Origin of the sequence: Streptomyces caniscabiei (assembly GCF_014930365.1) — a bacterium.
Classification (GTDB): domain Bacteria; phylum Actinomycetota; class Actinomycetes; order Streptomycetales; family Streptomycetaceae; genus Streptomyces; species Streptomyces caniscabiei.
In genome coordinates, this window is sequence record NZ_JABXWI010000027.1 from 1 (window position 1) to 102217 (window position 102217).

Sequence of the window (102217 nt, forward strand, 5' to 3'; positions counted from 1 at the left end):
GTGAAAGCGAACAAGCCCCACGGGGCTTCCCACGTTTCCTAGGCCTACCGTCAAGCCTCAGGTGGGACCAGAACGTCGTGCATCAGCTGGGACCCGACAGGGAGCATCTCGCGCACGTAAGCGGCGTGCTCCCGCAGGGCCGTCAAGTCGTAGACGTAGGCGGGGAGTTCGGCGGGCGAGAGGGCGAGGACCCGGTCGCGCACGGCGGGGGTGGGGAGGGTCATCGTGGACTCCTGGCTCATGACGCGCCGGCGGCTCGTGCGGGGCTGGTGGTTCACCGGGGGCTCCAGCGCAGGACGTCCTCGGCGAGGGGTGAGGGCAGACGGACGTAACCGGCCTCGCGGTCGGCCTTGCGTTCCCAGCGGGTGAGGAGGTTGGTCTTGGCGGGGAGCGGGACGCCCGCCAGGAGGGCGGCGAGACGGGGCGGGCAGCCCTCCTCGTCGGCGTGGTCCCGGATGGCCGCCCGGACCGCGGCCCACAGGTCGGCCTCGGTCTCCGGGTGCAGGTCGGCGAGCGCGGCGAGCAGTTCGGCGACGTGGTTGACGAGCAGGCAGTACACCACTCGGTCCCAGCCGCGCCGGGCGTCGTACGACAGGGGGCCCGCCACCTCGGGCGGGAGCGCGGCGAGGGTGTCGGCGTGGTGCTCGGGGACGAGCTTGGTGCCCTCCAGGTCGCGGAAGAGGACCTGGGCGGGCATCCCGTCGCCGTCGACGCAGATCAGGACGTTCTGGAGGTGGGGTTCCAGGACGAGGCCGTGGTCGAAGTAGGCGGCGAGCACGGGCGGGACGAGCAGCCGCAGATACGCCTGCCACCAGTGCAGGGCGGTCCGCGGGCCGGCCCCGTCGAGCAGGCGGGAGACGTGGGCGGCGCTGGTCGGATACTCGTCGGCGACGGCGGCCGCGAGCAGCGGGGTCGTGCCCGGCAGCAGCCGCCGGGACAGGCCCTCGCGGACGATGACGCCGAAGCCTTCGAGGAGGGACCGGTCGGGGGTGCCGTCGGGGCCGGGCAGGGCGAGGCTGCGGTAGGCGGGTTCGCGGAGCATCGCGCTGCCGGGGAAGCGGGTCTGCAGGTCGGTGAGGGCGGGGGCCAGCACGCGGGTGAGGGCGACGGCGCCGGAGAGTTCGTAACTGGCGTTCTTGCGCAGGCAGTTGGTGATGCGGACGTTGAGGCTGAACTTCAGGAAGGTGTCGCCGTCGAAGAGGGTGCGGACGGAGGCGGTGGCCGCGTACTCCCGGCCGCCGGGACCCAGGTCGAGGATGTCGCCGCGGCCCAGCGCCTCACGCAGCAGCCGGTGTTCGCGGAGCATCGCGTACTGCCAGGGGTGGGCGGGCAGCACCCGGTAGCCCTCGGGGACGTCGGCTCGTTCCCGGTCGAGCACGGCGGTGGCGCCCGCCTCGGCGCTCTCCTCGGCGATCAGGTGGTCGCGGACGGCGAGGTGGCGCAGCGGGAAGGAGGCGCCGGCCTCGGGGGCGTACGACTGCCAGGCGTCCGCGTCGCCCGTGCGCGCCTTGGGAGTGGGGTGGAAGCGGTGGCCGAAGAGCAGCGACTGCTCGGAGGTGAGGTAGTCCGGCCGCCCGTGGGAGGTGGTGGCGCGCGGGCCCGGCGCGGCGGACTCACGGCCCGCGCGCTCACCGGCCGCGCGGCCCGCGAGCGCGGTGGCGACGGTGCGGTGGCTGGAGTCGATCTGGTGCAGGAACTCGTCGTTGCGGACCCCGGTGCGCAGCGACAGTTCGTCGTGCGTGTACTCGGCGAGCCGGCGCCAGTCGAGCGGGGTCCAGCCGGTGTCGGACTGCTCCTGGACGGGGCCGGTGAAGCGGTGGGCGCCCAGCAGCGACGTGCGCCGCAGGGCGACCCGGAGGAGGAGGCCGCGGCGGGGCAGGCGGAGCAGGAGGTGACCGTCGATGACGGCGGTCTGGTGTTCGGGGCCGGACACCTCGCGCAGCAGGCAGTTGAGGAGGGTGTGGGCCACCGCGTCGTCGGCGGTGGGCAGGTGGGTGGTACCGAGCGAGTCGGTGAGCGGGGGCATTCAGTGGCTCCAGCGGGTACGCGGATGTGGGGGAAGGAGGGTCGCGAAGACGGTGAGTGCGGCTATGCCGCCGCCTATGAGCACCGGGGCGGCGGGCCCGAACCGGGCGCTGCCCACGGCGGCGGTCACTCCGGCGGCGACGGCGCCGGCCTTGGAGAAGAACTCCAGGGAGCCGAACATCCCGCCGGGGGCGCGGCCGCGGGCGCAGTCGGCCGCCAGGACCGACAGACCGACCATGCCGAAGGTGAGTCCCGCGCCGAGGACCAGCCGTACGGCGACGAGGCCCGGCAGGGTGTCGGCGACGCCGTGTCCGGCGAGGCCCAGGGCGATCAGCGCGAAGCCGAGGGCGATGCCGTGCCGGGGCCGGGTGCGGACGGCGCGGTGCACCGCCAGGGCGGTGAGCAGGTAGCACAGGTGCGGCAGGGCGAAGAGCAGGCCGGACAGGGCGGCGGAGGCGCCGGGGAGGCGTTCCTGGACGAGGGAGATCAGATAGGGGAAGGAGATCACGGTGGAGAACACGAAGGCGAACTCCAGGGCGTAGAGCCGCCGCAGGGCGGCCCTGGGAGCGGGGTCGGCGACTACTCGCTCGCGCCCGTCCGTCTCCTCGGCCTCGGCCGGTTCGGGCAGCGCGGCCAGCAGCAGGGCGGCGGCGAGCGGGAGCAGGGCGAGGAGGGCGTACTGGCGGTGCGGGGAGAGCCACGGGGACAGCGCGCCGACGACGATCGGGGCGAAGACGAGGGCGGCCCGCGCGCTGCCCTGCATCAGGGTCAGCGCCCTCGACAGCCGCGGACCGTCCAGGGCGGCGCCCAGATAGCCGTTGGAAGCGGCGAACGTGCCGCCCAGGATGCCCTGGAGCACCAGCGCCGCCGTGAACATGGTGAGCGAGTCGGCCCAGCCCGCCAGCAGGAAGGAGACGGCGAGGCCCAACTGGGCCCGCAGCAGCAGCCGTTTGCGTCCGAAGCGGTCGGCGAGCCGCCCCCACAGGGGTGCCGCGAGCGCGCTGAACACGGTGGGCACGACGTACAGCACACCCGCCCAGCGGCCTGCGCGGTCGCCCAGTTCGGGCAGGATCTGGGTGAAGTACGGCGGCAGCCCCAGCGCGGCGAACGACGCCACGAAGTAGCAGGCGGCCACGGCGTGCACCTGCCGGCGGCCGAACGCGGGGCGCGACACCGCGAGCGCCTCGGCGGTCATGCCGAACCACCCTCCCCCAGCAGGTAGTTGGGGCCGGTGGTGTAGTGCTTGTTGATGTCGGCGGCGCCCGACCGCGCCTTGCTGAGCAGGGTCCCGGCGGTCACCATCGCCTTCACGGGCAGCTCGGGAGCGTTCAGCACCCGCGCCCGCAGGACGTCCGCCGTGTCCCCGCCGAGGCGGTCGACGGCCTCGGTGAGGCGGTCGCGGACCAGACGCAGCAGTTCGGCCAGCGGGGCACGGCCGTGCCGGGCCAGACCGAACGCGTAGGCGCCGGCGCAGAGGTGGACGGTGATGGTGGTGAACAGGTCGGCCACCGCCCGGTCGTCGGTGGTGAAGGTGCGGGCGTCGTCGAAGCCCCAATTCCCCCCGTCCGCACCGAGCCTGGCGGCCAGGCGGGCGCGGTTGACGCGGGGCCCGTCGTTGTCCTTCAGCAGCAGGCGCAGGTCGCCGGGGTCGGGGCCGAACACCAGGGAGATGTTCTGCTGATGCGATTCCAGGGCGATGCCGTAGCCGAAGAGCGTGGTCTGCCAGTCGAACAACAGGGTGAGCACGGCGTCGAGCAGCGCGAGCGGGTCGCCGCCGTGGTGGCGGTCGGCGAGATGGTCGACGACCAGACGTCCGTCGGGGGCCTCGGCGAGGAGGGCGGCCATGGGGACGACGGCGCAGTCGTCGAGGTCCGTCGGGTAGCGGCGGCACAGGACGGCGAGCAGTTCGTGTCCGGCGTGCGCGTACACCGTCTCGTCGGCGTGCAGCACCCGGCCCCGGAAGCGGGGCTCGCGGTCGGTCACCGCCGCCAGCAGCCCCTGTCCGGCGGCACCGTCGATCAGGGTCCCCGGCTTGATGGACCGCTTGTTGCGCAGGCCCAGGGTGGCGGTGGCCAGGGGCAGTTTGAGGTGCAGGGAGGGGGCGGAGGCGGGGGCGACCGTACGCATGGACAGGGTGGGGACGACCGGGAGGTACGCCCGGTCGGCGAGGACGGCCCGGTCCGCGAGCCCGGCCTCGCGCAGTGCCGCGTCCAGGGGCGCGCCGACGGTCAACGGGTGGACGGGCAGGGTGACATGGGTGTGGTCGAGGTCCGCGAGTCCGAGCCCGGAGGGGGTGGGCCAGCCGTCCGGGAGGTCCCCGGCGACGGTGACGGCCTCCCTGGGCAGGGCGAGCCACTGGAGCGCGAACGTCGGGTGGAACTCGGGTGCGTGGTCCCGCAGTTGCCGCTCGTCGAGGCCGGAGCGGCCGCGTGCGGTCGGGTAGACGGGGTGGTCGAGGCGCGCCGCGAGCGTCTCGTACGCCAGGCCGCCGCGCAGCCCCGTCCAGTCGGCGAGGTCGTCGCCGTAGAGGTCGGTGAGCCCCTCGGCGATCTCCTGTGCCGTCTCCTCGTGCAGCCGCATCGTCGCGAGGGTCTGACGGCACTCCTCGGTGAAGGCGTCGAAGCCGGCGCGGTCGGCGGGGTCGGCCAGGGCGCGCAGGGCGGCGAGAGCGGTGTCGCAGGTGGGGAGGTGGGTGCCGTCCGACTCCCGGACGAGCAGGGGCAGTCGGGCGGTGAAGGGGTGCTGGAAGCCGTCCTCGGTGACCGGGAGGAGGAGGGCGTCGTCGCCGTCGGGGGCGGGCAGGCGCAGCCAGGGGCCGTCCGGCAGGTCGACGCGCGTACTGCGGGTGCGCAGGCCCACGACGTCCTCGCGGAGGAGGGCGCCGAGCACACGGGTGAGCAGGTCGGCCTCGGTGGTGTCGGCGGGGGTGGCCGAGGGGCCGGCGGCGGTCTCGGGGGCCGCTGCGGTCTCGGGGGTGCTCTCCGGGGCCACGGTGGTCACGGCTGTCGCGGCGGTCACGGCTGTCAAGGCCGTCACGGCGGTCACGGCGGTCACGGCGGTCACGGCTGGATCTCCCAGCGTCGGTCGGCGAGGAAGTCCGCCACCGCCCGGTCGACGCTCCGCTGACCGGTGCCGGTGGCGCGGAGGACGCCGAGGTAGTCGCGGTTGGTCCGGTACAGCTCGTGGTGCTCGCCGGGCACACGCAGCGGGCGGTACGTCAGACGCACCCCGTCGACGGTGACGTCGGTCGCGGCGGGAGCGGCGACGAGGGTGCCGGCCCGGTCGGCGCAGGGGTACTCCAGACGGGCCGCGCCGTCGCGCCGGATGCCCAGGTCGTCGGGGAGCGGCTCGCCGAGGTGGGTGCGGAGGATGTGCTCGAACAGCGGGATGTCGAGGAGCTGGGCAAGCAGCAGATCGCACTGGTCGCCGATGGCACGGTAGTTGACCTCGATGATGCGGGCCCGGCCCTCGTGGACGACGAACTCGGTGTGACAGGCGCCGAACCCGACTCCCAGCGCGTCGAGTTGGGCGAGCACCTGCGCGACGACCGGTTCGGGGTGGGCCGGGACGAAGGTGAGCCGCTCCTCGATGAAGTACGGCGGCGGGGACAGCTCGGTGTGGAAGCCGCCGAGCACATGGCGGACGCGGCCGTCGCCGAGGGTCTCCAGGGTGTACAGCTCCCCGGGCAGGTACTCCTCGACGACGAGGGTGGCGCCAGGCCGACGGGACAGGATCTCCTCGGCGCGTGCCACGAGGTCCTCGGCGGTGTCGACGAGCACGACGTCCTCGCTGGCGACGCCCTCGCGGGGCTTGACGACCAGGGGGTAGGGGGCGTCGACGACGAGTCGGCCGGTGAGGTCGGCCGCGGCGGTGATCTCGGCGGACCACACCGTGTCCACGTCGGCCGCGGCGAGGTGGCGGCGCATCTCGCCCTTGTCCTTGGCCCGCAGGGCGGCCCGCCAGTCCTTGCCCGGGAGGTCGAAGTAGTGGGCGGCGAGGGCGGCCTGGGTCTGGAGGTGGTCGCTGTTGGTGAAGACCGCGTCGGGCCGGTGGTGGCGGGAGATCCGGGTGATGACGGCGCGGTGGTCCCGTACGTCGCAGTGGAGGATCTCGATCCCGGGACGGTCCGGGTACGCCGCGCGGTGCGCGTCGGACTGGTCGGTGAGGAGGGTGATGTCCAGGCCCAGCCGGGCGGCGGCGGGCAGGAAGCCCTCGGTGACGGAGTCGGTGGGGTTGAGGGCGAGCAGGTACAGGCGCATGGGGTGGTGCACGGCTTCCGCTAGCGGGTGGGGGGTGGGGCGGGGCGGGCCCGTCTCGTGGTGGGGCCCGCCCCGGGTACCGCGGGGGTTACTGCTTCGGGAGTTCGACGCCGGTCGCCTTCGCGATGTCGGCGAGCATCTCCTCGGCGGCCTGGACGCCGATGCCGGACATCCAGGTCTCGTCCGGGACCTCGTGGACCTTGCCGTCCTCGACGGCGGGCAGGTCCTTCCAGACCGGGTTGGAGGTGACCTGCTTCTGCTGGGTCTTGTCCGGGGTGTCGGCGGTGGTGACGAAGATGAGGTCGGCGTCGGCCTGGTCGATCTCCTCGGGGCTGACGTCCTTCATGGTCACGGCCGGGTCGTCGGAGATCTGCGACTTCGGGCGCTGGAAGCCGACGTCGTCCAGGACGACACCGCTGTAGGAGTTGGAGGCGTAGAGCCGGGTCGGGCCGGCGACGAAGCGGACGACGGAGACGGTCGGCAGGGCGCCGTCCTTCTTCTCGATCGCCTCACCGAGCGCCTCGGCCCGCTGCTCGTACTCCTCCAGCTCGGCCTCGGCCTCGTCCTCCAGCCCCAGCGCCTCGGCGTGGACCTTGAGGTTCTCCTTCCACACACCACCGGTGGTCTCGGTGAAGACGGTCGGGGCGATGGCGCTGAGCTTGTCGTAGACCTTCTCGTGCCGGACCTTGGAGGACAGGATCAGGTCGGGCTCGAGAGAGGCGATCTTCTCCAGGTTCGGCTCCAGGAGCGGGCCTACGTCCGTGGTGTTCTTGAGGTCGCCCTCCAGGTACGTGGGGAAGCCGCCCTCCGTCTTGAAGTGCGGGGCGACGGCGCCGACCGGGTCGACGCCGAGCAGGGTGACGTCGTCGAGTTCGCCGGTGTCGAGGACGACGACCTTCTTGGGCTGCGCCGGGATCTTGACGTCGCCCATCACGGTCTTGAGGGTGCGGGGGAAGGCGGCGCCGTCGGCACCGGCCTGTGCGGCGTCGTCCGTCGTGGTCGTGTCGGAGTCGCCGCAGGCGGCCAGGAGGCCCGTGCCGAGGACGACGGTGAGCAGCACGGCGGTGGGACGGCCGAATCCGCGCAGGGGTGATCGCTTGAGCATGAGGGGGTGGTCTTTCTCGGTGAGGGGGTGAGGGGTGGGGCGGGTCGGTCAGGCGGTGGCGGGCGCGGTGGTGTGCCGTGCCGCGCCGCTCTTCGGGACGACCAGCGGTGTGCCGGTCTCCGGGTCGGGGATGACCCGGCAGTCCACGTCGAACACGGACTTGACCAGGTCCGCGTCGAGCACCTCGGCCGGTGGGCCGGCGGCGGCGAGGCGCCCGTCCTTGAGCACGACCATGTGGTCGGCGTAACGGGCGGCCTGTCCGAGGTCGTGCAGCACCATGACGACGGTGCGGCCGGCCTCGGCGTGCAGGGCGGCGACCAGGTCGAGGACGTCGAGCTGGTGCCGGAGATCGAGGAAGGTGGTCGGTTCGTCGAGCAGGAGCAGTTCGGTGTCCTGCGCCAACGCCAGGGCGATCCAGGCGCGTTGGCGCTGTCCGCCGGAGAGTCTGTCGACGGGCTGGTCGCGCAGCGCGGTGGTGCCCGTGCGGTCCAGGGCCTCGTCCACGGCTCGCTGGTCGGCGGCGGACCAGGGGCTCAGCAGGCCTTGGTGGGGGTAGCGGCCGAGCCGGACGAGCGCCTCGACGGTGATCGCCTCGGGGGTGACGGGCTGCTGCGGCAGCAGTCCCATCCGCAGGGCGAGGGCGCGGGCCGACATGCGGTGGATGTCGGAGCCGTCGAGGGTGACCGTACCGGCGGTGGGGGCGAGCAGGCGGCTGAGCCCTCTCAACAGGGTCGATTTGCCGCAGGCGTTGGGGCCGACGATCGCGGTCACGGCCCCGCCGGGCAGGGTCAGGTCGAGCCCGCCGACGACTGTGCGGTCGCCGTAGCGCAGGTCGAGGTGGTGGGTGGAGAGTTGGTTGGTGGGGGTCATGTGGGGCGGGCTCCTGGGGGCGGGGGGGGGGGGGCGCGGTTCGTGGGGAGTGCGTGGGGTTCGTCGGCGGGTGCGGCTCCGGTGGGGGCTGGTCGCGCAGTTCCCCGCGCCCCTGAAAGACCAGGCCCCTGCGGGCCTGCAAGACCAAGGCCCTGCGGGCCTGAAAAGCGACCGGGCTGCGGGCCTGAAAAGCGACCGGGCTGCGGGCCTGGTAACCGACGGGGCTGCGGGCTGAAAAGCACGGGGCGCAGCCCCTGCTTTTCAGGGGCGCGGGGAACTGCGCGACCAGCCCCCACCGGAGCCGCAGCCGCCGACGAACCCCACGCACCCCCTACGAACCGCGCCCTCACACCCCCCTCCGCACCGGCGCGCTCTGGCGGAGCATCAGCACCAGCAGCCACGGCGCCCCCAACGTCGCCGTCACGGCGCCGACCGGCAGGCCCTCCACCGGGAGGACGTGCTGGACGACGAGGTCCGCGGCAAGGAGGAGAACCGCCCCGGTGAGCGCCGCCAGCGCGAGCGTCGCCGCCGTCGGTGGGCCGGTGAGGAAGCGGACGATGTGCGGGACGGCGAGGGCGACGAAGGTGACCGGCCCCGCGAGGGCCGCCGCCAGCGAGGCCAACGCGACCGCGACGAGGAGCAGTTGGAGGCGGGCGGCGGAGGTGTCGAGGCCGAGCGCCCCCGCCGAGTCGTCGCCGAGGTCGAGCACGGCGAGACGGCGGTGGGTGACCAGCGCGGCGGCCAGGGCGAGCAGCACGGCGGCGCCCGCGCCCCAGACCTCCGTCCAGGTGCGGCCGTACACCGACCCGGTCGTCCACTGGAGCGCCGAGCCCGCGAGTTCGGCGGGGAAGCGCACGATCATCAGGTTGACCGCGGCGGCGAGGCCCGCCTGGACGGCGAGGCCGGTGAGGACGAGGCGGGTGACGGCGAGCCCGGACCGCCAGGCGAACACCCCGAGGAGCAGCGCGGCCAGCAGGCCCCCGGCCAACGCGCCCAGCGGGATGAGGAGTTGGGAGGCACCGGCGGCCAGCAGGGCGACCGCGCCGAGCGAGGCCCCGCCGGTCACCCCCATCACGTCCGGGGAGGCGAGGGGGTTGCGGAACAGCCGTTGCAGGACGCAGCCCGCCGCCCCCAGGCCCGCGCCGGCCACGACGGCGGCGACGGCGCGCGGCGCCCGGAACTCCCTCACCACCAGGACGTCGCCCGGATCGCCGAACCCGAGCAGCGCGCGGAGCGCCACGGAGGCGGGCATGTTCATCTCCCCCGTGGAGACGGCGACCGTGACCAGCGCGAGGAGGGCGAGGAGGCCGGTGGCGCCGTACGCGAGGAGGCGGGGCCGGCCGGGCGGGCGGTGCGTGCCGGGGCGTACGGCCGCCTTGTGCGTCAGGGTCATCGGGCGGCCTTCCGGGCGAGCAGGGCCAGCAGGGGCGCGCCGAGGAACGCGGTGACGATGCCGACCTCCAGTTCCGCGGGGCGGATGACCAGGCGGCCGAGGATGTCGGCGGTGAGCAGGAGCAGGGGGCCGGCGACGAGGCAGCCGGGGACGAGGAGGCGGTGGTCGCCGCCGAGGAGGGGGCGGACGAGGTGGGGCGCGGCGAGGCCGATGAACGCGACCGGGCCGGCGACGGCTACGGCGGAGCCGGCGAGGAGGACGACCGCGAGGCCTCCGGCGAGCCGGATGCGGGTGACGGGTACGCCAAGCGCCTGGGCCGAGTCGTCGCCCAGGGCGAGGGCGTTGAGGGCGGGCGCGACGGCCGCGGCGAGCAGCAGGCCAACAGCCAGGGACGGCAACACCGGCCAGAGTGTGTCGAGTTGGCGTCCCGCGAGCGAGCCCGCCAGCCAGAAGCGCGCCTCGTCCAGGGTGCGCTGACTGGCCAGCATGACGGCCGAGGTCCAGGACAGCAGCACCAGTTGGAGCACCGTGCCGCCGAGGGCGAGCCGTACGGGGTCGATGTCCCCGGCGCGGCGGGCCAGCGCCTGGGCGAGGACGGCCGCGGCGGCGGCCCCTGCGAAGGCGAACCACACGTATTCGACGGGGTCGGTGAGTCTCAGCGCGAAGATGGCGACGACGACCGCGAACCCCGCACCCGCGTTGATGCCCAGGGTGGTTGGGGAGGCGAGCGGGTTGCGGGTGATCCCCTGGGCCACGGCGCCCGCGACGCCGAGGGCGGCGCCGACCGCGAGGCCGATGACCGTGCGCGGAAGCCGAAGTCCCGTCACCACCAGGGCGTCCCGGCCCTCCGCGTGTCCGGACAGCGCGTCGAGCACGGTGGACAGGGGGACGGAACGGGCTCCGAGGGCGAGGCTCAGCGCGGCGCCCAGCGCCAGCGCGCCGATTCCGCCGAGGAACAAGGGCAGGTGCCTCAGGGCACGTGAGGGCGCGCCGGTCGGCGCGACCCCTTCGGTCGCAGTCACGAAACGTGAGCTTAGGTTAGGCATGCTTTAGCTTTCAACGGCTGTGAGCTCACTGTGATCCACAACGCCCTTGATCAACTCGTAAGTAACTTTGCTGGTCAACGACGTACACGACTACTTCACACCCCACTTGGTCATCAGCGCGTGATCTTGCAGCTAAGGTAAGCCTTACCTCCTCGACTCGCCAAACCCTTCACGCTCTGGAGTTACCGATGACCGTGGCCCACCTGGAGACCGCCCAGGCCGACACCGCCACGTCCGTCCCGGTGCTCCTCTCGGCGGCCTACCGCCGCCTGGACGCGACGTGCGAGGCGCTGTCCGTACGGATCGGCGGACCCGGACGATCGGCGGACGGTTCGGCCGGGCGAACCGTCGGCCTGACGGACGGTCAGGAGGACGTCGAGGCCTTCGTGGAGGCGGAGGCCGCCCGCATCCGGGAGCGTCACGACCACACCGCGCCCCGGCACGTCGCCGCCTCCCGCGCCCTGCACGACTACGCCTGGTCGGTGTCCCTGCTGATGAGCGGCGTGTGGTACCTGGAGCGGCGCGTGCCCCGGATCGCCCCCGGCGACATACGGATCGACCTCGCGTCGGGCGCGTTCGAGGTCGCCCCCGGCACCGATCTGGTCTGCCTCCCGGATGACCCGGCCGCCCTGCTGCCCGGCACCCGGACGGTCGCCCACCCGGAGGCGCTGCGCGCCGAGTTGAGGGCGGCCGTGGCGGACCACATGGGTCCGGTGCTGGAGGCGATGGGCCCGTACGCCCGCCGGGGCTCGCGCGCGCTGTGGGGGCTGGTCTCCGACGACCTGGTCTCCGGCCTCTGGTACCTAGGGCGGACCCGCGGCGACGAGGCCGCCGGTGTGCGGGCCGCCTCCGCGGTCCTGCCCTCCGCGCACGCGCCCTTCCCGGGCGGGGCCGACTTCCGCTCCCTGCGCACGGACGACGGACGCGAGCACCCGACCCGCACCCGCATGGGCTGCTGCCTCTACTACACGATCCGCCCGGCCGAGGCCTGCTCCACCTGTCCGCGGACCTGCGACGCGGAGCGGCTGCGCCGGCTGGAGGGCTGACCGCGCGCGAGCCCGCCCTCCCCGAAACTTTCGCTGTCACCCCGGACCCCTGCGCCGATTGACGCCACTCGGCGCAGATAGCAACACTCTTCGACGGGGTTTCCCACAGGAACTGTCAAAAGGTCGCAGCCTTGGAGGTCGGCTTGCAGGACTACGCCGGATACGTCTTCGTCTACTTCACCGGCGAGGACAGCCCGGAGGGCGAGCGGATCCGGTTCGCGCTCAGCCGGGGTGACGACCCGCTGCGCTGGCGTGAGCTGAACGGCGGCGCGCCGCTGCTCACCTCGGACCTCGGGACGGGCGGGCTGCGCGATCCGTTCCTCGTGCGCGACCCCGACGGCGACCGGTTCCATCTGATCGCCACCGATCTCCGGATGCACGGCGAGCCGGACGGCGACTGGGACCGGGTGCAGCGCACCGGATCCACCTCGCTCATGGTCTGGGAGAGCACCGATCTGGTGCGCTGGACCGACCGCCGACTGGTGCGCGTCGCCCCTGACACGGCCGGCAACGTCTGGGCGCCCGAGGCCTGTTACGACCCGGAGCTCGGCGCGTTCGTCGTCTTCTGGGCGTCGAAGCTGTACGCGGAGGACGACCCGGAGCACACGGCCGACACCCACAACAGGATGCTGTACGCGACCACGCGTGACTTCCGCGTCTTCAGCGAGCCCCGGCTGTGGAACGACCCCGGCCACTCGGTCATCGACTCGACGGTCGTCCGGCACGACGACGCCTACTACCGCTTCACCAAGGACGAGCGCGGCAACTCCCCCGCCGCGCCCGGCGGCAAGTTCATCACCGTGGAGAAGTCGAAGGGGCTGCGCGACACCTCGTACGACTTCGTCGCCGACCGGATGGGCCACGGGGCCGTCGAGCAGGGCGAGGGGCCGATCGTCTTCAGGTCGAACACGGACGACCGCACCTGGTACCTGTTCGTCGACGAGTTCAGCGGGCGCGGCTATGTGCCCTTCGAGACCACCGACCTGGACTCCGGCACGTGGACGCCGTGTGCGGAGTTCGCGCTGCCGCCCGGCGCGCGGCACGGCTCGGTGCTGCCGGTGACCCGGGCCGAGTACGAGCGGCTCCTCACCGGGTTCGCGCCACCCGCGTCCGTCGTCGACGTACATGTGCCGGAGGGCCTGAAGGCGTACGCGCTCGTCGACGACGTCGCGTCGAAGGTCGTCCTGCCGGTGCACCCGGAGACCGAACTCGGCTCCCTCGCCCCGGAGTTCGACCTGTCGGCGGGCTCCCGGATCGAGCCCGCGTCGGGCACCCCGCTCGATTTCCACACTCCGCAGCGCTACACCGTCACAACGGCCGACGGGACTTCCCGCACCTGGACGGTGGAGGCGGTGGCGATGCGCAGCCCGCTGCTGCCGGGGCTGTACGCCGACCCCAACATCCAGGAGTTCCACGGCCGTTACTACGTCTATCCGACGACGGACGGCTTCGAGGGCTGGGGCGGCACCCGGTTCGAGGTGTTCTCCTCCGACGACCTGGTCACCTGGGAGAACCACGGCGTCGTCCTCGACCTGGAGTCGGACGTGAGCTGGGCGGACCGCCACGCCTGGGCGCCGGCCGCCGCGGAACGCGACGGGTCGTACTACTTCTACTTCTGCGCCGACCAGCAGATCGGCGTGGCCGTCTCCGACAGCCCGACCGGCCCCTTCCGGGACGCCCTGGGCCGGCCGCTCATCGCGCGCGACGACTACCCGGGCCAGATGATCGACCCGGCCGTCTTCACGGACGGCGACGGCACCGCGTATCTCTACTGGGGCAACACCGAGGCGTACGGCGTCCCGCTCGACGCCGACATGGTGTCCTTCGACCCGGCGCGGGTGCGGCGGTTCACCCCGGAGGACTTCCGCGAGGGGGCCTTCGTCGTCGAACGGCGGGGCGTCTACTACTACATGTGGTCGGAGGACGACACCCGCAGCGAGGACTACCGCGTCGCCTACGCCACCGGCCCCACCCCGCTCGGCCCGTGGACCGAGAAGGGGGTGATCCTGCGCAAGCGCCCGGAGTACGGGATCCTCGCCACCGGCCACCACACGGTGGTGAACGTCCCCGGCACCGACGACTGGTTCATCTGCTACCACCGGTTCGCGATCCCGGGCCCCGGCACCCCGCGCGGTGACGGCGTCCGGCGGGAATCCACCCTGGACCGGCTGGTGTTCGCGGCGGACGGCTCGATCGAGGAGGTCGTGCCGACGCTGGAGTCCATCGACCCGGTGGTCAGCCGAGATTGACCCGGGCGACGACCGGCAGATGGTCGCTGCCGGTGGCGGGCAGGGCGCGGATGTCGGCGACGGTCGCCGAGCGGGCCATGACCTGGTCGATCCGGGCGAGCGGGAGACCGGCGGGGTAGCTGAAGGCGAAGCCGCGCTCCGCCACGTTCATCCGCGCGGTGAGCGGCGCGAGACCGCGGTCGTCGACCGTGCCGTTGAGGTCGCCCAGCAGGATCACCGGGTCCCGCGTCTCGGCGGCGACGGCCCGGCCCAGCAGACCGGCGCTCTCGTCACGCCACCGCGACGCGAGGCCGCCCGCCCCGACGCGGACCGACGGCAGATGGGCGACGTACACCGCGATGTCGCCGTGCGGGGTGCGGGCCGAGGTCCTGAGCCCTCGCCTCCAGTCCGCCGTGATCCCCGCGGGCTTGATGTCCAGCGGGCGGGTGCCGGTGAGCGGATGCCGCGACCAGAGCCCGACGGTGCCCCGGACCGCGTGGTGCGGGTACTCCGCGGCGAGGGTCCTCTGGTAGGCCGGCAGTGCCGCGGGCACCAGCTCCTCCAGCGCGATGAGGTCGGGCCCGGCGTCGGCCAGGGCGCGGGCGGTGCCCTCCGGGTCGGCGTTCTCGTCGCTGACGTTGTGCTGCACCACGACCAGCTCGCGCGGACCGGGCCGCGCACCGGGCAGCAGCAGCCCGCCGAAGGTGTACGTCCAGGCCGCCACCGGCAGCAGGAGAGCCAGCAGCGCGACGGCCGAGCGGTGCAGCAGACCCACGGCCAGCAGGACCACGGCGATCAGGCCGAGCCACGGCAGGAACGCCTCCAGCAGACTGCCCAGCCGGCCCACGGAGTTGGGTACCGAGCGGGGGAACAGCACGAGCCCGGCGGTCAGCACGGCCACGACGGCGCTCGCCCGTCCGGCACCACGGCGGTCCGGCCGCACGCGCGGGCTGTCCGGCCGCACGCGCGCGGCGTCCGGGGCGGGCCGCGTCGGCGGGCCGGGCGGGGACGGCGGGTCTTCGGCGGTCACGGTCGTCCTCAGTCGTGCGGTGCCTGGCCGCTGACCCGGTGGTCCGCGTGGCTGAGCGCCTCCACGACCAGGCGCCTGAGATGCCCGTCGGCGAGGCTGTAGTGGATGTGCCGCCCTTCGCGCCGGGTGTCCACGAGGCCGGCGAGCCGCAGCTTCGCCAGATGCTGGCTGACGGCCGTGCGGGACGCCTCACAGCGGTCGGCCAGTGAGCCTACGTCCGACTCGCCCTGCGCGAGCAGCCACAGCAGATGCAGCCGGGTGACGTCGGAGAGCATCGCGAACACTCCGGTCGCCTCGGTGAGCCGTGCGCTGTCGGGGGCGCGCAGATGCGCTCCGGACGCAGGTGACACGGCGTGGCGTTCAGGCATGCGCCCAGCGTAGGCGCTCCGCTGGGGGCATGGGGGCACGGGCGGCGTGGAGGGCCGTCTTTCGTCCGCGGGTCCGTGGGGGCTGGTCGCGCAGTTCCCCGCGCCCCTTCGGGGCGCTCACTCTCCGCCGTCATGTGCGCAAGTGCGCACATGACGGCTATCATCGGCTCATGTTTGCCGTCCTGCGTCAGCGTGCCTATCGGCGGCTCTTCGTCGCGCAGGTCGTCGCCCTGGTGGGCACCGGGCTCGCGACCGTCGCGCTCGGGCTGCTGGCGTACGACCTCGCGGGCGCCGACGCCGGGTCCGTCCTCGGTACGGCTCTCGCGCTCAAGATGGTGGCCTACGTGGTGATCGCCCCGGCCGTGGGCGCGGTCGCCGACCGGCTGCCGCGCCGGGCGCTCATGGTGACGGCCGACCTGGTGCGCGCGGGGATCGCCGTGTCGCTGCCCTTCGTCGGCGAGGTCTGGCAGGTCTATGTCCTGGTGTTCCTCCTCCAGTCCGCGTCGGCCGTGTTCACGCCCACGTTCCAGGCCGTCATCCCCGATGTGCTGCCCGAGGAACGCGACTACACGCGGGCCCTGTCCATGTCCCGGCTCGCCTACGACCTGGAGAGCCTCTTCTCCCCCGCCCTCGCGGCCGCGCTGCTGTCCGTCATGACCTACGACGGGCTGTTCACCGGCACGGTCCTCGGTTTCCTCGGCTCGGCCGCGCTGGTGGTCTCGACCGCCCTGCCCGAGCGGGCCGCCGGCGCCGCCCCGCGCACGGGCGGCGCGTTCGCCAGGGCCACCGCCGGCACACGCCTCCTCCTGGGCGTGCCCGAGCTGCGGGCCCTCATCGCCCTGAACCTGGCGGTGGCGGCGGCCGGGGCGATGGTGACGGTGAACTCCGTCGTCTACGTCCGCGAGGTGCTGGGCCTGTCGGCGGGCGCCCTGCCGCTGGCGCTCGGGGCGTACGGGGCCGGGTCGATGGCCGTGGCGCTGGCGCTGCCCCGGGTGCTGGACAAGGTGCCGGACCGGGCCGTGATGCTGCGGGCCGCGCTCTCGCTGGCCGTCGTCTTCGCCGGGCTCGGGGTCGTCACGGGCGCACACGGCGGCAGTTGGCGGCTGCCGGGGCTGCTGGTGCTGTGGGCCGCGTTCGGTGCCGCGTGCTCGGCGGTGCTCACTCCGACCGGGCGGCTCGTCCGCCGCTCGGTGGCGCCCGGGGAGCGTACGGCCGCGTTCGCCGCCCAGTTCTCCCTCTCGCACGGCTGCTGGCTGCTGACGTATCCGCTGGCCGGCTGGCTGGGGGCGGCGGCCGGGCTGAACTGGGCGGTGCTCGCCCTGGGTTCACTCGCCCTGGGCGGCGCGCTGCTGGCCGTACGGCTGTGGCCGGCGGCAACGACGGCCGACGCGGCCCATGTGCACGCCGACCTCCCCGCCGGTCACCCCCATCTGGTGGGCGCCCGGCGCGTCCCGACCGGGTGGTGGCACACCCACGACCACCTCACGGACGGGCTGCACGCCCGCTAGGTCAGGACAAGGGCCAGGACGGGGCTAGGACGCCGTCCACTTCTCCTCGATCCGCGCGAACCGCCAGACCAGCAGGGCGACCGCCCAGGTGGCGAGGAAGAGGGCGACGACGACATAGCCGACGGTGTTGAGGTCGAGCCCCGCGACCCCGTCCCAGAAGGTGCCGTGCAGACGGGCCTTCTCGGCGACGAGGCCGAGGAGTTCGGCCGTGCCGACGACGAGGGCGACGGCCACGGACAGACCCGTGATCACCAGGTTGTAGTAGACCTTGCGGACCGGGCGGGAGAACGCCCAGCCGTAGGCGAAGTTCATGAACGTGCCGTCGACGGTGTCGAGGAGGGACATCCCGGCGGCGAACAGGACGGGCAGGCACAGGATCGCGTACCAGGGCAGCCCGGAGGCGGCGCCCGAACCGGCGAGCACCAGGAGCGCGACCTCCGTCGCCGTGTCGAAGCCGAGGCCGAAGAGCAGGCCGACGGGATACATCTGCCAGGGCTGGGTGAGGGACCGCATCAACCGCCCGAGGAGCCGGTTCATCAGGCCCCTGCTGTTCAGCCGTTCCCCCAGCGCGGCCTCGTCGAAGGTGCCCGAACGCAGCTCACGGAACACCTTCCAGATCCCCACCATGATCACCAGGTTGACGACGGCGATGGCGTACAGGAACGTCCCCGAGACGGTGGTGCCGATCCAGCCGGTCACGTCGTGCAGTGTGGAGTCGCCGTCGCGGACCGGTCCGGCGAGCGTCTTGACGCCGAGGGTGAGCAGGAACGTGAGGGCGAGCACGATCGAGGAGTGGCCGAGGGAGAACCAGAAGCCGACCGACAGCGGGCGTCGCCCCTCCCCCATCAGTTTGCGGGTGGTGTTGTCGATGGCGGCGATGTGGTCGGCGTCGAAGGCGTGCCGCATGCCCAGGGTGTAGGCGGTGACGCCCATGCCGATGCCGAAGGATCCGCTGCCGACGCTGTAGTGCTCGGGGGCGACGATCACCACCAGGGTGAACCAGCCGACGAGGTGCAGCGCCAGGATGAACCCGGCCATCCCGCCGAGGCTCGCCCACTCCTTGCGCGTCATCGAGGCTCGGATCCGCCGCCAGGAGAGACCGCCCGTCCCGGCGGTGGCCGAGGGGGCGGTGTCGGTACCAGGAGCCATGGGGCGTGCGCCTTCTCTTCGTCCGTGGGGTCAGGCCGGGTCGGGTCCCCTCAGCGTTGTGCGCCGTGTTGGCAGCTGCAAGTACGTCGCAGTAAAGCTCCCGTCTGCTTTCGGTCAGGTCGGCCATCTCGGCGTGGCGCTGGGCGTGCGCCGGGGTGTGAGCTGGTGCACGGCGCCTGCGCGCCCCTCGTCTCCGCTTGTCAGCCTCCTTGTCCGGGCACTACTGTCACCACGCCTTGGTGAACGGGAAATCCGGTGTGATGCCGGTGCGGCCCTCGCCACTGTGATCGGGAAGTCCGGCTCCGGTCCTCACGGACAGCCACTGGGTCTTCGGACCCGGGAAGGCGGAGCACGGGCGGTGTCACCCGTAAGCCAGGAGACCGGCCAAGGCACGTCAACCATCCACGAGGTGCTGGAGAGGGTCTGCTGAGCCATGCACATAGCCGAGGGTTTCCTTCCTCCGGCGCACGCGATCGCCTGGGGTGTCGCGTCCGCGCCGTTCGTCGTCCACGGAGTCCGGGCACTCACCCGTGAGGTCAGGGAGCATCCCGAGAGCACGCTGCTGCTCGGCGCCTCGGGGGCCTTCACCTTCGTCCTGTCCGCGCTGAAGCTCCCGTCGGTCACCGGGAGTTGCTCCCACCCCACCGGCACCGGTCTCGGTGCCATCCTGTTCCGGCCGCCGATCATGGCGGTCCTCGGCACCATCACCCTGCTCTTCCAGGCACTGCTGCTGGCACACGGCGGTCTGACCACGCTCGGCGCCAACGTCTTCTCGATGGCGATCGTCGGCCCCTGGGCGGGGTACGGCATCTACCGGCTGCTGCGACGCTTCGGCGTGCCGCTGATGGTGACGGTGTTCTTCGGCGCGTTCGTCGCCGACCTGGTCACCTACTGCGTCACCAGTGTGCAGTTGGCGCTCGCGTTCCCCGACCCGAGCAGTGGATTCCTGGGCGCGCTCGGCAAGTTCGGCTCCATCTTCGCCGTCACGCAGGTCCCGCTCGCGGTCAGCGAAGGTCTGCTGACGGTGCTGGTGATGCGTCTGCTGGTGCAGTCGAGCAAGGGCGAACTGACCCGGCTGGGCGTGCTCCTGACCGGGCGGCGCGACCGCACCGGGGCCGAGACGGAGACCGAGACCGACGCGGAGACGGTGGCCCGATGAACCGGAACACGAAGATCAACGTACTGCTGCTGCTCGCCGTGGCCGCGCTCGCCGTGCTGCCGCTGGCCCTCGGTCTCGGCGACCACAAGGAGGAGCCCTTCACGGGCGCCGACGCCGAGGCGGAGACGGCGATCACGGAGATCGAGCCGGACTACGAGCCGTGGTTCTCCCCTCTCTACGAGCCGCCGTCCGGTGAGATCGAGTCGGCGCTCTTCGCCCTCCAGGCCGCCCTCGGCGCGGGGGTACTCGCCTACTACTTCGGCATCCGCCGGGGCCGGCGGCAGGGCGAGGCCCGGGTGCGGGCACTGCTGGACGCGGCCGACGGGACGGGCCCGGCTCCGGCAGGGCCGGCGGAGGAGACGGTCGCGGCGTCCACCGCGTCCTCGGCGTCCTCGGCGTCCATGGCGTCCACGGCGTCCACGGCGGGCGTGTCCGTCACGGCGGCTGCGAGTGCCCCGGCAGCCGCGGGGGCCTCGAAAAGCACGTCCGGCGCGTCCGGCGCGTCCGGCGCGTCCGGCGGTGAAGGCCCGTCGTCCGGTGGCTCCGGGGAGCCCCCCGCCGGGCGGGGCTGACGCGGGTGCTGCCGATCGACGCGGCGGCGCACAGCAGTCGCTGGCGCCGCCGCCATCCCGTGGACAAGGCCGTGCTCGGGCTCGGTCTCACCGTGCTCGCGATCTCCCTGCCGCCCTGGCCCGGCGCCGCCCTGGTCCTGCTGACCGCGCTCGTGGTGCTGCTGGGCCCCGCGGGCGTGCCCGGCCGTCGGCTGTGGCGGGCCTACCGGGTGCCGCTGGGCTTCTGCGTGACCGGAGCCCTGCCGCTGCTCGTCCAGGTCGGCGGACCCGACGGGTTCGTCACCCTCGCCGACGGCGGCCCGGTCCGCGCGGCGGAACTGCTGCTGCGCACCTCGGCCGCCTCCCTCGGCGTCCTCCTGTTCGCCTTCACCACCCCCATGTCGGACCTGCTGCCCCGGCTCGTGAAGGCCGGGGTGCCCGCACCGGTCGTGGACGTGGCCCTGGTCACCTACCGGATGAGCTTTCTGCTCCTGGACTCCGTGCGCCGGATCCGGGAGGCGCAGGCGGCCCGCCTGGGGCACACCACCCGGGCCGCCACCTGGCGTTCCCTCGCCGGGCTCGGCGCCACCGCGTTCGTCCGGGCCTTCGACCGGGCGGCCCGGCTGCAGACCGGGCTCGCCGGCCGCGGGTACGACGGCACCCTGCGCGTCCTGGTGCCCGAGGCCCGGGTCTCCGCACGCTTCACCGCGGCCAGTGTCGCGCTCCTCGCGGCCGTGGCCGCCCTCACCCTCGTCCTGGAAAGGCCGCTGACATGAGCGAGCCCGTGCTGGTCTCCCTACGGGGCGCGTCGTTCGCGTACGAGGACGGGCCGACCGTGCTGAGCGACCTCGACTTCGACGTGTGCGAGGGGCGCGCGCTCGCCCTGCTGGGCCGCAACGGGAGCGGAAAGACCACGCTGATGCGGCTGCTCAGCGGCGGACTGCGGCCCCGTACCGGCGAGTTGACGGTCGAGGGGCGGCCGGTGACGTACGACCGCACGGGCCTCACCCGGCTGCGGACGACGGTCCAGCTGGTCGTGCAGGACCCGGACGACCAGCTCTTCGCGGCGTCCGTCGCGCAGGACGTGTCGTTCGGACCGCTGAACCTCGGGCTGTCCGACGCGCAGGTGCGGGCCCGGGTCGACGAGGCGCTCGGCGCGCTCGGCATCGCCGCCCTCGCCGACCGGCCCACCCATCTGCTCTCCTACGGCCAGCGCAAGCGGACCGCCATCGCCGGGGCGGTCGCGATGCGGCCCCGGGTCCTGATCCTCGACGAGCCGACCGCCGGGCTCGACCCCGACGGGCAGGAACGGCTCCTGGCCACCCTGGACGAGCTGCGCCGGTCCGGCACCACCGTCGTGATGGCCACCCATGACGTCGACCTCGCGCTGCGCTGGGCCGACGACGCGGCGCTGCTCACCCCGTCGGGCGCGCGCACCGGCCCGGTGGCCGAGATGCTCGCCCGCACGGATCTCCTCCAGCAGGCGGGGCTTCGGCTCCCCTGGGGCGTGGCGGTCGCCGGACTGCTGCGCGGACAGGGGCTGTTGGCCGAGGAGGAGGCGGGTCCGCGCACACCGGACGAGCTGGCGGCCCTGGCGGGGGCGGACACCGGGCACGGGCCGGCGCTGCCTCAGATCCGCAGGCCGTAGACGCGGACGGCGGTGCCCGCGAAGACCTCCCGGTGTTCCGCCTCGCCGAGTCCGGACATCAACGCGTCGGCCACGTCCAGGACTTCGGCGTAGTCGGAGGCGAGTTGGCAGACCGGCCAGTCGGAGCCGTACATCAGCCGTTCGGGACCGAAGGCGTCCAGCACGGTGTCGGCGTACGGGACGAGGTCCGCGACCCGCCAGGAGTGCCAGTCGGCCTCCGTGACCAGGCCGGAGAGCTTGCACACGGTGTTCGGCAGGGCCGCCAGCCGCCGGATCTCCCCCGCCCACGGCTCCAGTTCACCGGAGGCGACGGGCGGCTTCCCCAGGTGGTCGAGGACGAAGGTGAGTTCGGGGAGGCCGGCCGCCGCCTCCACGGCGGCCGGGAGCTGGTGGGGCTTGACCAGGAGGTCGTAGACGAGTCCCGCGTCGGCGACCGCGGCGAGGCCCCGCCGGACGTCCGGGCGGGTCAGCCAGCGCGGGTCGGGTTCGCCCTGCACCTGGTGGCGGATGCCCACCAGGTGCTTCCCGCCGGGGCCCTCGCGCAGTGCGGCCAGGGCGTCGGCGACGGCGGGTGAGGTGAGGTCGGTCCAGCCGACGACACCGGCGACCACGTCGCTGCCGGCGGCGAGCGCCAGGAACTCGGGGGTCTCCTCGGGCACGGTGATCGTCTGGACCAGGACCGTGGCGGTCACACCGGCGATGCTCGCGGCGGACTCCAGCTGGTGGAGGGTGAAGTCGCGGCGCAGCGGGGCGAGTTCGGGCCCGGTGATCCAGTTCTGGTCACGGACGGAGAGGTCCCAGACATGGTGGTGGGCGTCGACCGTCCAGGCGCCCGTGTCGTCCGTGTCGTCCCTGTCCTCGCTGTCGTCCGGGCCGCCTGTGCCGTGCGGGCCGGTCACAGCTGCCACACCACGGGCAGGCCGGCGTCGGAGCCGTCCGCCGAGTAGTCGTGGACGACGTCGAGGAGTTCGGCCATGCGGGCCTGCCAGGCGATGTTGACCGGCAGTTTCTCCAGTTCGGCGATCATCGCCGGGTAGTCCTCGACCTCCAGCAGATGGAAGAGGTCGGTGCCGCTGCGCCAGATCGTCCACTCGCTCACCCCGGCGGCGCGGATGGCGGCGGTCAGTTCGGCGGGCACCTCGCGGTGGGCCGCCTCGTACTCCTCGACGCGGTCGGCGCGGACCTTGGTGTGCAGGGCGACCCTCACGACGACTCCTCGGGTTGCGGGACGGGGACGTTCGGGCCGAGCAGCCCCTCGGCGCGCAGCTCGTCCCAGAGGGCGGCCGGGACCGGGCGGCCGTGCAGATCGACCGTGTCGCGCACCTCCTCCACCGAGCGGGCTCCTGTCAGCACGGCCGCCACCGCAGGGTGGGCGGAGGGGAACGCCAGGGCCGCCGCGCGCAGCGGCACACCGTGGCGTTCGGTGACGGCCCTCAGTCGCAGGGCGCGGTCGAGCACGGGAGTCGGCGCGGGGGCGTAGTCGTACGTGGCGCCGGGTTTCGGGTCGATCAGCAGGCCGGAGTTGAAGGCGCCGCCGATGAGGACGCTGCGTCCGCGGGCGGTGGCCTCGGGGAGCAGTTCCGCGAGGCCCTCCTGTTCGAGGAGGGTGTAGCGGCCGGCGAGCAGGACCACGTCGATGTCGGTCTCGCGCAGGAAGCGGGCGGGTGCGGCGCACTGGTTCATGCCGACGCCGATGGCACCGACGACGCCCTCGTCGCGCAGCCGCTCCAGTGCCGGGTAGGCCTCGCGCAGGGCCTGCTCGACGTGGTCGTCGGGGTCGTGGAGGAGGACCACGTCCACCCGGTCCAGACCGAGCCGGGCCAGGCTCGCCTCCAGGGAGCGCCGGACGCCGTCGGCGGTGAAGTCGAAGACGCGGCGGTGGGTGGCCGGGACGGCGAAACCGTTCGCCAGGTCGTCGCCCTCGGGGGCGCTGTTCTCCACCAACAGCCGGCCGACCTTGGTGGAGATCGTGTACGCCTCCCGGGGGCGGCCCCGGAGTGCGGCGCCGAGGCGGCGTTCGGAGAGGCCGAGCCCGTAGTGGGGGGCGGTGTCGAAGGTGCGGATCCCGGCGTCCCAGGCGGCGTCGATCGCGGCGGCGGCCTCCTCGTCGGGCACCGGGCGGAAGAGGTTGCCGATGCCGGCGGCGCCGTACGCCAGCTCGGTGACCCGGACTCCGGTGCGGCCGAGGGTCCTGGTCCTCATGAGCCCACCGGGCGCAGCCGCAGGCCCTGCATGCCGCCGTCGACGGCCAGGGCGGTGCCGGTGACGGAGGCGGCGGCGGGGCTCGCGAGGTAGGCGATGGCGGCGGCGACCTCGTCGGCGGTGACCAGTCGGCCGAGGGGCTGGCGGGCGTTGAGCGCGGCGCGCTCGGCCTCGGGGTCGTCGGCGGCGTTGAGGAGGCGGCCGACCCAGGGGGTGTCGGCGGTGCCGGGGTTGACGCAGTTGACGCGGACGCCCTCTCGGACGTGGTCGGCGGCCATGGCGAGGGTCAGCGACAGCACGGCGCCCTTGCTGGCGCAGTAGAGGGCGCGCTGCGGCAGTCCGGCGGTGGCGCCGATGGAGCAGGTGTTGACGATGGCCGCGTGCGGCGACTCCCGCAGGTGGGGCAGGGCGGCGCGGCTGGTGCGCACGATGCCGAGGACGTTGACGTCGAGGACGCGGTGCCACTGTTCGTCGGGGTTGTCCTCGACGGTGCCGATGGCGCCGATGCCCGCGTTGTTGACGAGGATGTCGAGGCCGCCGAGCCGTTCGACGGCCTCGGTGACGGCGCCCCGGACGGAGGCGTCGTCGGTGACGTCGGCCCGGAGGCCGTGCAGCGGGGCCGCGGCCCCGGACGGGTCGAGGTCGAGGACGGCCACGGCGGCGCCGCGGGCGGCGAGCAGCCGGGCGGTGGCCAGCCCGATGCCGGACGCTCCCCCGGTGACGATCGCCCGGAGTCCGCTCAGCTCACCTGTCTGCCCGGTCATGCGACGTCCTCTCGTCCTTCGAGGTCGGCGGCCCAGAACGCGCCGTCCGGGTAACGGTATGCGGCGAGCGACCCGGGATGCATGGTCGCGGAGAAACCGGGGGTGAGGGGGGCGGCGTAGTGGCCCTCGCGCATCACCACGGGGTCGGTGAAGTGCTCGTGGAGGTGGTCGACGTACTCGATGACCCGGTCGTCGGTGGTGCCGGACAGGGCGAGGTAGTCGAACATCGACAGATGCTGGACCAGTTCGCACAGGCCGACGCCGCCGGCGTGCGGGCAGACCGGGACGCCGAACTTGGCGGCGAGCAGCAGGATGGCGAGGTTCTCGTTGACGCCGCCGACGCGGGCCGCGTCGATCTGGACGACGTCGAGGGCTTCGGCCTGGAGGAGCTGTTTGAAGACGATGCGGTTCTGGACGTGTTCGCCGGTGGCGACCTTCACGGGGGCGACGCCCCTGCGGACGGCGGCGTGGCCGAGGATGTCGTCGGGGCTGGTGGGTTCCTCGATCCAGTACGGGTCGTACTCGGCGAGGGCCCGGGTCCACTCGATCGCCTCGCCGATGTTCCATCTCTGGTTGGCGTCGATGGCGATGCGTACGGAGTCGCCGACGGCGGCGCGGGCGGTGCGCATCCGGCGGACGTCGTCGTCGAGGTCGGCGCCGACCTTCAGTTTGATCTGGGTGAAGCCGTCGGCGACCGCCTGCTTGGCGAGCCGGGTGAGCTTCTCGTCGGAGTAGCCGAGCCAGCCCGGTGAGGTGGTGTAGCCGGGGTAGCCGCGCTCCAGCAGCCGGTTCTCGCGCTCGGCGAGTCCGGCGCGCCCCTCGCGCAGCAGCCGCAGGGCGTCCTCGGGGCTGAGGGCGTCGGCGATGTAGCGGAAGTCGACCTGGGAGACCAGCCACTCGGGCTCGGCGTGCGCGAGCAGCCGCCACAGGGGCTGACCGGCGCGCTTGGCCGCGAGGTCCCAGACGGCGTTGACGACGGCGCCGATGGCCATGTGCATCACGCCCTTCTCGGGGCCGAGCCAGCGCAGCTGGCTGTCGCCGATCAGGTCGCGGTTGACGGAGCCGGGGTCCGCGCACAGCTCGTCGACGGAGCGGCCGACGAGGTGGGGTCGCAGGGCGCCGATGGCGGCGACCTGGACGTCGTTGCCGCGGCCGATGGTGAAGGTGAAGCCATGGCCTTCGTGGCCGTCGGCGGCGTCGGTGCGCAGCACGACGTAGGCGGCGGAGTAGTCGGGGTCCGGGTTCATGGCGTCCGACCCGTCCAGCTCCCGCGAGGTGGGGAACCGGACGTCGTAGGTGTCGACCGCGGTGATCCGGGCGGGGGTTGCAGTCACGGAGCTGCCTTTCACGCTTGGCCGAAGGTCTGGCGCTGGCTCCCGAGCCCGTCGATCTCCAACTCGACGGAGTCACCGGGGCGGAGGTAGGGGGTGCCGGGCAGGCCGAGGGCGACGCCCGCGGGCGTTCCGGTGTTGATCACGTCGCCGGGCTCCAGGACCATGTACCGGCTCAGGTAGGCCACGATCTCGTGGACGGGGAAGATCATGTCGCGGGTGTGCCCGTCCTGGCGCTTGACGCCGTCGACGGACAGCCGCAGCCCGAGGTCCTGCGGATCACCGACCTCGTCGGCGGTGACCAGCCACGGGCCCATCGGGTTGAAGGTCTCGCAGGACTTGCCGAGGTCCCACTGCGAGGAGTACTCCAGCTGGAACTCGCGTTCGGAGACGTCATGGCTGACCACATAGCCCGCGATCACCTCGGCGGCCTCTTCGGGGCTCGCCAGATAGCGGGCCCGCCGCCCGATGACGACCCCCAGCTCGACCTCCCAGTCGGTCTTGACCGAGCCGCGCGGGATCAGCACCTCGTCGTACGGGCCCACGACCGTGCTCGGATCTTTCATGAAGACCACGGGGCGGGGCGGGATCGCGGCGCCGGTCTCGGCGGCGTGGTCGCGGTAGTTGAGTCCGACGCAGATCAGCTTGCCGGGGCGGGCGACGGGGGCGCCGACGCGCAGGCCGTCGGTGTCGAGTCCGGGCAGGGCGCCGGCCTCGACCGCCGCGCGGGCCCGGTCGACTCCGCCGGAGGCGAGGAAGGCACCGTCGATGTCGGAGGCCAGGGAGGACAGGTCGAGCAGCGTGCCGTCGTCGGTACGGACGGCGGGCCGCTCCTCTCCCGGGGCGCCGACGCGTAGCAGTTTCACTGGGGCAGCTCCCTTGCCGTGGGTTCATGCATTCATCGGAGGAATGGCGCACCGCGACTTTAAGGGCAGTTCGGCGCCCTGACAACGTATTCCTCGGATGTATCTCATCGACGCCAGGCTTGCCGCAGCTCACAGATCCGGCATGTACGACTTCGCCGCGACCGTAGCGCCGACGGCGGCACACGGCCACACCGTCGAATTCCTCGTGAACGACCCCTTGTCAGCCCGGGCAATGCCGTCGTAACGTCCTCGACGTCCGAGATACATCGGAGGAATCGCTCCACCACCCTCAGCGAGGTAGTGGCCCTTCCAACTCCGCTGCTCGTTCACCGGTTGACCCTCTCTGCCTCCCCTCCGTCGGTCCGCGTATGCCTCCCGGGGGGCGGCCTCCCTGTCCTGGCTAAGGAGAACCCGGCCATGAATCTCGCTCGCACCCGCTCCACCGCCGCAGCGGCCTGCGCCCTCGCGGCCCTCACCCTCCTCACCGCGTGCAACCGCGACACCTCCTCCGGGTCCGCCGGCTCCGGCGGTGACAAGCCCGCGATCGGCGTGGACCTGCCCCGCTCCGACTCGGACTTCTGGAACTCCTACGCGGAGTACCTGAAGAAGGACATCAAGGCGGAGGACATCAACGCGCTGCCGATCAGCAACTCGCAGAACGACATCACCAAGCTGGTCGCCAATGTGCAGGTGTTCCAGAACACCGGCGCCAAGGCGGTGGTGATGGCGCCCCAGGACACCGGCGCCATCGCCTCCACCCTCGAAACCCTCGCCTCGAAGAAGATCCCCGTGGTCAGCGTCGACACCCGCCCCGACAAGGGCGACGTCTACATGGTCGTGCGCGCCGACAACCGCGCCTACGGCACCAAGGCCTGCGAGTTCCTCGGCAAGCAGCTCGGCGGCAAGGGCAAGGTCGCCGAACTGCAGGGCGCGCTGGACTCGATCAACGGGCGGGACCGCTCCGAGGCGTTCGCCGAGTGCATGAAGACCAAGTTCCCCGACATCAAGGTCTTCGAGCTGCCCACCGACTGGAAGGGCGACGTGGCCTCCGCCAAGCTCCAGAGCCTGCTCGCCCAGCACCCCGACCTCAATGGCATCTACATGCAGGCCGGCGGTGTCTTCCTCCAGCCGACGCTGGCGCTGCTGCAGCAGAAGGGCCTGTTGAAGCCGGCCGGTCAGAAGGGGCACATCTCGATCGTCTCCAACGACGGGATCCCGCAGGAGTTCGAGGCGATCCGCAAGGGCGAGATCGACGCCACCGTGTCCCAGCCCGCCGACCTGTACGCCAAGTACGCGCTGTTCTACGCCGAGGCGGCTGCCGAGGGCAAGACGTTCAAGCCCGGTGCCACCGATCACGGCTCCACGATCATCGAGATCCCCAATGGCCTGGAGGACCAGCTCCCGGCACCGCTGATCACCAAGGACAACGTGGACGACAAGACCCTCTGGGGCAACAACGTGGGCTAGTACCCCGTTGCCCTGGACCGCAGCCCGCTCGTCTCACTCCCCTCGAAGGACGGTATCCACCATGGCGGACACCGCGACCGCCGCGGCGCACGGCGGCGGCCACCCCGCCGCCGGGAGCGGCGCCCCGGTGGCCGAGGCCACCGGCATCAGCAAGAGGTTCGGCGCCACCGTCGCGCTGCGCGACGCCCGGATCACCATCACACCGGGCGAGTCGCACGCCCTGGTCGGACGCAACGGCGCCGGCAAGTCCACACTGGTGTCGGTCCTGACCGGACTCCAGCAGCCCGACACCGGAACGCTGAGGTTCTCCGGCGGGCCCGCGCCCGCCGTCGGGGACATCGACGCCTGGCGCTCCAAGGTCGCCTGCGTCTACCAGAAGTCCACGATCATCCAGGACCTGACCGTCGCCGAGAACCTCTTCCTGAACCGGCAGAGCGACGGCGCGCTGCGGCCCATCCGCTGGAAGCAACTACGCGCCCGTGCCGAGGAGTTGCTCGCCGGGTACGGCGTCGACGTCAAGGCCGACGCACGAGCGCGGGACCTCACCGTCGAGCAGCGGCAGTTCGTCGAGATCGCCCGCGCCCTGTCGTTCGGCGCACGCTTCATCATCCTCGACGAACCCACCGCCAAACTCGACGCCCGCGGCATCAACCGCCTCTTCGACAAGCTCCGCGACCTCCAGCGGCAGGGCGTCGCCTTCCTCTTCATCTCCCACCATCTGCAAGAGGTGTACGACCTCTGCACCACCGTCACCGTCTACCGCGACGCGGCGCACATCCTCACCGCGCCCGTCGCCGAACTCGGCCACCAGGCACTGGTCGAGGCCATGACCGGCGAGACCACCCGCACGGCGGCGGCGGCCGTCGAGAACCGTCCTCCGCTGCGGGCGGGCGCCCCCGAGCTCCTCACCGTCGAGGGCCTCACCCTGCCCGGCGCCTGCCAGGACCTGTCGCTCACGGTGCGGGCGGGCGAGGTCGTCGGCCTCGCCGGAGCGGCGGCCAGCGGCAATGTGCGGGTGGGTGAGACCGTCGCCGGGCTGCACCGCCCCGAGCAGGGCACGATCTCGGTCGGCGGTCGGCGGGTGCGCGGCGGCAGCGTGCCGTCGGCGCTCGCCGTCGGTGTCGGGCTCGTCCCGGAGGACCGGCACCTCCAGGGCCTGGTGAACAACCGCAGCGTCGCCGAGAACGCGACGCTCACCGTCACCGACCAGCTCGGCCCGTACGGCACCGTGCTGCCCGCCCGGACCCGGAGCTTCGCGCAGCGCATGATCCGGGACCTCGACATCAAGACCCCGGGCGGTGCCACGCCCGTGTCGGCGCTCTCCGGCGGCAACCAGCAGAAGGTCGTCGTCGCCCGCGCCCTGGCCACCGACCCCCAGGTGCTGGTGGCCATCCGCCCCACCAACGGGGTGGACGTCAAGTCCAAGGAGTTCCTGCTGCGCCGGATCCGGCAGGTCGCCGACGGCGGGAAGGCCGCGCTGATCGTCTCCGACGAGCTGGACGACCTGAAGGTGTGCGACCGGCTCGTGGTGATGTTCCACGGGCGGGCGGTCGCCGAGTTCGACCGCGGCTGGAAGGACGAGCACGTGGTCGCCGCCATGGAGGGCGTGGCCGACCGGTCGGAGGCCCCCGCCGGCGCCGCACCTCACACAGGCGGCGGCGCCCCCACCGACGCCCACACCTCCGCCGGAGACTTCTCCAGCGATCCCTCCTCCGCCGATCCGGCCTCTGCCGATCCCACCCCTGCCGGCCCCGGGCCCGCCGATCCCGAGCCTGCCGATCCCACCGCCGGCACCACCGAAGAGCACGGAAGGTAGTCATGTCCGCCACCACTGATGTCACCGACCCCGCCACGAGCGTGGCGCGGGAGACCGCCGGAGACACCCGCCGCGGGCTCGACCTCGGTCGCTTCCGTGACCTGTCCCTGGTCCCCGCCATCCTCGTGCTCGGCCTGATCGGGTTCATCGTCTCGCCGGCCTTCCTGACCGCCGACAACCTCATCGGCGTGGCCCAGCAGTCCACCGAGCTGAGCCTGCTCGTGCTGGCCACCGCGCTGATCCTGATCTGCGGCCGGATGGACCTGTCCCTGGAGTCCACGATCGGCGTGGCACCCGTCATCGCCGTCTGGCTGGTGCTGCCCACCAGCGGGGCCCGGTTCACCGGGCTCGGGCTGCTGCCCGAGTGGACGGCCGTACCGCTCTGCCTCCTGGTGGGCGTGGTGATCGGCGCCGTCAACGGGTTCCTGATCCTGAAGCTGCGCCTCAACGGCTTCATCGTCACCCTCGGCATGCTCACCATGCTGCGCGGCCTCCAGGTCGCCCTCTCCGAGGGCCAGTCCATCGTGGAGCTGCCGTCCTCCTTCACCTACCTCGGCAAGGCGTCGTGGCTCGGAGTCCCGGCCGCCATCTGGATCTGCATGGTCCTCTTCGCCCTCGGCGGCAGCGCGCTGGCGTGGCTGCGGCACGGCCGGGCGCTGTACGCGATCGGCGGCAACGCCGAGGCGGCCCGCACCGCCGGTATCCGGGTGGACCGGATCGTGTGGGCGGTGCTGATCCTCGGCAGTGTGCTGGCCGCGTTCGCCGGCATCCTCTACAGCGGCCACTACGGTTCGATCTCCGCCACCCAGGGCAGCGGCTGGATCTTCCAGGTGTTCGCCGCGACCGTCATCGGCGGTGTCAGCCTCAACGGCGGCAAGGGCTCGGTGTTCGGCGCGCTCACCGGTGTGCTGACGCTCCAACTCGTCGTAAATGTCATGACGTTGGCGGGGGTGCCGCCGCTGTGGAACCAGTTCCTCAACGGCGCGATCATCATCGTCGCCCTGATCATCTCCCGCTTCGCCTCGGGCGAGAAGCAGGAGTAGTCCCGCTGGAGGGAGGCACCTCGTGGCACTCACGGACGAGGCGATGGACAAGATCAAGGCGATGATCGTGGCCGGTGAGCTGGCACCGGGCTCGCGTCTGCCCAAGGAGGAGATCCTCGCCGCCCAGCTCGGCCTGTCCCGCAGTTCGCTGCGGGAGGCGGTACGGGCGCTGACCGCCATGCGGATCCTGGTCACCCGGCAGGGCGACGGCACCTATGTGTCGAGCCTGGAGCCGCATCTGCTGCTGGAGTCGCTCTCCTTCGCCTCGGACGTCTCGCAGGGGCAGACGGCCCTGCAACTGCTCCAGGTACGGCGGCTGCTCGAACCCCAGGCGACCGGGGCGGCCGCCGCCCTGCTGACCGCCGACGACCTCGACGAACTGGGCCTGATCCTCGAACGGTCGCGGGCGGCCGCGACGGTCGAGGAGTTCGTCGGGCACGACATCGCGTTCCATCTGCGGATCGTCGAGGCGGTGGGCAACCCGGTGCTGTCGATGCTGCTGCGGGTGCTCTCCACCCGCACCCAGCGGGCCCGGATCGTCCGGGGCAGCCGCACCGAGCGGGCCGTGGAGCACGCCCACCGCGAGCACGAGGAGATCCTCCGCGCCCTGCGGACCCGTGACGCCGCCCTGGCGGTCTCGGCGGCGACGGTCCATGTCGCCGCCGTGGAGCAGTGGATGGCGAGCGGGCTCGTCGGGGAGGATCCCCTCGGCACGGCCGAGGGCTGACGGCCCTAGAGGTCGGCGGCGTCCGCCAGTTCGCCGAGGTCGACGAACTTGAAGCCGGTCGCCGTGCGTGCGCCGCCCTCGCCGTCCGGGACCTCGGGGGTCTCGTTTCCGTCCTGGACGACGAGCAGGCCGTGCGGATAGCGGCTGCCCAGCGGGGCGTTGAGGACGGCCGCGCCGTCGCACTCCTGCACGGCGTCGAGGGTGTCCGAGGCGGCCCCGACGCGGAAGCCGCCCTCGTACTCGTTGCCCTCGCTCACCTCGCGGTCGTACAGGGCGAAGGTGTCGTCGCCCTGGCTGGAGGCGAGCAGATATCCGTCCCCGTTCCGCTCCTGATAGAGCGTCAGGCCCTCGACGTCGGCCGACAGCCGCTTCCCGCCGTAGCCGGGGTCGGCGCCCGGCACGCACTCCTCGGTCTCCTCGTCGTACGTGCCAGGGACGCCGTACTCCCTGGTCCTGTCGACCAGGACGGGCTTGCCGGTGAGGTCGGCGCGCAGACGCCAGATGCCGATGTCCTCCTGGCCGGCATAGAGGGTGCCCGTGGCGGGGTCGACGACCATGCCCTCGACCTGGGGGAGTTCACCGGGCTCACCGCAGGGGCTCCACCGGGTGCCGTCGGGCAGCCGGAAGGAGGAGGGCAGGTCGAGGGTGCGGATCGTGCGGTAGCCGACCGTGCCGTGCGCCGCCGGGAGGAGTTCGAGGAGGGCCAGCCGGGTGCGTTCGCGTCGGCTGACCAGGGCGTAGGACCGGCCGGTGGCCCTGTCCGTCCAGGTGGCGAGGCCGTAGGCGGTGCGCTGGTCGTTGATCTCGGCCTGGTCGGCGGAGAACACGGGGGCGGCGTCCGGGGCGGTGACGTCGGTCAGCGGGGCGTTCGGGCGGGCGGGGTCGATGCGGTAGATCCGCAGCCGGTCGTTGCCCCGGTCGCTGACCACGGCCACGTCGGCCCGGCCCGCGGAGGTGCGCAGTCCGGTGACGAGGTCGACGTTGTTGTAGCGGCCCGGCGCGTCGTCCCCCGTCGGCGGCTTCGGCGCGGCCAGGGACTGCACGAGGCGGGCGTCCAGGTCGTAGACGCGCAGGCCGCCCTCCTTCGCGGTGGCGACGACAAGGCTGCGGTCCGGGTCGGCGGGGTTCCGCCAGATCGCCGGGTCGTCGGCGTCGGCGTTGCCGCCGGCCTCGTCGTCGTACAGCGCGGCCGACTCGCTCGTCGCGGTCACCGTCGGGAGGGCGGCCGTACCCGCTCCGGCGGGGGACACCGCGAGGAACGTGGTCAGCGCGGTGCCCGAGGCGATCAGGGCGACTCTTCGAGCAGTGCGGGGCGTTCTCACAGGCGTTCGCATCCTTACCGTCGTGACGGCCGTCGATGGTCGCGGCCGGGTCGGTGGTCGGGCCGTGCGGATGATCAGGGCCATGTCGATGGTGCGGAGAGAAGCTTGCGCGCAGACGGACGCGAGCTGTCCATCCCGACGTGGTGAAAGGGCCGCGGTTTGGCCGAAGTTCGCCCGGAGGTCGCCCGGTCCCGGTCACTTCACATGGCGGGCCGGGAGCGTAGCGAGGTGAAGGAGATGCTCCAGCGGTCCACGGCGGAACCGGCGGGTCCAGGCGGTGGCGAGCAGCAGGGCGGCGAGAGTGTGGACGAGGAGGTCGACGAGGGCGGGGCCGGTCTCCTCCTTCATGCCGAACTCCCGGACGGCGAGGATGTGCAGGACGTACGCCGTCAGGGCCGTCATGCCGACGGCGCACACGGGCCTGGCGAGGCGCGCGCAGCGCGGCAGGCGGTCCACCGCCGTCACGCACAGCACCACCACGAGCAGGGCGAAACCGGCGTTGCCGAGGATGGAGAAGGTCGTCTGGCTGTGCGGCGCGCCCACCAGGAGCCAGTCCGCCGGGGTGCCGTCGTCGAGGTAGCCGACGGTGTCGGACCACCAGGCGGACGCGGCCGAGTCGCCGTCCGTGGCGGCGGCGACGGTGGCCCGCGCGTGCGGGACGAGGCGCAGCGCCAGCCAGGACCCGCCGTAGCCGAGCAGGGCCGACAGGCCGCCCGCGCACGCCAGTCGGGTACGGACGGTGCCCAGGGTGAGGTCGAGCCGGGCCACCGCCATGCCGGCCAGCATGAACGACATCCAGGTGAGCACCGGGTACTCGCCCGTGAACAGCAGCTCCATGAGGCCGTCCGTGTCGCTGATCCGGGCCAGTGGATCGGAGGCGACGACCGCGTACGCCCAGTCGCCCTCCCCGATCGACAGCCGTGTCACGTACAGGAGTTGGGGCATGACGAGCGCGCCCGCCACGGCGAGGAGGGCGAGCGTCCGGGCGCGCAGGCGGTGGAAGGGGAGGACGGCGAGGAAGATCAGCCCGTAGAAGGCGAGGATGACGTCGACGTCGGTGTCTAGGGCGGTCAGGGCGAACCCGAGGGCGATCAGGACGAGCGAGCGGATGACCGTCCGGACGACCGCCTGCCGTCCGGCGCGCCCGGTGCGCGGGTGCGGGCGGCCGGTGATCAGGACGAGGGTGAAACCGGCGAGCAGCGCGAACAGCGCGGAGGAGCGGCCCCGCGCCAGTTCCATCACGAAGCCCAGTGCTCCGCCGTGCGCCGGATCCGGGCCGACGTGTGCGGCGTACATGCCGAAGACCGCGAGCCCCCGGGCCAGGTCGATGCCGACCAGCCGCCCGGTGGACGGCCTCGCCGGGTTCCCGACGGCCGTGGGGGTCCCGGCGGGCGGGAGAGCGGGGGCGGGAGCGGGGGCCGGGGCCGGGGCGGGGAGGGATACGGCGACCGGCTCGGACGACAGGTCCGTCGACGTGTCTGGTGTCATGGCCTTCAGCGTCGGGGGCGCGCGGGGCGCGTTCCCATCCCGCGGGTGGCTGGAGGAATCCCCGCCGACCGGCCGGAGCCGCCCCCGCCAGGTGACCGGAAATGCGGAGGAATGGGAACCCGGCGGCGACTTCGGACGTCGTAGCGGTTCCAGCGGAAGTCCAGTGGTGGTCCGACGACGAGCGGGGCACAGGTGATCCGGGTACTGGTGGTCGACGACGAAGCCCTGATCCGGACGGGCTTCGAGCACATCCTCAACTCCGCGGACGACATCGACGTGGTGGCGGCGGTCCCCGGCGGCCGGGCCGTCCACTCCGTGCGGGAGCTGCGCCCCGAGGTCGTCCTGCTGGACATCCGTATGCCGGACGTGGACGGGCTCACGGTCCTCGCCGAACTCAGAAGGCTCCCACGACCGCCCGTGGTGGCCATGCTCACCACGTTCGACATGGACGAGTACGTGGCGGCCGCCCTCCGCTCGGGAGCCGCGGGCTTCCTCCTCAAGGACACCGATCCGGAGCAACTGCCGTATCTCGTACGGACCTTGGCGGCGGGCGGGGTGGTCCTGTCGTCCCGGGTGACCCGGACGGTCGTCGACGGGTACCTGGACAACGGGCCCCGGGAGGCCGCCGTCCGGTTGGTGGACCGGCTGACCGCACGTGAGCGGGACGTCCTGGTCCTCATCACGGAGGGGCTGTCCAACACCGACATCGGTGACCGGATGCATCTGAGCACGGGCACGGTCAAGGACCATGTGAGCGCGCTCCTCACCAAGTTGGAGGTGGGCAGCCGGGTGCAGGCGGCGCTGCTGGCCGAGCGGGCGGGTCTGCTCAGGCCCTCGCGCGCCGTCGGCGGCGGACGGGAGGCCGGATGAGGGCGCCCTCCCGTCTCCCGCACGCGTGGACGACGGACGCCGTGCTCGTCGTGGCCTGCCTGGCGGACGTGTGGATCCACGACGTGGGTCCCCATCACCCCCTGGAGCCGGCGGCGGCCCTGCTCGCGGTCTGCGCGCTGGTCGTGCGCCGCGCGCTGCCGCTGCCGACCTTTCTGCTCACCCTGCCGACCGCCCTGTTCACGGACGCGGTGTTCGCCACGCTGGTGGCGCTGTACACCCTCTCCTCGCGCATCCACCACCGGGTGCCGTTGGCGGTGTGCGCGCTGGCGTTCACGGTCTGCGACCTGACCTGGTGGTCGTGGCCGTCGCCGGAGTTCACCGACCTGGACGACCGCCAGGCCCTGATCCCGCTCTCCTACAGCGTGGCGCAGGCGACCGCGCCCGTCTTCCTCGGGCAGCTCGTCCAGGCCCGCCGGGAGCTGTCGCTGCGTCTGGTCGAGGTGTCCGAGGCGCGCGAGCACGAACGGCTGCTGATCGCGCAGAGCGTGCTGGCGACGGAACGCGCCCAGCTCGCCCGGGAGATGCACGACGCCGTCTCCCACCAGGTCAGTCTGATCGCCGTGCGCGCCGGAGCCCTCCAGGTCGGCAGCCGGGACGCGGAGGCGAAGGAGGCCGCGGCGACGATACGGCGCCTGAGTGTGCAGACCCTGGACGAGCTGCGGCACATGGTCGGCGTGCTGCGGGCCTCCGGCAGCCGCCCCACCGAACTCACCCCGCAGCCCTCCCTCGCCGATCTCGACCGGCTGGTCGCCGGCAGCGGCATCGACACCGACCTGCGGACGGAGCTGCCGGCCGGCCTGCCGCCGCCGGTCCAGCGCGCCGTGTACCGCACCGTGCAGGAGGCGCTCACCAACATCCGCAAGCACGCTCCCGGTGCCACCGCCACCATCCGGGTGCGCCGACGGAACGGCACGCTGCTCGCGACCGTGACCAACACCGCGCCCAGCCGCCCGGCCCTCTCCCTGCCGGGCGCCCACCACGGCCTGATCGGTCTGCGGCAGCGGGCCGAACTCCTCGGCGGAACGGTCACCTCCAGGCATCTGGCCGACGGTGGTTACGAGCTGCGCCTGGAACTGCCGGTCGACGGCGCGCCCTGAGCCGTAGAAGAAGGACGATCGCCGTGCCCGGCGGTGTCACGGGCCGGTGATCGTGGAATCCCGGCCGGCGAGGGATAGTCACGGTCGGTCCGTCACGTCGTGAGGGGTGCCAAGAAGGGGAGGGTTGATGAAGGCGTCGAGTCACGACGAGTTCCGGGAGTTCGTAGCGATGCGCTCCACCGCGTTGCTGCGGCTCGCGGTGCTGCTCACCGGCGGGGACCGGCACGCCGCGGAGGATCTGCTGCAGATCGCCCTGATGAAAGCCTACGGACACTGGTCGCGGATCGAGCAGCCCGAGGCGTACGTGCGTCAGGTGCTCTACCGACAGCAGGTCAACCGCTGGCGGCTGCGCGGACATCGCGCCGAGACGACGGTGCCCGTCCTGCCCGAGCCCACCGGGGAAACGGGTGCCGCGCCGGACACCGAGCTGCGGATCGCGCTGTGGGCGGCACTGGGCCGCTGAGCAGACGACAGCGGGCCGTGGTCGTACTGCGTTACTTCGAGGATCTGCCGGAGGCCGAGGTCGCGGCGCTGCTGGGGTGCCCGGTCGGCACCGTGCGCAGCACGGCGTACCGCTCGCTCGCCAAACTGCGGGCGCTGGTGCCGGAACTCGGGCCCGAAGGCCTGCACGGCTCCGCGGGCGGCGCGGGCGGCGCGGGCGGCGCGGGCGGCGCGGGCGGCGCGGGACAGGGGCGGCGGCTCAGTTACACGACGAAGGGGGTACGGGGATGACGGCGGAGCGGGTGGAGGAGAAGGTCCGGGAGACACTGCGCGCGGTCGCGCTGGACCGGGTGCTGGCGCCCGGGGACCTCGCCGATCAGGTGGTACGGCGGCGCGGCCGGCGCCGTCTCTCGCAGGTCGCGGGCGCGGCGGTGGCCGTCGCCGCGATCACCGTGGGCGCGGTGTTCGGGCTCGGGGGCGGCGGCACGGTCGACCGGGACCGGCCGGTGCGGCCGGCGGTGGCGCCGCAGGACTGGGAGCCGTGGCAGAGCGACGACCGGGGCGCGACCGAGCGGGGTTGCCTGGCCGACGGGGCGGCGTTGTACTGCGCCGGATCGAAGGACGACATCGCGAAGTTCGACGCGCGTACCGGTGAGCGGCTGTGGACGATCGAGGTCAACGGGGAGGGCGACGGGCCCGACCACCCGTTCGCCGTGCGCGACGGCGTGGTCTACGCGTTCCGCAACCACACCGCGCAGAAGCAGCCGAACGGGGACTACGCCGGCGGCACCGATCTGATGGCGGTGGGCGCCGAGACCGGTGAGCTGCGGTGGACGGTGGAGATGCCGCAGGACGATCGCGGCGACCAGGCCGCCATGCTCATCGACGGCGCGGTCCTGGCCAACACCCCGACACTGCGCACGGTGTCTGCCCTCGATCCACTGACCGGCAAGGAGAAGTGGCGCCACACCTGGGACAAGGGGATCGCCTGCCAGCGGGCGGTGCTGGGCGGTGTGCCGTACCTGATCTGCATGAAGGACGTCGACGCGCCCGGCGACACCCAGGTGTTCCGGCTGGACCCCGCCACCGGACAGGCACGGAAGGTCGCGACCGTGCACGGCGCGCAACTGCTCACCGGGGTCTCGGCGGACCGGCTGGTCCTGTTCGCCCCGAAGGACAGGGCCGGCGGGAAGATGCCGGTGACCCTGCTCAGCGGTTCCGGAGAGCGGACCTCGTTCTCCTATCCGATCGAGGAGGAGCTCGCCGGACTCGACGTCGTCGGCGACCGCCTGATCTCCGTGTCCTGGAAGGGCGAGGCCTCGGCCTGGTCGTTGACCACGGGCACCACCCTCTGGACGGCCCCGGTCGGCGTCGAGCTGCCCGGCAAGGAGACAGTGCCCGCCCTCGCGCCTCCTCTGGTGTCCGAGCGGCTGGGAGTCGTGTACTTCTTCAGTCCGACCGGGGATCTGTCCGGCCTCGACCTGCGCACGGGCGAACAGGTCTGGGACGACCACGTCGGCAACCGCAAGGAGGCTCCGGGGCCGCTCTACCAGCTCTCGCCCCAACTCCTGAGCTACCGGGATGTGTTGATCGTCCGGGACGGCAGCAGGATGACTTCTCTGCTGCCCGGGCCCACCGGCTGACACGAGGGCGCCCCGGGCCGCGGCCGGCCCGGGGCGCCCTGGCACCCGCTACGCGACTCCGACGGTCTGCGCCCGGACCCCGCTCCGGCCCGTCAAGCGGAACGTTTCATCCATGCGGTCGATCCGGTCCGTACGGTCCGCCCGGTCCGTACGGTCCCCCCGGTCCATACGGTCCGTCCGCAGCGCCAGGATTCCCGCGCGCAACGCGGTCACGACGAGATGCGTGCGGTTCTTCGCGCACAACTTCTCCCGGATGCTGCGCATATGGGAGGCCACCGTGCGGACCGAGATCGACAGCTGACGAGACATGTCCGCGTCCGACATGCCGTGGGCTGCCAGAAGGAGGATCTCCATCTCCCGGGCGCTGAGTCGGCCGGAGCTGTCCAATGCCATGGGTGCCTGCCTTGTTCGGAGTGGGGGTCGAGGACCCGCGTGCCGTTCGTCTGCTGCGCTGTGACTCTTCCGTGACATCCGGGCGGCGGGCATCGACCATTCGACCGATACCCGGCAGTAGTCATCGGCCGATCGGCCTCGGTCCCCCGCTCCGGGGCGGAACTTTCTCCGGGTTGGCGCCAACCGCCCGATTCGGCGGGGGTGTTCGCCCGGCCGGCTTCCCCTGACCGCCGGACCGGCCGGATGATCCGTGGCATGCTCGGCCGCGTGAGCAGCACCCCCACACGTGTGATGATCGCCGACGACCAGGATCTGATCCGGGCCGGTTTCCGTCTCATCCTCGACGCCCAGGAGGGCATCGAGGTGATCGGGGAGGCCGCGGACGGACTCGCGTGCGTGGAGGCGGCGCGCGCGTTGCGGCCGGATGTGTGCCTGGTGGACGTCCGGATGCCGAAACTGGACGGGCTGGAGGTGACCCGGCTGCTGGCCGGGCCGGGGGCGACGCACCCGACGCAGGTCGTGGTGGTCACCAGCTTCGACCAGGACGACTACCTCAACATCGCGCTGCGCAACGGCGCGTGCGGTTTCCTCCTGAAGGACGCGGCGCCCGCGCTGCTGATCGAGGCGGTGCGGGCCGCGGCACGCGGTGACGCGCTGGTCTCGCCCGCGGTGACGGTCCGGCTGCTGAAGCAGCTGGAAGAACGGGCGGCGGCCCCGGTGGACGGGGTGGGCGTGCCCGAATCCGCCCTGAGCGTACGGGAATTGGAGGTGGCCCGGCTCGTCGCGGTGGGCCGGACCAACCAGGAGATCAGTGATGAGCTGTGTCTGTCGCTGTCCACCGTGAAGACGCATCTGGGCCACATCCACCACAAGCTCGGCGTACGCAACCGCGTCGAGGTGGCGGCCTGGGCCTGGTCCAACGGGACGGTACGGACCGGACGCTGACGGGGATTCCGTGAACGCCCTGTAATGGATCTATGACGCTTCCCACACATCGGCCCACCCCCTGCCGGGGAAGCATGTGCATGCCTAGCCTCCGGTTGTATGACACCTTCGTCACTCGCGGCACTCTCGGCACGAGCGACCCAGCCGCACCACCACGGCCGCCCCCGGTCACGCGCACGACGGCTGGACCACCGCGCCCTCTACCCGGCGCTGGGTGTGCTGTGGCTGCTCGACGTGGGCATCATCGTGTCGCAGCAACGGGGCTTCCTCGACTGGCTGCCGCTGGTGACGGGTCCCGTCGCCCTGGCCCTGGTGCTCGTGCCCGACGAGCGGCTGAGCATCACCTGGCGCACGGGGTTCTGCGCGGCCGTCTCGACGGCGGTGACCCTGGGCACCTCCCTGATGGGCTGGGCCATGCCCGAGTGGGGGCTGCTGGAGACGGCGTGCATGCTGGTGCTGCTCGCCCGCACCTGCCGCGACGTGGCCCGGCCCCGGGTCGCCCTGGCACTGGCCGCCGCGATGGGGGCCAGCGTCATCGACGAACCCCTGCGCACCGGCGGCACCGGCATCACCCTCACCTACCCGTTCCTGCTGACGTTCGCGGTCGGCGGCGCCGTCGGCGCCGGGTGCTACCTGCGCACCCTGGACGCCCGGCGCCGTCGTACGATCGCCGCCGTACGGCTCGCCGAGCGGATCCAACTCGCCCGGGAACTGCACGACTTCGTGGCCCACCATGTGACGGGCATCATCGCCCAGGCGCACGCCGCCGGCGTGATCCACGAGAGCGCGCCGCAGCAGGTCGGCCCCATCCTGGGCAACATCGCCGAGGCCGGACAGCGGACCATGGACTCCATGCGCCGGCTGATCAAGGTGCTGCGCGAGGACGGCGAACAGATCTCCCTCGAACGGCCCGAGGAGCCGTACGCCGAACTCACCAAACTGGTATCGGAGTTCAGCGGTCAGGGCGACGGGTCGACCGCCCAGCTGGAGATCACCGGAGCCGCCCGCAGAAGCGCGCTGCTGCCCGAGGTGGGCTCCGCCGTCCATCGTGTGGTGCAGGAGGCGCTGACCAACGTACGGCGGCACGCGCCGGGCACCCAGGCCACGGTGCGCGTCCACCGCACCCGCGACGACCTGCTGCGGATCGACGTGTACAACGAGGGGCCGGAGCGGCGGGTGTCCCGTCCCACGGGAGGCCGCGGCGGCTACGGCCTGATCGGGCTGCGCGAGCGTGTGGAGACGGTCGGCGGCTCACTGGCGGCGGGCCCGGCCGACGACGGGGGCTGGTGGGTCATCGCCCATTTCCCCGTGGCTCCCACGGCGGTGCCGTCCGGCGCCGAGGAGACGGCGGAGCCGGGTCAGGCGTCCCGCAGGCCGTCCGGGCGGCACGCGAAGCCGAACGCGCACGCGGAGCCCGAGCCGGACATGAGCTGGGACGCGAGTTGACCGAGCCGCCGCGTGAATTAGGCAATTTTACGAATCGCACCCGGCCGGTCCGCCGTCTATCGTCGAAGAAAGAAAAAGGCGCCGGGACGGCCTTTCCCACGTCCCGCAGAGTGGTGAATCGGCCCGGACCGGGCCCTTTCGAGGGCCCGTTCCCCGTCACCCGACACCATTGCGTGAACCGGTCGTTTCCCGTCCGCCCATTTCCGGGCCCGGGACCGGCGGCCGTCGACGAGGAGGCGCGGATCCATGACTACGGCCGTCGTGGTGGGCAGCGGTCCGAACGGTCTCGCCGCCGCCGTCCTCCTCGCCCGTGAGGGTGTGGAGGTCACCGTCCTCGAGGCCGCCGACAGCATCGGCGGCGGCACCCGCACCAGCGAACTGACGCCCGGGCTGCTGCACGACCACTGCTCCGCCACCCATCCCATGGCCGTCGCCTCGCCGTTCCTGCGCGGCCTCGACCTCGCCCGGCACGGCCTCACCTGGCGCCTGCCGGAGATCGACTGCGCGCACCCCCTGGACTCCGGCGAGGCCGGTGTCCTGCGCCGGTCGGTGCGGGAGACGGCCGACGGCCTCCCCGAGGCGGACGGCCGCCGGTGGCGGCGGCTCTTCGAGCCGCTCGCGGACGGCTTCGACGCGCTGGCCGACGACCTGATGCTCCCGCTCGCGCATGTGCCGCGTCATCCGCTGCGCCTCGCGGCCTTCGGGGCGCGGGCCCTGCTGCCCATCTCCGCCGTGGCCCGGCGGTGGCGGTCACCGGCCGCCCGCGCGCTCTTCGGCGGGGTGGCCGCGCACGCCTTCCGCCCGTTCCATCTGCCGGCCGGCGCCGCGGTCGGTCTGACCATCATCGCGGCGGGCCACCGGCACGGCTGGCCGGTGGCCGCGGGCGGCTCCCGGGCGATCGGCGACGCGCTCGCGGCCCAGCTCGGGGAGCTCGGCGGCCGGATCGAGACGGGCGTGCGGGTGCGCACCCCGGCCGATCTGCCCCCGGCCGACGTGGTCCTGTTCGACCTCGCGCCCCGCGCCGTCGCCGACATCCTGGGCGACCGGCTGCCGGGCCGGGTGGCACGGGCCTACCGGCGCTTCCGCCACGGCCCCGGAGCCTTCAAGGTCGACTTCGCTGTCGAGGGCGGTGTCCCCTGGACCAGCGAGGCGGCCCGCCGGGCGGGCACCGTCCATCTCGGCGGGACGTTCGAGGAGATCGCCCACACCGAGCGGACGATCCAGGCCGGGCGCATGCCGGAACGGCCCTTCGTCCTGGTCGGCCAGCAGTACCTGGCCGACCCGGGGCGCTCCAAGGGCGACCTCCACCCGGTGTGGACCTACGCGCACGTCCCGCACGGCTACGACGGCGACGCGACCGAGGCGATCATCGGGCAGATCGAACGGTTCGCCCCGGGGTTCCGTGACCGGGTCCTCGGCATGGCCGTCCGCTCCCCCGCCGCGTTCGCGGACTACAACCCGAACTACGTCGGCGGGGACGTCGTCACCGGGGCGAACACCGCCCTCCAGCTGGTGATGCGTCCCCGGGTGGCGCCCGACCCGTACCGCACGGGGGTCCCGGGGATGTACATCTGCTCCGCGGCGTCCCCGCCGGGGGCCGGCGCCCACGGCATGTGCGGCGCGAACGCCGCCGCGTCGGCCCTGCGTCACCTCCGGCGGCGGCGCGGCCTGGAATGAACCGGGAGCCGCCTGCCGCGGCATTCCCCGGAAGGGCCCGGACCACATCGGTCCGGGCCTTTCCACGTCCGCGTCCCGACTCCGGCGCGCGGGACGCCTTTCAAGAATAGGCATTTTTATCGATGTGGCGGCGGCCGGCGAAGCCCTAATGTTTTCTCCAGAAGGGCGACGGAAGAAAAAAGGACTTCCGCAGTCCCGAAAGCGAGAGGACGAAAGAAATGAGCAGCATCGAGAACGCGCTGAACAGCGTGGAAATCCCCGTCGAGGGTGTCGTCTACGTCGCCGCTCGCCCGACCCTGGGCACCCCGCGGATCGCCCGTATCGGCCGCATCGCCCAGGCGGCCGAGGGTGTCGGTGCCATCGCGGCGGCCGCCACCGCGGCGGTCGGCGTCGCCCAGGCCGCGGAGGCCAACAACCTGGCGGCGGAGGCCAACGCCCAGAACGCGGCCGCCCTCGCCGCCGTCGGTGGTACGCCGCCCGCGGTCTGACGACCGGCGGTGAACGCATAGGAACCCGCTGTCGGACCAGAGGGCTGTTCTGGTCCGGCAGCGGGTTCCGCCGTACTCGAAGACAAATTCGAAAGTACCAGGAAAAGAGGTTCCATGAAACTCGTCCGAAGGATCACCTCCGCGGTCCCGGACAGGGTCGCCTCCGCCGTGCTCGGCCCGATACCGGTCGGCCGGGACCGTGCGCTGGGCCTCTCGGAGCGGCTGGCCGCCGCGACGAGCCTCACCTCGTCCCTCGAATACCTCACCCAGCGCCACGAGATGGGCAAGGGGGGCATGAACGACTGGGACATCGCCAAGGACAGCATCGCGCACGCGAACCCCCTGCTGCGCCGAGTGATCGACATCGCCAGCGGACGCCGGACCACGACGGCCCTCCACCTCGCACGGGCCGCCGTCGCCTCCGCCATGCTGCTGCCGGGCCGCTCCCCCTGGCGCGGGGCGGGCAGCCTCTTCCTCGGTGCCTCCTCCGCCCTCCTCGGCCCCCGCCAGCACTACGGCAGCGACGGCGCCGACCAGGTCGCGACCCTCGTACAGCTCGCCACGGGCAGCGCCCGTCTGGTGCCCTCGCCGGCCGCCAAGGACGCCCTGCTGTGGTACGTCGCCCTCCAGTCCAACCTCTCCTACCTCGTCTCCGGCTGGGTCAAGCTGCTCGGCCCGGACTGGCGCGACGGGTCCGCCCTGCCGGGGGTCATGCGCACCCACACCTACGGCCACGAGGGCATGCACACCTGGATCCGGAACAACCCCCGGTCCGCCAAGCTGCTCGCCCACGGTGTGCTGGCGCTGGAGTGCCTCTTCCCGCTCGCCTATCTCAAGGGCGGCAAGCTGACCCGTCCCGTCCTCGCGAGCGCCGCCGCGTTCCATCTAGCCAACGGCTACTTCATGGGGCTCGGCCGGTTCGCCACCGCCTTCCCCGCGATGCACCCGCTGATCGCCTACACCGCCGCTCCCCGCACACACCCCGCGGTGGCCGGACGCGACGACCGCGCTCTGCCCGCCGCGCTCACCCTGCTCGCGGGCGCGGCGGCGGCCGCGGGCGTCACCGCCGTGCACCGGCGCATGCGCGCCACCGAGGGCTGGCGGACCTCTCGCGTGCTGACGACCCGTCACGGCAACCGGCTCCAGTACGAGGAGATGGCGGCGGGATCCGCCGACCGGCCGGTCTTCGTGCTCGCCGCCGGCCTGCTGTCCACCAGCGAGCACTACGCCTGGATCAGCGAGCGCCTGAGCTACGAGACCACGTACGGCGTCATCACCTACGCTCGCGCCGGATACGCCGGAAGCCACCGCCGGGCGACCACCGCCTACCGCCTGACGGAGTCCGTCGACGACCTCGTCGACCTGGTCAACGGAGCCGTGGCACCGCACCGCAAGGTGATCCTCGTCGGCCACTCGATCGGCGGGGAGCTGGCCCGCCGTGCCGTCGCGCACCTCAGCGACCGGGTGCACGGCGTCGTCTACCTCGACTCCTCGCACCCCGACCAGTTCCACCGCTCCCCTCAGCAGCGGGTGACCGGCGCCGGGCTGGCCGGCAGCTTCACCTCCATGGGCCGGGCCCTGCGCCTGGGCACCGGGGCCCTCCTCGCCCGACCGTGGTGGATCAGGGAACTCCCCGCCGCCTACCAGGAGAAGGTCTTCGCCCAGTACGCCGACGCGCGGATGTGGGACGCGGCCCGCCGTGAATGGACGGCGCTGCGGGAGGACTTCGAGGCCTTCCCCGGCCGGCTCGCGCCGATCGAGGGCGTGCCCGCCCTGGTGATCTCCGCCCAGCGGACCGTGGACCGCGACCCCGAACAACTGCTGATGCACCGGGAACTGGCCGAGGCCCACCGGTCGGCGCCCACCGAGACGGTGGTCGTCGAGGGCGCGGGCCACGACACCCTGCTGATCAACAGCCGCTACGCCCACCAGGTGACGGACCACGTCCTCGCGTTCTTCGCGGGCCTCGACGAGCGTCCCCGCAGGACCAGGCCCGGCCGGTCCGTCACCCTCGAGAAGGAGGCGTCCCGGTGAGCCCGACCCGACGTCCCGCACTGAGGAACCCGTTCACCGGCGAGGGCGCGGCCTGGCGGATCGCCGGCGCCGCCATGCTGGTCGTCACCGTCGCGGGCCAGCATCCCTTCGAACAGTTCTCCCGGTTCCGGGCGAAGGACGTGCTGTCCCTGGTGCCGAACTGGCGGTTCTTCGCCCCCAACCCCTGTATGCACGACAGCCACTTCCTGTACCGCACGGTGGACGCGGCGGGCAACGCCTCGCCCTGGCACGACGGGTTCACGACCGAGACCCGCAAGCCCCAGCACATCGTGTGGTTCCCGAGCCGGCGCGCGGACAAGGGCGTCTCCGACGCGTGCGCCGACATCCTCCCGACCCTGGAGTTCGGTGGCTTCGAGGCCGCGGCCCGGGTGCCCGGCTACCGGATGGTCACCGAGCACCTGCGGCTGCTCATCAGGTCCGAGGGCCTCGCGTCCGACGAGGTACGGGGTTTCCAGTTCGCCCTGGCCCGGGCCACCGGCTTCGACACGCGCCACCGTCCGGAGCTGATGTTCGTCTCCCCGTTCGTTCCCCTCGGCCCCGAGGCCCCGGGCACCCCGCTGACGCCGGCCCCGGCCAAGACTCCCGCAAAGGTGTGACGTGACCATGGACTTCGCCCTCCCCTTCATCCTGCTCGCGATCCTGATCTTCGCGGTCGGCCTGCTCAAGGCGGGCCTGCGGCTCAGGTCCCAGGCGAAAGAGGAAGGGAGGGAACACGAGTGAGCCGGACACGGACGGCCGCCGCGGGGCCGAGGGCCCGGGATGAGTGACCTGCTCGCCGGCCGGGGGCGGCACACCCGCCCGCAGGACCCCCCGGTCAACCTGGAGAAGGAGGGCGAGCACGGTGGGGGGCGGCGGGCCGGGCACCGTGCGGTCCCCCAGCTCGATCTGCATCTGCTGTGGGGCGAGGGCGCCAGACCCTGGCGGGCCATGGGCCGGCACCGCCGGCTGGTCCTTCTCGGCATCTTCCTCGGCCTGGTGGGGGCAGGGACCTCCCTGGCCCAGCCCGCGGTCATCGGCCAACTGGTCGGCGCCGTCGGCGAGGGGCGCTCGGTGACCGGCCCGATCCTGGTGGGCGCGGCACTGTTCATCGCCGACGCGGGCCTCGGCGCACTGCACTCGTACGTCATCGGGCTGGCCGGGGAGAACATCGTCTACGACATCCGCCGGACCCTGGCCTCGCGGCTGCTGCGCTCCCGGTTCAAGGCGTACAGCGGACTCCAGCAGGGCGATGTGTTCTCCCGGATGGTCAGCGACACCATGCTCGCCCGCTCCACCATGACCCACGCGATCGACAGCATCCTCAACAACAGCTTCCTGGTCATCGGCGGGATCGTCCTGATGGCCTGGATCGACACCGTGCTGCTCGCCGCGACCCTGGCCTGCCTCGGGGTGACGAGCGCCGTGTCCCTCTGGCTGGCGCGCGGGGTGCGCCGGGTGTCGGTGCTCAACCAGGCCGACCTCGGCACCTTCGGCTCCGCCCTGCTGCGGGTGCTGGGGGCGATGCCGACGGTGAAGGCCTCCCGCGCGGAGGCCCGGGAGGCCGAGGGGATCGCGGCCATCGCCCGGCGCGCGCGGAAGTCGGGGATCAGGGTGACGGTGATGTCGTCGCTGCTCGACCCGACCATGAGCATCGGCACCCAGCTCGCCCTGACGGTCGTCATCGGTCTGGGCGCGGCCCGCACGGCGACCGGGGCGATGCCCACCGCCGATCTGACGGCGTTCATCCTCTATCTGTTCTACCTGGTGGCGCCGTTGCTGACGCTGTTCGAGTCGATCGCCCAGTTCCAGATCGGCAGGGCGTCGGTGGACCGGCTCGCGGAGCTGGGCAAGATCGAGGTCGAGACGGACGGGGCCGGCGAACGGCCGGCCGCCGACCGGCCGCGGGTCCGCCCGCTCAGGCGCGACTACGAGCCCGGACTCCGCTTCGACAGCGTCCGGTTCTCCTATCCGGGCAGCGACAAGACGGTCCTCGACGGGGTCTCCTTCACCGTCCCGGCCGGCGGGCTGACCGCCGTCGTCGGCCCCTCGGGCGGCGGCAAGTCCACCCTCTTCCAGCTGATCGAGCGGCTCTTCGACCCGGTGTCCGGGGCGATCCTCATCGACGGCACCGACATCACCGACATGCCGCTCAACCAGCTGCGGTCCATCGTGGGCTACGTCGACCAGGACCACACGCTGCTGCGCGGCACCGTCCGCGAGAACCTCACGTACAGCGCGCCGGACGCGGACGACAAGGACATCGCCGAGGCCCTGCGCATGGCCAACCTGACCGAGGTGATCGCCGCGCTCCCCAAGGGCCTCGACACGGAACTCGGCGACCGGGGGGCGGGTCTGTCGGGTGGTCAGCGGCAACGCCTCGCCATCGCAAGGACGTTGCTCCAGGCACCCCGCTTCCTGCTGCTGGACGAGGCCACCGCGAACCTCGACACCGAGTCGGAGAACGCGCTGCGCGACAGCATCGCCATGATCTCCGGCTTCTGCGCCGTCATCGCCATCGCCCACCGGCTGTCGACCGTCACCGAGGCCCAGCAGATCGTCGTGCTGGACCGGGGCCGGGTGCACGCCGTCGGCACCCACGACGAACTCCACCGCCACAGCGACCTCTACCGCCGGCTCGCCCGGCTCCAGGCGCTCAGCGACGTGGCGTCCTGACCCGACCTCCCTGGAGGAGACCCTGATGAACGACTTCCTGCTGATCCCGTTCGTGGTGGCCCTCGGCATCGTCGGCTTCCTGATCACCACCCGGGCCGTCAGCATCCCCGCGGTCCTCGGCGTCGCCCTCGTGGTGCTGCTCGGCGCCTGCTCCCAGGCCAGACGGAACGCCCATCCGAGGACCACCCCACCCAAGAAGCGGAGGCAGCACCCATGAGCACACCGACCACGTCCCCCACATCCACCGCGCCCAGCACGAGCGGTACGCCCACCACGAGCGGCATCGTCGACGACATCGGCTACGGCCGGCAGTTCGACGGCTGGTACCACCGCCTCTTCCCCGACGACGCGTCCGTCGTCACCGAGGTGGACCTCCTGGCCTCGCTGCACCCCGACCCGGCCTCCGGGACGGTCGAGTTCGGCGTCGGCAACGGGCGCATCGCCCTCCCGCTCTCCCGCCGGATCGGCAGGATCACCGGTGTGGACTCCTCACCGGAGATGCTCGACCTGCTGCGCCGGGACCTCGCCGAGGACACCCCCGTGGAGCCCGTGCACGCCGACATCCGCACCTACACCGCCGACGGCACCGTGGGGCTGGTGTACGCGATCTGCGCCACCCTCTCCATGCTGCTGACCCCCGAGGAACAGCAGCAGGCCGTGCGGCGCGCCGCCGACCTGCTCGCCCCCGGCGGCCGGCTGGTCGTGGAGACCCACAACAAGCCGGCCGTGCTCGCCCTGCACGAAGGCCGGTCCCGGGCCACGTACTTCACGCCGTACCCCGAGCCCGGCACCGGCCTGCAGAGCCACTCCCTGCTCTTCCCCGAGGGGTCGCTCTGGCATCTCTCCCATGTCTGGTACGAGTCCGACGGCACCACCCGGGTCGGCACCGAGGTCTCCCGGCTGACCGCCCCGGAGGAGTTCGACGCCTACGCCCGTGCCGCCGGCCTCGAACCGGAGCGCCGCTGGGGCGACTGGCCGGCCGACGCGGCCCCGTACGGTCCGGACTCGCCCCTGGCCATCTGCTCCTACGTCAAGCCCTGATCCATGAGACCTGCCTCAGCGGCGGGTGACGACCGTCCCCCGGGTCGGGAACGTGACCTCGCACCGCGGGATGAAGCCGTCAGGCGCGGCCCGTGGCGGGCCGCGCCGAGGGCCCCGGGTGGATGCGGGCGTCCCGCGGAGTCAGCGGTCCGTGCCCCTCCTCGCAGACGACCACCGTCCGCACGGCGTCACCGCAGTCCGCGTGCCGCACCTCCAGAGGCGGCCCCTCGGGGTCGGCCGTGTAGCGGTCGCCCCACTCCTTGAGGGCGATCATCGCGGGCCACAGGTCCCAGCCCTTGCGTGTGAGCCGGTACTCGCGCCGGGTGCGGCTGCCGGGCTCGCGGTAGGCGACGGTCTCCAGGACCCCGGCCGCGACCAGCTTGCGCAGCCGGTCCGCCAGGACGGCCTCGGACAGCCCGACGTGCCGCCGGAAGTCGTCGAATCGCCGGACGCCGTTCATGGCGTCCCGCACGAGCAGCAACGACCACTTCTCGCCGACCAGCTCCAGCGTCCGGTGGACCGTGCAGTTCTCCGCGCTCGTCTCCAGCCACCTCATGGGCTCATCCTAGGCTGACTTCGCGATTGACAGCCAGAGGGGCGCGCAGCTAGCTTCACTGAGAGAAGCCAGCCAGCCCGGGAGTGGAAATGCTCAGGTCACGTACGTTCGCGTGGGAGGACCCCACCCGTTCCGCCCGAGCCGTCGGCGAGCACAGCGGGCTCGAGTTCCTCCGGGAGATGCTGGCCGGGCGGCTGCCCTCCCCGCCGGTGGCCGCCACCCTCGGCTTCACCCTGGAGGAGGTCGAGCACGGCCGGGCCGTCTTCGTCCTGGAGCCGGGCGAGGAGCACTACAACCCGATCGGCAGCGTCCACGGCGGCGTGTACGCCACGCTCCTGGACTCGGCGGCCGGCTGCGCGGTGCAGTCCGTGCTGCCGCAGGGCATGGGGTACACCTCGCTCGACCTGAACCTGAAGTTCCTGCGCCCGATCACCGTCGACACGGGCAAGGTCCGCGCCATCGGCACCGTCCTCAACAACGGCCGCCGGACCGCCCTCGCCCAGGCGGAGCTGCGGGACTCCGAGGACCGGCTGCTGGCCCACGCCACCAGCAGCTGCATGATCTTCCCCGTCCCGGCCGGCTGACCGCCGCGCGGGCCCGGAAGGGCCCCTTCCGGGCCCGAATCCCCTGCCGCGTACGCTCGTTCGCATGGTTGCGCACCGGATGATCGAAGCGAACGGAGTACGACTGCACATCGCCGAGCAGGGCACCGGCCCGCTCGTGGTGCTTCTGCACGGCTTTCCCGAGTCCTGGCACTCCTGGCGCCGCCAGTTCGACCCGCTCGCCGCGGCGGGCTTCCGTGTCGTCGCCCCCGACCAGCGCGGGTACGGTCGCAGCGACCGCCCCGAGGCCGTCGACGCGTACACGATCCTCCATCTGGTCGGCGACGTCGTCGCGCTGATCCAGGCCCTCGGCGAGGAGAAGGCGTACGTGGTGGGGCACGACTGGGGCGCGCCGGTGGCCTGGCACACCGCTCTGCTGCGGCCGGACATGGTGCGCGGGGTGGCCGGACTGAGCGTGCCGCCTCCCTTCCGGGGGAAGCAGCCTCCGCTGGTGGTGGCCGAGGAGCGGTTCGGCGGCCGCTTCTACTGGAACTACTTCAACCGCCCGGGCGTCGCCGACGCCGAGTTCGCCGAGGACCCCCGTACCACCCTGCGGAAGATCTTCTACTGGGCCTCCGGCGAGGCGCCGCTCACCGGTGAGGAGAGGCAGCCCCTGGTCGACCCCGAGCGGGGCTGGCTGGCGACCATGGCGGATCCCGGGCCGCTGCCGGGCTGGTTCACCGAGGACGACCTCGACGTCCTCGTCGAGGGTTTCTCCCGGGGGTTCACCGGGGCCCTCAACTGGTACCGCAACCTCGACCGCAACTGGGAGCTGATGGCGCCCTGGCACCACGCCGTCGTCACCCCGCCCGCCCTGTACGTCTACGGCGACCGTGACCTGGTGCCCGCGTTCCCCGGTACGCCCGAACTCATCGCGGCCCTGCCGGACCTGATGCCCGACCTGCGGCGCGAGCCCGTCATGCTGCCCGGCTGCGGCCACTGGACGCAGCAGGAACGCCCGGACGAGGTGAACGCGGCGCTCGTCGACTTTCTGACGGACTGTTCCCGCGCCGCCTGACGCTCAGCGGCCGTTCCCGGCCGCGGCGGGGGACGCGGGCGAGGACGGCCGGGCGGCGGGGAGGGCCGATCCAGGGGCGTCACCGGCACCGAGGCCGGTGCCCGGCCCGGGGAGAGCCTCCCGGATCCGCCGGGTGGTGCGAGGGGGCCGGTGCGGGAAAGATCGCTCCGTCGGTCATCGAGCGAGTTCCTCGACCCCGGGCGGCCTCATGAGTCAGCACGCGCGGACGGAGCCGGACAGCCCTCGGATGCGGCTGCGTCCCCTGGACGAGACCGGGGCGCGGCAGATCGAGCACTGGTTCGACCACCCGGAGGTGCAAAGGCGCCTGGGCGGCCGGTCCTGGATCCACCGTCAGCTGCGGCTGCTCGGTGAGCAGTCCCCCGCCGCCTTCCGCGGCGCGACGGTGCTGCGCGCCCACGGGTGGCTCGGGCTGGATCCTGCCGGGACGCCGGTCGCGTTCGTCTGCGGTGATGTCTACGACCGCTGGGTCCGCCACCACGGCGAAGGCCCCGAGGGCCCCCTCCTGTCCGACGCCGTCCCCGGTCCCGCCCTGGGCCTCGCCCACCTGGTCGACCCCGCACGGTGGCGGCTCGGACACGGCCGCTCCGTCCTGCGGGCCGTCCTCGCCCACCCCGACGTCGGCGACGTCAGGACCTTCTTCCTCGGCATCGACGCCGACAACCACGCCAGTCGCCGCTGCGCCGCGTCCGCCGGCTTCACCCTCCCCGATCCCGCACCGGACCACGAGGGGATGCTCTACTACCGCCGCGTCAGGCCGAGTTGACCGCCGGAACCGGCCCGGCTGTCGACGCCCGCTGGACAACCGGGAGGGTGGGTCGCGGGTGCGTCAGATCACCGCCATGGCGTAGCAGGCGAAGGCCCCCGCCAGTAGGGCCACCACCGCCCGGCGCGAGCCGCGGATCCCGGTCCAGGGCGCTTCGAAGCGGTGGGTGAGGCGGCCGAGGGCCAGCAGGGTGAGGGCGATGAGCGGGAGCCAGGCGAGCCGGGCGAGAATCCAGACGGCGGTGTCCGGGGCGGTGGTGAGGCCGGGCACCGGGGCGCCGAGGAGCGAGGTGGGGACCGCCAGGGTGAGCAGGGCCGTCTGGTGCCAGCAGAAGACGGTCATCGCGGAGAGGTTGACGGCCACCACCGCCGCCCACAGGGCGCGCCGGCGCCGCAGCAGGCCGTCGAGCCGGTCCCGCAGCAGGATCGCCGCGCCGCACTGCACACAGGCCAGCGCGAGGACGAGCAGGGACGGCGGATGGGAGTTGGTGCGGGCCGCGCCCGGTACGCCGACCATGCTCGCCGGGTAGTGGAGGACGAGGAGCAGCACGGCGAACAGCGCGCCGCCGCCGAGCAGCATCAGCCGGGCACCGCGCCGCCCGAGTCTCCCCTCGCCCCAGCAGACGCCCAGTTGGTACGCGAACAGCCAGCCCGGCCCGAGGTTGAGCAGGCCCAGCCAGGACGGCATGGCGTCCGCCCAGGGGCCGTACCGCAGCAGGTCCACGACGGCGACCGAGGCGAGCAGCGGTACGGCGGACCGTCCTCCCCAGGTCCGCGCGGCGCGTACGCACCACGGCGTGAGGGCAGTCACCAGCACGTAGATGCCGACGAACCACAGCGGCTGGACGACCAGCACCGCCCCGGTGCGCAGTGTCGTGGCCGGCACCCCGGCGGCGTACAGCACCGGCAGGAGCACGGCCCACACCGCGGCGACGCCTAGGACGGGGCGGCCGAGGCGGGCCAGCCGCCCGCGCAGCCAGGCTCCCGTCGACACTCCGCGTCCGGCGGAGCGGCGCAGGGAGAGGGTGGCGGCGCAGCCGCCGACCAGGAAGAAGATGCCGAGCATCTGCAGCACCCAGCTCACCGGGGCGAGGAAGCCGAAGGCGGCGAGCGGGCTGGTGTTGTGCAGGGCGCCGTCGGGGCCGAGGGCGAGACCGCCGAGCATCCAGTGGCCCACGGGGACCGCGAGGAGGGCGAGGGCGCGCAGGCCGTCGAGGGCGCGGTCGCGGTGGACGGGTGTGCGCGCCTCGATACGGGCGGCGGCCACGGAGAGGTCAGAGAAGGCCATGACGGCAGTCCTTCGCAGGGGTGTCGGCGGTCGGGCGGACGCAGGTGACGGCCGCGTAGTCGCCGACGGCGATGGCGGCGTAGTTGGTCAGGGACGCGGTGCCGGGTTCGAAGTAGCCGGTGTGGCCCTCGGCGCGGTCGGAGGCGACGACCCGGGCGCCGAAGCCGGGGGCGGCCGGGTCCGCGCCGTGGCCGAGGCCGAAGAGCTCGACGGGAGGGACCCGGCTGATCCAGTCGGTCGCGTCGCGGGCGGTCGCCCACAGCCGCGCCCGGGCCCCGACCGGCACCTGGCCGGCGTGTTCGAGACGCATGCCGGGAGAGGCCACGACCACGAGGTCGGACGCCTGCTCTCCGGTCAGCCGGCGGGCGGCGACGCCGCACAGCACCGAGCCGTAGCTGTGGCAGAACACCGAGGGCGGGGCGACCGGGTGGGTGGTCGCGGCCAGGCCGTCGAGGAAGCGGAGCAGCCGGGGCGCCCCCTCTTCCGCGAGGTGCCCGGTGGCGGCGTCCCAGCCGACGCCGACCGGGGTCGTGTAGCCGACCCACACGATCACCGCGGGGTGCTCCTGCGGGGAGCGCCGGGTCATCTCCGCCCGCAGGTCGCGGGCCATCCCGGCCGCGACGTCGTACGAGCCCAGGTCCGTGTCGGAGCCCGGCACGACGACCGCCACGCGGCGGGCGGTCCGCAGGTCGCCGTACACCTCGGCGACCTGCCCCCGGCCGCGCGGGTCGAAGGCGAGGACACGGCGCCCGGGCGCCAGGAGCTCGTCGTACGTCGCGGCCCGCGCCCGTGCCTCGCGTCGAACGCCGTCTGGCCGCGACGGGTCGGCGGCACGGGCCAGTTCGCGGTCGCGTCCGGCGGTGAGCGCGCGGGCGTTGGCGGCGTACCGGAGCTCGGGCGGCGCCCCGTCGAGGCCGCCCACGACGAGCGGGTGACGCTCGGCCAGTGTCGTGCGCTGCGCCGCCGTCAGGCCGGCGAAGAACCGGGCGATCTGCCGGGGAGCGGCCGACGCCGGGTCCGGCAGTCGTCCGCCGAGCACCCGGTCGGCCGTCCAGGCCGCCGTACCGGGAGGCGGGCCCGTGACGGCGGTCTGTATGTCGCCCGCCGCCCAGCCCGCCGTGCCCGCGACCGTCGCCAGCACCAGCGCGCACGCGATGAGCCCTCGCTTGAAACGCCTCATGGTGTGTCTCCCCGCTCCCCCGTGCTCTGTGCTTCCGTGGCCGTCGGCCCGCCTTTCTCGGGGGCGGGCCGACGGGCGAAAGCTAGGAATCAGGGGGGCCGGCCGGCGTCACACCGGGGAGCCAACCTCGGGGTAGCACCCGGGTAGGGGGTGGCGGACAGGGGGCGCCGCCGGGTGTCTCAGCGCAGGGTGAAGAAGATCATCGGGTTGTCGCGGCTCTCCCGGACGGGGTGGCCGAGCGCGAGGGACCGCTTGATGTCCTTCAGCCGGTCGTGGATCTCGGGAGCGTGGGCTCGGGAGGCGGTGAAGTAGGCGTTCTCCCGCTCGGCGAGCCAGCGCAGCACGACCGCCCCCTCGGTGAACGGCAGCGCCCTGCGCCCGTGGAAGACGTCGTGCACGCACACCGGGATGCCCGGCCGCAGCCGTGGGAACAGGTGCTGGAGGTACCAGCGGGCGAAGTTCGCGGAGTGCGCCGCGTCGATGAACAGGAAGTCCGCGTCCTCCGGGATCTTCTCCAGGTTCTCCCGGGCGTCCCCCTGGGTGAACGTCCAGCGGCCGGTGGACAGGGTCTCGGGGACCTCCCGTACGACGTGGTCGACGATGTCGTACGAGTAGAGGTGCCCGGTGCCGTTGTCGCGCAGGGCGCGCAGGATCCAGGTGGTGGACCAGCCGTGGAAGGTGCCGATCTCCACCACCGTCTCCGGCCGGGCCTCGCGCAGGAGGAGGTACGTGATCTCCGCCTCGATGTCGTCGAGTTGGGCCTTCATCGAGGTGGGCGGCGCGAGCAGGGTGCGCTGGCGTTCGCGGGCGCGGTCGAGGTCCTCGGCGAAGGTGCGGTAGAGGTCACCGATGTGGTCGAGGTCGATGGGCCGACCTCCGAGGGACCCTCCGGTGGACTCGCCGACGGGCCGGCCTTCGACCCTGCCGTGGCCGACCTTGCTGTCGTCGCCGACCTTCCTGTCCTGGCCGACCTTCCTGTGGCGTCCGGCATTCGTGCCGTGGCCGGCGTTCGTGCCGTGGCCGGCGTTCGTGCCGTGGCCGGCGTTCGTGTCGTGGCCGGGCTGGTGCATGTCTCACGCTCCTGCGAAACCGTTTCCGTGATCGGGACGCGGTGATGCTGGAGCGTGGGCGGCGGGCCGCACATCACACCCGGGTGCCAACCTTCGTGTCACCCCCGGGTACGACACGCGGCCGATCGGGCGGGCGGTCAGGCGGTCGGGTCGGACGGTCGGTCAGACGGTCGGTCAGACGGGCGGCGCCCCGGGCACGACCAGCCCCGACTCGTAGGCGAAGACGACGAGTTGGGCCCGGTCGCGGGCGCCGAGCTTGGCCAGCAGGCGGGTCATGTGCGTCTTGACGGTCTGCTCGGCCACCACCAGCCGCGCCGCGATCTCGGTGTTCGACAGACCCTGCGCCACCAGGGCCAGGACCTCCGTCTCCCGGGGTGTGAGGCCGTTCAGGCGGAGCCGGGCGGCCCGTGGCGCGACGGGGCGCCGCCGGGCCACGTCCTCGATGAGACGCCGGGTGACGGACGGCGCGAGGAGCGCGTCACCCGCGGCGATCACCCGTACCGCCTGGACGAGTTCGGCGACCGGCGCGTCCTTGAGCAGAAAGCCGCTGGCTCCGGCGTGCAGCGCCTCGTAGACGTAGTCGTCGATGTCGAAGGTGGTCAGCATCAGCACCCTGGGCCGGTGCACCACGCCGCGCGGCGGGTCCAGCAGTCGGCGGGTCGCCTCCAGCCCGTCCATCTCGGGCATCCGTATGTCCATCAGCACGACGTCGGGGTGGGTACGACGGCTGACCTCGACGCCGATCCGGCCGTCGGGGGCGTCGCCCACGACGTCGATGTCGCTCTGTGCGGACAGCAGCGCGGCGAACCCCGAGCGCACCATGTCCTGGTCGTCGACGACGACCACCCGAATTGCCGTAGCGCCAGCCATGCCGTCCTGCTTTCTCGAAACCGCGCCGGTACGTCGTGATCAGTGGAGGCCGAGGCCCGCCGCCGAGGCGAGCCACTGCGTGCCGAGGAGCACGGCCGCGGCCAACGCCGTGACCCGCGCCAGGTGCCGGTTCGTCCGCCCGTCGCGCGGCGCTGTCCTGGCCATCTCCGACTCCTCACCCTCTGTCCGGACCCCGCGCTCTCGCGGGCTCGGTGGTCCAATCTGCTGCCCGGGGGCAGGCCGCCGCCTCGGCCGAACGGCCAGAAGCCCGGGGCCCGGGGCCACTCGGCCCCGGCCGAATGGAGGAGAGTGCGCGGCGCGGCGCGGCCGGAAAACGCCGCACCGGCCCCGAGGACATCCTCGGAGCCGGTGCGACCGCGCACGGCACGTGTCGGGGGAAGCACGGCGGCGCGTGGCCCACCCCGCTCCCTACGGCTTCGCGGTACCGGGGTGGGTGCCCAGGCGGCCCGGCGTCGGGGCTCCCTCGACCTCGCCGATGTAGACCGTCATCCGCTGACGCGTCCGCTCGGCCTCGGCCCGGTTCCGCATGAACGCCGGAAAACCGTCGATGTCGGCGTCGCGGTACTGCCAGACCCTCTTCAGCCCGGTCGGCGGAGCGACATCGGTGCGCACCGACCAGCCGTCACTGGTCTGACGCTCCTTGGACAGCTGCCAGTTGAGGAACAGCTTGGCGGCGGCGGGGTGCCGGGCGTCCCGCATGATCGCCTCGCGCTGTCCCCAGGCCACGAACGGGTCGCCCGTCGCGGGCAGCATGCCGACCGTCGTGGCCTCGGGGTCGTTCCCCGCGTCCGGGGTGACCCAGCCGCCGAGGCCGATGGCCTTCTCCCCGGCGGCCATCCGGTTGCCGGCGGAGTCGGAGCCGCGCAGGAACTCGGTGTTGCGGGCCATGTCCCGCAGCCACTTCCAGCCGAACTTCTTCACGTACCGGCTGTAGAGGTAGAGCGTCGCGTCGTCGTCGTTCGGGTAGGCGGAGGCGATGCGGCCCTTCCACCTCGGATCGGCGAAGTCCCGGACGCTGTCGGGTGCGTCCCGGCCGACGAGAGCCTTGTTGTACGCGGCGCCGAAGGCCAGGACGTCGGTGGCGATCCAGGCGCCGTCGGCGTCCTTGAACCGGTTGTGCACCTTGCCGAACCCGGCCGGCCTGTACGGCAGCAGCACTCCCTGCCGCTTCCAGCGCTCGAAGTCCTGCAGCGTCTGCAGTTGCACGACGTCGGGCACCAGGCTGTCCGTCGCCAGCTGGTTGTCGACCCGGGCGTCGTGGTACTTGCTGTAGTCGACCACCATCTCGATCTCGACGCCCGGGAAGCGCTTCTCGAAGGCGTCCTTCGTCTCGTCCTGCTGGTCCTTCCAGTCGCCTCCCGCGTACACGACGAGCCGCCCGCCCTCGGCCTTCGCCGCCGCGTACAGCTGGTCGAGCGACCTGCTCTCCTCCCGCGTGGTCCTGGCATCGGAGTCGGTGGCCGCCCCGAGGGTGAGACCGGCGGCGGCCACGCTCGTCGCAACGGTGGCGGCGATCAGGGTTCTGGAGAAGCGCTTCGGCTGTGCCGAACGGTCGCGGTTCGGGTTCGGAAGCGGGTTGAACAGCATCGAGGGGTTCCAATCCATGGGGGAGGGCCGTGTGGGAAAGCCGCTTGGGGAAGGCCGTGTGGGGAAGGGGAAGCCAGGGCCGCCGGTCGGGGCGACGGGGGTGTCGGCCGGGTCAGCGGACCAGTTCGGCCGGCCTGGTCGCCTTGCCGAGCAACCACTCCAGGGGGCCGCGCCGGAAGAAGCGGGACCAGAGGGTCGCGAACACGGTCACGGCGGCGATGAAGCCCAGCAGCACATGCAGCGGGGATCCGGGCAGTTCCTCGATGCCGAGCAGGTGGATCCCGAGGATGTGGAAGACGTACGCGGTCAACGACATCGTGCCGACCGCGATCACCGGGCGGGCCGCGCGGTGCAGGCGGGGGAAGGCGTCGATCGCGGCGACACAGGCGGTCAGGACCACGATCGCGACTCCGGTGTTGCCCAGGATCGACAGCGTCGTCTCGCTGTGCGGCGACGCCACCAGCAGGCCGGCGGGGGTGCCGCTCGGGTAGCCCCAGGTGTCCGACCACCAGGCCGACGCCACGGCACCGCTGTCGCCCCAGCCGCCCTCGGCGAGGGATTTCATGGCGCCGGGGACCAGACGCAGGGCGAGGTACGACCCGCCGTGGCCGAGCACGGCCAGGCCCGCGCCGGTGATCGCCAGGCGTATGCGTACGGCGGTGGCGGCCAGGTCGAGACGGGCCACGGCCATACCGGCGACGACGAACGGGATCCAGGTCAGGACCGGGTAGCTCCCGGTGAACATCAGGGAGAGGATGCCGTCGGCGTTCGCCGGCCAGACCCAGAGGCCACCGGGCTCGCTCTCCTGGAGCAGGCGCTGGACCAGGTACAGGACCTGCGGCAGCACCAGGGCGCCGGCCGCCGCGACGAGCGCCAGCGAGCGGGCGCCGAGCCGGTACAGCGGCAGGACGATCAGGAAGTACACGCCGTAGAAGGCGAGGATCACCTCGACCGGAGTGCCGGACAGGGTGAGCGCGGTGCCCACGGCCAGCAGGAGAAGTGCCCGGATCACGACCTTGGCGACCGCCTGGCGGCCGGCCCGGCCCGTCTTCGGGGCGCGACGGCCGGTCATCAGGATGATCGAGAAGCCCGCGAGGAAGGCGAAGAGCGCCGAGGCACGGCCGTGCGCCAGTTCCATGAGGAAGCCGGTCGTGCCGCCGTCGGAGGGGTCGGGGCCGACGTGGGCCGCGTACATCCCGAGGACCGCGAGCCCGCGTGCCAGGTCCACGCCGATCAGGCGCCCGGCCTGGGGACGGGTGGTCCCGGGCGCTGCGCCCGGGTCGCTCACCAGGGCTTCGGTGGAGGGGGCACCAGGTGGGACGACGACCGTGCCGTCTGCGTTCTGGGTCATGTGTCCAGGCTGTGGAACAGCCCGCGCCCGGAGTATCCGGCGAAGGTCCGGCGCACCCCCGCCACCCGGCGGGTACGGGAGGTCGCGGGCCCTGCGCGCCCGGCGCCGGTTTCCACCGGTTCCGGTGCGATGGCAGGCCCGGGCTCCTGGATGGAGGATGCTGTCGAGGGCTGCCTTCCTCCGGATCGGGTCGGGCGGTGGCGGTACCGCACTCAACTGGCCTGGCACTACGCTCGTTTCGCCACCCGCCGGGCCGTGGAAGGGGACCTGCCGGGTGCCCGCACCGTGGGGCTGCCCGACGGAGTGCCACGGTGGCCGCTCCGACCTGGCCGTACGCGGGTCATGACCACACCTACCGACCTCACCGGGAGACAGACATGAAGATGCTGATCAACGTGGCCGAGAGCGTCGTCGCGGACGCGTTGCGGGGTATGGCGGCCGCGCATCCCGAGCTGACCGTGGATGTGGAGAACCGGGTGGTGGTGCGGCGGGACGCCCCGGTGGCCGGGAAGGTGGGGCTGGTCTCCGGGGGCGGTTCGGGCCACGAGCCGCTGCACGGTGGGTTCGTGGGGCCCGGGATGCTGTCGGCGGCCTGTCCCGGGGAGGTGTTCACGTCCCCCGTGCCGGACCAGATGCTGCGGGCGGCGGCGGCCGTGGACAGCGGCGCCGGGGTGCTGTTCATCGTGAAGAACTACACCGGGGACGTGCTGAACTTCGACATGGCCGCCGAACTCGCCGAGGAGGAGGGCATCCAGATCGCCAAGGTCCTCGTCGACGACGACGTCGCCGTCACCGACAGCCTCTACACCGCCGGGCGGCGCGGCACGGGCGCGACGCTGTTCGTGGAGAAGATCGCGGGCGCCGCCGCCGAGGAGGGGCAGCCGTTGGAGCGGGTCGAGGCGCTGGCCCGGCAGGTCAATGAGAACTCCCGCAGCTTCGGGGTGGCCCTGAGCGCCTGCACCACCCCGGCCAAGGGCAGCCCCACCTTCGATCTCCCCGCCGGCGAGCTGGAGTTGGGCGTCGGTATCCATGGTGAGCCGGGGCGTGAGCGGCGCGCCATGATGACCTCGCGGGAGATCGCCGACTTCTCGGTGAACGCCGTTCTGGACGACATGAGCCCCCGCAACCCGGTGCTGCTGCTCGTCAACGGCATGGGCGCCACGCCCCTGCTGGAGCTGTACGGCTTCAACGCGGAGGTGCAGCGGGCGCTCACCGAGCGCGGGGTCGCGGTGGCCCGCACCCTCGTCGGCAACTACGTCACCTCGCTCGACATGGCCGGCGCGTCGGTGACGCTGTGCCAGGTCGACGAGGAGCTGCTGCGGCTGTACGACGCGCCGGTACGGACCCCCGGTCTGCGCTGGGGCGTGTGAGCGGGCCGGACGGGACCGCCGCGAAGGGGCCGGGCCCGCCCTCGGCAGCACCCTCACCACCAGTCACGTCACCTACCACGCAAGGAGATTCCGTGCTCGACGCCGATTTCTTCCGTCGCTGGATGAAGGCCACAACGGCCTCGGTGGAACGCGAGGCCGAGCGGCTCACGGCGCTCGACTCGCCGATCGGGGACGCCGACCACGGCAGCAACCTGCGCCGCGGGTTCGCCGCCGTGGCGGCCTCGCTGGAGAAAGAGCCACCGGACACGCCCGGCGCCGTCCTCGTGCTCTCCGGACGGCAGCTGATCTCGACCGTCGGCGGCGCGTCCGGCCCGCTGTACGGCACCCTGCTGCGCCGCACCGGCAAGGCGCTCGGCGACGCCGCCGAGGTGAACGAGGCCCAGCTCACGGACGCGCTGCGCGCCGGTGTGGACGCGGTGATGACGCTGGGCGGGGCGGCACCCGGGGACAAGACCATGATCGACGCGTTGGTCCCGGCGGTCGACGCGCTCGCCGAGTCGTTCGCCGCCGCGCGGGCGGCGGCCGAGGAGGGCGCGGTGGCGACGACTCCGTTGCAGGCCCGCAAGGGCCGGGCCAGCTATCTGGGCGAGCGGAGCATCGGTCACCAGGATCCCGGTGCCACCTCCGCCGCGCTGCTGATCGCGGCGCTCGCCGCCACCGCCGACGCGGAGGCCGCCGATGTCTGAGGAGAAGCGGGTGGGCATCGTGCTGGTGTCGCACAGCGCCGCCGTCGCCGCCTCGGTGGCCGAGTTGGCGCGGGGGCTCGCCGGTGCGGGCGCCTCGGTTCCCGTCGCCACCGCCGGGGGCACCGAGGGCGGGGGCCTGGGCACCAGCACCGAGCTGATCGCGGCGGCGGCCGCCTCCGTCGACCGGGGCGCCGGGGTCGCGGTCCTGACCGACCTCGGCAGCGCGGTCCTCACCGTGAAGGCGCTCCTCGCCGAGGGCGACGAACTCCCGGCCGACACGCGGCTGGTGGACGCCCCGTTCGTGGAGGGCGCCGTCGCGGCGGTCGTCACGGCCTCGACGGGCGCGGACCTCACGGCGGTGGCGGCCGCGGCGTCGGAGGCGTACTCGTACCGGAAGGAGTGAGGCTCCGGGGCCCCGCCCCACCCGGCGGCGGGCCCCGGAGGGTGCGCCCGGCTCACACGGGAGACCGTTTCGGGGAGCGCGGCGAACGACCGGCCGACGCTCCCAGAGCCTTGGCGCTCCCGGAGTGCCGGCGCTCCCCCAGTCAGTTCGTCGCCCCGCCCCGCATGGTCACGCCGCGGCGCACCACCGCTCCCTCCACCCACTGCCGGGCGCGTTTCTCGCCCAGTTCGACCGCCGCCCCGTGGTCCTCGATCGGGGTCACCCCGGAGTCCTCGAAGACGATGTAGGTGACCCCGGAGGCGGTGCCGCCGGTGCGCGGGTCGGGGCGGATGCCGAGCGCCTTGGCCGTGGCGTAGGAGGCCTCGCCGATGATGTTCTGCGGGCCGGTGTCGCCCACGACGGCGTACTCGACCCGGTTCCCGTGGACGACGGCGGCGACCGAACCGCCCTTGATGCCGTGGACCCGGAAGTCCCACACGCGGCTCGGCGCGGGCACCACGACGAACGGCAGGCTCTCGGAGCGGAGGTATCGCCCGTCGGACTGCAGGAACGACGTGGCGGGCTGGAACCACGGGTCGGTCTCGCGGTTGCAGCGCGGACTCGGCCGGCCGTCGCAGTCGATGTCCATGTCGGCCTTCCAGTACACCGCGCCGTCGACACCGCAGACGGGGATCACGGCCGGCTTCCCCGCGTCACTGCTGTACAGCCCCTCGGAGACCCGCACACAGCCGCGCGCCCTGGCCAGCAGGTCGGCGGCGGTCACACCGCCCTCGTACTGCACGAGGCGCTGCGGATGGGCCAGGGCGGGCAGGGCGACGGGGGCCAGCAGGGCGGCGCCGACGGCGGCCAGCGTCAACGAGCGGAGACGCACGATGAGGAACCCTCTCCTGGGGAGACATGACGGACACTCACCCAAAGGTGGTGCGGGTCGGAGAGGACGGCCACCGGGAGGGGGCCGGACGGACCACCGCGCCTCCGGTGCGCGGGTGCGCGGCCGAGGGCCGGGCCGGATTCGGTCCCGGCCGCTCGGCCGCCTTAGTCGGCGCGGGATCGGCGACGACAGCGGCCCGCGCCGTACGGCATGAACTGGCTTGACACGCGGGCGAGTTCACGCCGTGCAGGAGCACCAGCATACGTAGCCGCCGGCCGTGTCGTGAACCACGGTCACCACTGCCCCACCCCTTGATGTGACCGCGTCAGTCGTGCCATACATGGAGATAGGTACAGACCAATCCCGTCGTGGCACGACGACCGAGGGGGCATGAACGTGCGACGCGTCCTTGTGCCGGCACTCGTCCTGGTGCCGACGCTCTGTGGCTCACTGCTCCTCACGGCCGGCTGCGCGACGCGGGAGCGCCCCGGCGGCAGCCCGCCGCCCGCCCCGCCCGGCGTCACCGCCGACGCGGGCAGCGCCACCAGCGTGCACGTCATGTGGAACCGGGCGCCCGGGGACACGGAGATCGCCGGGTACGAGGTGTACCGGGGGCGCACCAAGGTGCGGGACGTCCCGGGCGACGCGCACATGGTGGACGTCACCCGGCTCCGGCCCTCCACCACGTATGTGTTCACCGTGCGGGCCCGCGGCGCCTCCGGGGACCTCGGGCCGCCGAGTGCGCAGGTGCGGGCGACGACCCCCGCCGCCGGGACGGCCGACCGGCGGGCCCCGAGCCGGCCGGGGCGCCTCGACGGGAAGGTGCTCGGGAGCGGGACGGTGCGGCTGTCCTGGGAGCCGTCGACGGACGACCGGGACGTGGTGTCGTACGACATCCTGCAAGGCGGCTCGAAGATCCACTCGGTGGGCGGGGAACAGGCGGCGGCGGTGGTCACGGGACTGCGGCCCGGCACCCGCTACTCCTTCACCGTGCGGGCACGGGACGCGGCGGACAACGCCTCGCCCGAGAGCGCGACGGCACGGCTGCGCACCGCTCCGGGAGCGGACGCCGGGCGGGGCACCGCGCCCACCGGATTCCGCGCGACGGCACGCCGGGACGACGGGGCGTACTCCGTCGAGCTGTCCTGGCTGCCGCCGCGCGTCGACGGGGTGGTCACGGAGTACGACATCCAGCTCGACGGGCGGCCGGCGACCACCCTCGTCTGGGGCGGGACGCCGCCCCGGGGCCGGGCCACGTACAGCTTCCACGTGGGGAGGGAGGCCGGGGTGACGTACCGCGTGCGGATCCGGGCGAAGCTGCCGGACGGCACCTGGGGCGGGTTCTCGGTGGAGCGGACGGTCACCACCGGCGGGTGAGCACGTGCCGTCCCCCGCACGGCGGTATCCGTCACCTGCCCGGGTGTCGTCCGCATGCGGGCGCGGCGCGGGGCACGTTGGCTCACCCCTGAGGCAGCACGGGTCCCCCGATCCTCGGCGGCGCAAGGGATGTGCCGTCACCGTGCCGCTGGAGGGCAGACCATGCGTACGTCTCAGCTACTCCTCCGCTCCGGCCTGACGGTGGCCGCCGCCGCGCTGCCGATCGCCCTGACCGCGCAGCCGGCCGCGGCGGTCCCGGCGGGGATCTCGGTGAGCACCACGGGTTCCTCGGTCAGCGTGACCACGAGCGATTGCCCCGACAGCACCAACGGCACGTTCGGCACCGCTTCCCTGCTCTCCGGCGGGCAGGCGAACTTCTCCCAGGGGCGTCAGGTGACCCTCACCGGCACCAGCACCGCCCAGTCCGCCTCGTGGGCGAACGTGGGCCCGGGCACCTACACCGTGATCGTGGTGTGCAAGGACGGGACCACGGCGGGCACCCAGTCCGTCATCGTCACGGCGGCCACCCCCACCATCTCCACGACGGCCTCGCCCGCACGCGGCGTCATGGGCGGCGTCGGCGGGGCGACCCGGGAGTACGGCACCGTCACCCTCGTCGGCGGCGGGGCGCTGGTGGCCCTCGGGACCGGAGCGGCCGTCTGGTACCTGCGCCGCCGGGCGAAGCCGCACCGCCTCTGACCCCCGCCGCTCGCCCGTCCCGATGCCCGGGCGAGCGGCGGCCCGTGAGGCGTACGGCCGCCTACTCCCCGTCGGCGCTCTCCTGCTCGGCGCTCCCGCTCTCGCCGCCGCCGGTGTCCCCCGGCAGCGTCGCGAACTCCTCCAGGGCGTTCGTCAGCCACTGCGTCCAGAAGGTCTGCAGGTCGATCCCCGCCCGCAGGATCAGATGCTGGAGCCGGTCCTGGGCGGTGTCGCGGCCGGGCCCGAAGTCCCGCTCCTCGATCTTCTCGTACTCCGCCAACGTCCGCCGGTGCAGCGTGAGATGGCGCCGCAGGTCGTCCTCCAGGCCCTCGGTGCCGACCACGGCCGCGGCGCGCAGCCGGACGAAGAGCGCGTCGCGCCACGGCTTGGGGTCCTGGGGCGCGGAGGTCCAGCGGGCCAGTTCCTCGCGGCCGGCCGGCAGCACCTCGTAGCTCTTCTTCTGGCCCCGGGCGGGCCGTTCGGAGGGCAGGGCCCGGATGTGGCCCTCGCCCTCCAGTTTCCCGAGCTCGCGATAGATCTGCTGGTGCGTCGCCGACCAGAAGTAGCCGATCGACCTGTCGAACCGCCGGGTCAGCTCCAGGCCCGACGAGGGCTTCTCGAGCAGGGCGGTGAGGATCGCGTGCGGGAGTGACATGGGCTCATCCTAGGAAGGCCGGGGGTGCGCCACGGCCGCACGCACCCCCTCGGACGGACTCCCGCGACGTCTCCTACAGCGCCGCCGCCACCTCCGTGCCCTGCAGAATCGCCCGCTTGGCGTCCAGTTCGGCCGCCACGTCGGCGCCGCCGATGAGGTGCGCGGAGCGCCCGGCGGCGACCAGGTCGTCGTAGAGGTCGCGGCGCGGGTCCTGGCCGGTACACAGGACGACGGTGTCGACCTCCAGCACCTGGCGGACGCCGTCGACGGTGACATGCAGCCCGGCGTCGTCGATCAGGTCGTACCGGACACCGGGGACCATGGTGACGCCCCGGTGCTTGAGTTCGGTGCGGTGGATCCAGCCGGTGGTCTTGCCCAGTCCGCCGCCGACCTTGCTGGTCTTGCGCTGGAGGAGGTGGACCGAGCGCGGCGGGGCGGGCCGCTCGGGGGCGGCGAGGCCGCCGGGGGCGCGGTACTCCATGTCGACGCCCCACTGCCGGAAGTACGCGGCCGGGTCCTCGCTCGTCTTCTCCCCGCCGTCGGTAAGGAACTCGGCGACGTCGAAGCCGATGCCGCCGGCGCCGAGGATCGCGACGCGGTCGCCGACGGGGGCGCCGTCCCGCAGGACGTCCAGGTAGCCGAGGACCTTGGGGTGGTCGACGCCGGGGAGTTCGGGGGTGCGGGGGGTGACACCGGTGGCGACGACGACCTCGTCGTACGCCGTCGTCGTGAGGTCGTCGGCGGTGACCCGGGTGTTCAGGCGTACGTCGACGCCGTGCGCGTCGAGTTGCGCGCGGAAGTAGCGCAGCGTCTCGTCGAACTCCTGCTTGCCGGGGACCCGGCGGGCGACGTTCAGCTGGCCGCCGATCTCGCTCGCCGCGTCGAAGAGCGTGACCTCGTGGCCGCGTTCGGCCGCGCTCACGGCGCAGGCGAGGCCGGCCGGGCCCGCGCCGACGACCGCGACGCGCTTGCGCCGCCGGGTCGGGGAGAGCACGAGTTCCGTCTCGTGGCAGGCGCGCGGATTGACCAGGCAGGAAGTGATCTTGCCGCTGAAGGTGTGGTCCAGGCAGGCCTGGTTGCATCCGATGCAGGTGTTGATGGCGTCGGAGCGGCCCTCGCGCGCCTTGTTGACGAAGTCCGGGTCGGCGAGCATCGGGCGGGCCATCGACACCATGTCGGCATGGCCGTCGGCGAGCAACTCCTCGGCCAGTTCCGGGGTGTTGATGCGGTTGGTGGTGACGAGCGGGACGGAGACCTCGCCCATCAGCTTCTTCGTCACCCAGCTGTACGCGCCGCGCGGCACCGAGGTGGCGATGGTGGGGATACGGGCCTCGTGCCAGCCGATGCCGGTGTTGATGATGGTCGCCCCGGCCGCCTCGACGGCCTTGGCCAGCGTGATGACCTCGTCGAGCGTGGAGCCGCCGGGGACGAGGTCGAGCATGGACAGCCGGTAGACGACGATGAAGTCCTCGCCGACGGCCTCGCGCACTCGGCGCACGATCTCGAGGGGGAAGCGTGTGCGGTTCTCGTAGGAGCCGCCCCAGCGGTCGTCGCGGTGGTTGGTCCCGGCGGCGATGAACTCGTTGATCAGATAGCCCTCGGAGCCCATGATCTCGACGCCGTCGTACCCGGCGCGGCGGGCGAGGCGGGCCGCGTTCGCGTAGTCGTCGACGGTCTGCTCGACCTCGGCGTCGGTGAGCGCGTGCGGGACGAACGGGCTGATGGGGGCCTGGAGGGCGCTCGGCGCGACCAGGTCGCGGTGGTAGGCGTACCGGCCGAAGTGCAGGATCTGCATCGCGATGCGGCCACCCTCGCGGTGCACGGCGTCGGTGATCTCGCGGTGCTTGTCGGCCTCGGCGTCGGTGGTGAGCTTGGCGCCGCCCTCGTACGGCCGGCCGGCCTCGTTGGGCGCGATGCCGCCGGTGACGATGAGGCCCACTCCCCCGCGCGCCCGGGCCGCGTAGAACTCGGCCATGCGCTCGAAACCGCGCTCGGCCTCCTCCAGGCCCACGTGCATGGAGCCCATGAGCACGCGGTTGGGGAGCGTGGTGAAGCCCAGGTCGAGCGGGCTCAGCAGATGCGGGTAACGGCTCATGGGGCCCTCCGTGCGTGGCGTCGTCAGCACGGTTGTAGACGACGCCACGCCGATTGTGCAACTAGTTGCACAATGACTGAGGGCAAGGCCACATCGGGACGCCGGGCCTCTCACACTCTGGTGCCGATGACCACGTGGGCGTGTTCCTCCTCCGAGACGGCCGTGCGGGCGGTGAGGCCGGAGCGGCGGAAGGTGTCGAGGGCGAGCGGGGCCTGGCGCCGGCTCGTCTCGACGAGGAGGCAGCCGCCGGGGGCGAGCCAGTCGGGGGCCCCGGCGGCCACCCTGCGCAGCACGTCGAGACCGTCCGTGCCGCCGTCGAGGGCGACCAGGGGTTCGTGGTCGCGGGCCTCGCTCGGCAGGAGCGGGACCTCGCCGGTGGGGACGTAGGGGACGTTCGCCGCGAGGATGTCGACCCGGCCGCGCAGGCGGTCGGGGAGCGCGGCGAAGAGGTCGCCCCCGTGCGCGTGGCCGCCGCAGGGCGCGATATTGCGGCGGGCGCAGCGGACGGCCGCCGGGTCGATGTCGGCGGCGTGCAGTTCGGCGCCGTCGAGCGACGCGGCCAGGGCGGCGCCCACCGCGCCGGAGCCGCAGCAGAGGTCGACCACGACGCGGGCGCCGGGGGCGGTCGCGAGGGCCTGCTCGACGAGGTACTCGGTGCGGCGGCGGGGGACGAACACACCGGGTTCGACGGTGATACGCAGGCCGGCGAACTCCGCCCAGCCGAGGACGAGTTCGAGAGGGAGGCCCGCGACGCGCCGGTCGATCATGGCGGCGGCCTCGTCGGGGGTGCGGGCGGTCGAGAGGATCAGCTCCGCCTCGTCCTCGGCGAAGACGCAACCGGCGGCGCGCAGGGCCGTGACGACAGAGGTGAGGGACAGAAGTGGCATGACAGCCGAGGAGCCTTTCGGTGGGCCGAAGGGCGCTCCCGCGATGGCCTAGCGGCGGCGCACCGCGTCGTGTTGAGGTGAGAGCACCCGACCTGACACAGCGGTAATGGGTCCCACCTCCTCGGTCCACGTGCTGACTGGCCCGGCAACCCTACCCCATGGTCACGACCGGTTCTCAAGACGCCGAGCGGCTCCACGACGGCCCTGCCGAACGGCTTCGCCGGGGCCCTTCGAGCGGGTGGCCGCGCCCCTTCGGCCCCTCTCGCTCGCAGGTCGTCCGCGGGCCGGCGCCCCGTCAGGGCGCGGGCCCCGCCTCGTCCCCTCCCCCCTCACACGCTCACCCGCTCCTCCCCCGTCGCGGGCGCCGGTACCCGGGCCGCCATGAAGCGGGTGGTACGGCGGACGCGGAAGCCGAGGGACTCGTAGAGGCGGGTGGCGGTCGTGTTGGCGGCAGCGGTGTGGAGGAAGGGGGTCTCGCCGCGCTCGCGGATACCGTGGGCGACGGCGAGGACGAGGCGGGTCGCGAGGCCGGCGCCACGGAAGGCCGGGTCGGTGCAGACCGCGCTGATCTCGGTCCAGCCCGGCGGCCGCAGCCGCTCACCGGCCATGGCGACCAGCGCGCCGTCCCGGCGGATGCCGAGGTAGGTGCCCATCTCGACGGTGCGCGGCAGGAAGGGGCCGGGCTGGGTGCGCTCGACGAGGGCGAGCATCTCCGGCACGTCCGTCGGACCGAGCCGTACGGCCTCCTCGTCCGGGGCCGCGGCGACGCCGTCGTCGACGAGCTGCACGCCCGCCAGGTCGAAGGTCACCTCCCAGCCGGCCGGAAAGCCCCTGTCGTAGGCCGGGACCGGGACCTCGGCGCCCGGACCCGCCAGGGCCGCGAGGTCGGCCCAGTCGGCGTCGTCCGGCTCGTCGGGCAGGGCCAGCCACGGCGAGACGTCCAGCGGATACCGCAGCACCCGGCCGCGCCGCTCGGCGAAGTGGGCGTGCGGCCCGGCGAGGGAGGCGAGGGCGGGGTTGTCGAGGACATGCGGCACGGTGTCCGTGCCCGTGCCCCCGCCCGTCGTGTACTCGGTCATGCGCTCTCCCACTCCGCTCCGCCGTCGTCCGGCCCGGCCTTCGCGCCGGCCCACGTGTCCGGCCTGCTCCGCCTGCCCGGCCCGTCCGGTGGCCGGCGCCGGGGCGACCGGTCCACCCGGACCGGCCACTGACGGCAAGGAAGATCGCCGCGCCCCTATTCCCGGGGCGCCGCGGAGTTCACGCGGCCGCAATGATCGCCGGCCGCCCCCGGGGCCGGGGCCCGCTCCGGCGGCACGTACCGTGGAGTGACCAGCAACCACCGCCGTCACGTTGGACCCCCATGAACGTCACCCGAGGTTTCACCGGACGCTCCCGCGGCCGGCATCCAGGACTGCCGCCCGGCCAGTACGACGCCGGCGACGACTGGCCCGTCCTGTCGGCCGAGGTCACGCCCGACCTGACACCCGCCGACTGGACGTTCCGGATCGACGGCCTGGTGGCGGAGCCCCGCTCCTGGGACTGGGACGAGGCGCACGCGCTGCCCGCGTCGGTGTACGAGGGCGACATCCACTGTGTGACGAGCTGGTCGAAGTTCGGGGTGCGTTTCGGGGGCGTCTCGCTGGACGCGTTCTGGGACGCGGTCCGGCCCGACGCGTCCGCCACGCATGTGGTCGCGTACGCGCACAGCGGCTACACCACGAACCTCCCGCTCGCCGATCTCACCGGCGGGCGTGCCTGGATCGCCTGGGAGTACGACGGCCGGCCGCTGCCCGCCGAGCACGGCGGTCCGGCGCGGCTGCTGGTGCCGCATCTGTACTTCTGGAAGAGCGCCAAGTGGATCGCGGGCCTGCGGCTGCTCGACCACGACGAGCCCGGCTTCTGGGAACAGAACGGCTACCACGCGCGGGGCAACCCGTGGGAGGAGCAGCGGTACTCCGGTGACTGAGACGACAGCCCCGTACCCGCCGATCGCGCCGATCACGTCACGGACGGCCGGCGCGCCGCACACGGCCTTCTCGCCGCCGACCCGGTTCGCCGTGCCCGGCCGTATCGCCGTGAGCAACCGGACGGCGGCCCTGTGGCAGACGGCCACGCTGACGGAGATCCGGCGCGAGACGCCCCTGGTGTCCACGTTCCGGTTCGCGGTGCCCGGGTGGGCGGGGCATCTGCCGGGACAGCATCTGATGCTGCGGCTGACCGCCCGGGACGGCTACACGGCGCAGCGGCACTACTCGCTGGCGTCCCCGCCGGACGACGCGGGGCACATCGAGCTGACCCTGGACCACGTCGAGGGCGGTGAGGTGTCCGGCTGGTTCCACACCGAGGCCCGGCCGGGCGACTCGGTGGAGGTGCGCGGCCCGCTCAGTGGTTTCTTCGCCTGGCCCGGGGACCGGCCCGCGCTGCTGGTCGGTGCCGGTTCCGGTGTCGTCCCGCTGATGTCGATGCTCCGCCACCACCGCCTGCGGGCGCTCGACGTACCCCTGCGGCTGCTGGTGTCCGCGCGCGGGCCGGAGGAGCTGATCTACGCGGCGGAGTACGGCGCGGAGACCACGGCCGTGTTCACGCGGCGGGCGCCCGAGGGGGCGCCGGTGGGGCGGCTGTCGGCGGCGCACGTGGCGACGGCGCTGGCCGAGCCGCCGACGGGCGGGTGGGAGGCGTACGTGTGCGGCTCCAACGCGTTCGCCGAGCACGCCTCGCGGCTGCTGGTGGCGGCCGGACAGCCGGTCGACCGCATTCGCATCGAGCGCTTCGGCTGACCCTTCGCGCCATGATTTCTGGCGCAAACCATGCCATCCCGCCCTCTTTCGGGTACACCGGAAGTGCGGACCAGTCCTAACCGGGGTTCTCGTGTCCGAGGACCGTGCCGGTGAGGGAGGGCGAGATGCGAGGCCAGGTCTTCGGATGGCGTTGGCGCGCCAATCCGCTGCGGCGACGCTCGGACGTCGTCGAGGCGTGGACGGTGCTGTGCGTCGTGCTGCTGCTCGTCGTGGTCGCCCCGGCCGTGGGGGTCGCGGTGGGCCGCTGGGCCCACGGGGACGCGCGGGCGCACGCCGCGGCCGAGCGGGCCGCGCTGGACCGGGTCAGTGCCGTGGTCGTCGAGAAGGCGCCCGCCGCCATGCCCTCGGCGCACGGCGGCCGGCAGCCCCTGTACTGGGTGGGTGCCCGGTGGACCGAACCCGACGGCGGCTCCCGCACCGGTGAGGCCCGGGTGCCGGCGGGCACCGACCGGGGCGATCGCGCCGATGTGTGGCTGGACGAGGCCGGGCACAGCGTCCAGCCGCCGCCGACCGCCACCGCCGTCTGGCAGCACGCGCTGGCCATGGGGACCTGCGCCACGGGCGGCGCCGTCGCCGTCGTGCTCCTCGGGCATGTCGTGGTCCGCCGCATCGCCATTCGGCACCGGCTCGCCGAATGGGAGCAGGAGTGGGCGCGGACGGGGCCCGACTGGGGACACCGCTGGGCCTGACGCGGCACGGGAAGGAACGCGAACAATTCTCAGGTAATAGCTGCGCAGCGCATGTCGGCCACCCTCGAAACATCCACAAAATCCACTTCCTCGACGCAGTTGATACTTCAATTGCGTTGCTGCCATACTCCGCTTTCCCCCACAGGCATAAGGCAGCGAAGAGGGTGCATTGTGTCCAACCACGCGGCACGGTACGGCAGTTCCGTCCCGTCTCCCCCCGCACGGACCGGCCGACAGCTTATCCACGCCCACCCTGAATTCCGTTCGATAAACGCGGCATATCGCAGATTCGGGATAGTGGCGACCGCGTTGTCGGTCGGTGGATTCCTGTCGTACGTCCTCCTGTCGAGTTTCGCGCCAGGAGTGATGAACGAGCGATTGATCGGACATCTCACGCTCGGGCTGGCCCTCGGCCTGGCGCAGTTCGCCGTCATGGGTGTGACCGCGTTCCTGTACGTCCGGCACATGCGCGAGAAGATCGACCCGGTCGTCCGGCGGCTCCGGACACAGATCGAGGAGGACGAGGCCGAGCGGCGTCGGGTTCCGGCCGGACGGCGGTTCGGCGCATGGTGACCTTCTCCGCGAGCGTGGCCGACGCGTTCAGCCTGCGGCTGACGTTCGTACTGTTCCTGTCCGTCGTCGTGATCACCCTGTTCACCGCCCTGCTGACGGCGCCGCAACGGGACGAGATCGGCGAGTTCTACCTCGGCAACCGTGACATGTCGCCGCTGCGCAACGGCCTCGCCATGTGCGGTGACTACCTCTCGGCGGCGACCCTGCTCGGCAGCACCGGCCTGGTCGCCCTCACCGGGTACGACGGTCTGCTCTACCTCGGCGGCACGGTCGTCGCCTGGATGATGGTGCTGCTGCTCATCGCCGAACCCCTGCGCAACGCGGGGAAGTTCACCCTCGGCGACGCCCTGGCCCGACGGCTGCCGCTGCGGCAGCGGCAGGTCCGGCTCGCCCTCGCGATCTGCACGCTCTCCGTGTGCACCCTGTACCTGGTGGCCCAACTGGTCGGCAGCATCGCGCTGATGACCCAGTTCGTCGGCGAACCCGGCCCGACCACCCGCACGATGATCGTGATCATCATCGGCACCATCGTCACGATCTACGCGGCCATCGGCGGCATGCCCGGCGCGACGTTCATCCAGGTGGTCAAGGCCGTGATGCTCGTCGCCGGGGTCACGGTGGTCGCGGTCCTGGTGTTGAACCGCTTCGACTGGAACATCGACGGACTGCTGGCGTCCGCCACCGCGGGCAGCGGACTGGGCGACGCCTATCTCCAGCCCGGTCTGCGCTACGGGGCCGGACCCATCAGCAAGATCGACTTCTTCAGTCTGCAACTGGCCATCGTGCTCGGACTCGCCGCCCTCCCCCATGTCATGATGCGGCTCTTCGCGCCACGCCGGACCAGGGTGCTGCGCGCCTCGGTGGTCTGGGCCGTGGGCCTGGTCGCGTTCGTGTGCCTGATGGCCGGCGTGCTGGGCCTCGGCGCCACGGCCGTCGTCGGCCGGGAGACCATCGCCGACATCGACCACAAGGGCGACGCCGCCGTCCTGCTCCTCGCCCACGAGCTGGGCGGCGAGGTGCTCACCGCGATCGTCTCGGCCCTGGCCTTCGTCACGCTGCTCGCTGTCGCCGCCGGCCTCATGCTCGCCGCGGCCTCCTCCGTCGCCCACGACCTGTACGGCGAGGTGATCCGCAAGGGCAGGGCCAAGGAGACGCAGGAACTGGGCGTGGCCCGGATCGCCGCGGTGATCCTGGGCGTCCTGAGCATGATGTTCGCCCTCCTCGCCTGGGGCACCAACACCGCCACGCTCGCCTTCCTCGCCTTCGCGATCGCCGCGTCCGCCATCCTGCCGACCATCGTCTACAGCCTGTTCTGGCGGGGGTTCACCGCGCGCGGCGCCCTGCTCAGCCTGTACGGCGGTCTGGCCGGCTCGGTGGTGCTCGTGCTGTTCTCGCCGGTGGTCTCCTCCACCCCCGGGTCGGTCTATCCGCACGCCGACTTCGCCTGGTTCCCGCTGCAGAACCCGGGCATCGTGTCGATCCCCGCGGGCTTCCTGCTGGGCTGGCTCGGCTCGCGTCTCGGTCCCCGGGAGGACGAGAGCGTGTACGAGGACTTCGAGGTCCGGGCCCTGGTCGGGGCCGACCAGCGGTGAGCCCCGGCACCCACCGCGGGTGAACCGTGGGGCGTCGCGGTCCCGGAAAGATCCCCTTGGCGGGCCCGCGACGCCCCACGTACGGTGTGATCATCCGCACCTCAGAACTCAAAAGGTGGTCCTTCATGGCCCTGTTCGACCTGCCGTTGGACGAGCTCCGTGGTTATCGAAGCGCTTCGACCGAGCCCGAGGACTTCGACGCCTTCTGGGCGAAGACGCTCCAGGAGGCGCGCGAGCACGACCTGGACGCCCGTTTCGAGCCGGTCGACACGCAGCTGAAGACGGTCGAGGTGTACGACGTCACCTACTCCGGGTTCGGCGGCCACCCGGTCAAGGGCTGGCTGGTCCTCCCGGCCGGGGCGACCGAACCGCTGCCCACCGTCGTGGAGTTCATCGGCTACGGCGGCGGTCGCGGCCTGTCCCACACCCACCTCCTGTGGGCCTCCGCGGGCTACGCGCACTTCGTCATGGACACCCGGGGCCAGGGCAGCGCCTGGGGCGGAGGCGGCGACACCGCCGACCCGGTGGCCGGCGCGCCCGCCTTCCCCGGCTTCATGACCCGGGGCATCGACGCCCCCGAGAACTACTACTACCGCCGGGTCTACACCGACGCCGTACGCGCGGTGGAGGCCGCCCGCGCGCATCCGCGGACCGACGCCGCGCGCACCGCCGTGGTCGGTTCCAGCCAGGGCGGCGGGATCTCGATCGCGGTCGGTGGGCTGGTCCCCGACCTGGTGGCGGTCGCGCCCGACGTGCCGTTCCTGTGCGACTTCCCGCGCTCCACCACCATCACCGACCGGGATCCCTACCGCGAGATCGGCAAGTACCTCAAGACCCACCGCGGCCGCACGGAGCAGGTGGGACGCACCCTCTCCTACTTCGACGGCGTGCACTTCGCCGCGCGCGGCCGGGCCGCGGCGCTGTTCTCGGCGGCACTGGAGGACCAGACCTGCCCGCCGTCCACGGTCTTCGCCGCCTTCAACGCCTGGGCCGAGGCGAACAAGCGCATCGAGGTCTACGACTTCAACGACCACGAGGGCGGCGGCCCCTACCAGGAGGCGGTCAAGCTGCGCTGGCTGGCCTCCCACCTCTGAGGGGGGGCGGCCGGCATGGACACGGCGGAGGCCGCCCGGCGGTTCGTGGGGGTGTGGCAGGGGGCATGGGCCGCCCATGACGTGGACGCGATCCTGGAGCTGTACGCGCCGGACTGTGTGCACCGTTCGATGCCCTTCCGGGAGCCGCACCGGGGCCGCGACGAACTCGCCGCGTATCTGCGCTGGTCCTTCGCCGACGAGCGGGTGGACGACGTGCGCTTCTCGGACCCGGTGATCGGCCAGGACGGTGTGGCCGTCGCCGAGTTCCGGGTGCTGTCCGAGGTCGACCAGGAGCCGCAGACGCTCGCCGGCTGTGTCTTCGTCCGGTTCGACGCGGCCGGCCTGGCCGTGGAGACCCGTGACTACTGGCATCTGATCCCGGTGCGCACGGAGCCCTCCCGCCCGATGTTCCTGTCGCGGACCCCGCGGGGCGGGTGAGGCCGCCTCCGCCGCACAGCTTCCCTCCTGTCCGACCAGTCGGTATGTTCGGGGAGGCCGGGCGGCCCACGTCCCGGCGCGCGGCGGCGGGCGACGGAGGGGTTCATGTCCGAGTCTCAGGTTCAGGGTCACTGCGAGGCGCGGTTCGCGGCCGTGCGCGACGCGTTCGAGGAGAATTTCGCCGAGCGTGACGAGCTGGGGGCGGCGGTCACGGTGACGCTGGGCGGGGAGACCGTGGTGGACCTGTGGGGCGGCTGGGCCGACGCGGCGCGGACCCGCCCCTGGGAGCGGGACACCGTGGTCAACGTCTGGTCGACGACCAAGGGCGCGACCGCGCTGTGCGCGCACGTCCTCGCCGACCGGGGACTGCTCGACCTGGACGCCCCGGTGGCCGTGTACTGGCCGGAGTTCGCGGCGGCCGGCAAGGAGGGCGTCCTCGTCCGGCATCTGCTGTCGCACCGGTCGGGGCTCGCGGGGCCGCGCGAGCCGCTGTCGTTCGAGCAGCTCCAGGACTGGGAGCTGACCGTCGAACGGCTCGCCGCGCAGGAGCCGTGGTGGGAGCCGGGCACGCAATCCGGGTATCACGCCATGACGTTCGGCTTCCTCGTCGGTGAGGTGGTCCGGCGGGTGTCGGGGCTGCTGCCGGGCGCGTTCCTGGCGCGGGAGGTGACCGGGCCGCTCGGCATCGACTTCACCATCGGGCTGCCCGAGGCGCAGGCGTCCCTCGCGGCCGAGCTGGTGCATCCGCCGGCCGCGACCACCAGTGAACAGGCGGCGGTCTTCGCCCAGTTGACGCCCACCGCGCTGGCCGCCCTCGCCAACCCGCTGGTCGGCGCGGCGGAGGCCAACACCCTCGAGTGGCGGGCCGCGGAGGTGCCGGCCGCCAACGGCCACGGCACCGCGCGGGCGGTGGCCGCGCTGTACGGGATCCTCGCGGCGGGCGGCACCTGGGGCGGCCGGGAGGTGCTGTCCGCGAAGGCGGCCGAGCGGGTCCGTGAGGGACAGGGAGCCTGCCGTGACCTGGTGCTCGGCGCCGGGTTCGGCCGGGACACGGAGATCGGGCTGGGGCTGTGGCTGAGCGGTCCGCACGGCTCGTACGGACCGAATCCCCGGGCCTTCGGCCACGACGGCTACGGCGGCTCCTGCGGTCTCGCCGACCCGGAGGCCGGCGTCTCCCTCGGCTACGTCATGAACCGCATGGGTCCGCACATCGCCGACGACCCGCGCAAGACGGCACTGGTGGAGGCGGTCTACAGCGCGCTGTGAGCCATGAGTCGGCCCCCATGCGGGTCCGGGGTGTGCTCGTCCTGCACGGAGAGTCCTGCGTCAGTGCACGCTCAGTCGATCCCGGCACCTCGACCGATGCCAGTATCGACCCCGAGCGAACTGTGGTCCTTCGCTGTCCCCCTGAAGCGAACAGCGGTCCTTCGACGCCGATCTCTCGACCTCGTCAGGAGCTGTCACACACATGCGCAGACATCACCGTCCTCTGATCCTGGGCGTCGCCGTCACGGTCGGGATGCTCACCGCGACGGTCGTCCCGTCGGCCGCCGCCCCCGCGACCGAACGGACGTCACCGAAGCCCACCGTCGTCCTGGTCCACGGCGCGTTCGCGGACGCCTCCGGCTGGTCCGGGGTCGTCTCGCGGCTGAAGAAGGCCGGCTATCCGGTCGTCGCCCCGGCCAACCCGCTCCGGGGCCTGCAGCCGGACGCCGCGTATCTCGCCTCGCTCCTCGGCACGATCGACGGTCCGAAGATCGTCGTCGGGCACTCCTACGGCGGCGCCGTCGTCACCGAGGCCGCCGCGTCCGTGCCGGAGGTGAAGGCACTGGTGTACGTGGCGGCGTTCATGCCCGACAAGGGCGAGGTGCTCGGCGAACTGGCGAACCGCTTCCCCGGTTCCGAACTGCTTCCGGCGCTGGAGGGACTGCCGGACGGGGCCGGACACACCGATGTGGCGATCAAGCCCGACAAGTTCCACGACGTGTTCGCCGGTGACCTGCCGCGTTCGCAGACGTCGGTGCTGGCGGTGTCCCAACGCCCGGTCAGCCTCTCGGCGTTCGAGTCCACGGCGCAGGCCGCGGCGTGGCGCACGATCCCCTCCTGGTTCATGGTCGCCACCGGGGACAAGACGATCTCCCCCGCGCTGGAGCGCTTCCAGGCGAAGCGGGCGGGCTCGCACACCGTCGAGGTCAACTCCTCGCACGTGGTGATGATGTCCCACCCGGACAAGGTGACCGCGCTGATCAAGTCGGCGGCGAAGTCCACTCGTTGAGGCTTGGCCGGCCGGTCCCGGTCAGCCCTCGCGGGTGGCCACCACCATGCGGCAGCGGGGGCTGCCGTCGGGCCGCCGGCCGAACTCGGGCAGCGCGAACAGTTCCACCTCGAAACCGGCGCGTTCCAACTCGGGCCGTACGACACCGAGTCGGAACGGCCGGTAGTACATGACGAACGGCGGCCGCCAGACCGCGTTGCGCACCCGCATCGCCGTGTCGAAGCCCAGGGCCGCCCAGTACCAGGGGGAGCGGGCCGGGGCGGGCGCCGGCAGCGGGAACGCGAAACGCCCGCCCGGTCGCAGGACGGAGTGGACCTCGGAGAACAGCCGCGGCAGTTCCTCCGGCAGGAAGTGCCCGAACGCGCCGAGGCTGACGGTCAGGTCGAAGGAGGAGGCGAACGGAAGGGCGAGGGCGTCGCCGTGGACCCAGGACAGGCGGGGTCCCTCGCCGTCGGCGGAGGCGCCCCCGGGGCCCACCTGCTCCCTGCCCACCGCCAGCATCCCGGCGCTGATGTCCACACCGGTGACGCTCTTCCGGCAGACCTCGCGCAGCACCTCCATCCCGGCTCCGGTGCCGCAGCAGAGGTCGAGGCCGTCCTCGAACGGGCCCATCGCCGACAGGAACGCCTCGACCGCCTCCAGGACGGAGTCCGGCGTACGGAACGGCGTCCGGTCGAACTTGGGTGCGAGCAGGTCGTAGCCGTGTTCGACGGAGGAGAGCGCCTGAACGGCGAGTTCGCGGAGGCTGGGGCCTTGCGGGGTGAACATCGCCTCAGCTTAGGCCCTGGCTCGGGGCAGCGCCGGGCGCGGACCGTCGCCTATGGTCCGGGACATGACTTCGTTCCGTCCTGCCCCGTCCTGGCTGGCCGACGCCGTCTTCTACCAGATCTATCCGCAGTCCTTCGCCGACTCCGACGGGGACGGCCTCGGGGATCTCCCCGGGATCACCGACCGTCTCGACCATCTGTCCTGGCTGGGCGTCGACACCGTCTGGCTGAACCCCTGCTTCGTCTCACCGTTCCGCGACGCCGGGTACGACGTCGCGGACTATCTGAACGTCGCCCCGCGCTACGGCTCCAACGACGACCTGGCGCGGCTGGTCGACGAGGCGGGCCGCCGGGGCATCCGGATCCTGCTGGATCTCGTCGCCGGCCACACATCGATCGACCACCCGTGGTTCCGCGCCTCCGCGAACGACCCGGACGACCACCGCTACATCTGGACCGCCGAGGGCCAGCCCGACGGCTTCGTCGTCTCCCCCGGCACCCGGCCGGGCGCGTACCTCCCGAACTTCTTCGACTCGCAGCCCGCCCTCAACTTCGGTTACGCGCGCGCTCGTCCGGCCGAGCCGTGGCGGCTGCCGGTCGACGCCGACGGGCCGCGCGCCAACCGCCGCGCCCTCCGCACGGTCATGGACCACTGGCTGAGCCTCGGTCTGTCCGGCTTCCGCGTCGACATGGCCGCGTCGCTCGTCAAGGACGACCCGGACCGGACCGAGACCGCCCGCATCTGGACGGAACTGCGGCACTGGCTGGACACCGCCCACCCCGACGCCGTGCTGCTCGCCGAGTGGGGCGAGCCGGAGGTGTCGGTCCCGGCCGGTTTCCACGCCGACTTCTTCCTCCACTTCGGCGGCCCCACCGACGGCCTCGCCCTGCGCTCGCTGTGGAACAACGGCGGCGGCACGGTCCACGCGGACTGGGACCCGCTCGACTGCTTCTTCGACGCGGACGGCGGGGGCTCACCGCGACCGTTCGTCGAGGCCTGGCAGCGGGCGACCGCGGCCGTCGACGGGGCGGGGTTCGTCTCCCTGCCCACCGCCAACCACGACTTCTCCCGCCTCAACTGCGGCCCCCGCACCCCCGACCAGCTCCCCGCGGCCTTCGCCTTCCAGCTGACCTGGCCGACGCTGCCGGCGATCTACTACGGCGACGAGATCGGCATGCGCTACCTCCCGGGCCTGCCCGACAAGGAGGGCAGCGTCCTCGGCCCCGACTACAACCGCGCGGGCTCCCGCACCCCCATGCAGTGGGACGACACCCCGAACGCGGGCTTCTCCACCGCCCCCGCCGACCGCCTCTACCTGCCCGTGGATCCCTCCCCCGACCGCCCGACCGTCGCCGCCCAGCGCGCCGACGCCGACTCGCTCCTCCACCTCGTCCACCGCCTGATCGCCCTGCGCCGCCGGACCCCCGAACTGGGCTCCGGCGGCTCGGTGGAGGTGCTGCACACGGGATACCCGTTCGTGTACGTGCGGGGCGGGCGGTATCTGGTCGTGGTCAACCCCCAGCGCAGCCAGGCGAGTTCGCCGAACGAGCGTGCCGTCCGCGACACCCTGGAGGGGCAGGGCGTCGAGATCGCGGACGGCACCATCACCGCACGGGGCTTCGGGTTCGGGATCTTCGAACTCGACGGCTAGCCGGGCGCGCCACGGCCGCCCGCGCCGCCGCCGTACCGCTACGGCGCGGGCGAGCCGGCCGTCTTCGGCTCCTCTCCGTACGCCGTCAGGAAGCGGTCGCGGAAGGTGTCCATGCGCCAGACGGGGGCGTCGTCGCCGGGACGCAGTCCGTCCGACCAGCCCCAGTCGGCGATCCGGTCGAGGACCTCGGGGTCGTGGGCCACGACGGTGACCGGTACGTCGTGGCTCGCGCCGTTGCCGCTGACGCTGGCCATCGGCTGGTGGTCGCCGAGGAAGACCAGGACGGTGTTCTCGTCCCCGTACTTCTCCACGTACCGCAGCAGGCTGTGCAGCGAGTACTGGACGGACTTGCCGTACTCCTCCTTCACCTTGACGGGGTCGGTGAACACGTCCGCGGGGTCCTTGCCGGCCTTCTCGATGTCCCGGTAGACGGAGCCGTCGCCGACCTCGTCCCAGCCGACCGTCTTCGGCAGCGGGGCCCACGGCTGGTGACTGGAGGTCAGGATGATCTCCGACATCAGCGGCTTGTCGCCCTTCTTCGCGGCCTCCAGACGCTCGAACGCGCTGAGGGCGTACTGGTCGGGCATGGTCGACCAGCTGAACTTCGGCCCCTGGTAGCCGAGATCGCGGGAGTCGTAGACCTTGTCGAGGCCGTAGAAGTCGCCCTCCGGCCAGTTCTTCTGCACCCCGGGCACGATGCCGACGGTCCGCCAAGCGCCGCTCCTGTGGAACGCGCCGGGCAGCGTGAGGCGTTCACCGGCGGTGACGGTGCGGTAGCGGCTCTGGTTGTCGATCCACAGGCCCGTCAGGAACGTGGAGTGGCCGAGCCAGCTGCTGCCGCCGTACGTCGCGGAGGTCAGCCAGCCGCTCTTGGCGGCGAACCCGGCCTCGGCCAGGGCCTTGCCCTCCTCGTCGAGGGCGGCGTTCACGCCGGGAGCGATGGCCGGCTCCTCCAGGGCCGCGCGGCCGTAGCTCTCGATGAAGGTGATCATGACGTCCTTGCCGCGCAGTCCGGTCAGCAGCCGGTCGGCGGGCACGTCGGCGAACGCGTCCTTCTTGGCCTCCGCGGCGAACGCGGCCTCGTCCCGCAGGGTCTCCTGGACCCGGCCCCAACGGTCCTGCACGAAACCGATGGTGTTGCGGGAGGCGACCGCCGTGTTCCCGATCGGCGTCAGCCCGAGCGCCGCGCAGGTGATCCACACGGTACCGACGACGATCGTGCCCCGGGTCGCCCGGTCCCGGTCGCGGACCAGGAGGCCGACGAGCCGTACGACCGCCAGGGCCATGACGACGAACAGCAGCAGCACCAGGACGACGAGACCGACCACGGCGGCCGTCGCGCCCGTCGAGCCGAGCGTGTCCTGGACGTACGACTCGGCGTCGTCCAGCAGGCCCCAGTCGAGGACGACGTTGAAGCCCCGGCCGAGGAACTGGTTGAAGCCGATGTCGAGCGCCTTCACCACCATCAGCGCGGCCAGGCCGACGCCGATGACGACCGCGGCGACCAGCCTCGGCCGCCGGGGCAGCACCAGCATCAGGGCGGCGGCGAGGACCGGTTCCACGGGAACCCGGAGGAACTGCCGTGCCTCGAAGTACTCGACCTTGCCGGGCATCAGCAGCGCGAAGAACACCAGGGCGGCGGCCAGTGCCGTGACACCCCACGACACGCTCCGCGCGGCGACCGGGTACTTCTCCTGGAAGGCCGTCCGGTACCGCCGCCATCGACGGACGGGGGCGGCGGGCGCAGCCGGTGCGGCCTCCGCCGACGGCTCGCTCGCCTCGTCCTTCCCGGCCGCCTCGTCCTTCCCGACCGTCTCGTCCGTGTCGGACGATGTGTCCGCGTCGGGTGATGTGCTGGAGCGCGTGAAGAGCGACACGCGACGTTCCTTCCGTGCGAAGACCGCTGGCGGTGCGCCCATCTGTACGGGGGGCTCGCGAGATCAGTTCAACGGCCACGGGTAAGCCATCGGTAAGGAATCCCCCGACGAACGGCCACTGGTGGTGGTACATTGGCCTTGGCACGTGTGTTTCGCCCTTCTCGGGCGCCGGTGCCGCTCTCTCATCCTCGGCTTCCGAGGACTCTTCCGCTGAACCGCCCGTCGGGTTCCGACAGGCCGTCAGTTTTCCCGCACCGTCCGCGCCCCACCGGGCCGCCTCATGGACGTATGCCTTCCCCCCCTTCCTCGCGTTTCTCCGACGTCCTCGAAAGGACCCCCCACTCATGACCACCACCACACTCGAACGCACGTCCACCGATCCCCGGCCCCCGGCCCGGGTCACCGGCGTCCTGGAGACCGCGCAGGGCGGACAGGGCCGGCTGCGCGTCGAGGGCTGCCTGCCCACTCCGGCCGACCCCCAGGTCCCCGCCGCGCTCGTCCGCCGGTACGGCCTGCGCAAGGGCGACACCGTCGAGGGCACGCACGACGGCCGGCGCGTCCTCACCGAGGTCGAGCGGATCAACGGCCGTACGCCGCAAGAGCTGCGCGGACGCCCGCACTTCCACGACCTCACCCCGCTGCACCCGCGCGAGCGGCTGCGGCTCGAACACCCGGCGAGCGGCCTGACGGGCCGTCTGGTCGACCTGGTCGCCCCCGTCGGCAAGGGGCAGCGCGGACTGATCGTGGCGCCGCCCAAGACCGGCAAGACCGTCCTGCTCCAGCAGGTGGCCGCCGCGGTCGCCGCCAACCACCCCGAGGCCCGCCTGATGGTGGTCCTGCTCGACGAACGGCCCGAGGAGGTGACCGACATGCGGCGCTCCGTGCGGGGCGAGGTGTACGCCTCGACGTTCGACCGGTCCCCCAAGGAGCACATCGCGCTCGCCGAACTCGTCGTGGAGCGCGCCAAGCGGCTCGTCGAGCAGGGTGAGGACGTCGTGATCCTCCTGGACTCGCTGACCCGGCTGTGCAGGGCGCACAACAACGCGGCCGCGTCCGGTGGCCGCACCCTCAGCGGCGGGGTCGACGCCGCCGCCCTGCACGGCCCCAAGCGGCTCTTCGGCGCCGCCCGGCTGACCGAGGAGGCCGGTTCCCTCACCATCCTGGCCACCGCCCTGGTGGACACCGGCTCCCGCGCCGACGGCTTCTTCTTCGAGGAGCTCAAGGGCACCGGCAACATGGAACTCCGCCTGGACCGCGCACTCGCCGACCGGCGGGTCTTCCCGGCCGTGGACATCACCCCGTCCGGCACCCGACGCGAGGAACTCCTCTTCACAGCGGGCGAGTTGACGGCCGTACACGGTCTGCGGCGGGCCTTGCGGTCACGCGAGGGGCAGCCGAACCTGGAGGCGCTGCTGGAGCGGCTGCGCGCCACGCCCGACAACGCGGCCTTCCTGCGGCAGGTGCGGCCCACGCTGCCGGCGGCATGACATGCGGCATCCGGGTGCTCCATCCGTGCGCTCGGCCCGGGCATCCCGGACTGGGGCACGCCCCTTCCTACGTTTTCGGTATGACCATCGGATTCTCCTCCCGCGCTCCCCGTGATGCTCGCGCCCCTCGTGCGGGCCGCGCGCCCCGTGCGGCCCGCATCGCCGTGTGCTGCACCGCCGTCTGCGCGCTCGGGGCCCTGGCCGTCGCGATCGACCCCGAAGCGGTCGGCCCCCGGCCGGAGACGGGCGCACAGGACGCCAAGGCCGCACCGGGGTCACCGTCCCTGTACGGGCACGGGACACAGGTGCGGCGCCGGGCCGGGGCGCCCGAGGTGCCGCAGGACGTGTCCGCGGTGTCGTGGCTGGTGGCCGACGCCGGCAGCGGCGCGGTACTCGCCGCGCACGACGCCCACCGCCGGCTGCCGCCCGCGAGCACGCTGAAGACCCTGTTCGCGCTCACCGTGCTGCCGGGCCTCCCGGCGGGCCTGAGACACACCGTGAAGAGGGAGGAACTGGCCGGCATCGGCGCCGGGAGCAGCCTCGTCGGCGTCCAGGAGGACCGCACGTACACCGTCGCCGACCTGTGGCGCGGAGTCTTCCTCAGCTCGGGCAACGACGCCGTCCGCGTCCTCGCCCACCTCAACGGCGGCTGGAAGGCCACCGCCGAGCAGATGCGGGACAAGGCCCGCGCCCTGGGCGCCCGTGACACCCACGTCGTCTCCCCCGACGGCTACGACGCGCCCGGCCAGGTGTCGTCCGCGTACGACCTGGCGGTGTTCGGACGGGCCGGGCTGCGCAACGCGGAGTTCGCCGGGTACTGCGCCACGGCCACCGCGAAGTTCCCGGCGGGCGGCTGGTCGTACGGCATCCAGAACACCAACCGGCTGCTCACCGGCGTCGGTGTCGAGCGCTACCCGGGGCTGATCGGCGTCAAGAACGGCTACACCACCAACGCGGGCAACACGCTGATCGCCGCCGCGAAACGGGGCGGGCGCACCCTCGTCGTGACGGTGATGCGCCCCGAGTCGGGCGGTGGCCACGCCGTCTACGAGGAGGCGCGCTCCCTGCTCGACTGGGGGTTCGCCGCCGCCGGGCGGGTCGACGCGGTGGGTTCGCTCGTTCCGCCGCGTCCGGCGGCCGCGCCTCAGGCCGGCCCGGGGTCGCTGCCGGCGGAACGCGCGGAGGCGGCCGTGGTGACCGTTCCCGGCTGGCCGGTGGTGGGCGCGATCACGGGCGCGGCCGGCGTGGGCGCGGCGGCCGTGGCCCTCACGCTGCGGCTCAGGTTCGGTCGGTCCGCCCGGGGCTGACCGACCGGCAGCCGCACCAGCAGACCGAGCGTGATCCACACATAGGTGTTGCCGCCCACGAAGCCGCCGATGCCGGACGCGTCGTCGAACCAGAGCCAGACGACGCTGCTGCACAGCACCCCGAACAGCGCCGCCGTGAGCGGCCGCAGCCGGCGGTGGCGCAGCAGGACGGCGAAGGACGGCAGCAGCCACACCAGATGGTGCACCCAGGTGATCGGGCTGATCAGACAGCCGGTCAGCCCGGTGAGGGCGAAGGCGGCGATCCAGTCGTCGGCGCGGACCGCCGCCCGGGTCCGCCACGCCCACACGCACACCACCACGAGCACCAGCGCCGCCCATACGACGCGGCTCGGTTCGTGCGGGGCCACGAGCCGGGCCAGGACGCCCTGCAACGACTGGTTGGAGACGTAGTCGAGACGGCCGACACGGCTGGTGTCCCACAGGGCCTCGGTCCAGTAGAAGCGCGAGGCGGCCGGGGCGATCCAGGCCGCCGCCGCGGTGGCGGCCGCGGCGACGGCGGTCGCGAGCCCGGCGGCCCGCCACCGCCGGGCGAGCAGCAGCAGTCCGATGAAGACGGCGGGCGTCAGCTTGACCGCCGCCGCCAGGCCGATGCCGACCCCCGCCAGACGCCCCCGGCCCGTGGCCAGCAGCCGGGCGTCGGCCAGCACCAGGGCCAGCAGCAGCAAGTTCACCTGCCCGAAGCTGAAGGTGTCCCGCAGCGGTTCGAACAGGGCGAGCGCGCACAGGGCGAGGCCGACGCCGTACCAGCCGTGCCGGCGCGGCGTCGATCCGGCCAGGACGTACAGCACGACGGCGAGCGCCGCCAGGTTCAGCCCCAGGCAGAGGACGATCGCGGTGCGCAGGCCGACCAGGGCCATCGGCAGCATGACGACGGCCGCGAACGGCGGATAGGTGAAGCCGTAGGTCGTGCCCGGCACCAGGTAGTCGTAGACATGGCCGTCGTGATGGACCCAGCTGTCGATCGTGCCGTGGTAGACGCGCAGGTCGAAGAAGCCGCGCAGCAGCGGGACGGTCGCGGTGAAGACGGTGACGGCGAGGGCCGCCCCGAGGAGGACGAGGAGACGTGCCCGGTCGCCGCGGGGCCGAAGCCGCCCCCGGTACGGTCCGCTCATGCCGTGCGCTCCAGGACCGGCGCCCGGGACGCCTGTTCGGCCTGCCACAGCACGACCAGCGCGAGGACTCCCCCGCACACCGCGAGGACGAACTGTTCGGTGTCCGCCGGGTTCCCGCTCGGCAGGACGGCGAGCGCGAGCACCCCGCTGGCGGCCGCGACCCGGCGCTGCACGGAGACGGTGCGTGCGGCGGCCGCGATGAGGAACAGGCCCCACAGGGCGTACCAGGGGCGGATCGCCGGGCCCAGCGCGGCCACGGCCGCCAGGCTGAGGCCGAGCGCGTACACCGGGCCGGGGCGCAGCCGGAACCATATGTGCAGCACGACGGCGAGTGTCAGCAGCAGTCCGGCGGCGCGCCACGCCGGGAGGGCGAGGGGGGCCAGGTCGCTGCCGAGGTCGTGCAGCAGGGTGCCGGTGGCGCGGCCCAGGACGGTGGTGGGCGACCAGTTCTGCGGGGACACGGGGGTGCGCAGGGCGGCGATCCAGCCGTATCCCGTGCCGGCCAGGGCGGTCGCGGCGGTCGTGGTGACGGCGGCGACGGCGAGGGTCGCCGTCGCCGTCCGGATCCGTCCCGTACGGCCGCGCATCATCACCACCGCCACCAGCCCGAGCGCGGCGGGTGCCTTCACCAGCGCCGCGAGGGTGACCAGGACGACGCCGAGGAGGTACCGGCGGCCCCGCGCGAGGACCAGTCCGACGCCCAGCAGCCCCAGCATCAGCGCGTCGTTGTGGGCGCCTGCCACCAGGTGCAGGAGGACGAGCGGGTTGAGCGCGCCGAGCCAGAGGGCGACGGCCGGGTCGGTCCCGGTGTGCCGGGCGAGGCGGGGCAGCGCTGCGGCCATCAGCCCCACGCCGAGCAGGGCGATCAGGCGCATCCCGATGAGCCCGGCCGGTATCCGGCCCTCGGTCAGGCCGGACAGCCCGGAGGCCACGGCGAGGAAGACCGGGCCGTACGGGGTCGCGGTGCGCCGCCACATGGGGGCCACCTCGTCGGCGAGCGGTCCGCCGAGGCGGGCGGGTCCGTGCAGGTAGACGTCCATGTGCGCGTCGACCATGGCGCCCTGGGCGAGGTAGCTGTAGACGTCCCGGCTGAACAGCGGGGGCGCGAGCAGCAGCGGTACCGCCCACACGGCCAGCACGAGCGACAGGGCGCGCGGCGTGGGTGGTTCGGGGCCCCGTATCACCTTGCCCAACAGCGCCCAGGCGGCGGTCAGCAGGACGACGCCGAAGTAGACACCGACGAGGCCCAGCGCGCCGCGCCCCGAGGCCGGCGAGAGCAGGTCCCGCACGGGGAGGGCTCCGGCGGTCTCCCCTCCGAGGGCGAGGAAGGCGGATCCGGCCAGGCCGAGTGCCTGGCAGCGGCGCAGATCGACGGGAAAAGCAATGGCCAGCACTCGGTCAGGCTGTCAACGCCGGGTGGCGCGCAGACGACGTCGTGCCCTCCGGGCGGGTACCGGGACGTGACCATGAGCCGACCGCCGCCGAGCCGGTCAGAAGATCGACAGCCCCGTCAGGGTGGTGAACCGGTCCAGGGCCGCCACTCCGGCCACCGAGTTGCCGCGCTCGTCCAGCCCCGGGCTCCACACACAGAGCGCGAGGCGGCCGGGCACGACCGCGATGATGCCGCCGCCGACGCCGCTCTTGCCGGGCAGGCCGACGCGGTAGGCGAAGTCACCGGCGGCGTCGTACGTGCCGCAGGTGAGCATCACCGCGTTGACCTGCTTCGCCTGACTGCGGGTCAGCAGCCGGGTCCCGTCGGCGCGGACGCCGTGCCGGGCCAGGAAGGTGGCGGCGAGGGCGAGATCGGCGCAGGAGGCGGTGAGGGAGCACTGGCGGAAGTACTGGTCGAGGAGGGCCGGTACGGGGTTGTCGATGTTGCCGTAGGACGCCATGAAGTGGGCGAGGGCGGCGTTGCGGTCGCCGTGGGCGGACTCGGAGGCGGCGATCTGTGGGTCGAAGTCGAGGCCCGGGTTGCCGCTCTCTTCCCGGAGGAAGGACAGCAGCGTGCCCGCCGCGTCGCCGGTGCGGGTGTGCAGGCGGTCGGTGACGACGAGGGCGCCCGCGTTGATGAACGGGTTGCGTGGGATGCCGTTCTCGTACTCCAGCTGCACCAGGGAGTTGAAGGGATTGCCGGAGGGCTCGCGGCCCACGTGCTCCCAGAGGGCGTCACCCTCGCGCGCCAGGTCGAGCGCGAGGGTGAAGACCTTGGTGATGGACTGCGTGGAGAACGGCTCGCGCCAGTCCCCCACGCCGTACACCGTGCCGTCCGGCTCCGCGACGGCCATGCCGAAGCTGCGCGGGTCGCGGGCCGCGAGTGCCGGGATGTAGTCGGCGGGCCTGCCCCGGCCCGGGGTCCGCCCGATCTCCTCGGCGATGCGTTCCAGGATCGGCTGGAAGGCGGTGGAATCCATCAGGCCGGCAGGGCGCCGCTGCCCGCGAGGATCTCCGGCCGCAGCAGTTCCCGGAGCCGTTCGGCGGGCAACAGGCCCTTCTCCTGGACGAGTTCGGCCACGCCCCGGCCGGTGGCGAGGGCCTCCTTGGCGATGTCGGTGGCCGCCGTGTACCCGATGTGCGGGTTGAGGGCGGTGACCAGGCCGATGGAGTTCTCCACGGCGGCGCGCAGTGCGTCCTCGTTGGCGGTGATGCCGTCGACGCAGCGTTCGGCGAGCGTGAGGCAGGCCGCGCGGAGGTGGGTGAGGGACTCCGAGAGGGAGTGCAGGATGATCGGTTCGAAGGCGTTGAGCTGGAGCTGTCCCGCCTCGGCCGCCATGGTGATGGTGACGTCGTTGCCGATGACCTCGAAGGCGACCTGGTTGACGACCTCGGGGATCACCGGGTTGACCTTGCCGGGCATGATGGACGAACCGGCTTGCACCGGCGGCAGGTTGATCTCGTTCAGGCCCGCGCGCGGCCCGGAGGAGAGCAGCCGCAGGTCGTTGCAGCTCTTCGAGAGCTTGACGGCGATGCGCTTGAGGACGCCCGACATCTGCACGAACGCGCCGCAGTCCTGCGTGGCCTCGACCAGGTTGGCGGCGGTGACCAGCGGCAGTCCGGTGATGTCGGAGAGGTGGCGGCGGGCCGACTCGGCGTATCCGGCCGGTGCGTTGAGGCCGGTGCCGATGGCGGTGGCGCCGAGGTTGATCTCGTGGATCAGCTCGACGGCCTCGGCGAGGCGGCTGCGGTCCTCGTCGACCATGACGGCGAACGCGGAGAACTCCTGGCCGAGCGTCATGGGGACCGCGTCCTGGAGCTGGGTGCGGCCCATCTTGAGCACCTCGCGGAACTCGACGGCCTTGCGGGCGAAGGAGTCCTGGAGGACGGCCATCGCCGTGAGCAGTCCGCGCACCGCGAAGACCGTGGCGATCTTGACGGCGGTCGGGTAGACGTCGTTGGTGGACTGGCCGAGGTTGACGTCCTCGTTGGGGTGCAGGTGCGCGTACTGGCCCTTGGCGTGGCCCAGCAGCTCCAGCGCCCGGTTGGCGATGACCTCGTTGGCGTTCATGTTGGTGGAGGTGCCGGCGCCGCCCTGGATCACGTCGACGACGAACTGGTCGTGCAGCTTGCCGTCGCGGATCTCCCGGCAGGCCTCGATGATCGCGGCGGCCTTCTCGGGGGCCAGCAGGCCGAGTTCCTCGTTGGCGCGGGCGGCGGCCTCCTTGACGGCGGCCAGGGCGTCGACCAGGTGGGGGTAGGCGGAGATGGGGGTGCCCGTGATGGGGAAGTTCTCCGTGGCGCGCAGGGTGTGGACGCCCCAGTACGCGTCGGCGGGGACGTCACGGTCTCCGAGCAGGTCGTGTTCGCTGCGGGTGGCTGCGGCGGTCATGGTGTGGCCTACTTTCGTGGTGCGGGTGGGGTTGGTGGTGGGTGGGGTGCGTCGTCGAGTGCGGGTGGGTGGGGGCTGGTCGCGCAGTTCCCCGCGCCCCTGAAGAGCAGGGGCTGCGCCCCGTGCTCTTCGGCCCGAGAAAGCTGGGGGCGCAGCCCCGCTTTTTCAGGGGCGCGGGGAACTGCGCGAGAAGCCCCACCGGACCCGCACCCGGCGACCCGCCCCTCGTCAGGGCAGACGCAACGGATCCAGCGCCCGCACCGCCCTGACCCGCCCGACTTCCCGCCCGCCCCCGAGCAGCGCCTCCCCCGTGAACCCGGCGAGAGCCGCAGGCTCGACGCCGGCCCGCACGAGCGCCGCCGCACACACCGGCACCCTCGCCCGGTTCGCGCCGTCGGCGATCTTCACGGCGACGGCGCGGCCGTCGGGCAGCGCGGCGACCTGGACGCCCTCGAAGCCGTCCTTGGTGAGGAGTCCGGGCACGGCCCGCATCAGCTCGGCGACGTCGCGTCCGGCGCCGGAGGCCATCTCGGCGTGGTCGCGCATGGCGTCGGCGACGGTCCGCTCGGGGGTGCCCTCGGCGGCGGTGACGATCCGGGAGAGAGCGCGGGCGAGACCGTGCAGGGAGACGGAGAACAGGGGTGCGCCACAGCCGTCGACGGTGACCCGGGCGATGGCCTGTCCGGTGAGGTCCTCGACGATCTCCGCGATGGCCTGCTGGAGGGGGTGGGCCGGGTCGAGGTAGTCGTCCAGGGACCAGCCGTTGAGCCGGCAGGTGTAGAGCATGGCCGCGTGCTTGCCCGAGCAGTTCTGCGCGAGACGGGAGGGCTGCCTGCCCTCGCGTATCCACGCGTCGCGGACGGCCGGGGCGTACGGCATGTCGGTGACGTTGCGCAGGTCGTCCTCGGCGGCGCCCGCCAGCCGGAGGATCCGGCGGGCCCCGGCGAGGTGGCGTTCCTCGCCGGAGTGGCTGGCGGCCGTCAGCGACAGCAGTTCGCCGTCCAGCGGGAGTCCGGCGCGCAGCATGGCCACGGCCTGGACCGGTTTGAGCGCCGACCGGGGGTAGAACGCCGCCTCGATGTCACCGAGTTGGAGTTCCACCTCCCCGTCGGCACCCAGCACCACGACGGAGCCGTGGTGGATGCCCTCGATGACACCTCCGCGTACGAGGTGGGCGACGGGGGCGTGCAGCGGTTCCCGGATCGCGGGGGCCGCGGCCACCGGAGCCGCGGGGGTACCCGGGGCGCCGGTGGTCGAAGGGTCGTACGTCACTGCCTGATTCACGCATCCACTCCGGTCGACTTCCGGGCGACCCGGCCGCGTATGCCGAACCAGCCCGCCACGAGCGCGCCCACGATCAGCGGGACGCACAGCACCGTCGTGCGGCCGGCGCCGCCGTCGGCGTACATGAGGACCAGGACGGACGCGAGGAAGAAGAGCGTCACGAGTTCGGTCCAGGGGGAGCCCGGGAGCCGGTAGCTCGGCCGGGTCAGTTCGCCCTTCTGGGTCTTCTGCCAGAAGAGCAGGTGACAGATCATGATCATGCCCCAGGTGGCGATGATGCCGATCGCGGCGAAGTTGAGCACGATCTCGAACGCCTCGGCGGGCACGACGAAGTTGAGGCCGACGCCCAGCACGCAGACGCCGCTGGTGAGCAGGATGCCGCCGTACGGGACCTGGCTGCGGCTCATCACACCGGTGAACTTCGGGGCGGAGCCGGCCATCGCCATCGAGCGCAGGATGCGGCCGGTGGAGTACAGCCCCGAGTTGAGGGAGGACATCGCGGCGGTGAGGACGACCAGGTTCATGATGCCGCCGGCCGCGGGCACGCCGATGTTGGAGAGCACGGTCACGAAGGGGCTCTCGCCGGCCTTGTACGAGGACCAGGGCAGCAGCATGGAGAGCAGGACGACGGAACCGACGTAGAAGAGGCCGACTCGCCACATGATCGAGTTGATCGCCTTCGGCATGATCTTCTCGGGGTTCTCGGTCTCACCGGCGGCGACGCCGACCAGCTCGACGGAGGCGTAGGCGAAGACGACACCCTGGATGATCAGCAGCATCGGCAGGACACCGCTGGGGAAGAGGCCGCCGTTGTCGGTGATCAGGGCCGGGCCGGGGGTGTGCCCGTCCACCGGCTGCTGGGTGACGAGCAGCCAGATGCCGATGCACATGAAGAGGACGAGCGCGCCGACCTTGATGATCGCGAACCAGAACTCCAGCTCGCCGAACATCCTCACCGAGATCAGGTTCACGGTCAGGACCACCGCGAGCGCGATCAGCGCGATCACCCACTGCGGCACGTCGGAGAACATGCCCCAGTAGTGGGTGTAGACGGCGACGGCCGTGATGTCGGCGATGCCGGTGGTGGCCCAGTTCAGGAAGTACATCCAGCCGGCCGTGTACGCGCCCTTCTCACCGAGGAACTCCCGGGCGTAGGACACGAAGGCACCGGAGGAGGGCCGGTACAGGACCAGTTCACCGAGGGCCCGGACGACGAGGAACGCGAAGACACCACAGAGGGCGTACGCGATGAACAGGGAGGGGCCGGCGTCGGCCAGTCGGCCGCCGGCGCCGAGGAAGAGGCCGGTGCCGATGGCGCCGCCGATGGCGATCATGTTGACGTGCCGGGCCTTGAGGGACTTGCTGTAGCCCTCGTCGCCCGCGTCGACATGCGGTGCGGCCGGTGTGCGCGTCTCTTCTTCGAGGTGCTGCTCGCTCACGCCTCGGGTCCGCCTTCCGTGGAACTGTCCGTGCGCGGGGAACGCACGATGTCGGTGAGGGTGGTCTCGACGCGGTCGAGGTGGTGGGACATGGCCTCCACCGCGTCGTGTTCGGAACCGTCGATCAGCGCCTCGACGATGGCCCGGTGCTCCCGGTTGGACTGCTCGCGCCGGCCGCCCAGTTCGTTGAGGAAGGCCGACTGACGCGCCAGTGCGTCCCGGATCTCCTCGATCACCCGGCGGAACACCGGGTTCTGGGCGGCCTCCGCCACGGCCAGGTGGAAGAGGGTGTCCATCGCGACCCAGGCGGTGGTGTCGGTCTCCCGCTCCATCCGGTCCAGGAGGTGCGCCAGGTGGTCCAGGTTCTCCGGGGTGCGGCGGAGCGCCGCGTACCCGGCGACCGGGATCTCCACGTGCCGGCGGACTTCCAGCAGGTCGCTGGCCGCGTAGTCGCCGAAGGTGGGGTCCTCGACGGCGTTCGCGATCACGAAGGTGCCCTTGCCGGTGCGGGACTGGGTCAGCCCCATCACCTGGAGCGCGCGCAGCGCCTCGCGCAGGACCGGACGGCTCACTTCGAGCTGCCGGCAGAGTTCCGCCTCCGAGGGAAGCTTGTCCCCGATGGCGTACTTGCCGCGCTCGATGGCGTCGCGGAGGTGGGTGAGCACCGCTTCCATGGCGCTGACGCGCCGGGGTGCCGAGCCACCTGTCTGGCTGTCTGACAGGTTCACGGGGTGATCCTGCGGGTGACCGGAGGGGGCTGTCAAGGGGGCCGGTATTCGATCTTCCAGGTCACGGGCGGTGGCGGAGAGGCCGTCCGGCGGACCACGGCCGTCGCGCGACGGTACGCCTCCGGCCGTGACCGGCCACGTCAGAGCACGTCAGCTGAGGCCACCGGCAGCGAGCAGCCCGAACAGCAGCACGCCCACCACGATGCGGTACGACACGAACACCTGGAAGGAGTGCCTGGTCACGAACTTCAGCAGCCAGGCGACCGAGACGTACGCGACCGCGAACGACACGGTGGTGCCGGCGATCAGCGGGGCCGCGCCCACCCCCGCGCCGAGGGCGTCCTTCAGCTCGTACAGCCCGGCGCCGGTGAGAGCCGGAATGCCGAGGAAGAAGGAGAGCCGGGTGGCGGCGACCCGGTCGAGGTCGAGCAGCAGCGCGGTGGACATGGTGGCGCCGGAGCGGGAGAACCCGGGGAACAGCAAAGCGAGGATCTGCGAACCGCCGACGAGCATCGCGTCCCGGAACCGGGTCTCCTCCTCCGCGCGCCTGCGCCGGCCCACCTGTTCGGAGACCCACATCACCCCGCTGCCGACGATCAGTGAGCCGGCCACCACCCACAGGGAGGCGAGCGGCCCCTCGATCAGCGACCGGGCGGCCAGCCCCACGACGACGATCGGGATCGTCGCCGCGATCACCCACCACGCGAACCGGTAGTCGCGCTCCTGCCGCTTCCCCGCGTCGAACAGCCCCTGGAACCAGGCCGAGCCGATGCGCGCGATGTCATGGCGGAAATACACGAGCACCGCGGCGATCGCTCCGACCTGGATGACCGCCGAGAACCCGACGACCGCCTTGTCGTCCACCTGGATCCCCATCAGCCCTTCGGTGATCTTCAGATGGCCGGTGGAGGACACCGGCAGGAACTCCGTCACCCCCTCCACCGCTCCGAGGACGACTGCCTGACCGACGCTGATGGTGCTCATGGGGTCCAGTTCTGCTCTGCGAGGGCATGACCGACGGGGGGCATGGCTGAGGAGCGGCCGGCGACGGGGCACGGCGACCGTGATCGCGCCGGGAGAGCAGTCCTACTCCGGCCGGGTAAGGGCCGCGCTCAGGACCAGAGGGCCCGCGCCACCGCCAGCCCCACGTAGACCGCGCCCAGCCCCGCCGTCACGCTCGCGACCGCGTTGACGGCGGCGTGGAAACGGTCGCCGCCGCGGGCCAGGCTCAGGGTCTCGTAGGAGAAGGTCGAGTAGGTGGTGAGCGCTCCGCACAGGCCGGTTCCGAGGAGAAGGTGCAGGTGGGAGCCGACGGCACCGGCTGTCACGGCGCCCGTGAGGAAGCCCAGGACGCAGGAGCCGGCGACGTTCACGGTGAAGGTGCCCCAGGGGAAGCCCATGTCGTGGCGGGACTGGACGGCTCGGTCGGTGAGATAGCGCAGGGGCGCGCCCACCATGCCGCCGACGACGACGAGCAGCCAATTCACGACGACCTCTTACCTTTCTCGGACCTCGGGTCACCTTTCTCGGACCTCGGGGCGGGCCCGGCGCCCGGCCCGGCACCCGGCCCGTGTCGCGCCGTCGCCGTGGCGATCCCGACCGCGAGCCCGACCGCGAGGAGGGCGGCGAGGAGGGTCGCGGCCAGGTAGGCCAGGGCGGTGGCGGGACGGCCCTCCTCGATCAGGCGCTGGATGTCGACGGCGTACGTGGAGAAGGTGGTGAAGCCGCCGAGGACTCCGGTGCCGAGGAAGGGGCGGACCAGGCGATGGGTCGTCCACACCTCGGTGACGGCGACCATGAGGAGACCGATCAGGAAGCAGCCGACCACGTTCACCCAGAACGTGGTCCAGGGGAAACCGCCGGCCCCGACGGGCCAGAGCAGGCCGGCCCCGTACCGGGCTACGGCCCCGATGCCGCCACCGACAGCCACGACGGCGACCACGGGCGCCTGACCGTGCCAGGGGGCGGCCCGGGGCGGGTCGGCGACGGGTGCGTCCGGGGACTCGGGGATCTCGGGTTCCCCGGTGGGTGGCCGCGACGCGGGCCGGTCGGGGTGTGGGGGCGGCATGGGTGTACGTCTCCTACTCGCCGGGGCCCGGGTGTCCGCCGGGCGTGCTCCGTCGCAAGCAGGGACCGTTGTCGGCGCCGTCGCCGCGGTTCGGGTACGGCGGGCCCCACCGCCGCGCCACGACCGTGATCGCGGCTGGCCGCCAGCGTAACGCGCCGACCACCACGACCGCACGAACCCGACACCGGGCCCGGACGCGACGCGTGTGGCCGGGCCTGTGCTCTGCTGGACGGTGGCCGCCCGGCCGTACGCCGCCGCAGGCCCGGCCCGGGTCGGCTCCGGGCAGGTGGCGGGTCGGCGGCGGGTCGGCTCAAACCGGCCTGGGGCGGCCCTCGGTCGCGGCCACGGCCATGACCATCGTCCTGGCCGCCATCTCGCCGTCGCCGTCACCGTCACTGTGGCCATCGCCAACGCTATCGCCGTCACCGCAGTCATCGCCGTCGCCGTGGCTCTCGCCTTGGTCGTCACCGCAGCCATCGCCGTGGCCGTCACCGTCGCCCTGGCTCAGCCGGCCACGGTCATGAACTGCCCCCGACGCCGACCACGCCGTCCCCGGCCCGCCCCACCCTCGCGCCCGGCCCGGCAGCCCGCCTCCCCAGGTCTTCGGCGGCCCTCGCCGGCCTCACTCCTCCTCCCCCACCCCCACTCCCTCGCACACCGCGATCCCCCGTTCCCACAGGCTTCCCAGGATCAGGTGGTCGCCGGTCACGCAGGCGCTCGTGACCATGCGGAAGCGGGAGCGGTGGGTGATGAGGGTGTGGACGACATGGCCCTCGTCGTCGACCGCGAGGGCACCGGCGAACCCGAGGGGCCGGAACGGTGCCCGTACCGCCACCCGGCTCGCGGCGCCGCGCACGGCCGGGCTCGCGCGGTGCAGCCGGTCGAGGGCGCCGATGCGCGGTCCGGCCAGCGCAACCCACATCAACCCGCTCACGGGGTCGCGCCACATGTTGTCGGGCGTCCCCGGCAGGTCCTCGACGAAGGGCTCGCTCGTGCCGGCCCCGGCCCCCGTGAGGTGGACGCGGGTCAGCCGGCGCGCCCCCGTCTCCGCGACCACGAGGAACGACTCGTCGGCGGAGAGCGCGAGACCGTTGGCGAACTGGAGCCCCTCCAGGACGACTTCGGGGGTCCCGGCCCCCGGCGCGAGACGCAGCAGGCGCCCGGTCCCGGTGTGTTCGACGATGTCGCCGATCCACTGGGAGAGGGGGTACCGGCGGCTGGAGACCGTGAAGTAGACCGTCCCGTCGGAGAGCGCCACGACATTGCTGCAGAACCGCAGCCGCTCACCGTCCAGTTCGTCGGCGAGCACCCGCACGGTCCCGTCCCCGGTCGTGACCCGCAGCAGCCCCCGCTCGGCGTCGCACACCAACAGGTCGCCGTCCGGGAGGAGTTCGAGGCCGAGGGGCCTGCCACCGGTCTCGGCGAGCGTCTCGACCCGGGCCCGCCCCGGCTCCGCGAGCCCGTCCACCCGCAGGATCCGGCCGTCCTCGACGCCGGTCAGCACCCGCCCGCGCCCGTCGGCGACGACGTCCTCGGGCCCGCGCCCGCCGATCCCCACGTACGCCAGCGGTTTCCAACCACCGCCGCGTGAGTCCGTCCTGTCCGCCGCGCCCGTCATGTCCGCCTCCCGGTGGGTCCGCCCGATCGTCCGCGCCGGTCCATCCTGGCAGGGGGCCGGGCCGCCCCACCTGTCCTCGGGTTAGGTTGGCCGTCACCGACCAGGGAGACCGCCGTGCCCGCCCGCCCCCAGCTGCTGTACGTCACCGACCTCGCCTATCCGGCCCGGGGGCGGCGCTACTGCGACGAGGACATCCTCCTCACCTCCCGGCTGCGCGCGGAGTTCGACATCGCCCTGTGCCACCCGCTGGACGCGGCGGCCCTGATGGACGGCTTCGACGCGGTCGTGGTCCGCAACAGCGGGCCCGTCCTGCACTACCAGGAGGCCTACGACGCCTTCCGCGAGCGGGCGAGAGCTCTCGGCACCCGTGTCTACAACCCGCTGACCGGCCGCGCGGACATGGTCGGCAAGCAGTATCTGCTGGACCTGACCGGCGCCGGGTACCCGGTCATCCCCACCGTCGACCGCCCCGAGGACCTGGAGCGGCTGCCGGAGTCCGCCTCGTACGCGGTGAAGCCGAAGGCCGGCGCGGACTCCCTGGGCCTGCGCTTCCTGACCGGCCCCGAGCTGGTGGGCCTGACCTGGGGCGACGTCCTCGTCCAGCCGCGCGTCGACTTCCGCTACGAGGTGTCCTTCTACTACGTCGACGACACCTTCCGGTACGCCCTCCACGCGCCCGACCCCGACCGCCGCTGGGTCATGGAACCCTACGAGGCCTCCGAGGCCGACCTGGCCTTCGCCCGGCGCTTCGTCGACTGGAACACCCTCGACCACGGCATCCAGCGCGTGGACGCCTGCCGCACCCGGTCGGGCGATCTCCTCCTGGTGGAGCTGGAGGACCTCAACCCGTACCTCTCCCTGGACAGCGTCCCGGAACAGGTCCGGGACTCCTTCGTCACGGCCATGGCCGGTTCGCTGCACGCGTTCCTCGGCGACTGAACGGCGGAAGGGGCCGCACGTCCGAAACGTACGGCCCCTCGGACGCGCCCTTCAGGGGCGCGGGGAACTGCGCGACCAGCCCCCACCGGCCCGCGCTGTCAAAACGGACCCGTCCGCCGCACTCACCGGTGGCTGAACCACGCAGCCGCCGGAAGCAGCCTGTCGTCGTAGCCGAACAGCGCCTGGTTCTCCCAGCCGTTGCCGGACGCCGCGTCCGTCGGGTCCCAGCCGTTGCCCGCGACCGCGGTCCACGTGGACTCCCAGTAGAAGATCCCGAGGCCACGGCCGTTGGGGACGGCTTCGACGATGCTCGCGATGTCCTTCATCCACCGGGTCTGGCCGGCGGTCGTGGCCGGGTAGCCGGATACCAGCTCGCTCGACAGGTCGATGATGTTCTCGTGCGAGTCCTCGCTGTCGAGGCGGAACGGGTACGCCGTCTCGGCGACGAACACCGGCTTGGCGTAGCGGGTGGCCGCGTCGTCCAGCGTGGTCTGGAAGTCCGCGAGCGTGCCGTGCCAGTAGCCGTAGTACGACAGGCCGATGACGTCGAACTTCACGTTGTTGGCGACCGCGTTGTCGAACCACCAGCGGGTGCCGGACAGGTCACCGCCCTTGGCGAGGTGCAGCGCCACCTGGGTGGAGGAGTTGACCGCCTTGACCGCGTCGTAGCCGGAGTTGAGCAGGCCGGCGAGCTGCGACCAGTTGGAGGTGGAGCCCGCCGACCACAGCATGCCGCCGTTGATCTCGTTGCCGACCTGAACCATGTCGGCCGTGGTGCCCTGGGACTTGAGGGCGTTGAGGACGTCGTAGGTGTGGTTGTAGACGTCCGTCCGCAGCTGGCTGTAGGAGTGGCCGCTCCACGCGGACGGCACGCTCTGGGCGCCCGGGTCGGCCCAGGTGTCCGAGTAGTGGAAGTCGACCAGCAGCTTCATGCCCTGCGCCTTGACGCGCTTGGCGGCGGCGAGCACCCGCGCCTTGTTGTTGTAGCCGTCGGCGGGGTTCACCCAGACCTTGACGCGGGCGTAGTTCTGCCCGGCGCCCTTGAGGATGGCGAGCGGGTCGCCGGTGGTGCCGGAGCTGTTCCTGTAGACGCCGCCCTTGGCCTCGCTCTTGACGAGCGAGGACACGTCGGAGCCCTTGATGGGCACGCCTGTCGTACCGGACGCGAAGGTCAGGTCGTCGACGTTGATCCAGTTCCCGGCGTTCGCGTCGGAGTTGACGCTGATGGTGCACTGGTTGTTGGTCACCGCGATCGAGGTGACGATGCGGATCCAGCCGCTCGCGGAGACCGGGATGTCGGTGCGCTGCTCGGCGCTGCCGCAGTTCTTCAGCGCGAGGTAGGCGGAGTTCTGGCCGCCGCCGGAGCGCACCCACGCGGTGAGCTTGTAGTTCCCGTTGGTCAGGCCGGACAGGTACTGGTACGTCTCGACCTTGTACGCGGAGGACGACCAGTGGGTCAGGCGGTGACTGCCGCCGTGGCCGCCGGACTCGGTGAACGAGGCGGCGTTCTGTCCGCCCGCCGAGTACGTCGACCAGCCGGCCGGTGTCGCGGTCCCGGTGCCGTCGGACTCGAAGCCCCCGTTGGTGAGGGTGGAGGCGGCGTGTGCCGAGCCGGCGGGCACGGTGGTGAGCGCCAGTCCCGCGAACAGCGGTATGAGCAGGGCCCTGAGGGCGCGTCTCGCGTGGAACATCGTCGTCCCTTCGACGAAGGTGGGGAGCCGGGTGGTGCGGTGCTGTGGCGGCGCCACGCCCGAAGGCCGTGGGCGCGGCGCCGCCGGGACCGACCGGATGTCCCCAGAGATCCGGTCGGGGTCGGGGGTGACCCGGGGCCGAGGAGCGGCCCCGGGCGGGGAGCGGCGGCGGTCACCCGTACGGCTCGGTGACGGTCGCCGCCCACATCTGCTGATCAGGCGTCGAGTCGTACGACCCTGACGGCCCCGGCGGGCACGCCCAGGTGGCCCGCCGCCCGTTCGCCGGTCAACAACTCCGTGCCGGCCGTGTCCAGCGGCACCTTCGTGTCGAGCGCGGTGTGGTTGATCGCGAAGAGGAAGTCGCCCGACTCGCCCGCGCGGCGCACCACTTCGACGTCGCGCGCCAGGTCGGCGCGGGGGGCGATGCCCGCGTCGTCGGCGGCCCAGCCGAGGAGCGCGTCGAGGCCGTGCGCGTCGAGGCGGGTCGACACGTACCAGGCGGAGCCCTCGCCGAGCCGGTGCCGGGTGACGGCGGGCCGGTCGGCGGCGAGTCCGTCGGCGTACGTCCACACAGGCTCGGCACCACGTGTCACCACGAACTCGGTCCACACGTCGCCGGTGAGTTCGGAGCCGTCGGGGCCGGTGATGCGGACGCTCTCCCCGCCGAGCAGCGGCGAGAACTCCTCCACGGTCAGGCCCAGTACGTCCCGCAGGGCGCCGGGGTACGGGCCCTCGTGGACGGCGTCGTGCTCGTCGACGATCCCGGAGAAGTAGGAGACGACGAGGGTGCCGCCGTTCTCGACGTACGCCTTGAGGTTGTCCCCCGCGGCTTCGGTCATGAGGTACAGCGCGGGAACGACGACAAGGGGATAGGCCGACAAGTCGGCTTCCGGGTGGGCGAAGTCGACGGTGAGGTGGCGGTCGTAGAGGGCCTCGTAGAAGGCGTCGGCGCGTTCGCGGGCCTCGTGGTCCTCGCTGGGGCGCCAGGCGAGGTTCTGTGCCCACCAGGAGTGCCAGTCCCACAGGACGGCCACGTCGGCGACGGTCCGGCTGCCCCTGATCTGGCTCAGCGAGTCCAGGGACGCGCCCAGTTCGACGACCTCGCGCCACACGCGCGACTCGGTGCCGGCCTGCGGCAGCATCGCCGAGTGGAACTTCTCGGCGCCGCGCCGGGACTGCCGCCACTGGAAGAACATGGCGCCCTCGGAGCCGCGTGCCACATGGGCGAGGGAGTTGCGGGCCATCTGGCCGGGGGCCTTGGCGGGGTTGCGGGCCTGCCAGTTGATGCCCGAGGTGGAGTGCTCAAGGAGCAGCCAGGGGGCGCCGGCGCCGACCGAGCGGGTGAGGTCGGCGGCCATCGCGAGGTTGACGTGGGTGCGGCGGCCGTCGGTGATCAGGTAGTGGTCGTTGGTGACGAGGTCGACCTCGCGTCCCCAGGCCCAGTAGTCCATGGAGTCGCACTGGCTGAGCGCGGTCATGAAGTTGGTGGTGACCGGGATGCCGGGCGCGAGGCGGTGCAGGATGTCCCGCTCGGCGACGAAGTTCTCGCGGACCGTCTCGTCGGCGAACCGCTTGTAGTCGAGGGCCTGCCCGGGGTTACCCACCGTGGGGGTCGTGCGGGGCGGGTTGATCTGGGCGAAGTCGGTGTAGTGCTGGCCCCAGAAGGCGGTGCCCCAGGCCTCGTTGACCGCCGCGATGTCGCCGTACGTCCGCTCCAGCCAGCGGCGGAAGTGCGCGGCGCAGGAGTCGCAGTAGCAGGCGGAGACGGGGACGCCGTACTCGTTGTGGACGTGCCACAGGGCGAGCGCCGGGTGGTCGGCGTAGCGCTCGGCGAGCTTCGTGGTGATGTTCGCGGCGGCGGCCCGGTAGTCGGTGTTGCTGTGGCAGATGGCGCCGCGCGAGCCGAACTCGTAGCGGGTGCCGTCGGCGGCGACGGGCAGGGCCTCGGGGTGCTCGCGGTAGAACCAGACCGGCGGGACGACCGTGGGGGTGCCGAGGTCGACGCGGATGCCGTTCTCGTGGAGCAGGTCGAGCAGGCGGTCGAGCCACGCGAAGTCGTAGACACCTCGTGAGGTCTCCAGCAGGGCCCAGGAGAAGATGCCGACACTCACCATCGTGACGCCGGCCTCGCGCATCAGCCGGACGTCCTCGTGCCAGACGGTTTCCGGCCACTGCTCGGGGTTGTAGTCCCCACCGAAGGCGAGCCTGGTCAGGCCCGTGGGGGTGGTCTCCGGCATGGATCTCTCCCGTTTGGTCGATCATTTGGGAACGTGCACACACAGCGGTGGCGGTGCGAGCCCAACATAACCGCACAGCAACAACCATTGACAAGTGTCCGGGATGTTTCTCTACTGTGAACGCTCACAGATGCACTG

93 protein-coding genes, 2 pseudogenes and 1 riboswitch are annotated in these 102217 nt (G+C 72.7%); of the genes and pseudogenes, 46 read left to right on the top strand and 49 right to left on the bottom strand.

All coding sequences use genetic code 11. The annotated features are described in order from the left end of the window. Positions 1 to 50: 50 nt before the first annotated feature. From HW837_RS42970 to HW837_RS43010, 9 genes are all read right to left on the bottom strand, one after another. Entirely contained in the window at positions 51 to 224 is a 174-nt protein-coding gene (locus HW837_RS42970) for a hypothetical protein (RefSeq protein ID WP_193382731.1), read from the bottom strand. Positions 225 to 274: 50 nt separating this feature from the next. Further along, positions 275 to 2026 carry an IucA/IucC family protein gene (locus HW837_RS42975; protein ID WP_193380118.1) on the bottom strand — a complete coding sequence of 584 codons (1752 nt, stop codon included), beginning with the start codon at positions 2024 to 2026 and terminating at the stop codon, positions 275 to 277. After that, complete coding sequence (locus tag HW837_RS42980; protein ID WP_045555697.1) at positions 2027 to 3220, bottom strand: MFS transporter; 1194 nt, start codon at positions 3218 to 3220, stop codon at positions 2027 to 2029. Next, entirely contained in the window at positions 3217 to 5016 is a 1800-nt protein-coding gene (locus HW837_RS42985; RefSeq protein ID WP_177261751.1) for an IucA/IucC family protein, read from the bottom strand. Before HW837_RS42985 ends, HW837_RS42980 begins: the two co-directional genes overlap by 4 nt. Positions 5017 to 5084: 68 nt before the next feature. Further along, entirely contained in the window at positions 5085 to 6284 is a 1200-nt protein-coding gene (locus HW837_RS42990) for an ATP-grasp domain-containing protein (protein WP_045555698.1), read from the bottom strand. 88 nt (positions 6285 to 6372) lie between these two features. Further along, positions 6373 to 7389 carry an ABC transporter substrate-binding protein gene (locus tag HW837_RS42995; RefSeq protein ID WP_045555699.1) on the bottom strand — a complete coding sequence of 339 codons (1017 nt, stop codon included), beginning with the start codon at positions 7387 to 7389 and terminating at the stop codon, positions 6373 to 6375. A gap of 48 nt (positions 7390 to 7437) precedes the next feature. Further along, on the bottom strand, positions 7438 to 8259 hold the full coding sequence (locus HW837_RS43000; protein WP_045555700.1) for an ABC transporter ATP-binding protein: 822 nt from the start codon (positions 8257 to 8259) through the stop codon (positions 7438 to 7440). Between the two features lie 346 nt (positions 8260 to 8605). Then, positions 8606 to 9652, bottom strand: a complete 1047-nt coding sequence (locus tag HW837_RS43005; RefSeq protein WP_045555701.1) for an iron chelate uptake ABC transporter family permease subunit — start codon at positions 9650 to 9652, stop codon at positions 8606 to 8608. Next, positions 9649 to 10674, bottom strand: coding sequence for a FecCD family ABC transporter permease (locus tag HW837_RS43010; RefSeq protein ID WP_319678063.1), 1026 nt, complete (start codon positions 10672 to 10674; stop codon positions 9649 to 9651). Before HW837_RS43010 ends, HW837_RS43005 begins: the two co-directional genes overlap by 4 nt. Positions 10675 to 10886: 212 nt before the next feature. Here HW837_RS43010 and HW837_RS43015 point away from each other — a divergent pair, with 212 nt between their 5' ends. After that, on the top strand, positions 10887 to 11744 hold the full coding sequence (locus HW837_RS43015) for a (2Fe-2S)-binding protein (protein WP_045555703.1): 858 nt from the start codon (positions 10887 to 10889) through the stop codon (positions 11742 to 11744). A 143-nt stretch (positions 11745 to 11887) separates the two neighbouring features. Next, positions 11888 to 13993 (top strand): glycoside hydrolase family 43 protein, encoded by a 2106-nt coding sequence (locus HW837_RS43020; RefSeq protein ID WP_193380264.1) that lies wholly within the window; start codon positions 11888 to 11890, stop codon positions 13991 to 13993. Here HW837_RS43020 and HW837_RS43025 read toward each other — a convergent pair. Next, positions 13980 to 14915: an endonuclease/exonuclease/phosphatase family protein gene (locus tag HW837_RS43025; protein ID WP_237314358.1), complete on the bottom strand. Its 936-nt coding sequence runs from the start codon at positions 14913 to 14915 to the stop codon at positions 13980 to 13982. The two genes, HW837_RS43020 and HW837_RS43025, sit on opposite strands and share 14 nt — an antisense overlap. 95 nt (positions 14916 to 15010) lie before the next feature. Continuing rightward, positions 15011 to 15370, bottom strand: a complete 360-nt coding sequence (locus HW837_RS43030) for an ArsR/SmtB family transcription factor (protein ID WP_045555704.1) — start codon at positions 15368 to 15370, stop codon at positions 15011 to 15013. Between the two features lie 170 nt (positions 15371 to 15540). Here HW837_RS43030 and HW837_RS43035 point away from each other — a divergent pair, with 170 nt between their 5' ends. Beyond that, complete coding sequence (locus tag HW837_RS43035) at positions 15541 to 16878, top strand: MFS transporter (protein WP_193380117.1); 1338 nt, start codon at positions 15541 to 15543, stop codon at positions 16876 to 16878. A gap of 24 nt (positions 16879 to 16902) precedes the next feature. On the opposite strand, the gene nicT is transcribed toward HW837_RS43035, so the two are convergent. Further along, positions 16903 to 18027, bottom strand: coding sequence for a Nickel transporter NicT (gene nicT / locus HW837_RS43040; RefSeq protein ID WP_193380116.1), 1125 nt, complete (start codon positions 18025 to 18027; stop codon positions 16903 to 16905). 220 nt (positions 18028 to 18247) lie between these two features. Beyond that, positions 18248 to 18430: riboswitch (cobalamin riboswitch) on the top strand. Between the two features lie 30 nt (positions 18431 to 18460). Here nicT and HW837_RS43045 point away from each other — a divergent pair. Genes HW837_RS43045 through HW837_RS43060 form a run of 4 tightly spaced genes read left to right on the top strand, consistent with a single transcriptional unit; the run spans position 18461 to position 21385 of the window. Next, a complete protein-coding gene (locus HW837_RS43045) occupies positions 18461 to 19186 on the top strand; it encodes an energy-coupling factor ABC transporter permease (RefSeq protein WP_045555707.1) in 726 nt (241 codons plus the stop codon). Beyond that, positions 19183 to 19758: an energy-coupling factor ABC transporter substrate-binding protein gene (locus tag HW837_RS50520; protein ID WP_193380115.1), complete on the top strand. Its 576-nt coding sequence runs from the start codon at positions 19183 to 19185 to the stop codon at positions 19756 to 19758. The genes HW837_RS43045 and HW837_RS50520 overlap by 4 nt, the downstream gene beginning before the upstream one ends. Before the next feature lie 5 nt (positions 19759 to 19763). After that, positions 19764 to 20513: a cobalt ECF transporter T component CbiQ gene (gene cbiQ / locus HW837_RS43055; RefSeq protein WP_045555709.1), complete on the top strand. Its 750-nt coding sequence runs from the start codon at positions 19764 to 19766 to the stop codon at positions 20511 to 20513. Further along, a complete protein-coding gene (locus HW837_RS43060) occupies positions 20510 to 21385 on the top strand; it encodes an energy-coupling factor ABC transporter ATP-binding protein (protein WP_045555710.1) in 876 nt (291 codons plus the stop codon). The genes cbiQ and HW837_RS43060 overlap by 4 nt, the downstream gene beginning before the upstream one ends. On the opposite strand, the gene HW837_RS43065 is transcribed toward HW837_RS43060, so the two are convergent. The 6 genes from HW837_RS43065 to HW837_RS43090 all read right to left on the bottom strand — a co-directional run bounded on the left by HW837_RS43065 (position 21367) and on the right by HW837_RS43090 (position 26548). Then, entirely contained in the window at positions 21367 to 22155 is a 789-nt protein-coding gene (locus HW837_RS43065) for an amidohydrolase family protein (protein WP_045555876.1), read from the bottom strand. The two genes, HW837_RS43060 and HW837_RS43065, sit on opposite strands and share 19 nt — an antisense overlap. Before the next feature lie 125 nt (positions 22156 to 22280). After that, a complete protein-coding gene (locus HW837_RS43070) occupies positions 22281 to 22592 on the bottom strand; it encodes an L-rhamnose mutarotase (protein WP_045555711.1) in 312 nt (103 codons plus the stop codon). Next, on the bottom strand, positions 22589 to 23587 hold the full coding sequence (locus HW837_RS43075; RefSeq protein WP_093788984.1) for an aldo/keto reductase: 999 nt from the start codon (positions 23585 to 23587) through the stop codon (positions 22589 to 22591). Before HW837_RS43075 ends, HW837_RS43070 begins: the two co-directional genes overlap by 4 nt. Beyond that, the gene (locus tag HW837_RS43080) at positions 23584 to 24351 is read right to left on the bottom strand and encodes an SDR family NAD(P)-dependent oxidoreductase (protein WP_193380113.1); all 768 of its coding nucleotides are present in this window, start codon (positions 24349 to 24351) and stop codon (positions 23584 to 23586) included. The genes HW837_RS43075 and HW837_RS43080 overlap by 4 nt, the downstream gene beginning before the upstream one ends. Then, complete coding sequence (locus HW837_RS43085; RefSeq protein ID WP_193380112.1) at positions 24348 to 25685, bottom strand: L-fuconate dehydratase; 1338 nt, start codon at positions 25683 to 25685, stop codon at positions 24348 to 24350. The genes HW837_RS43080 and HW837_RS43085 overlap by 4 nt, the downstream gene beginning before the upstream one ends. Positions 25686 to 25696: 11 nt before the next feature. Beyond that, positions 25697 to 26548 carry a fumarylacetoacetate hydrolase family protein gene (locus tag HW837_RS43090; RefSeq protein WP_193380111.1) on the bottom strand — a complete coding sequence of 284 codons (852 nt, stop codon included), beginning with the start codon at positions 26546 to 26548 and terminating at the stop codon, positions 25697 to 25699. Between the two features lie 417 nt (positions 26549 to 26965). On the opposite strand from HW837_RS43090, the gene HW837_RS43095 reads away from it, so the two are divergent. The 4 genes from HW837_RS43095 to HW837_RS43110 all read left to right on the top strand — a co-directional run bounded on the left by HW837_RS43095 (position 26966) and on the right by HW837_RS43110 (position 31601). Beyond that, positions 26966 to 28015, top strand: a complete 1050-nt coding sequence (locus HW837_RS43095; RefSeq protein WP_193382730.1) for a sugar ABC transporter substrate-binding protein — start codon at positions 26966 to 26968, stop codon at positions 28013 to 28015. Between the two features lie 61 nt (positions 28016 to 28076). Continuing rightward, positions 28077 to 29831, top strand: coding sequence for a sugar ABC transporter ATP-binding protein (locus HW837_RS43100; RefSeq protein ID WP_237270635.1), 1755 nt, complete (start codon positions 28077 to 28079; stop codon positions 29829 to 29831). A gap of 2 nt (positions 29832 to 29833) precedes the next feature. After that, on the top strand, positions 29834 to 30874 hold the full coding sequence (locus HW837_RS43105; RefSeq protein WP_093788981.1) for an ABC transporter permease: 1041 nt from the start codon (positions 29834 to 29836) through the stop codon (positions 30872 to 30874). A 22-nt stretch (positions 30875 to 30896) separates the two neighbouring features. Then, positions 30897 to 31601 carry a FadR/GntR family transcriptional regulator gene (locus HW837_RS43110; RefSeq protein WP_193381996.1) on the top strand — a complete coding sequence of 235 codons (705 nt, stop codon included), beginning with the start codon at positions 30897 to 30899 and terminating at the stop codon, positions 31599 to 31601. A gap of 5 nt (positions 31602 to 31606) precedes the next feature. On the opposite strand, the gene HW837_RS43115 is transcribed toward HW837_RS43110, so the two are convergent. Both HW837_RS43115 and HW837_RS43120 read right to left on the bottom strand, forming a co-directional pair. Continuing rightward, positions 31607 to 32923 carry a phytase gene (locus HW837_RS43115; protein WP_237311834.1) on the bottom strand — a complete coding sequence of 439 codons (1317 nt, stop codon included), beginning with the start codon at positions 32921 to 32923 and terminating at the stop codon, positions 31607 to 31609. A 195-nt stretch (positions 32924 to 33118) separates the two neighbouring features. Continuing rightward, positions 33119 to 34411 (bottom strand): DUF418 domain-containing protein, encoded by a 1293-nt coding sequence (locus HW837_RS43120; RefSeq protein WP_193382729.1) that lies wholly within the window; start codon positions 34409 to 34411, stop codon positions 33119 to 33121. A gap of 192 nt (positions 34412 to 34603) precedes the next feature. Between HW837_RS43120 and HW837_RS43125 the strand changes: the two genes are divergently transcribed. The 4 genes and pseudogenes from HW837_RS43125 (at position 34604) to HW837_RS43140 (ending at position 38483) form a co-directional block, all read left to right on the top strand. Then, positions 34604 to 35281 (top strand): response regulator, encoded by a 678-nt coding sequence (locus tag HW837_RS43125; protein ID WP_045555721.1) that lies wholly within the window; start codon positions 34604 to 34606, stop codon positions 35279 to 35281. Continuing rightward, entirely contained in the window at positions 35278 to 36399 is a 1122-nt protein-coding gene (locus HW837_RS43130; protein WP_093788978.1) for a sensor histidine kinase, read from the top strand. The genes HW837_RS43125 and HW837_RS43130 overlap by 4 nt, the downstream gene beginning before the upstream one ends. A gap of 127 nt (positions 36400 to 36526) precedes the next feature. Next, positions 36527 to 37131, top strand: a pseudogene (locus HW837_RS43135) (SigE family RNA polymerase sigma factor). Continuing rightward, a complete protein-coding gene (locus tag HW837_RS43140) occupies positions 37128 to 38483 on the top strand; it encodes an outer membrane protein assembly factor BamB family protein (protein ID WP_045555723.1) in 1356 nt (451 codons plus the stop codon). The pseudogene HW837_RS43135 and the gene HW837_RS43140 overlap by 4 nt, the downstream one beginning before the upstream one ends. 48 nt (positions 38484 to 38531) lie before the next feature. Here the strand turns inward: HW837_RS43140 and HW837_RS43145 are convergent, their stop codons facing one another. Then, positions 38532 to 38876, bottom strand: coding sequence for a response regulator transcription factor (locus HW837_RS43145; protein WP_045555724.1), 345 nt, complete (start codon positions 38874 to 38876; stop codon positions 38532 to 38534). 255 nt (positions 38877 to 39131) lie between these two features. Here HW837_RS43145 and HW837_RS43150 point away from each other — a divergent pair, with 255 nt between their 5' ends. The 10 genes from HW837_RS43150 (at position 39132) to HW837_RS43190 (ending at position 49180) form a co-directional block, all read left to right on the top strand. After that, entirely contained in the window at positions 39132 to 39821 is a 690-nt protein-coding gene (locus HW837_RS43150; RefSeq protein WP_045555880.1) for a response regulator, read from the top strand. A 99-nt stretch (positions 39822 to 39920) separates the two neighbouring features. Continuing rightward, complete coding sequence (locus tag HW837_RS43155) at positions 39921 to 41267, top strand: sensor histidine kinase (protein ID WP_196790210.1); 1347 nt, start codon at positions 39921 to 39923, stop codon at positions 41265 to 41267. A 246-nt stretch (positions 41268 to 41513) separates the two neighbouring features. Continuing rightward, positions 41514 to 42944, top strand: a complete 1431-nt coding sequence (locus HW837_RS43160; protein WP_193381999.1) for a phytoene desaturase family protein — start codon at positions 41514 to 41516, stop codon at positions 42942 to 42944. Between the two features lie 218 nt (positions 42945 to 43162). Continuing rightward, positions 43163 to 43432 carry a hypothetical protein gene (locus HW837_RS43165; protein WP_052682816.1) on the top strand — a complete coding sequence of 90 codons (270 nt, stop codon included), beginning with the start codon at positions 43163 to 43165 and terminating at the stop codon, positions 43430 to 43432. A gap of 114 nt (positions 43433 to 43546) precedes the next feature. Next, positions 43547 to 45466 carry an alpha/beta fold hydrolase gene (locus HW837_RS43170; RefSeq protein ID WP_193382000.1) on the top strand — a complete coding sequence of 640 codons (1920 nt, stop codon included), beginning with the start codon at positions 43547 to 43549 and terminating at the stop codon, positions 45464 to 45466. Further along, positions 45463 to 46083: a hypothetical protein gene (locus tag HW837_RS43175; protein ID WP_193382001.1), complete on the top strand. Its 621-nt coding sequence runs from the start codon at positions 45463 to 45465 to the stop codon at positions 46081 to 46083. Before HW837_RS43170 ends, HW837_RS43175 begins: the two co-directional genes overlap by 4 nt. Before the next feature lies 1 nt (position 46084). Beyond that, positions 46085 to 46207, top strand: a complete 123-nt coding sequence (locus HW837_RS49810) for a hypothetical protein (protein ID WP_256966730.1) — start codon at positions 46085 to 46087, stop codon at positions 46205 to 46207. Between the two features lie 39 nt (positions 46208 to 46246). Then, on the top strand, positions 46247 to 48139 hold the full coding sequence (locus HW837_RS43180; RefSeq protein ID WP_193382002.1) for an ABC transporter ATP-binding protein: 1893 nt from the start codon (positions 46247 to 46249) through the stop codon (positions 48137 to 48139). Positions 48140 to 48164: 25 nt separating this feature from the next. After that, complete coding sequence (locus HW837_RS43185) at positions 48165 to 48356, top strand: hypothetical protein (protein ID WP_045555730.1); 192 nt, start codon at positions 48165 to 48167, stop codon at positions 48354 to 48356. Then, positions 48353 to 49180: a class I SAM-dependent methyltransferase gene (locus tag HW837_RS43190; protein WP_193382003.1), complete on the top strand. Its 828-nt coding sequence runs from the start codon at positions 48353 to 48355 to the stop codon at positions 49178 to 49180. Before HW837_RS43185 ends, HW837_RS43190 begins: the two co-directional genes overlap by 4 nt. Positions 49181 to 49259: 79 nt before the next feature. Here the strand turns inward: HW837_RS43190 and HW837_RS43195 are convergent, their stop codons facing one another. After that, complete coding sequence (locus HW837_RS43195) at positions 49260 to 49736, bottom strand: winged helix-turn-helix transcriptional regulator (protein WP_060885825.1); 477 nt, start codon at positions 49734 to 49736, stop codon at positions 49260 to 49262. Between the two features lie 89 nt (positions 49737 to 49825). Here HW837_RS43195 and HW837_RS43200 point away from each other — a divergent pair, with 89 nt between their 5' ends. The 3 genes from HW837_RS43200 (at position 49826) to HW837_RS43210 (ending at position 52140) form a co-directional block, all read left to right on the top strand. Next, the gene (locus HW837_RS43200) at positions 49826 to 50320 is read left to right on the top strand and encodes a PaaI family thioesterase (protein WP_045555733.1); all 495 of its coding nucleotides are present in this window, start codon (positions 49826 to 49828) and stop codon (positions 50318 to 50320) included. Positions 50321 to 50384: 64 nt separating this feature from the next. Further along, complete coding sequence (locus HW837_RS43205; RefSeq protein WP_045555734.1) at positions 50385 to 51356, top strand: alpha/beta fold hydrolase; 972 nt, start codon at positions 50385 to 50387, stop codon at positions 51354 to 51356. A 208-nt stretch (positions 51357 to 51564) separates the two neighbouring features. After that, entirely contained in the window at positions 51565 to 52140 is a 576-nt protein-coding gene (locus HW837_RS43210; protein WP_237270636.1) for a GNAT family N-acetyltransferase, read from the top strand. A gap of 63 nt (positions 52141 to 52203) precedes the next feature. Here the strand turns inward: HW837_RS43210 and HW837_RS43215 are convergent, their stop codons facing one another. From HW837_RS43215 to HW837_RS43240, 7 genes are all read right to left on the bottom strand, one after another. Beyond that, entirely contained in the window at positions 52204 to 53427 is a 1224-nt protein-coding gene (locus HW837_RS43215) for an acyltransferase family protein (protein WP_045555736.1), read from the bottom strand. After that, the gene (locus tag HW837_RS43220; RefSeq protein ID WP_193382004.1) at positions 53414 to 54607 is read right to left on the bottom strand and encodes an alpha/beta hydrolase; all 1194 of its coding nucleotides are present in this window, start codon (positions 54605 to 54607) and stop codon (positions 53414 to 53416) included. Before HW837_RS43220 ends, HW837_RS43215 begins: the two co-directional genes overlap by 14 nt. A 179-nt stretch (positions 54608 to 54786) precedes the next feature. Continuing rightward, positions 54787 to 55677: an O-methyltransferase gene (locus tag HW837_RS43225; RefSeq protein WP_196790211.1), complete on the bottom strand. Its 891-nt coding sequence runs from the start codon at positions 55675 to 55677 to the stop codon at positions 54787 to 54789. Positions 55678 to 55851: 174 nt separating this feature from the next. After that, entirely contained in the window at positions 55852 to 56547 is a 696-nt protein-coding gene (locus tag HW837_RS43230) for a response regulator (protein ID WP_045555738.1), read from the bottom strand. 39 nt (positions 56548 to 56586) lie between these two features. Continuing rightward, entirely contained in the window at positions 56587 to 56712 is a 126-nt protein-coding gene (locus HW837_RS49815; protein ID WP_256254855.1) for a hypothetical protein, read from the bottom strand. A gap of 264 nt (positions 56713 to 56976) precedes the next feature. Beyond that, positions 56977 to 58173 (bottom strand): ABC transporter substrate-binding protein, encoded by a 1197-nt coding sequence (locus HW837_RS43235; RefSeq protein ID WP_237270637.1) that lies wholly within the window; start codon positions 58171 to 58173, stop codon positions 56977 to 56979. 94 nt (positions 58174 to 58267) lie between these two features. Next, the gene (locus HW837_RS43240) at positions 58268 to 59506 is read right to left on the bottom strand and encodes a DUF418 domain-containing protein (protein ID WP_045555739.1); all 1239 of its coding nucleotides are present in this window, start codon (positions 59504 to 59506) and stop codon (positions 58268 to 58270) included. A gap of 377 nt (positions 59507 to 59883) precedes the next feature. Here HW837_RS43240 and dhaK point away from each other — a divergent pair, with 377 nt between their 5' ends. The 3 genes from dhaK (at position 59884) to HW837_RS43255 (ending at position 61986) form a co-directional block, all read left to right on the top strand. Then, positions 59884 to 60876: a dihydroxyacetone kinase subunit DhaK gene (gene dhaK / locus HW837_RS43245; protein ID WP_045555740.1), complete on the top strand. Its 993-nt coding sequence runs from the start codon at positions 59884 to 59886 to the stop codon at positions 60874 to 60876. Positions 60877 to 60968: 92 nt separating this feature from the next. Next, the gene (dhaL, locus tag HW837_RS43250; RefSeq protein ID WP_045555741.1) at positions 60969 to 61583 is read left to right on the top strand and encodes a dihydroxyacetone kinase subunit DhaL; all 615 of its coding nucleotides are present in this window, start codon (positions 60969 to 60971) and stop codon (positions 61581 to 61583) included. Continuing rightward, entirely contained in the window at positions 61576 to 61986 is a 411-nt protein-coding gene (locus HW837_RS43255) for a PTS-dependent dihydroxyacetone kinase phosphotransferase subunit DhaM (protein ID WP_045555742.1), read from the top strand. Before dhaL ends, HW837_RS43255 begins: the two co-directional genes overlap by 8 nt. A 142-nt stretch (positions 61987 to 62128) precedes the next feature. Here HW837_RS43255 and HW837_RS43260 read toward each other — a convergent pair whose 3' ends face one another. Next, a complete protein-coding gene (locus tag HW837_RS43260; protein ID WP_045555743.1) occupies positions 62129 to 62857 on the bottom strand; it encodes a glycoside hydrolase family 75 protein in 729 nt (242 codons plus the stop codon). A 390-nt stretch (positions 62858 to 63247) separates the two neighbouring features. Between HW837_RS43260 and HW837_RS43265 the strand changes: the two genes are divergently transcribed. Then, positions 63248 to 64234, top strand: coding sequence for a fibronectin type III domain-containing protein (locus HW837_RS43265; protein ID WP_093788972.1), 987 nt, complete (start codon positions 63248 to 63250; stop codon positions 64232 to 64234). Between the two features lie 162 nt (positions 64235 to 64396). Beyond that, entirely contained in the window at positions 64397 to 64933 is a 537-nt protein-coding gene (locus HW837_RS43270; protein WP_045555745.1) for a hypothetical protein, read from the top strand. A gap of 61 nt (positions 64934 to 64994) precedes the next feature. Here HW837_RS43270 and HW837_RS43275 read toward each other — a convergent pair whose 3' ends face one another. The 4 genes from HW837_RS43275 to HW837_RS43290 all read right to left on the bottom strand — a co-directional run bounded on the left by HW837_RS43275 (position 64995) and on the right by HW837_RS43290 (position 69649). Beyond that, a complete protein-coding gene (locus HW837_RS43275) occupies positions 64995 to 65588 on the bottom strand; it encodes a PadR family transcriptional regulator (protein WP_045555746.1) in 594 nt (197 codons plus the stop codon). Positions 65589 to 65661: 73 nt separating this feature from the next. Continuing rightward, a complete protein-coding gene (locus tag HW837_RS43280) occupies positions 65662 to 67683 on the bottom strand; it encodes an NADPH-dependent 2,4-dienoyl-CoA reductase (RefSeq protein ID WP_193382728.1) in 2022 nt (673 codons plus the stop codon). Between the two features lie 110 nt (positions 67684 to 67793). Then, positions 67794 to 68570 carry a putative protein N(5)-glutamine methyltransferase gene (locus tag HW837_RS43285; RefSeq protein ID WP_045555748.1) on the bottom strand — a complete coding sequence of 259 codons (777 nt, stop codon included), beginning with the start codon at positions 68568 to 68570 and terminating at the stop codon, positions 67794 to 67796. 329 nt (positions 68571 to 68899) lie between these two features. Then, positions 68900 to 69649, bottom strand: a complete 750-nt coding sequence (locus tag HW837_RS43290; RefSeq protein WP_045555749.1) for a GNAT family N-acetyltransferase — start codon at positions 69647 to 69649, stop codon at positions 68900 to 68902. A 281-nt stretch (positions 69650 to 69930) separates the two neighbouring features. Here HW837_RS43290 and HW837_RS43295 point away from each other — a divergent pair, with 281 nt between their 5' ends. The 9 genes from HW837_RS43295 to HW837_RS43335 all read left to right on the top strand — a co-directional run bounded on the left by HW837_RS43295 (position 69931) and on the right by HW837_RS43335 (position 78029). Beyond that, a complete protein-coding gene (locus HW837_RS43295) occupies positions 69931 to 70536 on the top strand; it encodes a sulfite oxidase-like oxidoreductase (RefSeq protein ID WP_045555750.1) in 606 nt (201 codons plus the stop codon). A 31-nt stretch (positions 70537 to 70567) separates the two neighbouring features. Further along, positions 70568 to 71347, top strand: a complete 780-nt coding sequence (locus HW837_RS43300) for a ferredoxin reductase (protein WP_045555884.1) — start codon at positions 70568 to 70570, stop codon at positions 71345 to 71347. 125 nt (positions 71348 to 71472) lie between these two features. Next, positions 71473 to 72057 (top strand): Rv1733c family protein, encoded by a 585-nt coding sequence (locus HW837_RS43305; RefSeq protein WP_045555885.1) that lies wholly within the window; start codon positions 71473 to 71475, stop codon positions 72055 to 72057. 51 nt (positions 72058 to 72108) lie between these two features. Beyond that, complete coding sequence (locus HW837_RS43310; RefSeq protein WP_078853287.1) at positions 72109 to 72630, top strand: DUF485 domain-containing protein; 522 nt, start codon at positions 72109 to 72111, stop codon at positions 72628 to 72630. Next, positions 72624 to 74222: a solute symporter family protein gene (locus HW837_RS43315; RefSeq protein WP_045555751.1), complete on the top strand. Its 1599-nt coding sequence runs from the start codon at positions 72624 to 72626 to the stop codon at positions 74220 to 74222. Before HW837_RS43310 ends, HW837_RS43315 begins: the two co-directional genes overlap by 7 nt. 125 nt (positions 74223 to 74347) lie before the next feature. Further along, a complete protein-coding gene (locus tag HW837_RS43320; RefSeq protein ID WP_045555752.1) occupies positions 74348 to 75316 on the top strand; it encodes an acetylxylan esterase in 969 nt (322 codons plus the stop codon). 15 nt (positions 75317 to 75331) lie between these two features. Then, positions 75332 to 75754 (top strand): nuclear transport factor 2 family protein, encoded by a 423-nt coding sequence (locus tag HW837_RS43325; RefSeq protein WP_045555753.1) that lies wholly within the window; start codon positions 75332 to 75334, stop codon positions 75752 to 75754. Between the two features lie 105 nt (positions 75755 to 75859). Next, positions 75860 to 77020 carry an EstA family serine hydrolase gene (locus tag HW837_RS43330; protein WP_045555754.1) on the top strand — a complete coding sequence of 387 codons (1161 nt, stop codon included), beginning with the start codon at positions 75860 to 75862 and terminating at the stop codon, positions 77018 to 77020. Positions 77021 to 77222: 202 nt separating this feature from the next. Then, positions 77223 to 78029 carry an alpha/beta fold hydrolase gene (locus HW837_RS43335; RefSeq protein ID WP_045555755.1) on the top strand — a complete coding sequence of 269 codons (807 nt, stop codon included), beginning with the start codon at positions 77223 to 77225 and terminating at the stop codon, positions 78027 to 78029. Between the two features lie 21 nt (positions 78030 to 78050). Here HW837_RS43335 and HW837_RS43340 read toward each other — a convergent pair whose 3' ends face one another. Then, on the bottom strand, positions 78051 to 78797 hold the full coding sequence (locus HW837_RS43340) for a class I SAM-dependent methyltransferase (protein WP_045555756.1): 747 nt from the start codon (positions 78795 to 78797) through the stop codon (positions 78051 to 78053). Between the two features lie 64 nt (positions 78798 to 78861). On the opposite strand from HW837_RS43340, the gene HW837_RS43345 reads away from it, so the two are divergent. Next, positions 78862 to 80448, top strand: coding sequence for an alpha-amylase family glycosyl hydrolase (locus tag HW837_RS43345; protein ID WP_193382727.1), 1587 nt, complete (start codon positions 78862 to 78864; stop codon positions 80446 to 80448). A 38-nt stretch (positions 80449 to 80486) separates the two neighbouring features. On the opposite strand, the gene HW837_RS43350 is transcribed toward HW837_RS43345, so the two are convergent. Next, positions 80487 to 82325: an alkaline phosphatase family protein gene (locus tag HW837_RS43350; protein WP_193382726.1), complete on the bottom strand. Its 1839-nt coding sequence runs from the start codon at positions 82323 to 82325 to the stop codon at positions 80487 to 80489. Between the two features lie 344 nt (positions 82326 to 82669). Here HW837_RS43350 and rho point away from each other — a divergent pair, with 344 nt between their 5' ends. Further along, positions 82670 to 83812, top strand: coding sequence for a transcription termination factor Rho (rho, locus tag HW837_RS43355; RefSeq protein ID WP_093788967.1), 1143 nt, complete (start codon positions 82670 to 82672; stop codon positions 83810 to 83812). An 80-nt stretch (positions 83813 to 83892) separates the two neighbouring features. After that, positions 83893 to 85119, top strand: coding sequence for a D-alanyl-D-alanine carboxypeptidase family protein (locus HW837_RS43360; protein ID WP_234442423.1), 1227 nt, complete (start codon positions 83893 to 83895; stop codon positions 85117 to 85119). Between the two features lie 275 nt (positions 85120 to 85394). Here the strand turns inward: HW837_RS43360 and HW837_RS49305 are convergent. The 11 genes and pseudogenes from HW837_RS49305 to HW837_RS43415 form a co-directional block, all read right to left on the bottom strand. Further along, positions 85395 to 86252 (bottom strand): annotated as a pseudogene (locus tag HW837_RS49305) (glycosyltransferase family 87 protein); the annotation flags it as partial. Then, complete coding sequence (mptB, locus tag HW837_RS43370; protein ID WP_093789119.1) at positions 86249 to 87637, bottom strand: polyprenol phosphomannose-dependent alpha 1,6 mannosyltransferase MptB; 1389 nt, start codon at positions 87635 to 87637, stop codon at positions 86249 to 86251. The pseudogene HW837_RS49305 and the gene mptB, both read right to left, overlap by 4 nt. A gap of 105 nt (positions 87638 to 87742) precedes the next feature. Further along, complete coding sequence (locus HW837_RS43375) at positions 87743 to 88663, bottom strand: glutaminase (RefSeq protein ID WP_045555760.1); 921 nt, start codon at positions 88661 to 88663, stop codon at positions 87743 to 87745. After that, positions 88663 to 90075 carry an aspartate ammonia-lyase gene (aspA, locus tag HW837_RS43380; protein WP_045555761.1) on the bottom strand — a complete coding sequence of 471 codons (1413 nt, stop codon included), beginning with the start codon at positions 90073 to 90075 and terminating at the stop codon, positions 88663 to 88665. The genes HW837_RS43375 and aspA overlap by 1 nt, the downstream gene beginning before the upstream one ends. Positions 90076 to 90303: 228 nt before the next feature. Continuing rightward, the gene (locus HW837_RS43385; RefSeq protein WP_045555762.1) at positions 90304 to 91347 is read right to left on the bottom strand and encodes an asparaginase; all 1044 of its coding nucleotides are present in this window, start codon (positions 91345 to 91347) and stop codon (positions 90304 to 90306) included. An 8-nt stretch (positions 91348 to 91355) separates the two neighbouring features. Continuing rightward, positions 91356 to 92798, bottom strand: coding sequence for an amino acid permease (locus HW837_RS43390; RefSeq protein ID WP_045555763.1), 1443 nt, complete (start codon positions 92796 to 92798; stop codon positions 91356 to 91358). Continuing rightward, positions 92795 to 93526: a FadR/GntR family transcriptional regulator gene (locus HW837_RS43395; protein WP_078853289.1), complete on the bottom strand. Its 732-nt coding sequence runs from the start codon at positions 93524 to 93526 to the stop codon at positions 92795 to 92797. Before HW837_RS43395 ends, HW837_RS43390 begins: the two co-directional genes overlap by 4 nt. 150 nt (positions 93527 to 93676) lie before the next feature. Continuing rightward, complete coding sequence (locus HW837_RS43400) at positions 93677 to 94510, bottom strand: undecaprenyl-diphosphate phosphatase (protein WP_093788963.1); 834 nt, start codon at positions 94508 to 94510, stop codon at positions 93677 to 93679. Positions 94511 to 94638: 128 nt separating this feature from the next. Beyond that, positions 94639 to 95013 carry a fluoride efflux transporter CrcB gene (gene crcB, locus HW837_RS43405; protein ID WP_045555766.1) on the bottom strand — a complete coding sequence of 125 codons (375 nt, stop codon included), beginning with the start codon at positions 95011 to 95013 and terminating at the stop codon, positions 94639 to 94641. Next, positions 95010 to 95594, bottom strand: a complete 585-nt coding sequence (gene crcB, locus HW837_RS43410; RefSeq protein ID WP_045555767.1) for a fluoride efflux transporter CrcB — start codon at positions 95592 to 95594, stop codon at positions 95010 to 95012. The genes crcB (HW837_RS43405) and crcB (HW837_RS43410) overlap by 4 nt, the downstream gene beginning before the upstream one ends. Before the next feature lie 622 nt (positions 95595 to 96216). Next, entirely contained in the window at positions 96217 to 97212 is a 996-nt protein-coding gene (locus tag HW837_RS43415) for an SMP-30/gluconolactonase/LRE family protein (protein WP_045555768.1), read from the bottom strand. Positions 97213 to 97326: 114 nt separating this feature from the next. Between HW837_RS43415 and HW837_RS43420 the strand changes: the two genes are divergently transcribed. After that, a complete protein-coding gene (locus HW837_RS43420; protein ID WP_045555769.1) occupies positions 97327 to 98151 on the top strand; it encodes an ATP-grasp domain-containing protein in 825 nt (274 codons plus the stop codon). 122 nt (positions 98152 to 98273) lie between these two features. On the opposite strand, the gene HW837_RS43425 is transcribed toward HW837_RS43420, so the two are convergent. Continuing rightward, positions 98274 to 99842, bottom strand: coding sequence for a glycoside hydrolase family 53 protein (locus HW837_RS43425; RefSeq protein ID WP_193382012.1), 1569 nt, complete (start codon positions 99840 to 99842; stop codon positions 98274 to 98276). Between the two features lie 215 nt (positions 99843 to 100057). Then, positions 100058 to 102079, bottom strand: coding sequence for a beta-galactosidase (locus HW837_RS43430; RefSeq protein WP_045555771.1), 2022 nt, complete (start codon positions 102077 to 102079; stop codon positions 100058 to 100060). Positions 102080 to 102217 lie beyond the last annotated feature (138 nt).

Excerpts from the sequence above, each read along its gene's own strand:
- HW837_RS42970 (WP_193382731.1), bottom strand. The coding sequence starts at position 224 with ATGACCCTCCCCACCCCCGCCGTGCGCGACCGGGTCCTCGCCCTCTCG.
- HW837_RS42975 (WP_193380118.1), bottom strand. The coding sequence starts at position 2,026 with ATGCCCCCGCTCACCGACTCGCTCGGTACCACCCACCTGCCCACCGCC.
- HW837_RS42980 (WP_045555697.1), bottom strand. The coding sequence starts at position 3,220 with ATGACCGCCGAGGCGCTCGCGGTGTCGCGCCCCGCGTTCGGCCGCCGG.
- HW837_RS42990 (WP_045555698.1), bottom strand. The coding sequence starts at position 6,284 with ATGCGCCTGTACCTGCTCGCCCTCAACCCCACCGACTCCGTCACCGAG.
- HW837_RS42995 (WP_045555699.1), bottom strand. The coding sequence starts at position 7,389 with ATGCTCAAGCGATCACCCCTGCGCGGATTCGGCCGTCCCACCGCCGTG.
- HW837_RS43000 (WP_045555700.1), bottom strand. The coding sequence starts at position 8,259 with ATGACCCCCACCAACCAACTCTCCACCCACCACCTCGACCTGCGCTAC.
- HW837_RS43005 (WP_045555701.1), bottom strand. The coding sequence starts at position 9,652 with ATGACCCTGACGCACAAGGCGGCCGTACGCCCCGGCACGCACCGCCCG.
- HW837_RS43015 (WP_045555703.1), top strand. The coding sequence starts at position 10,887 with ATGACCGTGGCCCACCTGGAGACCGCCCAGGCCGACACCGCCACGTCC.
- HW837_RS43030 (WP_045555704.1), bottom strand. The coding sequence starts at position 15,370 with ATGCCTGAACGCCACGCCGTGTCACCTGCGTCCGGAGCGCATCTGCGC.
- HW837_RS43035 (WP_193380117.1), top strand. The coding sequence starts at position 15,541 with ATGTTTGCCGTCCTGCGTCAGCGTGCCTATCGGCGGCTCTTCGTCGCG.
- nicT (WP_193380116.1), bottom strand. The coding sequence starts at position 18,027 with ATGGCTCCTGGTACCGACACCGCCCCCTCGGCCACCGCCGGGACGGGC.
- HW837_RS43045 (WP_045555707.1), top strand. The coding sequence starts at position 18,461 with ATGCACATAGCCGAGGGTTTCCTTCCTCCGGCGCACGCGATCGCCTGG.
- HW837_RS50520 (WP_193380115.1), top strand. The coding sequence starts at position 19,183 with ATGAACCGGAACACGAAGATCAACGTACTGCTGCTGCTCGCCGTGGCC.
- HW837_RS43060 (WP_045555710.1), top strand. The coding sequence starts at position 20,510 with ATGAGCGAGCCCGTGCTGGTCTCCCTACGGGGCGCGTCGTTCGCGTAC.
- HW837_RS43075 (WP_093788984.1), bottom strand. The coding sequence starts at position 23,587 with ATGAGGACCAGGACCCTCGGCCGCACCGGAGTCCGGGTCACCGAGCTG.
- HW837_RS43080 (WP_193380113.1), bottom strand. The coding sequence starts at position 24,351 with ATGACCGGGCAGACAGGTGAGCTGAGCGGACTCCGGGCGATCGTCACC.
- HW837_RS43095 (WP_193382730.1), top strand. The coding sequence starts at position 26,966 with ATGAATCTCGCTCGCACCCGCTCCACCGCCGCAGCGGCCTGCGCCCTC.
- HW837_RS43100 (WP_237270635.1), top strand. The coding sequence starts at position 28,077 with ATGGCGGACACCGCGACCGCCGCGGCGCACGGCGGCGGCCACCCCGCC.
- HW837_RS43105 (WP_093788981.1), top strand. The coding sequence starts at position 29,834 with ATGTCCGCCACCACTGATGTCACCGACCCCGCCACGAGCGTGGCGCGG.
- HW837_RS43120 (WP_193382729.1), bottom strand. The coding sequence starts at position 34,411 with ATGACACCAGACACGTCGACGGACCTGTCGTCCGAGCCGGTCGCCGTA.
- HW837_RS43130 (WP_093788978.1), top strand. The coding sequence starts at position 35,278 with ATGAGGGCGCCCTCCCGTCTCCCGCACGCGTGGACGACGGACGCCGTG.
- HW837_RS43140 (WP_045555723.1), top strand. The coding sequence starts at position 37,128 with ATGACGGCGGAGCGGGTGGAGGAGAAGGTCCGGGAGACACTGCGCGCG.
- HW837_RS43145 (WP_045555724.1), bottom strand. The coding sequence starts at position 38,876 with ATGGCATTGGACAGCTCCGGCCGACTCAGCGCCCGGGAGATGGAGATC.
- HW837_RS43150 (WP_045555880.1), top strand. The coding sequence starts at position 39,132 with ATGCTCGGCCGCGTGAGCAGCACCCCCACACGTGTGATGATCGCCGAC.
- HW837_RS43155 (WP_196790210.1), top strand. The coding sequence starts at position 39,921 with ATGACACCTTCGTCACTCGCGGCACTCTCGGCACGAGCGACCCAGCCG.
- HW837_RS43160 (WP_193381999.1), top strand. The coding sequence starts at position 41,514 with ATGACTACGGCCGTCGTGGTGGGCAGCGGTCCGAACGGTCTCGCCGCC.
- HW837_RS43165 (WP_052682816.1), top strand. The coding sequence starts at position 43,163 with ATGAGCAGCATCGAGAACGCGCTGAACAGCGTGGAAATCCCCGTCGAG.
- HW837_RS43170 (WP_193382000.1), top strand. The coding sequence starts at position 43,547 with ATGAAACTCGTCCGAAGGATCACCTCCGCGGTCCCGGACAGGGTCGCC.
- HW837_RS43180 (WP_193382002.1), top strand. The coding sequence starts at position 46,247 with ATGAGTGACCTGCTCGCCGGCCGGGGGCGGCACACCCGCCCGCAGGAC.
- HW837_RS43185 (WP_045555730.1), top strand. The coding sequence starts at position 48,165 with ATGAACGACTTCCTGCTGATCCCGTTCGTGGTGGCCCTCGGCATCGTC.
- HW837_RS43190 (WP_193382003.1), top strand. The coding sequence starts at position 48,353 with ATGAGCACACCGACCACGTCCCCCACATCCACCGCGCCCAGCACGAGC.
- HW837_RS43195 (WP_060885825.1), bottom strand. The coding sequence starts at position 49,736 with ATGAGGTGGCTGGAGACGAGCGCGGAGAACTGCACGGTCCACCGGACG.
- HW837_RS43200 (WP_045555733.1), top strand. The coding sequence starts at position 49,826 with ATGCTCAGGTCACGTACGTTCGCGTGGGAGGACCCCACCCGTTCCGCC.
- HW837_RS43205 (WP_045555734.1), top strand. The coding sequence starts at position 50,385 with ATGGTTGCGCACCGGATGATCGAAGCGAACGGAGTACGACTGCACATC.
- HW837_RS43210 (WP_237270636.1), top strand. The coding sequence starts at position 51,565 with ATGAGTCAGCACGCGCGGACGGAGCCGGACAGCCCTCGGATGCGGCTG.
- HW837_RS43215 (WP_045555736.1), bottom strand. The coding sequence starts at position 53,427 with ATGGCCTTCTCTGACCTCTCCGTGGCCGCCGCCCGTATCGAGGCGCGC.
- HW837_RS43220 (WP_193382004.1), bottom strand. The coding sequence starts at position 54,607 with ATGAGGCGTTTCAAGCGAGGGCTCATCGCGTGCGCGCTGGTGCTGGCG.
- HW837_RS43225 (WP_196790211.1), bottom strand. The coding sequence starts at position 55,677 with ATGCACCAGCCCGGCCACGACACGAACGCCGGCCACGGCACGAACGCC.
- HW837_RS43230 (WP_045555738.1), bottom strand. The coding sequence starts at position 56,547 with ATGGCTGGCGCTACGGCAATTCGGGTGGTCGTCGTCGACGACCAGGAC.
- HW837_RS49815 (WP_256254855.1), bottom strand. The coding sequence starts at position 56,712 with ATGGCCAGGACAGCGCCGCGCGACGGGCGGACGAACCGGCACCTGGCG.
- HW837_RS43235 (WP_237270637.1), bottom strand. The coding sequence starts at position 58,173 with ATGGATTGGAACCCCTCGATGCTGTTCAACCCGCTTCCGAACCCGAAC.
- HW837_RS43240 (WP_045555739.1), bottom strand. The coding sequence starts at position 59,506 with ATGACCCAGAACGCAGACGGCACGGTCGTCGTCCCACCTGGTGCCCCC.
- dhaK (WP_045555740.1), top strand. The coding sequence starts at position 59,884 with ATGAAGATGCTGATCAACGTGGCCGAGAGCGTCGTCGCGGACGCGTTG.
- HW837_RS43255 (WP_045555742.1), top strand. The coding sequence starts at position 61,576 with ATGTCTGAGGAGAAGCGGGTGGGCATCGTGCTGGTGTCGCACAGCGCC.
- HW837_RS43265 (WP_093788972.1), top strand. The coding sequence starts at position 63,248 with ATGAACGTGCGACGCGTCCTTGTGCCGGCACTCGTCCTGGTGCCGACG.
- HW837_RS43270 (WP_045555745.1), top strand. The coding sequence starts at position 64,397 with ATGCGTACGTCTCAGCTACTCCTCCGCTCCGGCCTGACGGTGGCCGCC.
- HW837_RS43275 (WP_045555746.1), bottom strand. The coding sequence starts at position 65,588 with ATGTCACTCCCGCACGCGATCCTCACCGCCCTGCTCGAGAAGCCCTCG.
- HW837_RS43280 (WP_193382728.1), bottom strand. The coding sequence starts at position 67,683 with ATGAGCCGTTACCCGCATCTGCTGAGCCCGCTCGACCTGGGCTTCACC.
- HW837_RS43285 (WP_045555748.1), bottom strand. The coding sequence starts at position 68,570 with ATGCCACTTCTGTCCCTCACCTCTGTCGTCACGGCCCTGCGCGCCGCC.
- HW837_RS43290 (WP_045555749.1), bottom strand. The coding sequence starts at position 69,649 with ATGACCGAGTACACGACGGGCGGGGGCACGGGCACGGACACCGTGCCG.
- HW837_RS43295 (WP_045555750.1), top strand. The coding sequence starts at position 69,931 with ATGAACGTCACCCGAGGTTTCACCGGACGCTCCCGCGGCCGGCATCCA.
- HW837_RS43305 (WP_045555885.1), top strand. The coding sequence starts at position 71,473 with ATGCGAGGCCAGGTCTTCGGATGGCGTTGGCGCGCCAATCCGCTGCGG.
- HW837_RS43310 (WP_078853287.1), top strand. The coding sequence starts at position 72,109 with ATGTCGGCCACCCTCGAAACATCCACAAAATCCACTTCCTCGACGCAG.
- HW837_RS43315 (WP_045555751.1), top strand. The coding sequence starts at position 72,624 with ATGGTGACCTTCTCCGCGAGCGTGGCCGACGCGTTCAGCCTGCGGCTG.
- HW837_RS43320 (WP_045555752.1), top strand. The coding sequence starts at position 74,348 with ATGGCCCTGTTCGACCTGCCGTTGGACGAGCTCCGTGGTTATCGAAGC.
- HW837_RS43325 (WP_045555753.1), top strand. The coding sequence starts at position 75,332 with ATGGACACGGCGGAGGCCGCCCGGCGGTTCGTGGGGGTGTGGCAGGGG.
- HW837_RS43330 (WP_045555754.1), top strand. The coding sequence starts at position 75,860 with ATGTCCGAGTCTCAGGTTCAGGGTCACTGCGAGGCGCGGTTCGCGGCC.
- HW837_RS43335 (WP_045555755.1), top strand. The coding sequence starts at position 77,223 with ATGCGCAGACATCACCGTCCTCTGATCCTGGGCGTCGCCGTCACGGTC.
- HW837_RS43340 (WP_045555756.1), bottom strand. The coding sequence starts at position 78,797 with ATGTTCACCCCGCAAGGCCCCAGCCTCCGCGAACTCGCCGTTCAGGCG.
- HW837_RS43345 (WP_193382727.1), top strand. The coding sequence starts at position 78,862 with ATGACTTCGTTCCGTCCTGCCCCGTCCTGGCTGGCCGACGCCGTCTTC.
- rho (WP_093788967.1), top strand. The coding sequence starts at position 82,670 with ATGACCACCACCACACTCGAACGCACGTCCACCGATCCCCGGCCCCCG.
- HW837_RS43360 (WP_234442423.1), top strand. The coding sequence starts at position 83,893 with ATGACCATCGGATTCTCCTCCCGCGCTCCCCGTGATGCTCGCGCCCCT.
- HW837_RS43375 (WP_045555760.1), bottom strand. The coding sequence starts at position 88,663 with ATGGATTCCACCGCCTTCCAGCCGATCCTGGAACGCATCGCCGAGGAG.
- aspA (WP_045555761.1), bottom strand. The coding sequence starts at position 90,075 with ATGACCGCCGCAGCCACCCGCAGCGAACACGACCTGCTCGGAGACCGT.
- HW837_RS43400 (WP_093788963.1), bottom strand. The coding sequence starts at position 94,510 with ATGAGCACCATCAGCGTCGGTCAGGCAGTCGTCCTCGGAGCGGTGGAG.
- crcB (WP_045555767.1), bottom strand. The coding sequence starts at position 95,594 with ATGCCGCCCCCACACCCCGACCGGCCCGCGTCGCGGCCACCCACCGGG.
- HW837_RS43415 (WP_045555768.1), bottom strand. The coding sequence starts at position 97,212 with ATGACGGGCGCGGCGGACAGGACGGACTCACGCGGCGGTGGTTGGAAA.
- HW837_RS43425 (WP_193382012.1), bottom strand. The coding sequence starts at position 99,842 with ATGTTCCACGCGAGACGCGCCCTCAGGGCCCTGCTCATACCGCTGTTC.
- HW837_RS43430 (WP_045555771.1), bottom strand. The coding sequence starts at position 102,079 with ATGCCGGAGACCACCCCCACGGGCCTGACCAGGCTCGCCTTCGGTGGG.